This window comes from Actinoplanes sp. CA-030573 (genome assembly GCF_050951115.1).
Lineage (GTDB): Bacteria > Actinomycetota > Actinomycetes > Mycobacteriales > Micromonosporaceae > Actinoplanes.
In genome coordinates this window covers 8627340-8742682 of record NZ_CP192038.1, presented here as the reverse complement: position 1 = coordinate 8742682, position 115343 = coordinate 8627340, and the positions used below count along the sequence as shown (strand labels likewise).

Genomic DNA, 115343 nt, shown 5'->3' with positions numbered 1-115343 from the left:
GCTGCCGCAGTACGACGGCTATGCCAACGACCAGACGGCGCCCGGGCACTGCAAGACCTATCGCTACCCGAACTGGCAGCAGGCGCGCACGCTCTGGTACCACGATCACAACCACCGGGACACGGCGCAGAACGTCTTCTCCGGCTTGGCGGCCCAATATCACCTCAGCGACCCGTACGAGCGGGCGCAGCTCCCGCAGGGGGAGTACGACGTGCCGCTGGTCGTCAGCGACATGGCCTTCAACGCGGACGGCTCGGTGGCCTTCGACGACTCGTCCAACGCCGGCTTCATGGGCGACGTGATCCTGGTCAACGGCGTGCCGTGGCCGACCATGAAGGTGAAGCCGCGGGTCTATCGGTTCCGGGTGCTGGCGGCGAGCATCTCACGCTCGTACCGGTTCACGCTCAGCACCGGCGACCCGATGTACGTGGTCGCCACCGACGCCGGCATGACGCCCAAGGTCGCCGCGGTCTCGTCCTGGCGCCACGGGGTGGCCGAGCGGTACGAGGTGCTCATCGACTTCCGCAAGTACAAGGTCGGCCAGAAGATCGAGCTGCGGAACCTGAGCAACAAGAACAACGTGGACTTCTCGAACACCGGCAAGGTCATGCAGTTCGAGGTGGTCGCCGATGCGGGGCCCAAGGACACGTACGTCATCCCGGCGACGCTCGATCTCGGCCCGCAGCCGTGGTCGTCGCTCGGCGCGATCGAGGTGAACAAGCTCAAGCCGGAGATGGCCAAGGCCCGGCGGCGGCTGCGCGTCGAGCGCCAGCACGGGCTGTGGACGATCAACGGCGAGACGTGGGAGGACGTCGAGGACAGCGGGTTCACCCGGGTGCTGGGCAATCCGCAGCCGTACGACGTGGAGATCTGGGACCTGGTCAACGAGTCCGGCGGCTGGTTCCACCCGTTGCACATCCACCTGGTCGACGCGCAGATCATCGGCCGCAACACCACGCCCGACGGCAAGGCCCACGCCTGGGAGGGCGGCGGCAAGGACGTGTTCTACCTCGGCGAGAACGAGACGGTCACCGCGCTCATGCAGTTCACCACCGGCGAGGGCAACGCCGGCGGCCGCTACATGACGCACTGCCACAACCTCGTGCACGAGGACAACGACATGATGATCCAGTTCGCGGTCGGCGATCCGATGGTCAACGACCCGGTCTCCGCGGACAAGCCGGTGCCGGAGACCGACTACGAGTGGCCCACCACGTACGGTGCCGGCTACCCGCCGGGCACCTGATGCGTACCCGGGGAAAGGTCGTCATCGCGCTGCTCGCGGCCCTGGCGCTGGCCGGCGCCGTGCATGCCGATCCCGAGCCCCTCGCGTCGTCCCCGCCGGCCGCCATCGGTGGGGACGACGCGGGAGACGAGCGGGCCACGACGACGTACGACGGCGCGATGGTGCGCAAGCGGGCGGCCATCGCCGTGCATCCGGCGGCCGGCGCGGACCGGGCGCGGATCCGCCGTGAGCTGGTTGCGGCCGCGGCCCGTTCGTCGATCGGGCCGCTGGACGAGGCGACCTTCGCCGTCTTCAGCGAGGAGATGCTGACCTACCTCGTGCCCGAGATGACCTTCGTGTTGCCGGAGGGCGTGCCGGTCACGAAGGGCGAGGCCTTCATGCGCGACCGGCAGCCTTCCGGCGTCGCTTTCTACCTGGTCCAGCCCGTTCTCGTGCACGATCTGACGTTCGCCGTGGTGCCGGCGGCCGGTGTCGCGCCGCCCTCGGTGCGCGACCGGGAGGACGCCGAGGGCATCCTCGCCGACGTCCTGAACCACTACGTGACGACCGTGCAACCGGCCGGGGTGACCGTGCGGTACTTCGGGGCGATCCTCAGCGACCCGGCGATCGCCTCGGTCCGGGACGCCATGGGCCGGGCCGCGGGGGTGCCGGCCGAGCGCGTACAGGTGTCCGCGAACGAGCCGGGCCCTGGGATCGACCTGTCCGGTGGCGGGCCCGACCTCACGGCCGAGTCTCCGCACCGGCATTGACTCTTCCTCGTCAGGTGTAGGAACCGGCGTCGAGGTCGGCGATCAGGCTCGGCTGCACCGGCTTCCAGCCGAGGGTGGCCTGGGTGATCTCGCTGGAGACCGGCATGTCCATCGGGAAGAACCGGGACAGCCAGTCGAAGTGCTCGTTCGGCACCGACCGAACCGGCAGGTCGAGGGCGCGGCCGATGGCCTCGGCGATCGCCCGGGTCGGCACGCCCTCCTCGGCGGCGGCGTGCCAGATCGAGCCCGGCGTCGCCTGCTCGACGACCAGCCGCACCAGGGCGCCGGCGTCGAGGACGTGGACCGCGGACCACCGGTTGCCGCCGTCGCCCGGGTAGCCGCTGACGCCGGTGCGGCGGGCGATGTCGACCAGGGCGGCCACGAAGCCGTGGTCGCCCCGGCCGTGCACGGTCGGCGCGAAGCGGATGATGGCCGACCGTACGCCCCGGTCGGCCAGGGCGAGCGTGGCCTGCGCGCTCGCGATGCGGGGATGGCCGGTGCCCTCGGGCCGGTCGTTCTCGGTCGCGGGCCGGCCGGACGCGGTGCCCAGCGCGCCGGACGCGATCACGAACGGCTTGCCGCTGCCGGCAAGCGCGTCGCCGACTGCCTCGATGACGGCCCGGTCGGTCGCGGCCGCGCCGGCCATGCCCGCCGGCGAGAAGTCGTGCTTGTAGCCGAGGTGGATCACGCCGTCGGAGTCGGCCGCGGCCGCCCGCAGGCCGTCGAGGTCGTCGAGGTCGCCCCGCCGGACCTCGGCGCCGTTGGCCTCGAGCTTGGCGGCGGAGGCATCCGAGCGGGCCAGGCCGACGACCTGGTGGCCGGCCTTCAGCAGCTCGGCCACGCCGGCCGACCCGATCCAGCCGGAAGCGCCGGTGACGAAGATGCGCATGATGGAACCCTCCTGCGATGTCACTTGATGACATCACCCACGCTAGCACGGTGATGTCACCATGTGACATGACTAGAATCATGCTCGTGGGACGATGGGAGGGAGGCGCGGCCGGCCGTCTCCGCGAGGCGGCGATGAGGCTGTACGCCGAGCGCGGCTACGAGCAGACGACGGTGGCCGACATCGCGAGCGAGGCCGGACTGACCGCGCGCACGTTCTTCCGCCACTTCGCCGACAAGCGCGAGGTGCTGTTCGCCGGCTCGGACGAGCTGCGTTCGCGAATGGCCGCCGCACTCGACGCCGCGCCCGCCGAGGCCGGCCCGATGACCGCGGTCGGCGCGGCGCTGGACGCGGCGGCCGAGATGCTCGACGGTTTCCGCGACCATTCGCGCCGGCGGCAGGCGCTGATCTACGCGACCCCCGAGCTGATGGAGCGCGAGCTGAGCAAGATGGCGTCGCTCGCTTCATCGCTGACCGCGGGCCTGAGGCGCCGCGGCGTCCCCGAGCCGGACGCCAGCCTGGCCGCCGAGGCCGGCACGATGGTGTTCCGGGTGGCGTTCGAGCAGTACGTAAGCGAGGGCGAGGAGGCCGGCTTGGGCGAGCTGGTCCGGTCGATGCTGGAGCGGCTCCCGGCGGTCACGGCCGCGCGCTGAGGGCCTTTGCTCTGCGTACCGATACGCGCCCAGAGCCGACCGCCCGCCGTCACCGCCGCCTGCGAATGTGGCCGAGTGCGGCGGCCCTGATGATTTGGCCCGCCGCAGACGCCCAAACTCTCCAAGGTTGGCCAGTTGCAGTGGCGCGGCCGCCGCCGAGGCAGCTCTGATGACTTGCGGCGCGCAGGGTTGCCTCAGGTCATCAACCTCCACGGGCCGCACGGGGTTGGCGGCCGCGCGATGGACGGAGGCCCCGCGGAGTGGTGCAGGCGGCGGCGATCGAGCTGTGGATAGCGGCCCGAAATTGTCGTATCGGGCCGCTAGTGTCGCCCCACCCAGTGACCGGGTGGGGCGGCAAGGCAAGGCGGGCGGCAAGGCAAGGCGGGCGCTAAGCCGGACGGCGGCGCAAGTCGGGCAGGGCGAGCGTCGCTCTGCTTACCGATACGCGCGGCAGTGCTCGGCGCGTATCGGTAAGCAGAGCAAAGGTCTCCTACTCGGGGACCCGGCGGTACGCGCCGTCGCTGGCGCTCGTGGCCATCGAGGCGTAGGCGCGCAACGCGGCCGACACCGGGCGGGTGCGGTCGAGCGGCGTGTACGGCTTCGGCCGCCGCTCCTGCTCGTGGCGGCGCTGGGCCAGCGTCTCGTCGTCGACGTTGAGCGTGATGCTGCGGCCGGGGATGTCGATGGTGATCTCGTCGCCGGTCTCGACCAGGGCGATCAGGCCGCCGGCCGCCGCCTCGGGGGAGATGTGGCCGATCGAGAGGCCGCTCGTGCCGCCGGAGAAGCGGCCGTCGGTGATCAGCGCGCAGGCTTTGCCGAGGCCGCGGCCCTTCAGGAAGCTCGTGGGGTAGAGCATCTCCTGCATGCCGGGGCCGCCGCGCGGGCCCTCGTAGCGGATCACCACGACGTCGCCCTCGACGACCTGCTTGCCGAGGATGCCCTCGACCGCCGCGTCCTGGGACTCGAAGACGCGGGCCGGGCCGGTGAACTTCCACAGCGACTCGTCCACGCCCGCCGTCTTCACCACGCAGCCGTCGGGCGCGAGGTTGCCGAAGAGGATCGCGAGACCCCCGTCGACCGTGTACGCGTGATCGACCGACCGGATGCAGCCGTTCTCGGCGTCGGTGTCCAGCGTCGCCCAGCGGTTCGACGTGCTGAACGGCTGGGTCGTGCGGACACCACCGGGTGCGGCGTGGAACAGCTCGAGCGCTTCCGATGAGGGAGATTCGCCCCGAATGTCCCACTTGTCCAACCAGGCAGAGAGTGAAGGCGCGTGCACCGACCGGACGTCGTCGCGCAGGGCGCCGCCGCGGTGCAGCTCGCCGAGCAGCGCGGGGATGCCGCCGGCTCGGTGGACGTCCTCCATGTGGTACTTCACCGAGTTCGGGGCGACCTTGGACAGGCACGGCACCCGGCGCGAGATCGCGTCGATGTCGGCGACCGAGAAGTCGAGCTCGGCCTCGCGGGCGGCGGCCAGCAGGTGCAGCACCGTGTTGGTCGAGCCGCCCATGGCCACGTCGAGGGCCACCGCGTTCTCGAAGGCGGACCGGCTGGCGATCGAGCGGGGCAGCACCGACTCGTCGTCGTTCTCGTAGTACTCCTTGGCGATCTGCACGATCAGCTCGCCGGCCTTCTCGAACAGCGCGCGGCGGGAGGCGTGCGTGGCCAACGTCGAGCCGTTGCCGGGCAGGGCCAGGCCGATCGCCTCGGTCAGGCAGTTCATCGAGTTCGCCGTGAACATGCCGGAGCACGAGCCGCAGGTCGGGCAGGCCGAGCGCTCGATCGTGCCGAGCTGCTCGTCGGTCACGTTCTCGTTGGCCGAGGCGCTCATCGCGTCGATCAGGTCGAGCTTCTCGTGCACGACGCCCTCGATGGCGACCGTCTTGCCGGCCTCCATCGGGCCGCCGGAGACGAAGACCGTCGGGATGTTGAGCCGCAGGGCGGCGATCAGCATGCCTGGTGTGATCTTGTCGCAGTTCGAGATGCAGACCAGGGCGTCGGCGCAGTGCGCGTTCACCATGTACTCCACCGCGTCGGCGATCAGCTCGCGGCTGGGCAGGGAGTAGAGCATGCCGCCGTGGCCCATGGCGATGCCGTCGTCGACCGCGATGGTGTTGAACTCGCGCCCGACCCCGCCGGCCGCGGCCACCGCGTCGGCGACGATGCCGCCGAGGTCCTTGAGGTGCACATGCCCCGGTACGAACTGGGTGTAGCTGTTGGCAATCGCCACGATGGGCTTGCCGAAGTCGTCGTCGGTCATCCCGGTGGCGCGCCACAAAGCACGCGCGCCGGCCATGGTCCGACCGTGGGTCGAGGTCCGGGAGCGCAGGTCAGGCATCCCCTCATAGTGCCACCGCGGTAAGGGGCGCTCGCCAGTGACGTCCACAAGCCGGGATTCGAGGGTCGCTCAGGTCTCCCGAAACGCATCGAGATCCGGCACAGTGTTCCCGTGCAATCACCGTCCGGCGTGGAGCTGGCCGGGGTCGTGGGCCTTCTGGTCTCCGTCCCGGCCGTCGCAGTGTTGGGCAACTCGGGCCGGCGGCACACCGGCGCGGCCCGCCGGGCGCACCTCATCCTGGCCCTCGGCGGCGCGGTGGCGACCGCGGCGGCGCTGGCCGGCACGCTGAGCGCCCTGCTCAACGACGCGCCGCCGCCACGCATCGGCCTGGGCTCGGCCGTCGGCATCGGCACCGCGCTCGGCACGCTGGCCCTGCTGGTCGGCACCGCGCTGCTGCCGGGCGCGGCCGAGAGCCCGGGCGCGGCCGTGCGGCACCTGCTCGACGGCCTGGTGATCGCGGCCGCCATCTGGTTCGTCGGCTGGGTGCTGCTCACCGAGCCGACCAGCATCCTCGGCGACGCCACCCCGATGGCCTGCCCGTCCCTGCTGATACCGACGGGGCTGTTCTCGATCTCGCTCGGGCTCACCATCGTCCTCGCGCTGCATGCGCACCGGCCCCGGCTGACCACCGTCCGGGTCGCCGCCGGCGTGACCCTGGTGGCGGCGGCCGCGGTCGCCATCGGCGGCGGCATCTGCCAGGGCCGCGACGCCTGGGTGCTGACCGGCTCGCTGCTGCTGCCGGCCGGGCTGTTCCTGATCGCCTACGCGGTGCGGTCGGCCGACCAGCCGGTCGAGGTGGTCGGCGACGTCAGTGAGCGGGGCACGGCGTACGCCGTGATCCCGATGGTCGCGATGGTCACCGCGCTCGGCTTCCACCTCTCCCGCGGCGGCACCTTCGGCCTCTACGCGTTCCTCGGCGCCAGTGTCGAGGGCGCGGCGCTGGTCGCGCGCCAGTGGCTGGCCCTGCGCGACGTCCGGCGCTACACGCTCCGGCTGCGGCAGAGCGAGGCGCACTTCCGCGAGCTCGCGCACACCGACCCGCTCACCGGGCTGGCCAACCGGCGCGGCCTGCAGCAGGCGCTGCAGCAGTGCCAGTGCCCCGACGAGCCGCTGGTGCTGGTCGGCATCGACCTCGACGGCTTCAAGACGGTCAACGACATGCGCGGGCACGAGGTCGGCGACGCGGTGCTGGTCCAGGTGGGCGAGCGGCTGCGGCGCAACCTGCTCGCGGGCGACGTCGCCGCCCGGCTCGGCGGTGACGAGTTCGCGCTGCTCATGCACGGCACGGCCGACGAGGCGATGCTCACCGCCCACCGGCTCCTGGCGGTGCTGGGTGAGCCGTACGACGTCGGTGGGGTCTCGGTCTTTCTCTCCGCCAGCCTCGGCGTGGCCGACACCGCCGAGCTGATCCGCGACGCCGACCTGGCCCTGCGCTACGCCAAGCAGCGCGGGAAGAACCGGGTCGAGCGCTACCAGGCGCGCTACGACGAGCTGCTGCGCCGGCGGGGCACGCTGGAGAGCGAGCTGCGGCACGCGATCGACCGCGAGGAGTTCCGCCTGGTGTTCCAGCCGGTGGTGGCGCTGCCCTCGATGCGGCCGGTCGGCGCCGAGGCCCTGCTGCGCTGGCACCACCCGACGCTCGGCGCGGTCCGGCCGGACGAGTTCATCCCGGTGGCCGAGGAGTCCGGCCTGATCAACCGGATCGGCTCGTGGGTGCTCGGCCAGGCCTGCAAGCAGCTCGCCGACTGGCTGGCCAAGGGGCACGACGTGTGGGTCTCGGTCAACCTGTCGCCCAAGGAGCTGCACGCGGCCGACTACGCGGGCCAGGTCGCCGACGTGCTGGCCGAGCACGGGGTGCCGCCGCAGCGCCTGGTCCTGGAGGTCACCGAGCACGCCGTCGCGACCGACATGGAGGAGCTGGTCAGCCGCCTGGCCGAGCTGCGCGCGACCGGGGTCCGGATCGCGCTCGACGACTTCGGCGCCGGGTACTCGTCGCTGGGCCAGCTGCGCACGCTGCCGGTCGACATCCTCAAGATCGACCACGCGCTGGTCGCCGAGCCGGAGTCCCGCACCGGCGAGGCCGCGCCGCTGGTCGACGTGGTGGTGCGGCTGGGGCACCGGCTCGGGCTCGAGGTGCTCGCCGAGGGCATCGGCACGCCGGCGCAGCGGGCCGCGGTCGAGGAGGCGGGCTGCCGGCTCGGGCAGGGCTCGCTCTTCGGCTGGGGCGTGCCGGCCGAGCACCTCGAGGCGCAGCTGTCCAGCCTCCGGACCGGGACGCCCCGGGCGCTGCCGGCGCCGCGCAACGACCCGCCGAAGAGCGGCGTACCGCGCAGTCAGGTGGTCTCGCTCGGACCGGGAATGAAGCAGCTCAGGGCGATTTTGCCGAGCGATCCCGCGTTCGGGTCAACGCCTGGTGATCAAAATGTGGGATCAGTTGACTCGCCGAGTGAGATGGGGCAACCTTAGGCGCATGTGCTTCGCGTCCCGAGTACTTATGTGAGCGCACTCCCAGATCGTTGGGGAGTGCGCTAGGTCCCGTGCTTACGGCACGAGGGCCTTTTTTGTTGCGCAAGTAACGGCAAGTACCACGGACGACCATCCCGAGAAGGTTCGATAGCCATGACGAGACCCACTCCCGAGACCCTCGCCAACCGAGCCAATCCGGCCACTGTCGCGGCGGCCGCCGGCGCCGCATCGGCCGTAGCGTCCCCGGTGCCGACCTCCGGCGCCGGCGCTCTCGTTCGGTCGCTCGAGGCGCTCGGGGTCGAGGTCGCGTTCGGCATCCCGGGCGGCGCGATCCTGCCGGCGTACGACCCGCTCTACGACTCCAAGGTGCGGCACATCCTGGTCCGCCACGAGCAGGGCGCGGGGCACGCCGCCACCGGCTACGCCCAGGCCACCGGCAAGGTCGGCGTCTGCATCGCGACCAGCGGCCCGGGCGCGACCAACCTGGTGACCCCGATCGCCGACGCCTACATGGACTCGGTGCCGATCGTCGCGATCACCGGCCAGGTGGCCCGGCCCGCGATCGGCACGGACGCCTTCCAGGAGGCGGACATCCAGGGCATCACGCTGCCGATCACCAAGCACAACTTCCTGGTCCAGAACGCCGAGGAGCTGCCCCGGATCCTGGCCGAGGCGTTCCACCTGGCGCTGACCGGCCGGCCCGGCCCGGTGCTGGTCGACATCCCCAAGGACGTGCTGCAGGCGCAGACCACGTTCTCCTGGCCGCCGCAGCTCGACCTGCCCGGCTACCGGCCCACGCTGCACCCGCACGGCAAGCAGATCCGCGAGGCGGCCCGGCTGATCGCGGCGGCCCGGCGCCCGGTGCTCTACGTCGGCGGCGGCGTGCTCAAGGCCGGCGCCACCGACGGGCTACGCAAGCTGGCCGAGCTGACCGGCATCCCGGTCGTCACCACGCTGATGGCGCTCGGCGCCTTCCCCGACTCGCATCCGCAGCACCTGGGCATGCCCGGCATGCACGGCACGGTCCCGGCGGTCTACGCGCTGCAGAAGTCGGACCTGCTGATCACCCTGGGCGCGCGCTTCGACGACCGGGTGACCGGCAAGCTCGACTCGTTCGCGCCGGACGCCAAGGTGGTGCACGCCGACATCGACCCGGCCGAGATCGGCAAGAACCGGCACGCGGACGTCCCGATCGTCGGCGACGCCCGGCACGTGATCGACGAGCTGATCGCGGCGGTCTCGGCCACGGCCGGCGGTGCCTCCCAGTACGAGACGTGGTGGTCCCAGCTGAACGAGCTGCGCGAGCGCTACCCGCTGGGCTACGAGGAGCCGACCGACGGCTCGCTCGCCCCGCAGTACGTGATCGAGCGGATCGGCGAGCTGGTCGGCCCGGAGGCGATCTACGTGGCCGGCGTCGGGCAGCACCAGATGTGGGCCTCGCAGTTCATCAAGTACGAGAAGCCGGGCACCTGGCTGAACTCGGGCGGCGCCGGCACCATGGGCTACGCCGTCCCGGCCGCGATGGGCGCCAAGGTCGGCAAGCCGGACACGGTGGTCTGGGCGATCGACGGCGACGGCTGCTTCCAGATGACCAACCAGGAGCTCGCCACCTGCGCGCTCGAGGGCATCCCGGTGAAGATCGCCGTCATCAACAACGGCAACCTCGGCATGGTCCGGCAGTGGCAGACGCTGTTCTACGACGGCCGCTACTCCAACACCGAGCTGGGCACCCACAAGCACCGCATCCCCGACTTCGTGAAGCTGGCCGAGGCGCTCGGCTGCGTCGGGCTGCGCTGCGAGTCGAAGGCCGACGTCGACAAGATCATCCAGCAGGCCATGGAGATCAACGACGCCCCGGTCGTCATCGACTTCACGGTCGGCAAGGACGCCATGGTCTGGCCCATGGTCGCGGCCGGCACCAGCAACGACGAGATCATGTTCGCCCGGGACGTGCGTCCCAACTTCGACGAGGACGACCTCTGATGAACAAGCACACGCTTTCCGTGCTGGTCGAGAACAAGCCCGGCGTGCTGGCCCGGGTGAGTGGGCTCTTCTCCCGGCGCAGCTTCAACATCGACTCGCTGGCGGTGGGCGAGACGGAGAACCCGGACGTCTCCCGCATCACGATCGTGGTCAACGCCGACTCCTCACCCCTGGAGCAGGTGACCAAGCAGCTCAACAAGCTGGTGAACGTGCTGAAGATCGTCGAGCTGGACCCGCAGCAGTCGGTCCAGCGCGAGCTCCTGCTGGTCAAGGTGCGCGCCGACCGTGCGCAGCGAAGCCAGGTCCTCGAGACGGTGGAGTTGTTCCGGGCGAAGGTGATCGACGTCGCCCCGGACACCCTCACGATCGAGGCGACGGGCAACCCCGACAAACTGGATGCGCTGCTGCGCGACCTCGAGCCGTACGGCATCAAGGAGATGGTGCAGTCGGGCCTGGTGGCCATCGGCCGCGGGTCCCGCTCCATCACGACCGGCCCGGCGCTCCGCGCCGCCTGAACAAAGCCCGCTTCAACAAAGCCTGAAGGGTAAGCAATGACCGCGGAAGTTTTCTACGACGACGACGCCGACCTGTCGATCATCCAGGGCAAGAAGGTCGCCGTGATCGGCTACGGCAGCCAGGGCCACGCCCACTCGCTGTCGCTGCGTGATTCGGGCGTCGAGGTGGTCGTCGGCCTGCAGGAGGGCTCGAAGAGCCGGGCGAAGGCCGAGGAGCAGGGCCTCGAGGTCAAGACCCCGGCCGAGGCGTCGGCCTGGGCCGACGTGATCATGGTGCTCGCGCCGGACACCGCGCAGCGCAAGATCTACGCCGAGTCGATCGCCCCCAACCTGAGCGCCGGCAAGGCCCTGTTCTTCGGCCACGGCCTCAACATCCGGTTCGAGCTCATCCAGCCGCCGGCCGACGTGACCGTGGCGATGGTCGCCCCCAAGGGCCCCGGCCACCTGGTGCGCCGCCAGTACGTCGACGGCAAGGGCGTGCCCTGCCTGGTCGCCGTCGAGCAGGACCCGACCGGCGAGGGCCTCGCGCTCGCGCTCTCCTACGCGAAGGCGATCGGCGGCTCCCGGGCCGGCGTCATCAAGACCACCTTCAAGGAGGAGACGGAGACCGACCTCTTCGGCGAGCAGGCCGTGCTCTGCGGCGGCACGGCGGCGCTGGTGCAGACCGGCTTCGAGGTGCTGACCGAGGCCGGCTACGCGCCCGAGATCGCGTACTTCGAGTGCCTGCACGAGCTCAAGCTGATCGTCGACCTGATGTACGAGGGCGGCATCTCCCGGATGCGCTACAGCGTCTCGGACACGGCCGAGTTCGGCGACTACGTCAGCGGCCCGCGGGTGATCAACGCGGAGACCAAGGCCGAGATGAAGCGGATCCTCGCCGACATCCAGTCCGGCGAGTTCACCCGCCAGCTGATCGAGGACGACGACAACGGCCGCCCGCTGCTCACCAAGTACCGCGAGCAGGGCGCCAACCACCCGATCGAGGTCACCGGCCGCAAGCTGCGCGGCATGATGAGCTGGGTCGACCGCCCGATCACCGAGACGGCCTGACCTACGACCCGACGGCGCCCGGTTCCCACCATGGGGACCGGGCGCCGTTTGTTTCGTAACTGTGACGCCGATCACAAACAAGTGACGCGACGGCGGGAGTCGGCGAGAACATACGAAGTGCCGCGACCCGGATGGAGGCAGATTGACTCCCGTCGTTCTGATCGCCGAGGAACTCGCCCCGTCCGCCATCGATGTGCTCGCCTATGACTTCGACGTACGCCACGTCGACGGCACCGATCGCGCCGCCCTGCTCGCCGAGGTCGCCGAGGCCGACGCGCTGATCGTGCGCAGCGCCACCCGGGTCGACGCCGAGGTCGTCGCGGCCGCGCCGACGCTCAAGGTGATCGCGCGGGCCGGCGTCGGTCTCGACAACGTCGACGTCCCGGCCGCCACCGCCCGCGGCGTCATGGTGGTCAACGCGCCGACCAGCAACATCGTGTCGGCCGCCGAGCAGGCGATCGCGCTGTTGCTCGCGGTCGCCCGGCACACCGCCAGCGCCAGCACGTCGCTCAAGGCCGGCCAGTGGAAACGGTCGCGCTACACCGGCGTCGAGGTGCAGGGCAAGACGGTCGGCGTGGTCGGGCTGGGCCGGATCGGGGTGCTGTTCGCGCAGCGGATGGCGTCGTTCGGCACCCGGCTGATCGCCTACGACCCGTACATCCAGCCGGCCCGGGCGGCCCAGCTCGGCGTGCGCCTGGTCGGGCTCGAGGAGCTGCTGCGGGAGAGCGACTTCATCTCGGTGCACCTTCCGCGTACGCCCGAGACGTTCGGTCTGATCGGCGAGAAGGAGCTGGCGCTGGTCAAGCCGGGCGTGCGAATCGTGAACGCGGCCCGCGGCGGGCTCATCGACGAGCAGGCGCTGGCGGTCGCGCTGGCCGAGGGGCGGGTGGCCGGCGCCGGGCTCGACGTCTTCGTCACCGAGCCGACCACCGACTCGCCGCTGTTCTCCTTCGAGAACGTGGTGGTCACGCCCCATCTGGGCGCCTCGACGGCGGAGGCGCAGGACAAGGCGGGCCTCGCGGTGGCCCGCAGCGTCAAGCTGGCGCTGCAGGGCGAGTTCGTGCCGGACGCGGTGAACGTGCAGGCCGGTGGGGTGGTGGACGAGGACGTACGCCCGCTGCTGTCGCTGGCCGAGAAGCTGGGCCGGGTGTTCACCGCGGTGGCCGGCGGCGTCGCCGCGAGCGTGACGGTCGAGGTGCGGGGCGAGATCGTCTCGCACGACGTCGGCGTGCTCAAGCTGGCGGCGACCAAGGGGCTCTTCGCGTCGGTGGTGGACGAGCGGGTCACGTACGTGAACGCCCCGCAGCTCGCGGCCGACCGCGGCGTCGACGTCGAGCTCGCGGTGAGCGACGAGCCCTGCGACCATCAAAACCTGGTCACCGTACGCGGCGCGCTGCCCGACGGCCGGACGGTGACCGTGGCCGGCACCCTCACCGTGACCGGCACCCGCGAGATCAGCAAGCTGACCGGCCTCGACGGCTTCGACCTCGACCTCAACGCCGACGGGGTGCTGCTCTTCTTCCGGTACGCGGACCGGCCCGGCGTGATCGGCGCGATCGGCACGCTGCTCGGCGAGTCCGGGGTGAACATCGCGGCCATGCAGGTGGCCCGGCGGGAGGCCGGCGGCGAGGCGCTGATGACGTTGACCCTGGATTCCTCGATCGACGCCGAGCTGCTGGCCGCGGTCGCGGAGGCGATCGGCTCCTCCCGGGGCAGCCTGGTCGACCTCCGGGCCCTCTAACGCACCCGGGCCGGCGGCGGGTAGACCGTGCCGTCCTGCAGGTCGAGCAGGTCCAGGTTCAGCTCGCCGGCCAGCCGCTCGATCGTCTCGAGCACCACGTCCGGGCACGCCTCGTCCAGCCGCATCTCGATGTGGTCGGCCGCGGCGTGCAGCGGCGCGTGCGCCCACGGCGAGCCGGGCGCCGAGGCGCGCGGGCCGCGATCGGGATAGTCGCTGGTCAGGGCATCGTAGAAGGCGACGACGCGGGGGTCGGCCGGGCGCTGCGGGTGCTCTCCGCGCGCACATCGCGCGTTGGCGGCCCGCACCGCGTCCGGCGGGTCCGTCTTGTCCATCGCCCACACCACTAGGTCGAAACTCACCGGCGCATGGTGCCATCACCGGGCGCGGCGCGCGCGAAGGCCGCGGCCGACACGCGGGGGATGCGTCTTGCGCGTCATTAGTCCGCATCGCTAGCGTTGTCCGTGCCATACGACCCACCGGTGGGCTCGTCTTCGGGTGATGCGTCCGCCGGTGCACGCCGGTGGCATTTGTATCGGCGGGACCGAGCCACGCGTACTCGTCGCAAGAGCCCCCGCACCGTTTGCCGCGGTGCGGGGGCTCTTCGTATGTTCACTTCGTGGGACCGCCTTACCGAAGATCGGGACGCGGAGCTAGCCTGGTCGAGTCTTTCATCGTGTGTTGTGGGGAGCTTGACGTGAGCGTGGCGCGGATCGCGGTGGTGGCCGGCGACGGCATCGGGACCGAGGTGACCGCCCAGGCGCGAAAGGTGATCGAGGCCGTGCTGCCCGGCGCCGAGTTCCAGGACTACGACCTGGGCGCCCGCTTCTACAACCGCACCGGCGAGGTCCTGCCCCAGTCGGTGGAGGACGAGCTGGCCGGCCACGACGCCATCCTGCTCGGCGCGATCGGCGACCCGAGCGTGCCGCCCGGCGTCCTCGAGCGCGGCCTGCTGCTCAAGCTGCGGTTCGACTTCGACCAGTACGTGAACCTCCGCCCCTCCAAGCTCTGGCCCGGCACCGTCAGCCCGCTGGCCGGCGTGAAGCCCGGCGAGATCGACATGGTCGTGGTCCGCGAGGGCACCGAGGGCCTCTACGTCGGCGCCGGCGGCGTCCTGCACCGGGACACCCCCGCCGAGATCGCCACCGAGGAGAGCCTCAACACCCGGCACGGCGTCGAGCGGGTCGTCCGGGACGCGTTCGCCCGGGCCCAGCGCCGCGAGCGCCGCCACCTCACCCTGGTGCACAAGACCAACGTCCTGACCAAGGCCGGCAGCCTCTGGGCGCGCACGTTCGCCGCCGTCGCCGCCGAGTTCCCCGAGGTCACCACGGAATACCAGCACGTCGACGCGGCCAGCATGTTCATGGTCAGCAACCCGCAGCGGTACGACGTGATCGTGACCGACAACCTCTTCGGTGACATCATCACCGACATCGCCGCGGCCGTGACCGGCGGCATCGGCATGGCGGCCAGCGGCTCCGTCAACCCGGAGCGCAAGTTCCCGTCGACCTTCGAGCCGGTGCACGGCTCCGCGCCCGACATCGCGGGCAAGGGCATCGCCGACCCGGCGGCCGCCATCCTCTCGGCGTCGCTGCTGCTCGAGCACCTCGGCCACCACGACGAGGCCCGGCGAGTATCCGACGCGGTCGCCGCCGAGGTCGCCTCCCGCGCCGCGGGCGCCTCGCTGCGCACCGCCGAGGTCGGCGACCGGGTCGCCGCCGCGCTCTGACCCTACTGTCGGGTCACTTCACCCCCGTTGTCTTAACGGCCGTTCGGGGTATCTTCGTGGCACTGCGGCTGACGCGTGCCCTCATTCTTTTTCAGATAGGCAGGTCTATTCGCCATGAGTGGTGGTGACAACCTCGACTTCGAGATCCGTCCGAACCCGGCGCCGGTGTCGTCCGGCGAGCGCGACGCGCTGCTGGCCAACCCCGGTTTCGGCCGGATCTTCACCGACCACATGGTCACGGTGCGCTACGCCGACGGCAAGGGCTGGTACGACGCCCGGGTGGAGGCCCGCGCCCCGATCTCGATCGACCCGGCGTCGGCCGTGCTGCACTACGCGCAGGAGATCTTCGAGGGCCTGAAGGCCTACAAGATGGCCGACGGCGGCGTCGCGATGTTCCGCCCCGACGCCAACGCGGCCCGGTTCGCCGACTCGGCGGCGCGGATGGCGATGCCGGCGGTGCCGCAGACGACGTTCCTCCAGTCGCTGCGCGAGATCATCCGGATCGACCGGGACTGGATCCCGCAGAGCGAGGAGGGCAGCCTCTATCTGCGGCCCTTCGCGTACGCGAGTGAGGTCTTCCTAGGTGTTCGCCCGTCGCTCGAATACCTGTACCTGGTGATCGCGTCTCCGGTCGGCGCCTACTTCTCGGGCGGCGTGAAGCCGGTCTCGGTCTGGGTCAGCCCCGACTTCACCCGTGCGGCGCCCGGCGGCACCGGCGCGGCCAAGTGCGGCGGCAACTACGCGGCCGGCCTGTCGGCCCAGGCCGAAGCCATCGAGAACGGGTGCGACCAGGTCGTCTACCTGGATGCGGTCGAGCGCAAGTACATCGACGAGCTGGGCGGCATGAACGTCTTCTTCGTCCTCGACGACGGCAGCCTGGTGACCCCGCCGCTGACCGGTACGATCCTGCCCGGCATCACCCGCGACTCGATTATCAAGCTGGCCGGCCGGGCCGGTCGCCGCGTCGAGGAGCGCCCGGTCAGCCTGGACGAGTGGCGCGACGGCGCGGCGTCGGGCCGCATCCGCGAGGCCTTCGCCTGCGGCACGGCCGCGGTCATCACCCCGATCGGCACGGTCAAGTCGCCGACCGAGGAGTTCACCATCGCCGACGGCGGCGACGGCGAGGTCACCATGGGCCTGCGCAAGGAGCTCGTCGACATTCAGCGCGGCCGGGCCGAGGACCCGTTCGGCTGGGTGCACCGCGTCCTCTGACTCCGCGGTTCCCCCGGACGGGATGATCTGGTGACAGATGTCCGACCGGGGGAACGACAAGCCGTCCCCGACGGCGGGATGCTCTCGGTGAAACGCGCCGAGGGGGCGAACATCGCGTGGCGGACCGGCGACTGGCCCTGATCGTGGCGGTCGACCGCTACGACCATTCCGCGCTGCACCGGCTCGCCGCGCCGGCGGCCGACGCCGACGCGCTGGCCGGCGTGCTCGGGGATCCGGAGCTGGGCGGCTTCGAGGTGCAGGTGCTGGCCAACCCGACCTCGTCGGAGATCCGCGAGAGCGTCGAGAGCCGGCTGGCCGACCGGAACACCTCCGATCTGGTGCTGCTGCACTTCTCCGGTCACGGGCTCAAGGACGATGCCGGCGAGCTCTACCTGGCCGCCACCAACACCCGGCCCAACCTGCTCGGCTCGACCGCGGTCGAGGCGGCCTGGATCAACCGGGTCATGCAGCGCAGCCGGGCCCAGCGCGTGGTGCTCCTCCTCGACTGCTGCTACGGCGGGGCCTTCGAGCGCGGCGTCGTGCACCGGGCGGGTGACGGCGTCGACGTGGGCGACCAGTTCCGCCAGCGTCAGCTCGGTGAGGGACGAGGCCGCGTGGTGATCACCGCGTCCACCGCGATGGAGTACGCGTTCGAGGGTGCCCAGCTCGCCGACGGCGCCGCCACCACGCCGTCGATCTTCACGGGCGCCCTGGTGGAGGGCATCCGCACCGGCGACGCCGACCGTGACCGGGACGGGCGTGTGACGCTCGGCGAGCTCTACGACTACGTGTACGACCGGGTGCGCGAGCAGACGCCGAAACAGACGCCGAGCAAGTGGGAGTTCGGGCTGCGCGGCGGGCTGATCGTGGCGCGCAATCCGCATCTGCGGCTCCCGGCGGAGCCGGCTCTGCCACCCGAGCTGATCGATCTGGTGCGGCATCCGATCGCGTCGGTCCGGCTTGCGGCGGTACGCGAGCTGGCCCCCATCGCGGCCGGCGAGGACCCGACGCGTGCGGCCGCCGCCCGGGTCGCCCTCGAACAACTCGCGTCCGACGACAGCCGCCAGGTGAGCCTCGCCGCGAACGAAGCCCTGCACCCGGAGCCCGCGCCGGCTCCGGTCGCCGAGCCCGACCCGGCCCCCGCGCCCGACGAAGCCGCGGCTCCCGCCCTCGCGCCCGACGCGGCATCCGCGGCCCCGCCCGACCCTGCGCCCGCGCCCGCCACGGCATCCGCGGCCCCGCCCGGCGCGGCGCTCGAGCCGGCCCCCGCGCCCGTCGCCGTGCCCGACGCGGATGGTCCGGACGCGACGGATCCGCCTGCCGCGGCCGCGCCCGCGACCGCGACCGAAGAGCCGGCGCCGGGGTCGGTCGGGGATCGGCCTGGGCGCGTGCGTCGCACCGTACTCATCGCCGGGGTCATGGTTTTGGTCGTCGCTCTCGGCCTGGCCGGGATCTGGTTGGCCAACCGCGGACAAGCCGGCGACGGCAACCACGCGAACAACAACAATGCCTCGCCGGCGCGCGACTTTTCGGCGCTCATCGCGATGCTGCCGCCCTCTCCCGACCAGGCCTGCGTGCAGGACACCCCCGGCAGCGGCCGCAGCGCGGTCGCCAAGTGCAGCAAAGGCGTCTTCGAACTGTGGGACACGCAGGCAGCAATGAACGACTCGGTCACGCCGGGCGGCAGCGTGCCCGGCGACTGCTCCAAGGTGCCCGGCGGGAAGGTGCACTCGTCCATGCCGGCCGGCGCTCCCGCCGGCCGCCTCGGATGCCAGAAGCTCGAGGCGGACCGGTTCTGCATCGAGTGGGGCGTGAACGAGCAGCTCCTGAGCGGCACGTTCTACACCGACCTCAACTCCTACTCCGAGACCTATGCGACCGCCAAGAACGTGCTGCTGGGCGTTGCCTAGCCGAGCAGGTGGCCTCGCATGGACGCGATCTCGGCGTCGGTGAGGCCGATCTCGCGTACGTAGTCCTCGACCGAGCCGTGCCGGGCGCGCAGGTCGGCGAGGAACATCAGCATCGCGGCCGGCGGTGAGTCGAACATGTGTTCGTTGCCCTTGACGACCTCGGGGTTCTTCTTCAGCAGGTACTCGGTCAGCGGGCGCATCGCCGCCGTGGTGAGGGCGTAGTCGGCGGCGATGTCCTCGTCGGACACGCCGAGCAGGGCCAGCGCCAGGGCGCACACCGTGCCCGTCCGGTCCTTGCCCGCCATGCAGTGCACGATCACCGGCGCGGTGGCCGGGTCGGCGATCACCCGCAGCGAGGCCAGCAGCGCCGCGCGGCCGTCCTCGGCGAAGTTCAGGTAGCGGTCGGCGAGCCACCGGTCGCGTACCTCGTCCTCGGGGTGGTCGAGCCCCTCCCAGTCGACGTGCTCGAGCACCAGATGGCGGTAGTCGAGGCCGTAATGCTCCGGCACCCGGCCGAACTTCTCGACCTCGTGCGGCCGCCGCAGGTCGATCACGGTACGGACGCCGAGCCGTACGAACGCCTCGTTGTCGGCCTCGCCGAGCCGGTGCAGCGCGTCCGAGCGGAAGAGCTGGCGCCAGCGCACGCGGCGGCCGTCGAGACCCTCGTAGCCGCCGACGTCGCGGAAGTTGTAGGTGGCGGAGAAACCGAGATTCCGCAGGTAGCGGCCTTCAGTCCGGTCAAGGGCGGCGGCGGGGCGGTTGGATGGGGAGTCGGCTACCACGCCCCGACCATAGTCTCGAAAGGTGGAACAACGCTTCCCACGGCGGCCGTTAGTGGCATGCTTCATTTCGTGACCCGTCTCGTGCTCATTATTGGCACCTAGCGCGTCGGCTGACCTCTCGCCGATGCGCAGACCTCCCGCGACCGCGGGGGGTCTTTTTGTTGGGTCGTCAAATCCTCGGAAGGGAAGAAGCTCCCATGGACTACCAGGTCTTCGATACGACGCTGCGAGACGGTGGGCAGCGCGAGGGCATCAGCTACTCGGTCGCCGACAAGCTGGCGGTCGCGCGGCTGCTGGACGAGTTCGGCGTGGGCTTCATCGAGGGCGGCTGGCCCGGCGCCATGCCCAAGGACACCGAGTTCTTCGAACGGGCCAAGACCGAGCTCGACCTCAAGAACGCGGTGCTCGTGGCGTTCGGCGCGACCCGCAAGGCCGGCGTCGACGTGGCCAAGGACCCGCAGGTGCAGGCCCTGCTCGACGCCGGCACCCCGGTCGTCTGCCTGGTCGCCAAGTCCGACATCCGGCACGTCGAGCGGGCGCTGCGCACCACCGGCGACGAGAACCTGGCGATGGTCCGCGACACGGTGAGCTACTTCGTCGAGAACGGCCGCCGCGTCTTCCTCGACTGCGAGCACTTCTTCGACGGGTTCCGCTACGACCCGGCGTACACGGCGAGCGTGGTGAGCGCGGCCTTCGAGGCGGGCGCCGAGCGGGTCGTCATGTGCGACACCAACGGCGGCATGCTCCCGTCGATGGTCACCAAGGCGATCGAGGAGGTCGTCGCGCGTACCGGGGTGAGCGCCGACCGCCTCGGCATCCACTGCCAGAACGACACCTCGTGTGCGGTCGCCAACACCATCGCCGCGGTCGAGGCGGGCGTCAAGCACTTCCAATGCACGGCGAACGGGTACGGCGAGCGCCCCGGCAACGCCGACCTGTTCGCGACGGTCAGCAACGTACAGCTGAAGCTCGGGTTGCCGGTCCTACCGGACGGGTGCCTGGAGAAGGCGACGCGGGTCTCCACCGCGCTCGCCGAGATCGCCAACATCGCCCCCGACACCCACCAGGCCTACGTCGGGGCCGCCGCCTTCGCTCACAAGGCCGGGCTGCACGCGAGTGCGATCAAGGTGGATCCGCTGCTCTACAACCACATCGACCCCGAAGTGGTGGGCAACGACATGCGGATCCTGGTGACGGAGATGGCCGGCCGGGCCAGCATCGAGCTCAAGAGCAGGGAGCTCGGACTCGACCTGGCCGGCCACCCGGAGGCGCTGACCACCATCACGCAGAAGGTGAAGGACCTCGAGGCCGGCGGCTGGTCGTTCGAGGCGGCCGACGCCTCCTTCGAGCTGCTGGTGCGCGGCGAGCTGCCGGGCGAGGGCTACGTCCGCCCGTTCGCGCTCGAGTCGTACCGGGTGCAGGTCGAGCACCGCGAGGACGGCTCGGTGGTCTCGGAGGCGACCGTCAAGGTGCGCGTGCGCGGCGAGCGGGTCATCGCCACCGCCGAGGGCAACGGTCCGGTCAACGCCCTCGACGAGGCGCTGCGGGTAGCGCTGACCTCGCACTACCCGCAGCTGGGGACCGTCGAGCTGACCGACTACAAGGTGCGCATCCTCGAGGGCAGCCACGGCACCAACGCGGTCACCCGGGTGCTGCTCGAGACCGGCGACCACGAGCGCGAGTGGACCACGGTCGGCGTGCACGAGAACATCGTCGAGGCCAGCTGGGTGGCGCTCGTCGACGCCCTGACCTACGGCCTGGCCCGCACCTCGGCGCCGGCCTGACCGCCCGGACCGCTGCGGCTCGCGTCGGCGGCGGAGGCGATCATCGCGAGCGCCTCCGCCTCCGGCATCGGGGGGACCTGACGTCCGTCGCGCATCCGAAGCGCGACCAGGCCGTCCGCTTCCTCGCGCGCACCGATCACGGCCACGTACGGGATCTTCCGCTCGGACGCCTGCCGGATGCGCGCGCCGATCGACCCGTCGTGGTGCGCCTCGGCCCGCAGCCCGGCCTCGATCGCCGCCTGCCGGAACCGCCCGGCCGCCGCCGACTGGTCGGCCGAGATCGGCAGCACGTCGAGCTGCACCGGCGCGTACCAGATCGGGAAGGCGCCCTGGTGCACCTCGATGAGATGGCCGAAGAGCCGTTCCATCGAGCCGACCAGGCTGCGGTGGACCATCACCGGCCGTTCCCGGCTTCCGTCGGCGGCGACGTAGGACAGGTCGAACTGCGCCGGCATGTGGAAGTCGACCTGGATGGTCGAGATGCTCCACTCGCGGCCGGCCACGTCGCGTACCTGGATATCGATCTTCGGACCGTAGAAGGCGGCCTCGCCCGGCGCCTCGGCGTACGGCATCCCCGACTCGTCGAGGGCGTCGCGCAGCAGCTGCGAGGCCCGCGCCCACATCTTGTCGTTCCCGGCGTACTTGCCGGACTCGCCGCGCAGTGAGAGCTGGACCGAGGACGGGGACATGCCGAGCGCCGCGTGCGCCTTCCGCATCAGCCGGAGCACGCCGGCCACCTCGGCGCCGACCTGGTCGAGGGCGCAGAAGTTGTGCGCGTCGTTGAGCTGGATCGACCGCACCCGGGACAGGCCGCCGAGCACGCCCGAGCGCTCGGCCCGGTACATCGGCCCGATCTCGGCGATCCGCAGCGGCAGGTCGCGATACGACCGCTGGCGGGACTTGAAGATCAGCGCGTGGTGCGGGCAGAGGCTGGGCCGCAGGACGAGCTCGTCGCCGCCCAGGGCCATCGGCGGGAACATGTCGTCGGCGAAGTTCTTCCAGTGGCCGGACAGCTCGTACATCTGCCGCTTGCCCATCGCCGGCGAGTACACGTGCTGATAGCCGGCGCGGCGCTCGAGCTCGTGCAGGTGGGACTCCACCTCGTAACGGGCGGCGGCGCCGGCCGGCAGCCAGAACGGCAGCCCGGCGCCGATCAGCGGATCGGAGTCGAAGAGGTCGAGCTCGCGGCCGAGCTTGCGGTGGTCGATGTTCATCAGAGGTCTCCTCGCGGAAGTGGGCGAGACCCCTGGGAGCAGTCGATCGGGAGCGATCGACGACGCGACCCCGGGCATCTCGCCCGGGGTCGACAGGTCAGAGCCGATCAACGCCGGGACATCCCGGCGTCGTCGTGGCGAACCTGCGCATCATGCGGCCAAGGTTAGGTCGCGGATCGGCCTCCGTCATCCGAATATGGGCATCGACCGCCGCGACGATCGGAGGGCGAGATGGTGGACATGATCGGGGTGTGCTTCGACGGCTCGGGGCGTAGCCGGGGACAGGCGCACGCGCCGGCCGTCCTGCGCGGTGCCGGACTGGCCGGCGCGGTGCCGACCGCGATCGTCACGCCGAACATCACCGGGCCGGATCCGCAACCGACCCGGGGTCCGGGCGGCTTCCTCAACGAGCCGGCGCTGGTGGCCATGGTCGACGCCGTCCACGACCGGGTTCGCGATTCACTGCAGGAGAGGCGTTTCCCGCTGCTTTACGGCGGCGACTGCGCGGTGCTGCTCGGCGCCCTCCCGGCGTTGCGGGCCGAGTGCGGCGCCGCCGGCCTGCTTCTTCTCGACGGCCACGAGGACGCGACCCCGATGGAGTCGTCGCCGGACGGGGAGGCCGCCAACATGGAGATCGCGCTGCTCCTCGGGCTCACCGGCGGCGGTGCCCCGGCGTTGGGGCGGCGCGTGGCCGCCCTCGATCCCGACGCGACCGTGCTGGTCGGCCAGCGGGATCAGGGCTATCGCGACGCGCTCGGAGTGCCCACCATCGCGGGTCGGGTTCGGCTGCATTCCGCCGACGAGGTCCATCGCCGCCTTCCCGAGTTGGCCGAGGAGGTCGCCGATCACCTCGATCGACATGCCCCGGCCTGGTGGGTGCACGTCGACCTGGATGTGTTGCGCGGAAGCGACTTCGGTGCCTGTGACGCGGCGACCGATCCCGTCATGCCCGGTGGGCTCTCGTGGGCCGAGCTGACGTCGATCGTGCGGCGCGCCCTCGAATCGCCGCGATGCCGGGGGCTGAGCGTCGGCGTCTACAACACCGATCTCGATCCCGACCGGCGCGCCGCCGAGCCGATCGTGCGCTTCCTGGGCGACGTCCTGGCCGGCGGCCCGGCCGAAGTCACTCGGGGTCGTCGCTCAGTAGCTGGAACATGATGTGGTCGCGCCAGTCGCCGTTGATCTTCAGGTAGCGCGGGGCGAGGCCGTAGCGGCGGAAGCGGTTGCGTTCCAGGACCTTCTGCGACGCGACGTTGTGCACCAGCGTCTCGGCCTGGACCCGGTGCAGGCCGAGCTCCCGGAAGGCGAGACGGGTGATGCCGGCGACGGCGGCCGAGGCCACGCCGCGGCCGTTCGCCGCCTTGGCCACCCAGTAGCCGAGACTGGCCGACTGGAACGGGCCACGCACGATGCCGCTCAGCGTGATCCGGCCGACGATCCGGTCGTCCTCGACGATGACGTGCGGGACGTGGGAGCCGGCGTCGTGCTGCCGGAGCATGTCCTCGAGGTAGGCGCGCTGGCCCTCGGCGGTGAAGTATTCCTCGCTGCGGAACGGCTCCCACGGGGTGAGGAAGTCGCGGTTGGCGACGAGCAGGGCGGCCAGTTCCGGTGCGTCGCCGGGGGCGACAAGACGCGTGGTCACGCAGCCATCATCCGCTTGCCCGGGATTTTCGCGCCGTCCCGAGGACCAGGCGTCGCTTACGGCACAGCGGGGATGGTCAGCCGGCAGACGACCGCTCGGTGGTCGGTGTGGGGAACGGTGTGGGCGCTGATCGCCCGTACGCCCAATCGCTTGTCGACCAGCACATGGTCGATGGTCGCCGGGGGAATGCCGGGATGCTCGTAGAACGGCCAGGTCGGAGTCAGGCCCTGCCCGGTGGCGGCGGCCGCGTCCCGGTAGCCGCGCGCGATCAGCCGCCGCAGCGGCGCGTGGTCCAAAGTGGAGTTGAAGTCGCCGAGCAGGATGCGGGGCGGGCCGTCCGGGTCGGGCACGGGCTGGGCCGCTAGATCGCGGCGCCAGAGGCCGTTGTTCTCGGGCCGGGAGGGCGCGAGGGGGTGCGCCGATTCCACGAGCAGCGGCGTCGCGCCGGGTGGGTGGATCATCCCGTACGCCTGCCGGAAGCCACCCTCGTTGAGCCGGACGCCCGCCTCGCCGATCGGGTAGCGCGAGTAGACCGCCGAGCCCGCGGGTGAGTCCTCCACCGGGTCCAGCGACGAGTAGGGCAGGAGAGCGCCGAGGCCGGCCCGGTCGAGCGCGTCCCGCCCCTCCGGCGTGAACTCCTGCAGCGCCAGCACCTCGACGTCGTTGTCCTTCACCAGCCGCACGATCGCCTCCGGGTCGGCGCCGCCGAAGAGCATGTTGCTGGTCATCACCGTCAGCGGGCTGCCGGCCGCCGGGCCGCGACCGCCCGGGAACGCGCGCGGCAGCACGAAGACCGCGAACGAGAGCACCACCGCCACCGCAACCGCCGCCGCCGTCCACCTTCGGGTGGCCAGCGCCAGGATCGCCGGCAGCACCGACCAGGCCGCCACGAACGGCGTGTAGGCGAGCAGGGCGATCAGCCAGCCGCGCTCCCATCCGCCGAGCCGGATCGCCGCCCAGAACAGGCCGGGCACGATCAAAAGCCAGATCAGCAGGGTCACCGCGAGTCTTCCTCTCCGGCGGCCGGTCCCCACGCTCATGATCGTCATGATCGCGAGGCTAGCCGCGCCCGGACCGTGATTTCGCCTCGCACACAACGTCTGCACAGGGCATTCACGGCGCGGGCACGGCAAGCTCGTCGCGTTACAGCTCGGCGTCCACCAGTTCGCCGATCTCGGCGGCGGTCAGCTCGTCCCGGATCGCCGCGGCGTCGCCCTCCACCACCAGGGTCAGGCCCTTGGGGTGCAGGTACCGGGCGGCGGCCGCCGACACCTGCTCGACGGTCGACTCCAGGTACTGCCGGCGCAGCGAGGGGTAGTAGTCGTCGGGCAGGCCGTGCAGCACCAGCGTGCTCAGCGCCCCGACGATCGCGCCCGGCGTCTGCATCTCGACCGAGAGCTGACCGGCCCGCCACGAGCGGGCGACCGCGAGCTCGTCCTCGGTCACGCCGTCGAGCTGGGTGCGGGCGATCTCGCCGATCGTGTCCGCGATCGCCGGCACGGTCACCGCCGTCTGCACGCCGGCGGCGACCTCGAAGCGGCCGAAGCGGCGGGTCATCGCGTAACTGCCGCGGATGCCGTACGTGTAGCCCTTGACCTCGCGGATCAGATGGTTGAGCCGGGACGTGAAGGCGCCGCCGAGCACGGTGGCGGCCAGCGTCATCGGCACGTAGTCGGGCGTGGCCCGCTCCGGCGCCCGGTGCCCGATCCGCAGCGTCGACTGCACCGAGCCCGGCCGGTCGACGAGGATCGTGCGGCGGTGGTCGCGGACCGGCACGCCGAGCGGGCCCTCGACCGGCAGCGGCTCGCCCTGCGCGCCGGCGAAGGCGGCCTCACCGAGCGCGGTCAGGTCGAGCGTGTCGAGATCGCCGGCGACCAGCAGCACGCCCGGGCGCAGCAGCCACTCGCGGTGGAAGGCGTGCACGTCGTCCACGGTCACGGCGGCCACCGAAGCCGGATCGCCGTGCAGCGGCCGGGCATATCGCGGCTCCGGACCGGCGAACAGGTCGGCGCGCAGGGCGGCGTCGGCGCGGGGACCGGGCTGGGCCCAGTCCATCCGCAGCGCGGTCACCTCGTCGTCGCGCACCCGGGTCACGTCGGCGTCGTCGAGGCGCGGGGTGCGGGTGGCCTCGGCGGCCAGGCGTACGGCGTCGAGCAGCAGCGGGACCGGGGCCGAGACGCCGACCCGGAACGAGTCCCAGTCGACCGACGCCGACAGCTCGGCGCCGAGGCCCTCGAGCGCGAGCGCGTAGGCGGCCGAGTCGCGGCTCGTGGTGCCCTCCTCGAGTGACTTGGCGAGCACGGTGGCGGTGCCCTCGCGGCCGTCGGCCTCGTGCGCGGCGCCGGCGTCGAGCATCAGCATCGAGCTGGCCAGGAGCTGGCCGGGCAGGTGGGCGGCGACCACGGTGCCGCCGGCCACGCTGACCCGGCGGATCTCCGGGAACTCGTACGGCCGGGCCGGGCCCGCCTCGGGACGGTTGGCAACCAGCGTCATGCGTCCTTACCTTCCGGGATGTACGTGAGGGTGACCCGGGACTCGGGCTTCAGGGCGTACGCGGCGGCCTCGGTGACGTCGTCGGCGGTGACCGCCAGCCACTGCGGGAGGCGGTACGCGACGGTGGCCGGGTCGCCGAACTGAGTGGCATAGCGGCCGAGGGTGTCGGCGCGCCCGCCCACCGTGGACAGCGAGCGCCACCAGGCGGTGGTCAGCATCGCCTTGGCCCGGCTCAGCTCCTCCTCGGTGACCGGCTCGCTGACCAGGCTGCCGACCACCTCGGCCAGGCCCGCCTCGAGCTCCTCGACGGCCACGCCGTCCTTGGCGGTCGCCGTGATGATGAGCGGCGCCGGGGCGTGCGCGAGGTCGACGCCGTACGAGCCGATGTAGTCGGGCTGGGCGATCCGCTTGCCGTCGGCCAGCCGCTGGTAGAGCCGGCTGCCCCGGCCGTTGCCCAGAACCGTGGCGAGCACCGTGATCGCGTCGTACCCCTTGGTTCCGAAGGGATGCGTGCGGTGCGAGAGATAGAGGCGCGCCGCCGGGACCGCGGCCGTGACCGTCTCGCGCACGGGCGTGGTCGCCGGCCCGGGGAGGTGGCCGCTGGGCGCGGGCGGGATGTCCGGCACCGGCTCGAGGGCGCCGAAGTACTTCTCGGCGAGCTTGCTCACCTCGTCGAAGCCCGCGTCGCCGGCTACCGTGAGCACACAGTTGTTCGGCGCGTAGTACTGCTGGTGGAACGCCTTGAACGTGTCCAGGCTCGCCGCGTTCAGGTCCTCCATCGACCCGATCGTGGCGTGGTGATAGGGATGGCCGGGCGGGTAGAGCAGTTCCAAGAGGCGGAGCCAGGCATCGCCGTACGGGACATTCTCGTACCGCTGGCGACGCTCGTTCTTGACCACTTCCCGCTGGTTGTCCAGCGTTTCCTGGGTGAGCGCCGGCACCAGACCGCCCATCCGGTCGGCCTCCAGCCAGAGCGCCAGCTCGAGATGCTCGGACGGCATGGTCTCGAAGTAGTTGGTGCGGTCCGGGTTCGTGGTCGCGTTGAGCGAGCCGCCGTTGCCCTGCACCAGGCGCATGTGCTCGGTCTTCTTCACGTGCGCCGAGCCCTCGAACATCAGATGCTCGAAGAGGTGCGCGAAGCCGGTCTGGCCCGCGGGCTCGTGCCGGGAGCCCACGTCGTACCAGAGGTTGACGCAGACGACCGGTGAGCTCCGGTCCTCGCTGACCACGACCCGGAGGCCGTTAGCCAGTCGCGTGGTTTCGATAGGCCACGGATAGCCGGTGGTGACCGGCGCGCTGGGTGACGTCACCCACCCATACTGCCTCCTAACCGCGTGGCGGCGTCGTCCTAACCGCGTGGCGGCGTCGCCGGTAAGAGTGCATGCTTTGGACGTGCTCGAGGATCTCCGCGTCAACGACCGCCTGACGATCCCGGCGGCCGAGCTGGCGTGGCGCTTCTCCCGAGCCGGCGGCCCCGGCGGCCAGGGCGTCAACACCACCGACTCCCGGGTCGAGCTGTCCTGGGACCTGACCGGTTCGACCGTGCTGCCGCCGATGCTGAAGGAGCGCGCGGTGGCCCGGCTGGGGCATCGCCTCGTCCACGGGGTGCTGACCATCACGGCCTCGGAGTTCCGCTCCCAGCTGCGCAACCGCGAGGCCGCGGCCGAGCGCCTGGCCGGACTGGTCGCTTCCGCGATCGCGCCGCCGCCCCGGGCTCGCCGCGCCACCCGGCCGACGAAGGGCTCGGTCGAGAGGCGCATCGCCGACAAAAAGCGCCGCGGCGAGACGAAGCGCAACCGGCGTTCGTACCCGAGCGACTGAGACCCCGCGGCGCCCTTTGCTCTGCTTACCGATACGCGCACCCGCCCGCGGCCCGCGCATCGCTCTGCTTACCGATACGCGCGGCCGGCAGCCGCGGCGTGCAGCGTTCCCAGGCCGCCGACTCGAATCGTTCGCATCAGCGTCCAGCCGCTGCTGGGCGGTTCTCCACGCGAATCTTGAAAAGTTCGTCCGCGTGCCGGGCGCGAATTCTCCATTGCTCTGGGCGGCGCGTTCCTGGGTGGCGCTTCGCACCGCACGCGGGGGGAGGCGCCGTGTGGACGGCCGGCCGGAAATGTCGTAGCCGGGAGGTACGGTCGGCCCACCCAGTTAGGGGCGGGGTGCGAGCGGCGGCCGGTGGGCTTCCGGCACGGCGGGCTGGGTGTGCCTGGGCAGGCTTGAAACGGTGGCCGGAAGCGGCATCGTGCGCGGCCGGCTGGGGCATGGGGGGCCGGGTGCGAACTGGGGCGCGAGCGTCGGGCGCGCGCTGGGGCGTTGGGCCGGGCGCGGGCTGGAGCGTGAGCGTCGGGCGCGGGCTGGGGCGCGAGCGTCGGGCGCGGGCTGACGCATGATGGCCGGGCGGGAGCATCAGGGCCGGGTGGGGACGTGAGGGCCGGGCACGGCGCGCCCTACGCGGCTCCGGCCGCGGCGGACCGGACGCGGCGGCGGAGCCGGCCGGCGCCGGTCGGTGATCGCCCTGGCGCGTATCGGTGAGCAGAGCAAAGGGCGGCTTAGCGACGGTTGAAGGGAGCGACGGCCTCACGGCTACGGGCCGTCCCCTCGGGGCCGAGCAACTCCTCGCACACCCGGATCAGACGGGCCCGCAAGGCGGCCGCGCGCCGGGCGAACTCGCGCTGCCGGGCGACGTACTCGGCCTTGCCCTCGGGGGTCTCGATTTTGACCGGCTCGTGGCCGTAGGAAGACAGGTCGTAGGGGCTGGCCTGCATGTCCAGCAAGCGGATGTCGGAGGCCAGCGCGAAGCAGTCGAGGGCCAGCGCTCCGGGCACGGCCGGCCCCAGCTTCTGCGCCCACTTGTGCACGTCCATCGCGGCGTGCAGGCAGCCGGGCTGGTCGAGGTCGACCTGCGTCGCGCGGGTGGGCTGCAGGCGGTTGAGACCGACGGCCTCGGGCGTGAAGAACCGGAACGCGTCGTAGTGCGTGCAGCGGATCGGGTGCTGCTCGACCACCCGGTCGGTCTCGGCCTGGCCCAGCCGCAGCGGCAGCGGATGGCGGTGCTCGGGCGCGCGGTAGACCATCGCCCACTCGTGCAGGCCGAAGCAGCCGGAGAAGACCGGGCGGGACGACGTCGCGGTGAGCAGGCCGTGGATGTAGCGGACGCTCTCGCCGCGGGCGTGCAGGAACGCGTCCTGGTCGAGCGTGACCACACCGTCCGGATAGGTCAGGTAGAACTTCCAGCCGGCGTGCTCGGCCACGCCCGACGGAGCCGGCGCGAGGCCGGTGCCGATGCCGGGATGCCAGCGGCGCAGCAACGCCGGCCGGGTGCCGTAGTAGTCGTAGAGGAAGTCCTCGATCGCGTGCTTCTCGCCGGTGGCGCGGCGGGCGCGGTGGCCGGCGGTCATCTCGTCGGCCCGCTCGGCGTGGGCGCGAGCGAGGGGAATCCAGGTGACCGCGGGCAGCGTCGTGGTGAGCGCCCTCACCTGCTTGATCCCCATCGCACCAGCGTATCCAGCCGAGGCGATCAACACGATCACCGCTACGCGCGAATGAGCCCCGCCACGGCCGAGGGGGCGCCCAAGTCCGGGGCGTTATGGTCGAATTCGGGCGTCACGACGACCTTCGCGTTCGGCATCGTCTCCACCAGCAAGGGCAAGACCTCCTGGAGGTACGCCGGGGAGCGTCCGCCGCCGAGCAGCAGCACCGGGGCGGTGACCGCCGTGTAGCGGGTCGCGTCCGAGTCGAGCGCCGCCGTCACCCGCTGCTCGCGGATCACCGTCGGCAGCACCGCGCGCGTGTCCCGCCCCTCGGCCGTGCAGCGTTGCATCACGAAGGTGAGGGCGGTGACGACCGGACCGCCGGGCACGAAGTCCATCGCGTGCAGGAAGTGGACCATCGCCCGCGCGTCCTGCCCGGCCGCCAGCCGCCGTTCGTATTCGGGCAGCCACGCCGACGGCATCGAGCCGTGCACGCTGACCCCGGGCTCGTAGGCGATCACCCGGTCGAGGTCGGCCCGCATCGCCGCGTGCAGCGCGATCAGCCCGCCGTAGCTGTGCCCGAAGACCTGCCGCGCGCCGGTCGCCGCCAGCACGTCGAGCACGTCGCCGACCTCGGTCTCCATCCCGTACGAGTCGTCCTGCGCCGGGCTGCGGCCCCGCCCGCGCCGTTCGATCACATGCACCGTGTACGCGTCGGCCAGCGCCGCCGCCAGGCTCGCATAGTGCCGCGCCCGCCGCGTGGTGCCCGGGATGACGACCAGCCCGGGACCCGTTCCCGTAGTCACGATATCGACAGAAGGCATGCGAAGGAATGTAGTACATCTACTACAACTTTGATACCGTGCTGGACATGGGAGGAATGACTTTGACGGGGGCTCTCGACGTCGGCGCCGACACGCCGGCCGAGGAGCGGGTCATCGACGTCCGTGATCTGCGGATGCGTTACGGCACGAAGGACGTGCTCTCCGGCGTCAGCTTCACGGCCCGGCGTGGCGAGGTGCTCGCGCTGCTCGGGCCGAACGGGGCGGGCAAGACCACCACGATCGAGATCCTCGAGGGCTTCCGGATGCGGTCGGCCGGCGAGGTGAGCGTGCTGGGCCTCGACCCGGCCGGCGCCGGTGAGCGCTGGCGCGCCCGCATCGGCGTGGTTCTGCAATCCTGGCGCGACCATGGCAAGTGGCGGGTGCGCGATCTGCTCAAGCACCTGGGTACGTACTACGCGCCGTACTCGACCGATCGGATCGGCCGCCCCTGGCCCGTCGACGACCTGCTCGACGTGGTGGGCCTCGCCCCGCTCGCGAACCAGCGGGTCATGCGGCTCTCCGGTGGCCAGCGGCGGCGGCTGGACGTGGCGATCGGCATCGTCGGCCGCCCCGAGCTGCTGTTCCTCGACGAGCCCACGGTCGGCTTCGACCCGGCGGCCCGGCGCGAGTTCCACGACCTGGTCCACCGGCTGACCGATGTGGACGACACCACGATCCTGCTCACCACCCACGACCTCGACGAGGCGGAGAAGCTGGCCGACCGCATCGTGATCCTGGCCGGCGGCCGGATCATCGCCAACGGCTCGGCCGACGAGCTGGCCCGGCAGGTGGCCGGCGACGCCGAGATCCGCTGGACCCGGGACGGGCAGCGGTTCGTCCACTCGGCCCAGGACGCGACCGCGTTCGTCCGGCAGCTCTTCCTGCAGTTCGGCGAGGAGATCGGCGACCTCGAGGTGCGGCGCAACAGCCTGGAGGACACCTACATGAAGCTCGTCCTGACCGCCGAGGGGGGCACCCAATGATCTCGACCCTGCGCAACGGCGTGACCCGCGGCGGCATCGAGCTGCGGCAGACGCTGACGACACCGACCGACCTCTGGGCGTACCTCTTCCCGGCCGTGATCCTGCTCGCCACGGTCTTCTTCATGCGGGGCGCCCACGTGCCCGGCACCACCTTCTCGCTCGGGGCCAGCACCCTGCCCAGCGTGCTCGGGATGGGACTGGCGTTCGGCGGCCTCCTCACGGTGGCCCAGCAGCTGGTGGTCGAGCGGGAGGACGGCACGCTGCTGCGGGCCAAGGCGACGCCGAACGGGATGAGCGCGTACCTGATCGGGAAGGCGGTCGTGGTCGGCGGCATGACGCTGATCAGCATGCTGATCCAGCTCGTTCCCGGACTGCTGGTGGTCGGCGACGGCCTGCGCGTGACGGCGACCGGCTGGCTGATGCTGGCCCTGCTGATCCCGCTGGCGTTCCTGGCCACCATGCCGATCGGGGCGGTGGTCGGCGCGCTCTTCGAGAACCCGCGCAACATGGGCCTGGTCGTGCTGCCGATCTTCGGGCTGGTGGCGATCTCCGGCATCTTCTACCCGATCACCGCGCTGCCGGGCTGGGTGCAGGCCGTCGGGCAGCTCTTCCCGATGTACTGGCTAGGGTTGGGCATGCGCTCGGTGTTCCTGCCCGACTCGATGTCGGCGGTCGAGCTCACCCACTCCTGGCGGCATCTCGAGACGTTCGGCGTGCTGGCCTTCTGGACGGTGCTGGGCCTGACGCTGGCGCCGGTGATCCTGCGGCGCATGGCCCGCCGCGAGTCCGGTTCGGCGGTCGCGGCCCGCCGCGAGCGCGCGCTGGCCTCGGTCAACCGTTGAGGAAGCACCGTTGCGGAAGCGCTCGACCACCTGAGGAAGCAATGAGCAGCGAAATCACGTACAACCGGATCGCCATGCTGCGCGCCGAGCGCGGCATCTCCCGGCGGCAGCTCGCCGACGCCCTGGGTGTCCACTACCAGACGGTGGGCTACCTCGAGCGCGGCGAGTTCAGCCCCAGCCTGCACCTGGCGCTGCGGATCTGTGCGTACTTCGAGGTCCCGGTCGAGGTCGTCTTCGCGCTCGAACCGTTCCCGCGGCTGGGCGCGGAGTCGAACGGCGCCTCGCGACCGGCGTAGATTTCGGGAGAGGTTCTAGAAGATGGGATTCTTCCGTGCGTTTCGCCCGTTTTGTCCATGCTGGCGGTGTCTCGTTCGGCGTCGTCGAGGGTGACGGCTCGACCGGCCTGACCATCGCCGAGATCGGCTCGCTCCCGTTCGAGAAGGTCCAGTTCACCGGGCAGCGGTGGGCGCTCGCCGACGTACGCCTGCTCGCGCCGATCTTCTCGAGCAAGGTGATCGGCGTCGGCCGCAACTACGCCGACCACGCCGCCGAGTTCGGCAACGAGGTCCCCAAGGAGCCGCTGATCTTCATCAAGCCCTCGACCTCGGTGATCGGGCCGAACGACGCGATCCGGCTGCCACCGCAGTCACAGCGGGTCGAGGAGGAGGCCGAGCTGGCCGTGGTGATCGGCGCGACCGGCGCGCGCCGGGTGGACCGGGCCGGTGCCGAGAAGGCGATCTTCGGATACACCATCGGCAACGACGTCACCGCGCGCGACCTGCAGCGGGCCGACAAGACGTGGACGCGGGGCAAGGGCTTCGACTCGTTCTGCCCGATCGGGCCGTGGATCGTGACCGACCTCGACGTGAGCGACCTCGAGATCCGGTGTGAGGTGGGCCGCAACCCCGACGCCATGGAGGTACGGCAGATCGGCCGCACCAAGGACATGGTCTTCGACGTCCCGACGCTCGTCTCCTACGTCTCGCACGTGATGACGCTGCTGCCCGGCGACATCATCCTGACCGGCACGCCGGCCGGGGTGAGTGAGCTCACCACCGGCGACACCTGCTCGATCTCGATCCAGGGCATCGGCGAGCTGCGCAACCCGGTGGTCTCGCTGGAGTGACGAGCTGCGACAACGTTCTTGGGGTGGGTGCGCACGCGGATCTGTTCAAGAACGGGTAACCCGATTTGGTAGGCCCGGAGAGGTCAGGTAGAGTTCTCTCTCGGCACGGCAAGCCGGGCCAATGGGGTATGGGGTAATTGGCAGCCCGACTGATTCTGGTTCAGTTAGTCTAGGTTCGAGTCCTGGTACCCCAGCGCTACCGATCCCGCTGAGGATGGTGGTGCTGGACTTCTGATAGAGTTCGGCCCGCCGCTGAAGCAGAGCGGAAGCAAAAAGCAAGTCCTGGCCCCGTCGTCTAGCGGCCTAGGACGCCGCCCTCTCAAGGCGGTAGCGAGGGTTCGAATCCCTTCGGGGCTACATTCTGGATGACCCTGTCCGCCAAGTGCGCGGACAGGGTCATTTCGTATATCTGCCTGGGGGCCGAGCCCCCAGACCCCCACGGCGCGAGCGAGGTGGGGTGAAGGCGTGCGGATCGCGGGCTGGGCGCCTGGGACGCCACGGCGCGAGCGAGGTGGGGTGAAGGCGTGCGGACCGCGCGCTGGGCGCCTGGGACGCCACGGCGCGAGCGAGGGGCGGTGAAGGCGTGCGGACCGCGCGATGGGTGCCGGGGCCCCACGGCGCGAGCGAGGGGCGGTGAAGGCGTGCGGACCGCGCGCCGGCGCCCGGGACACCACGGCGCGAGCGAGGGCGCCCACGGCGCCAGCGAGGGCGGTGCGAGCGCGGGCCGCGGCAGGGCGCTTGGGGGCCGCGGGGCGGGCGCATACTTTCTGGTGTGACGGACATTGACGTGCGTCGGGTGGAGCTTGGGTACTTTGTGCGGCCTGCGGTCGAGGCCGGCACTGGTGTCGGCCGGGTTGAGCCGGTGCTGGGGTATCTGATCGACCATCCGGGCGGGCGGGTGCTGGTCGACACCGGGATGGGCAGCCACCCCGAAGTTGACGCGCACTATCGGCCTCGGCGGGTGCCGCTTGCGGCCGCCCTTGTGGCGGCCGGGGCGAAGCTGGACCAGATCGACTATGTGGTGAACTGCCATCTGCACTTCGACCACTGCGGTGGCAATCCGCTGCTGGCCGGGCGGCCGGTCTTCGCCCAGCGGCGCGAGCTCGCGCTCGCCCGCGGCGCCGATCACACGCTGCCCGAGCTGGTGGACTACGCTGGTGTGCGCTACGAGGAGCTGGACGGCGAGGCCGAGATCCTGCCCGGCGTCGTGATCCTGCCGACGCCGGGGCACACCGCGGGCCACCAGTCGGTCGTGGTGAGCCGCGCCGACGGGACGGTCGTCGTGGCCGGGCAGAGTCACGACCACGCGACGGCGTTCACCTGGGACGTGCTCGCGCAGCACTCCGGAGTCGGCCACTATCCGGCCTGGATGCACCGGATCCTGGCGTACGACCCGAAGCAGGTGGTCTTCGCCCACGACAACGCGGTCTGGACGCCTTAGCGGCCCTCAGAGGCCGGAGAGCCGCTGACCCGCGCGTACCACGGCCATCGCGTGCCGTTCGCCGGGCCGGCGGCCCAGGCGCTCGATCGGACCGCTTATCGAGATGGCGGCGATCACCCGGCCGGTGCGGTCGCGGATCGGGGCCGAGACACTCGCCACACCGGGCTCGCGCTCGGCGACGCTCTGCGCCCAGCCGCGGCGGCGCACCTCGGCCAGCGTGCGGCCGGTGAACTTGCAGCGGGGCAGCAGCGGCATGACGGCCTCGGGCGGCTCCCAGGCGAGCAGGATCTGGGCCGCCGAGCCGGCCGTCATCGGCAGCACCGAGCCGACCGGGACGGTGTCGCGCAGGCCGCTCGCCCGCTCGGCCGCGGCCACGCAGATGCGCTCGTCGGCGCGGCGCAGGTAGAGCTGCGCGCTCTCGCCGGTGGCGTCCCGCAATGCGGAAAGCAGGGGCTCGGCCGCGGTCAGCAGCACGTCCGGCGCGGCGTTCGCCAGCTCGCCGAGACGCGGGCCCGGACGCCAGCGGCCCTGGGTGTCCCGGACCAGCATCCGGTGGATCTCCAGGGCCTGGGCCGGCGATGTGCGGTCGCCCGTGGCAGCTTCGTACGGTCGACGAGCTCGGCCAGGCTGGCGCCGTCGACACACGCCGCGAGGATGACAACCGCCTTGTCGAGAACGCCGACACCGCTCATACTGTGTCCCACAAGCCGAAACATACCTCCCAGAATTTAGGATGTCCAGATGGTGGGAGTCACTCCGAAGCCGAGGACCCTGGCCGAGAAGGTCTGGGACGACCACGTGGTGCGGTCCGCTGAGGGTGAGCCTGATCTGCTCTACATCGACCTGCACCTCCTGCACGAGGTGACCAGCCCGCAGGCCTTCGACGGTCTGCGGATGGCCGGCAGGCCCGTGCGGCGCACCGATCTCACGCTCGCGACCGAGGATCACAACACCCCGACCGGGTACGCGGATCCGGCCTTCAACACCCGGCGCGGTGAGCTGCTGACGATCGCCGACACGGTGTCCCGCACGCAGATCGAGACGCTGCGCAAGAACTGCGCCGAGTTCGGTGTGCCGATCCGTCCGCTCGGCGACGTCCAGCAGGGCATCGTGCACGTGATCGGCCCGCAGCTCGGCCTCACCCAGCCCGGCATGACGATCGTCTGCGGCGACTCGCACACCGCCACCCACGGCGCGTTCGGGGCGCTGGCCTTCGGCATCGGCACCAGCGAGGTCGAGCACGTGCTCGCCACCCAGACGCTGCCGCAGGGCAAGCCCAAGACGATGGCGGTCACGGTCGTCGGCGAGCTCGGGCCGGGCGTCAGCGCGAAGGACCTGATCCTCGCCCTGATCACGCAGACCGGCACCGGCGGCGGCAACGGCCACATCGTGGAGTACCGCGGGGAGGCCATCCGCAAGCTCTCGATGGAGGGCCGGATGACCATCTGCAACATGAGCATCGAGTGGGGCGCCAAGGCCGGCATGATCGCGCCGGACGAGACCACGTTCGCCTATCTCGAGGGCCGCGAGCACGCGCCCAAGGGTGAGCAGTGGGACGCCGCGGTCGCGTACTGGAAGACCCTGGCCACCGACGAGGGCGCCGAGTACGACACCGAGATCATCCTCGACGCCGCCTCGGTCAGCCCGTTCATCACCTGGGGCACCAACCCGGGCCAGGGCGCGCCGCTCAACAGCGCGGTGCCGGACCCGGACGAGTTCATCGAGGAGACCGACCGCAACGCCGCCCGCCGCGCGCTGGAGTACATGGACCTGACGCCGGGCACGCCGTTCCGGGACGTCCCGGTCGACGTGGTCTTCGTCGGCTCCTGCACCAACGGCCGGCTCGAGGACCTGCGGGCCGCCGCCGACGTGCTGCGCGGCCACAAGGTGCACGACGGCGTCCGCATGATGATCGTGCCCGGGTCGTACCAGGTGCGCGAGGCGGCCGAGGCCGAGGGCCTCGACAAGGTCTTCACCGAGGCGGGGGCCGAGTGGCGCTTCGCGGGCTGTTCCATGTGCCTGGGCATGAACCCGGACACGCTCAGCCCCGGCCAGCGGGCCGCCTCCACGTCCAACCGCAACTTCGAGGGCCGGCAGGGCAAGGGCGGGCGTACCCACCTGGTCTCGCCGCAGGTCGCCGCCGCCACCGCCGTGGTCGGCAAGCTGGCCGCCCCCGCGGACCTGTAGAGGAAGAGACAGACAGATGGACAAGTTCGTCACCCACCACGGCAAGGTCATGCCCCTGCGCCGTTCCGATGTGGATACCGATCAGATCATCCCGGCGGTGTACCTGAAGCGGGTCACCCGGACCGGCTTCGAGGACGGTCTGTTCAGCGCGTGGCGGGACGACCCGTCGTTCGTGCTCAACAACCCGGCCCACGCCGGGGCCACGATCCTGGTGGCCGGCCCCAACTTCGGCACCGGATCGTCCCGGCAGCACGCGGTCTGGGCGCTGCGCGACTGGGGCTTCAAGGTGGTCATCGCGGCCCGCTTCGGCGACATCTTCCGCGGCAACGCGCTCAAGGAGGGCCTGCTGCCGGTCCAGCTCGACCAGAAGGCGGTCGAGGCGCTCTGGGACATGGCCGAGAGCGAGCCGGAGAAGCAGATCACCGTGGACCTCGGCGCTCGTCAGGTGCGCGTGGACGACGCCTCCTGGCAGTTCCCGATCGACGATTTCAGCCGTTGGCGCCTGATGGAGGGCCTCGACGACATCGGACTGACCCTGCGCAACGCCGACACCATCACCGCGTACGAGGAGGGTCGCCCGGCGTTCAAGCCGGTCACCGTCTGATCTGCAAAACGCTGTCAGCACACGGTTTTTCGCCCCCATCGGGTCCCCGGTGGGGGCGAATTCGTTGCAACACAAGGGTTTTTTTGCCACGAATGTTTGTGTCTGCTGGTCAGAGGGCATACGGTGCGCGCAGAATGGCTCGCATTGGGCCAATGATGTTTGTTAGCGACGGTGGTGACCGAGTGCACGACCTGCGGCGCCTCTCCAAGGCAAGCATCAGTTCTCACGTTCGGGAGGAAAAACCGTGAACAAGGCCGAGCTCATCGAGGCGCTCGCCGCCCGACTGGGAGACCGGAAGACGGCGACTGCGGCGCTGGATGCGGTCATCAGCGAGGTGCAGAACGCCGTCACCAAGGGCGACAAGGTGGCCATCACCGGCTTCGGCTCGTTCGAGAAGCGGGTGCGCAACGCGCGTACCGCCCGGAATCCCAGGACCGGCGAAACCGTCAAGGTGAAGAAGACATCGGTGCCCGCGTTCCGCCCGGGTACCGCTTTCCGGGAGATGGTCGCGGCCGGAAAGGTCGCCAAGGCGGCCGCCCCGGCCAAGAAGGCGGCCACCGCCACCAAGACGACAGCGGCCAAGGCCACCACCGCCACCACCGCCACCAAGACCGCCGCCGCCAAGAAGACGACGGCGACCAAGGCGGCTCCGGCCAAGACGGCGGCCACCAAGACGGCGGCCGCCACCAAGACGACCGCGGCGAAGAAGACCACGGCGACGAAGGCGGCGCCGGCCAAGACCGCCGCGACGAAGACGGCCGCCGCCAAGAAGACGACGGCGACCAAGGCGGCTCCGGCCAAGACCGCGGCCACCAAGACGGCGGCCACCAAGACGGCCGCGGCCACCAAGGCCGCTCCGGCCAAGAAGGCCACCGCCACCAAGACGACCGCGGCAAAGAAGACCACGGCGACGAAGGCGGCGCCCGCCAAGAAGGCGGCGACCGCGACCAAGACGGCGGCGGCGGCCAAGAAGACCACCGCTCGCAAGACCACCACGGCGGCGGCCACCACTCCGGCCCGTGCCCGCGCCACCTCGGCGTCGGCGCGCAAGACCCGCTGACCCGCTCGGTCTAGCCGCCTAGGCGGCAGCGAAAGCGCCAGCGCGAAAGGCGTCCACTCGTACGGTGGACGCCTTTCGTGTGTCCCGGCGCGGAAAAGACGGCGGCACTTACCGTCCGGGTCATGGAGCGAGATGCGACGCCGCGTGGGCTCACCGCCCGGTCGCTGGTCGCGGCCCTGCTGTTCGCGGCCGCGGTCGTGCCGGGGTGGACGCTCGGGAACCTGACCGAGTCGTGGACCGGCAACGGGCTGCTCGACTGGCTGGTCACCTGCGCCTGGTGCGGCCTCGCGGTACGCGTGCTGGCGCCGTGGGCGTCCTACCGCGCCCGGGACGGCTGGCTCGGGCTGATCCCGGTCTACGGCTGGTATCTCACGTGTGTGCTCTGCTGGCGGGTGGCGCTGCTGCCGTTCCGGGACTGGGAGCCGCGCGCGGACGAGATGTGGCGGGCCCGGTGGCTCACCGGCGACCGGCTCGGCCTGTGGCGGGCCGATCCGGCGCCGGTCCGCTCCGGGGCCGGCGGCGGGGCTAGATCCTCGACGCGTCTACGAGCCGGTTCCCGGCCCAGGTGAGCAGCCAGCCGTCGCCCTTGGGCGTCTTGTACGGCTCGGGGTCCTCCTCGTCGCGGAGGGTCGCCAGCAGCGTCGGCATGATCTTGCCTTGGCTGCACACCACGGCCAGCCCGCCGTCGCGCAGGTCGAGCATGCGCTGGGCGGCCAGCTTGGCCTTGGCCGGCGCGTCGTCGGCATCGGCCGGCTCGGCGAACGCGCTGTCCTGCACGATCGGCCGGCCCACCGCCTCGGCCAGCGGTTCGAGCGTCTGCTTACAGCGCAACGGGGTGGCCGCGATCAGCCGCTCCGGCCGCAGCAGCGCCAGCACGTCACCGATCCGCGCGGCCTGCTCGCGGCCGCGCTCGTCGATCGGGCGCAGCGCGTCGTTGCCCTTCCACTCCTTGCGTTCCCCGGCGTGCGCGTGCCGCACCAGGGCCACCACGGCGGTGATCGGCGGCAGGCCGGCCGCGCGCTCCAGCACCCGGCGCTCGTCGGCGTAGCTGAGCCGGGCCGCGGCCTCGGCCGGCGGGAGCCAGGCGAGCTCGTCGACCTCGGCGGTGTCCCGCACCGGGCCGTCCTCGGCCAGGCGCATCAGATAGAAGTCGACGGTCTTCGGCGTACCGTCCGCCAGGTCGTAGGAGACCTGCTGCAGATGCAGCTGCGGAAGGCCCGTGCAACCGGTCTCCTCGGCCACCTCACGGACCGCGCCGGCCAACGGGTGCTCGTCGCCGTCCAGCTTGCCCTTGGGCAGCGTCCAGTCGTCGTAGCGGGGGCGGTGCACGAGGCACACCTCGATGCCGTCGCCGGCCGGGCGATGGATCACTCCGCCCGCGGCGCGGATGGGCTCGGGCATCAGACCGCCTTGCCGATGGTGCGGCGCAACAGCGCCTCCTGCAGGTGCCGGTGCGGCTCGGACGGGCCGAACGGGCGGCGGTGCCAGGTGCCGTCGCCGGCCAGGTCCCAGCCCTCGCTCTCGTCGCTCATCGACAGCTCGAGCACGTTGCGCAGCTCGGCCTGGGCCGACGGCAGGGTGACCCGCACCAGCGCCTCGACGCGGCGGTCGAGGTTGCGGTGCATGAGGTCGGCCGAGCCGATCCAGTACTCGGCGTCGTCGCCGGCGCCGAAGCGGAACACCCGCGAGTGCTCGAGGAACCGGCCCACGATCGAGCGGACCCGGATGTTGTCCGACAGCCCCGGCACGCCGGGCCGCAGCGCGCACATGCCGCGGATGATCAGATCGCTCTTCACGCCGGCCTGGGAGGCGCGGTAGAGGGCGTCGATCGTCTCCTCGTCGACCAGCGAGTTCACCTTGAACTGCACGAGCGCGTCGCCGCCGGCCTTCGCGACCTCGACCTGCCGCTCGATGCGCTCGATCAGGCCCGAGCGCACGCCGTGCGGCGCTACCAGCAGCCGGCGGTACTGGCGCTGCCGGCTGTACCCGGTGAGCACGTTGAACAGGTCGGTCACGTCGGCGCCCACCTCGGGGTCGGCGGTGAGCATGCCGAAATCCTCGTACAGCCGCGCGGTCTTGGGGTGGTAGTTGCCGGTGCCGATGTGGCAGTAGCGCCGGATCTGGTTGCCCTCCTGGCGTACCACCAGAGCGGTCTTGCAGTGGGTCTTGAGCCCCACCAGGCCGTAGACCACGTGGCAGCCGGCCCGCTCCAGCGTGCGCGCCCAGGCGATGTTCGCCACCTCGTCGAAGCGCGCCTTCACCTCGACCAGCACGACCACCTGCTTGCCGGCGGCGGCCGCGTCGACCAGCGCGTCGACGATCGGCGAGTCGCCCGAGGTGCGGTAGAGGGTCTGCTTGATGGCCAGCACGTTGGGATCGGCGGCGGCCTGCTCGATGAAGCGCTGAACGCTCGTCGAGAACGAGTGGTACGGGTGGTGGACCAGGATGTCGCTCTCGCGCAGCCGGTTGAAGACGCTGCGCGGCACCTCGCCGTCGGCCAGCTGCGGGTGGGTGGCCGGCACGAACGGCCGGTCCTTGAGGTCGTCGCGGTCGCACTCGCCGAAGACCTGCCACAGCGACGACATGTCGAGCAGGCCGGGTACGCGCTGCACGTCCTGGCTGTCCATGTCGAGCTCGCGGGCCAGGGTGTCGAGCACGTGGTCGCTGATCGAGGCGGCCACCTCGAGCCGGACCGGCGGGCCGAACCGGCGCTGGGCGAGCTCGCGCTCGAGCGCCTGCAGCAGGTCCTCGTCACGGTCCTCGTCGACCTCCAGCTCGGCGTTGCGGGTCACCCGGAACAGATGCCACTCCTGGATCTGCATGCCGGAGAAGAGCTGGTCGAGGTGGACCGCGATGAGCTCCTCGACCGGCAGGAAGCGGGCGCCGCGGCTGTCGTTCTGCACGGTCACGAAGCGGGGCACGTTGTTCGGCACCTTGATCCGGGCGAACAGCTCGGACTCGCGCCCGTCCGGGTCGCGCAGCACCACGGCCAGGTTCAGCGACCGGCTCGAGATGTACGGGAACGGGTGGGCGGGGTCGACCGCGAGCGGGGTCAGCACCGGGAAGACCTGCTCGCGGAAGTACGTGCGCAGCCGCTCCCGCTCGCCCGGGCCGAGCTCGCCCCAGCTGACCAGCTCGATGCCCTCGGCCGACAGCTTGGGCCGTACCTCGTCGGCGAAGCAGGCGGCGTGCCGGGTGACCAGGTCGGCCGTCCGCTGTGTGATCATCTCGAGCTGGTTGCGCAGCGAGCTGCGGTCGCCGCCGCGCATCGGCAGGCCGGCGCTCAGCCGCCGCTTCAGGCCCGCGACCCGCACCATGTAGAACTCGTCGAGATTGCTGGCGAAGATGGCCAGGAACTTCGCCCGCTCGAGCAGCGGCGTGTTCGGATCCTCGGCCAGGGCCAGCACCCGCGCGTTGAAGTCCAGCCACGACAGCTCCCGGTTGAGGAACCGGTCGTCGGGCAGCTCGGGCGCGTTGTCGGACTCGAAGACCTCGTCCGCGGCCCGCGGCTCCTCGGTCTCGACGATCTCGCTCATCACGTGCTCCGTCGGTGTCTGCTCGGCGTCGCTCGCCTCGGCCCTCGGAAACTCCTCGTCCCCGGTCCGGGGGAGGAAGCGGCCGTTGGGGCCACGCCGGCGGGCTTCGGGGATCCGGGGCGAGGTCTGCATCGCTCTATCATTGCGGGTTTAGCGGAAACGTGAAACGAACAGCTGCTTGATCACCTCAACCGATCCCGGGAATGGCCACTCGGCTGATCGTGCCCGTGGCCTCGGTCTCGACCTCGACGCGCTGCCCGAGGCGCAGCAGCCGCAGCCCGGAGCGCTGGAACGCGTCAGCATCGAAGGCCAGCTCAGTGCCGTCGTCGAGCAGCAGCGTCCCGCTACGGGATTCCGGGTCAAAGGTCGCAATCGTGCCCTGCATGCCCTGCACGCTACCGGGTTCAGGCGGCGGGGACGCAGCTCACCGTGAGTCCGAGATCACGAAGGAGGTCGCAGGTGTGGCGGCCGGCGCCGAGGGCGAGCACCCGCCGCAGGTCGGCCGGGGTGTCGACGTCCTGCCGCAGCCCCGGCCAGTCGCCGGCCAGCGCGATGGCGCCGGAGGCGGCGTGCGCCCCGGCCGAGCCGATCCCGAAGTGTGGATCGAGCGGCACGCCGGGCGGCGCCGCGAGCAGTACCGTGCCGCTGCCGGCCGCGTCGGCGACGAAGCCACGCCGGTCGCCGGCCGCGGCCCGGGCCAGTGCCTCCTCCAGGTGCGAGGGGCGCAGGGCGGGCAGGTCGCCGGCCAGCACCGCGCGGAACCGGCCGAGCCCGGCGACCTCGTCGGCGCCGAAGCGCATGGCCGCGTTGAGGTCGGCGGCCGGGCGGTCGGGCTCGACCCGTGCGCCCAGCTCGCGCACGGCGGCCGCGGCGACCGGGTCGTCGGTCACCACCACCAGCTCGGCCACGGCCTCGCCGGCCAGCACGGCCGACACTGTGTCGCACACCATGGCCAACGCGAGGTCGGCGTGCCGGGCCGCGGGCACGGCGCCGCGCAGCCGGCTCTTCGCCGCGCTCAGCCGCTTGACGGGGATCACCGCCGTCCAGTCCCGGACCATGCCGCCAAGTCTGCCAGCGGGCACCGCGCCGACCCCTGCCTGGTCCCGGCGGCCGCGAGCAGGCATGATTCCAGCGAGGTTATGGCGCCGCGGTGGGGACACGCCGCGGGTAGGGCAGGAGGAGCCGTGGTGCGGCGCAGGCTGGGCTTCTGGCGGCGTTTCGCGGTCGTGCTGGTGCTCCCGGTGCTGAAGGTCTGGACCAAGCGGACCTGGATCGGCCTGGAGAAGGTGCCGGCGACCGGCGGGGTGATCATCGCGTCCAACCACGTGTCGCACTTCGACCCGCTGGTGGTGGCGCACTTCATCTACGGCCGGGGCCGCTGGCCAAGGTTCCTGGGCAAGGCGAGCCTGTGGCGGGTGCCCGTTCTGGGTCCGTTCCTGCGCAAGGTCAAGCAGATCCCGGTCGAACGAGGCAGTGTGGAGGCGGTGAAGTCCCTCGACGCGCTGGTCGCCGCCCTCGACGACGGCGGCGTGGTGGTGATCTACCCGGAGGGCACCACGACCCGTCAGCCCGACCTTTGGCCGATGCGCGGCAAGACCGGCGCCGCCCGGCTGGCGCTGCTCACCGGCGCGCCGGTCATCCCGATGGCGAACTGGGGCGCGCAGACGGTCTTCGACCCGCGCACCAGCAAACTCAAGATCCGCATGCGTACGCCGGTGTCGGTCATCGCCGGCGATCCGGTCGACCTGTCCCGGTGGTCCGGCGCCCAGCCGACCCGGGCGGTGCTCGACCAGATGACCGACAAGATCATGCTGGACATCCAGGACCTGCTCGTCGAGCTGCGTGGTGGCACGCCGCCGGCGGAGATGTACGACCGGCCGGCCAGCAAGCGGGCCGCCGCCGAGAAGACCGAGGACGCCGGATGAGCCGCGCGGCCGTGATCGGCGCAGGCGCCTGGGGCACCGCGTTCGCCAAGGTGCTGGCCGAGGCCGGCCGCGACGTGACCATGTGGGCGCGCCGCGGCGAGGTCGCCGCCGAGATCCGCGACCGGCACGTCAACGAGGGCGCCCTGCCCGGCGTGAAGCTCCCGGCGAACATCACCGCCACCGGCGACATGGCCGAGGCGGTCGGCGGCGCCGACCTGATCGCCATCGCGGTGCCGTCCCAGACGCTGCGCGGCAACCTGGCCGAGTGGGCCGGGTTCTTCCCGCCCGGCGCCACGCTGGTCTCGCTGATGAAGGGCATCGAGCTCGGCACGACCAAGCGGATGAGCCAGGTCATCGTCGAGACGGCCCGGGTCGAGCCCGATCGGGTCGTGGTCGTCTCCGGGCCCAACCTGGCCCCCGAGATCGCCGCCGAGCAGCCGGCGGCGACCGTGGTGGCCGGCACCGACCCCGACCGTTGCCGGGCCGTCCAGCAGGCCATCGCGCTGCCCTACATCCGGCCGTACACGAGCGAGGACGTGATCGGCTGCGAGATGGGCGGCGCGGTCAAGAACGTGATCGCGCTGGCGTACGGGATGACGATCGCCATGGGCATGGGCGACAACACCCGGGCCTCGCTGATCACCCGGGGGCTGGCCGAGACCGCCCGGCTGGGCGTGGCCCTGGGCGCCGACCCGCTGACCTTCGCCGGTCTGGCCGGCCTCGGCGACCTGGTCGCGACCTGCTCGTCGCCGCTGTCGCGCAACCGCACGTTCGGCGAGCAGCTGGGCCGCGGCCGGAGCCTCGAGGAGGCGCAGAAGGCGGCCCGGCAGACCGCCGAGGGCGTGAAGAGCTGCCTGGCGATCCGCGACCTGGCCCGCACGGCCGGCGTGGAGATGCCGATCACCGAACAGGTCGAGCGGGTGTGCCACGAGGGCGCCGACCCGCGCGTTGCCGTGAAGATGCTGATGGGCCGGGAGATCAAGCCAGAATGAGCGACTTCCAGGACGGCACCCGGGTGGTGCACGCGGGCCTGCCCGAACCGGTCGTGGGCGAGCCGTTTCTGCCCGGTCCGGTGTTCGCGGCGCCGTACCACCTCGACCCGGCCGAAGGCCCGGGCGAGAACGACTACGCCCGTACCGCCCACCCGACCCGGCGGCAGCTGGAGGCGGCGATCGGGCAGCTCGAGGGCGCGCCCACGCTGGTCTTCGCGAGCGGTCAGGCGGCGATCACCGCGCTGCTGCTCTCGGTGCTGCGCGCCGGCGACACGGTGGCGCTGCCCGCCGACGGTTACTTCACGGTCCGGGCGTTCGCCGAGGGCACCCTGCGCGGACTGGGCGTCTCCACGGTGCTGGTGCCGACCGCCGGTCCCTACCCCGACTTCTCGGGCGTACGCCTGGTGCTGCTCGAGACGCCGGCCAATCCGGGCCTGGACGTGTGCGACATCAACGCCGTCGCCGCGGCGGCCCACGCGGCCGGCGCCCTGGTCGCGGTGGACAACACCACCGCCACGCCGCTCGGCCAGCTGCCGCTCGCGCTCGGCGCCGACGTCGTGGTCGCCTCCGGCACCAAGGCGCTGACCGGCCATTCCGACGTGCTGCTCGGCTATGTCGCGACCGGCGACGACGAGCTGTTCGCCAAGGTGGAGACCTGGCGCAAGCAGACCGGCGGGGTGCCCGGCGCGTTCGACTGCTGGCTCGCACACCGCTCGATCGCCACGCTCGACCTGCGGCTGGCCCGCCAGACCGAGAACGCGGCGGCGGTCGCGTCGCTGCTGTCCGCCCGCGACGACGTCACCGGCGTGCGCTGGCCCGGCCTCGCGTCCGATCCCTCGTATCCGGTGGCGAGCGCCCAGATGCGGCGGATACCCGGGGTGATCTCGTTCGATCTCGGCTCGGCCGAGCGGGTCGCCCGCTTCCTCACCGCCGCGTCGCTGGTCTTCGCGGCGACCTCGTTCGGCGGCGTGCACACCACGGCCGACCGGCGGGCCCAGTGGGGCGACGACACGCCGGCCGGGTTCGTGCGGCTCTCGTGCGGCATCGAGGACCCGGCCGACCTGCTGGCCGACCTGACCGCGGCCTTGGACCAGGCGTGAACACCTTCTCCGCCGACGAAGTGGCGGCGCTGGCGACCGGCGAGAGCTTCTTCGCGGCGCCGGGCGAGCGCCTGTGTCCCGCGTGCGGCGAGAAGCGACTCCGGGCGTACGTGAACACGCCCCCGAATGCCCGGCGGCCGACCCTGGTCAGCTACGTCTGGTGCGCGGCGTGCGCGAAGTTCGTGGGCACCCGGGCCAAGCACCCCGAGGGCCTCGTCTTCTCCGACCCGCTGGCCGCGATGCCGGCGGCCGAGCGGCGGGAGCTGGAGCGGAGCCTGGTCGGCTTCCTCGCGTACCTCGATCGTCTCTGGGAAGAGGGCGCGCTCCCGCAGACCTTCGCCGCCTGACCTCTGCCCGACAATTCCTTGTCTCGATGCCGCGTCGGCTCTATGGTTCGTTACATTAGTAATGAACCGCAGAACTAGGGAGGCTCCGGTGTTCGACGACCGCAGCCCGATCTATCTGCAGATCGCCGACGGCATCAAGAACGACGTCCTGAGCGGCGCCCTCAAGGAGGACGAACAGGTGATGTCCACCAGCCAGTACGCGGCCTTCTACCGGATCAACCCGGCCACCGCGGCCAAGGGCTTCGCCCAGCTCGTCGACGAGGGCGTGCTTTACAAGAAGCGTGGCATCGGCATGTTCGTCAGCCCCGACGCCCGGGAGCGGCTGCGGGCCGAGCGTCGCGAGCGGTTCTTCGGCGAGGTGGTCGACCCGATGCTGGCCGAGGCCAAGCGCATCGGCATCGAGATCGAGGAGATCATCCGGCATCTGGGCGGCACCAGATGATCGAGATAAGGAACCTCACCGTCCGGTACGGCTCGACGGTCGCCGTCGACGACGTCAGCCTCGACCTGCCGGCCGACAAGATCTACGGCCTGCTCGGCCGCAACGGCTCGGGCAAGACCAGCCTGCTCTCGGCCCTCGCGTCGTACCGCCGCCCGTCGGCCGGCACGGTGCGGGTCGACGGCGCCGACGCCTTCGAGAACCCGGCCGTCATGCGCAACACCTGCTTCATCCGCGACACCCTGGACAACAGCGACGCCGACAAGGTGCGCCGGATCATGTGCTTCGCGGAGTGGATGCGGCCCGGCTGGGACGCCGGCTTCGCGGCCAAGCTGCTCGATCTCTTCGAGATCGATCCGGCCAAGCGGGCGTCGTCGCTCTCCCGCGGTCAGCGGTCGGCCGTCGGTGTCGTGCTCGGGCTCGCCTCGCGGGCGCCACTGACCATCCTGGACGAGACCTACCTCGGCATGGACGCGGTGGCGCGCTCGGTCTTCTACCGCGAGGTGCTCCAGGACTACCTGGCCCACCCGCGCACGATCATCCTGTCCACCCACCTCATCGAGGAGGTCGCCGACCTCTTCGAGCGGGTGATCATCATCGATCGCGGCCGGGTGCTGCTGCACCAGGAGACCGACGAGCTGCGCGGCCGCGGCGTGACCGTGACCGGGCCGGCGGACGCGGTCGACGCCTTCGTGGCCGGGCACCCGGTGCTCGGCGAGCAGAGCCTCGGTGGCGTGCGCGCGGTGACCCTCGACTGGCGGCCCGCACCGGCCGACGTCAGCCGCGGCGAGGCGGCCGGGCTCACCTTCGGCCCGGTCGGCATCCAGGACCTCTTCATCCATCTCACGTCCCCCGCACAGCGGCTGGAGGCCACCCGATGAGCGCGATCACCGCCCTGTTCCGGGTCTACCGGCCGATCATCGGCTGGTTCGTGCCGGCGATCCTGAGCGCCTACCTGATCATCCTGGCCGCCGTGCTGGCCTCGACGCCGAGGCTCGGCTTCAGCATGTGGATGGTGCTGGCCGTCCCGGCCGCCAAGTACTGGCTGCTGGTCGTCGCCATCATGCTGGTCGCGATGCAGCTGCGGCAGTTCGTCACCAACGGCGTGACCCGGCACGAGTACCTGCACGCGGTCGGCGTCTTCGGGCTGATCCTGTGCGTGGCCTTCGCCCTGGCGGTGGTGCTCGGGCACGTGCTGGAGAGCGCGCTGCTGGCGGCGTTCGACCGGCGTGCCGTGGGCTATCCCGTGTCGACGTTCGGCGGCGCCGTCTCGGAGCTCGGGCACATGCTGCCGCTGGCGCTGGCCTACCTGGTCTCCGGCGCGCTGATCGCGGCCGGCTTCTACCGCTGGCGGCCCCTGGCCGGCCTGGTCGTCATGGTGGCCGGGGCGGTGCCCGTGGCACTGGCCGAGTACCTGCTGAACGTCGACGAGTTCGGCACGTTCGACGCCCATCTCGCGTACGCGCCCTCGCTGGTCATCTCCTTGGTCGTCACCGCCGCCGGAGCGCTCGCCTTCTACCGGGTCGTCAGCGACGTCCCGATCCGCCGCACGGCGGGCTGAGCTTCCCCCCGCCGCGGCGCGGGCGGTCGCGCTCTCCGACCGGCGGGCCGCCGGCCGCGCGGGTCTCAGATCCGGGTCGTGCGGGACAGGTCGTGCAGCCAGTCGCGCGTCACCGGCATCTCGGAGTCACCGGAGACGCGGCGCAGTGCCTCGCCCGGCGCGATGCCGAGCAGGACCAGCGTGGTGCAGGCCAGCAGGGTCGAGCGCCCGATGCCGCCGAAGCACTGGGTGGCCACGAACCGCCCGGCCCGCACGTGCGCGGCCAGCCGGCCGGCCAGGCCCACCACCTTGGCCGCCTCGTCGCGCGGGATGGCGCCCTCGGCGACCGGGAACGGTACGAAGTCGACGCCGAGCCGGGCCGCCGTCTCGGTGGTGCCGCCGAAGCCCATCCGCTGCTGCTCGGCGAGGGTCAGCGCGGAGACGAGCACGGTCACGCCGTCGCCGGCGAGCTCGGTCAGCTCGTCGGCGTCCCAGCCATCCCCACGCGGGTGCGCGATCGTCGCCAACTGCCCGGCGCCCATCCCCGCGATTACCTGGAGTGTTGCCTTCATGAACGCGCAGTTCCCTCATCCCGTGGCGGCGGCCGGGTAATCCCGTGAGTGGCTAACGCAGAGTAGGGTTCCCCCCGGCATGACCGCTAGCGAGAGGCGCGAAGAAAAGTGACGACTCCTCGGAAGACCCGCGTCGCGATCGTGTTCGGTGGCCGCAGCTCCGAGCACGCCATCTCGTGCGTGAGCGCCGGGAGCATCCTGCGAGCGCTCGACCCGGGGCAATACGAGGTGGTGCCGGTCGGCATCACGCGCGAGGGCGGCTGGGTGCTGGCGGGCGAGGACCCGGCCAGCCTGGCGATCACCGAGCGGAAGCTGCCGGAGATCACGGCGGCCAGCGGCAACGCGGTGGTGCTCGCGGCCGACCCGACCGCGGGGGAGCTGATCGTGCGCGATCCGGCCGAGGGCGTCTCGTCGCTGGCCGGCGTGGATGTCGTGTTCCCAGTGCTGCACGGCGCCTACGGCGAGGACGGCACCATCCAGGGCATGCTCGAGATGGCCGGCATCCCGTACGTCGGCGCCAACGTCTTCGCCTCGGCCGCGGCCATGGACAAGGAGTTCACCAAAAAGCTCGCGACGATCGAGGGCATTCCGGTCGGTCCGTACGCGGTTCTCCGCGCCGGGGTCGAGCTGTCCGAAGCCGACAAGGAGCGTCTGGGCCTGCCGGTCTTCGTGAAGCCGTCGCGGGCCGGTTCCTCGCACGGCATCACCAAGGTCACCGACTGGGCCGACCTCGACGCCGCGATCGCCGCCGCCCGCCGGATCGACCCCAAGGTGCTGGTCGAGGCCGCGATCGTGGGCCGCGAGATCGAGTGCGGCGTGCTCGAGGGCGAGGCCGGCGGCGCGCCCGAGGCCTCGCTGCTGGCCGAGATCCACGTCGACGAGCACGACTGGTACGACTTCGAGGCGAAATACCTGGACGGCGGCCGCTACGACATCCCGGCCGACCTGCCCGCCGACGTGACCCGTCAGGTCCAGGAGTACGCCCGCCGCACGTTCACCGCGCTCGACTGCGCCGGCCTGGCCCGGGTCGACTTCTTCGTGACCGCCGACCACCAGATCTACCTCAACGAGATCAACACGATGCCCGGCATGACGCCGACCTCGATGTTCCCGTTGATGTGGGCGGCCACCGGCCTCGAGTACCCGAAGGTCGTGGACCGCCTGATCCGCACCGCGCTACGCCGCGGAACCGGCCTTCACTGATCGCAGCCGGTCGGGACGCCCTTCGCCCGCGACTTGACCGTCTTCACGACGGCGTCGGAGAACTCGTTCGCCCACTGTGCGCTCTGCTGGTAGCTGCCGGGCACGGTCACCTGCACGGCGACCTCGCGGTCCATCGTGGTGAACACGTCGGAGGCCGGGCCGTCCTGGCCCCACCAGCAGACGCCGTTCATCGCGAACATCGTCGCGTCGAGCGGCACGCAGCCGGGGTGGCCGCCGTCGACCCGCTCGCACATGGTGGGCTGGGTCACGCCGCAAGCCAGCGTGATCGGGGGCTCGCCCCACGCCGCGTTCTGCTCGGGGCCGGCGGTCACCTTGCGGGCGGGCAGATCGCGTACGGCCGTGGGCAGTTGCGACGCCACCGCGAGACACACCTGGGTCGTCGCGGCGTCGAGCCTGGGGGCGGCCATCCGCACCGGCGTCGAGGGCACGACCTGGGGCGCGGTCGACGTCGTCGCCGGTTCCGCGTCGGTGGTGCCGGCCGGCGCGAGCCGCCAGAAGATCAGGAGACCGGCGAGGATCGCGATCGGGACCGCGAACGCGGCGGCGACCAGGGCGGCGCTGCGCGTCGTCCGGTCCGGCTTGCGCGTCTCGGGCGGAGTCTCCACGTCGACCATGCTCAGAGGTTTACCACGGAGCAGGTGAGGGTCCGCATGATGCCGGTGACGTTCTGGACTTTGCTCACAATGAGGCCGCCGAGGTCGTCGACGGTGTGCGCCTCGGCCAGGACCACCACGTCATAGGGCCCGGTGACCGCGTCGACGCGGATGACACCGGCGATCTTTCCGATCGATACGGCCACGTCATGAGCCTTTCCGACCTCCGTTTGGATCAGGATGTATGCCTGGACCACGATCCGCTCCCATCCGCCGCCAGCCGTAACCCGAACGTGAAACTACCGTAAGAATCGATACGGCTGCGGGACGCCACCGGAAAGGAAGGCAGCTGACGGTGAGCATTGCCGAGATCGGCGAGTTCGGGCTGATCGCCCGGGTCGTCGCCCGGCTCGACCAGGGCACGAGGACGCTGCTCGGCCCGGGCGACGACGCCGCGGTCGTGTCCGCCCCCGACGGCCGGGTGGTGGCCTGCACCGATGTGCTGGTCGAGGGCCGCCACTTCCGGCGCGACTGGTCGAGGGCGAGTGACATCGGACACCGTGCGGCGGCCGCGAACCTGGCCGACATCGCCGCGATGGGTGCCGATCCGACCGCGCTGCTGGTCGCGTTCTGCGCGCCCGCCGACCTCGAGGTGGCCTGGGCCGAAGAGCTGGCCGGCGGTCTGTCCGACGAGGCGGCGCTGGTCGGCGCGAGCGTGGTGGGCGGGGACATGTCGTCGAGCCCGACGCTGACCATCGCGGTGACGGCGCTGGGCGACCTCGGGGGGCGGGAGCCGGTGGTGCGGTCGGGCGCGCAGCCGGGCGACGTGCTGGCGCTGGCCGGGCGCACCGGGCACGCGGCGGCCGGATACACCATTCTCTCCCGCGGATTCCGTACGCCGAAGATCCTCGTCGAGGCCTATCGGCGGCCGGCCGTGCCCTACGCCGCCGGCCCGCTCGCCGCCCGGCACGGGGCAACCTCGATGATCGACATCTCGGACGGCCTCCTGCAGGATCTCGGTCACCTCTCGACGGCCAGCCTGGTGGCCATCGACGTGCGGCGGGACGCGTTCACGGTCCCCGACCAGATGCGCGATGCGGCGACGGCGCTCGGCGTCGACCCGTACCAGTGGCTGCTGGGTGGGGGAGAGGACCACGCGCTGGCCGCGACGTTCCCGCCCGGGGTGACCATGCCGGAGGGATGGCGCGAGATCGGCACGGTGCACGACGGCTCGGGCGTGACGGTCGACCGGCGGCCGTGGTCCGGGTCACCGGGCTGGGATCACTTCCGCTAGTTACAGTCGGTCTCGTGCAGGAGATCAAGATCAGAAGGGCGGACTTCGCCGAGCCGGCCGTACGCGATCTGCTCGTCGACGTGCTGGCCGAGCTCTCGGAGCGATACGGCGGCAGCGGCGACGACACCCCGATCGGAGCGGACGACTTCACGCCGCCGAACGGTGCCTTCTTCGTGGCCGACGACGGCGAGCGGTTGCTCGGTTGCGTCGGCTGGCGCCGGCACGGGGAGGACGCCGAGCTGAAGCGGATGTTCACCGCTCGCGCCGGACGCCGCCGTGGCCTGGGCCGGCGGCTGCTGGCGACGGTCGAGGAGTCGGCGCGCGCGGCCGGTTGCCGGCGCATGATCCTCGAGACCGGGGACAGGCAGCCGGAGGCGATCGCCCTTTACGAAAATTCCGGATATGTCCGCATACCCGATTTCGGCTTCTACGCCGGCGAAGAGGGCGTGCTGTCCTTCGCGAAAGACCTGTGACGCACTTGGCTCTTGGTCGCAGTTAGCTCTTGGAACGCAGTTGGCTCTTGGTCGCAGTTAGCTCTTGGAACGCAGTTGGCTCTTGGTCGCAGTTAGCTCTTGGAACGCAGTTGGCTCTTGGAACGCACTTAGCCGCCGGGCCCTGAGGACCCGGCGGCTAAGGAAAGCAGGCGCTCCGAGCTAGGCGCGGACGACCTTGCCGGCCTTGATGCACGAGGTGCAGACCTGAAGCTTCTTGGTCGTGCCACCGCCGGCCGGGGTGCGCACCGACTGAATGTTCGGGTTCCAGCGGCGGTTGGTCCGCCGGTGCGAGTGGGACACGTTGTGGCCGAAGCCCGGTCCCTTGCCACAGACGTCGCACACGCTAGCCACGGGGTACTCCTGAGGTTTGTCTTCTACATCGTCAAGGCAGCCCCGCGAACCATCGCCAAGGCAACCCGGCAAGGTTACCCGATGGTGCGCCGTGACAGCCAATCGCCCCCGGTCAGGGTGCGGTCCCGGGAGAATGTCAGGGGGCGTTAGTACGATTTTCGCGTGCTGGAGACCCTCGACGCTGCCGCGGTACGCCGCTGGTGCGGTGGTGGGCTGGAAGCGCTGCGCGCTCACCAGCACGAGATCGACGAGCTGAACGTCTATCCCGTCCCCGACGGCGACACCGGCACCAACCTCGTGCTCACCCTCACCTCGGCCCAGCAGGCCCTCGACGAGGCTCTCGACGAGACGGCCCCGGTGGACAGCGCACTGCCCGGCAGCGCGCCAGGCAGCACGCCGCTGGGCAGCGCGCCAGGCAGCACGCCGCTGGGCAGCGCGCCAGGCAGCACGCCGCTAGGCAGCGCGCTGCACCGCATGGCCCGCGGTGCCCTGCTCGGCGCCCGGGGCAACTCCGGCGTGATCGTCTCGCAGATCCTCCGCGGCATGGCCGACAGCCTGGCCACCTCGGCCGCGGCCCGCGGCGCCGACCTGGCCCGGGCCTTGCGCTCGGCGTCCGAGGCCGCCTACGCCGCGGTGGCCCGCCCGGTCGAGGGCACGGTCCTGTCGGTGGTGGCGGCCGCCGCCGAGGCCGCCGGCGGCCTCAAATCCGACGACCTGATAGCCGTCGCCCGAGCCGCGGCCCGAGCCGCCGCCGAGGCGCTGGCACGCACCCCGCAGCAGCTCCCGGTCCTGGCCCGCGCCGGCGTGGTAGACGCCGGCGGCCGCGGCCTCGTCTTGCTGCTCGACGCCCTCGTAGACGCCCTCACCGCCCCTGCCGTCACCGCCCCTGCCGTCACCGCCCCTGCCGTCACCGCCCCTGCCGTCACCGCCCCTGCCGTCACCGCCCCTGCCGTCACCGCCCCTGCCCCCGCCGACACCGCCCCTGCCCCCGCCGACACCGCCGCTGCCTCCGCCCTCACCGCCGCCGTCCCCGCCCTCACCGCCCCTGCCTCCGCCCCCACCGCCCCCGGTGCCCCGAGCGCGGCCGCCGGCTCCTCTATCTCTCTCGCTGCGCCTGCCGCCTCTTCTCCCGATGCGGCCGAGAGCTACGAGGTGCAGTACCTTCTCGACGCCGCCGAGCCGGCCGTCGCCACGCTGCGCACGGCGCTCGACGGCATGGGTGACTCGCTCGTCGTGGTCGGCTCCGGCGACGGCACGTGGAACGTTCACGTGCACGTCAGCGCCGACCGCATCGGCCCCGCGCTCGAGGCGGGGATTGTCGCGGGCCGGCCGCACCGCATCAGCGTCACGCCCCTCGACGAGGGCCGCGCACACGTGATCGAGCCGCATCCCGCCGACTCCGGCGCCGCCCAGCCATGGGCCGCCGACTCGCGGGGCGCTCCGCAATGGGCCGCCGACTCGCGGGGCGCTCCGCAATGGGCCGGTCGATCTCCGGCCGGGGATTCGCGGGCTGCCGTCGTCGTGGCGGCCGGCGACGGGCTCACCGCGCTCTTCGAGGCCGAGGGCGCCACGGTCGTCGGGCGTAATCCGTCGGTTCGCGAGATGGTCGAGGCGATCGCCGCGTCCGGGGCCGGCAGCGTTGTGCTGCTGCCCAATGACGCGAATACGCAAGCCGTCGCGGCCGGGGCCGCGCGTGAGGCGGAGGCCGGTGGGGTGCGGGTGAGCGTGGTGCCCACCCGGTCGCCGGTTCAGGCGCTCGCGGCGCTGGCCGTGCGGGACCCGAGCCGGCCGTTCGCCGATGATGTCATCGCGATGGCCGAGGCGGCCGGGGCCTGCCGGTACGGCGAGGTCTGCACCGCCCAGCGCGACTCGCTCACCGTCGCGGGCCCGTGCCGCGCCGGCGATCTGCTCGGTCTCGTCGACGGCGAGGTGCACGTGATCGGCGCCGACCTCGGCGATGTGAGCCGCCGCCTGCTCGACCGCATGCTCGGCGGTGGCGGCGAGCTGGCCACGCTCGTGCTCGGCGCCGACGCCCCGGCCGGCCTCGAGGCGACCCTGCGCGGCCATGTCACGCAGGCCTGGCCGTTCGTCGAGCTCGCCTGCTACGCGGGCGGCCAGCCCCGGTACCACCTGCTGGTGGGAGTGGAATGACGAGTCTGGTTGGAGTGCAATGACCGAGTCGACCGCCACCACCACGACCACGCCGCTGCGCAAGGTGCTCGGCGAGCGCACCGCCAAGGCGCTCGCCACCCACCTCGACCTGCACACGGCCGGAGACCTCATCTATCACTTCCCGCGCCGGTACGACGAGCGCGGCGAGCACACCGACATGCGTGACCTGCAGATCGGCGAGCAGGTCACGCTGTTGGCCCAGGTGCAGTCGGTGAGCGTCAAGCCGATGCGGGCCCGCAAGGGGAACATGCTCGAGATAACCATCGGGGACGGCTCGGGCGCCACGCTCACGTGCACCTTCTTCAACCAGGCCTGGCGCGAGCGCGATCTGCGGCGGGGCCGGTGGGGGCTGTTCGCTGGCAAGATCACCGACTTCCGGGGCAAGCGGCAGCTCAACGGCCCGGCCTATCAGCTGTTGCGGGCCGACGCCACGCAGGACGAGGCGGCCGAGGAGATCGAAGAGTTCGCGGGCGCGCTGATCCCGGTCTACCCGGCGGCCCAGGCGGTGCCGACCTGGGTGATCGCCAAGTGCGTGCGCACGGTGCTCGACACGTTTCAGCCGCCCGACGATCCGCTGCCCCCGCCCGTACGCGCGAATCGCAACCTGGTCGGGATCGGCACCGCGCTGCGCGAGATCCACCGCCCCACGTCGAAGGAGGCGTTGTTCTCGGCCAAATACCGGCTGAAGTGGGACGAGGCGTTCGCGGTGCAGCTGACGCTCGTGCAGCGCCGGGCACGGTCGGCCGCCATCCCCGGCACGGCGCGACCCCGGGTCCACGGCGGCATTCTCGACAAGTTCGACGCCTCCCTCCCGTACGAGTTGACCGAAGGCCAGCGTGCGGTGGGCGAGGAGATCGCCGCCGACCTGACCCGTCCCCATCCGATGCATCGGCTGTTGCAGGGTGAGGTCGGCTCGGGCAAGACGCTCGTGTCGGTGCGCGCGATGCTCCAGGTCGTCGACTCCGGCGGCCAGGCGGCCCTGCTCGCGCCGACCGAGGTGCTCGCCGTCCAGCACTTCCGCGGGATCAGCGCCCAGCTCGGCGCCCTCGGCCGGGCCGGTGAAATTGACGGCGACCCGAGCGGCACGCAGCTGACCCTGGTCACCGGCTCGCTCGGGGCGGTGGCCCGGCGGGCGGCGCTGGCCAAGGTCGCGGACGGCACGGCGGGCATCGTCATCGGCACGCACGCCCTGCTCTACGAGGGCGTCGACTTCCATGACCTCGGGCTGGTGGTCGTCGACGAGCAGCACCGGTTCGGCGTCGAGCAGCGGGACGCGCTGCGCGCCAAGGCCGCCCGGCCGCCGCACGTGCTGGTCATGACGGCGACCCCGATTCCCCGTACGGTCGCGATGACCGTCTACGGCGATCTCGAGACGTCCACTTTGTCGCAGTTGCCGCGCGGCCGCTCGCCGATCGCGTCGCACGTGGTGCCGCCCGAGCGGCCCGCGTTCCTGGACCGGGCGTGGAAGCGCTTGCGCGAGGAGGTCAAGGGCGGCCATCAGGCGTACGTGGTGTGCCCGCGCATCGGCACCGGAGACGCCGAGGAGGAGGAGCCGCCGGGCGACACCGAATCCGCTCGGCGCCCGCCCCTGGCGGTGACCGAGGTCGCGCCGCTGCTGGCCGAGGGCCCGCTGCACGGCCTGCGGATCGGCGTCCTGCACGGCAAGCTGCCCACCGACGAGAAGGACGCGGTGATGCGCGCGTTCGCGGCCGGCGACCTCGACGTCCTGGTCGCGACCACGGTGATCGAGGTCGGCGTCGACGTGCCGAACGCGACCGTCATGATCATCATGGATGCCGACCGGTTCGGCGTCTCCCAGCTGCACCAGCTGCGCGGCCGGGTCGGCCGGGGCTCGGCGCCCGGCATCTGCCTGCTGGTCACCGAGTCGGTGGAGGGCACGGCCGCCCGCGAGCGGCTCGACGCGGTGGCGTCCACCACCGACGGGTTCCGGCTCTCCGAGATCGACCTCGAGCAGCGCCGCGAGGGCGACGTGCTGGGCGCCTCGCAGTCCGGCCGCCACTCCCACCTGCGCCTGCTCTCGCTGCTGCGCGACGCCAAGCTGATCACCGATGCCCGCACCGAGGCGTCCGAGCTGATCGGCGACGACCCCGACCTGTCGAAATACCCCGCCCTGGCCGCCTCGGTCGCCGCCCTGGTCGACGAGGAGCGGGCGGAATACCTGGAGAAGGGCTGAGCGGCTTGATTCTGCACATCTGCCCGCGCGACGCCTGGGCGAAGGCGGTCGCGGCGGGCGTCTACGACGGCGACACGCTGGCGACCGACGGCTACATCCACTGCTCCACCGCCGAGTGGGTGCACATGCCGGCGACGTTGCGCTTCCGCGGCCGTACCGACCTCTTGCTCCTGCACATCGACGAGTCCCGCCTGCCGGTCCCGGTGACGTGGGAGGAGGGCAACCCACCGCACCCCGAGGGCGCGTTCTTCCCCCACGTGTACGCGGCCCTGCCCGTCGACGCGGTCGTGGAGGCCACCGAATACCGCCCGAACCCGGACGGCTCGTTCCCGCGGCTGGGATAGCGAGGGCGCGCCGGCGCCCCATTCATGCAGTCCTGTGGACAACCGGGAAAAGTTGTCGGACCTGGCTGCTTTACTCGGCCCCACCCAGAACGGGTGGGGCCGAGATCCGCTGTCAGGCCGTGAACTTCACCTTGCGGCGACGGGCCAGGAAGAACAGCGCGCCACCGATGATCAGCAGCAGCGCCGCGCCGCCCGCGACGGTGCTGGCCGCGGCGCCGGTCTTCGGCAGGTTGCTGTCGCTGGAGACCGGCGTGGTGCTCGGCGCGCCGGCCGGGGTGGTCGAGGCCGGGGGCGGCGTCGAGGCCGACACGCTGGCCGACGGCGAGGGCGACGACGACGGGCTCTCCGACGCGCTGGCGCTCGGCGACGGGCTCGAGCACTCGTCCTTGACGATGTCCACGGTCAGCGCCGGAACGCCCTTGAGGTCCGGGAAGTCGACCTTCGCGGTGGTGGCCTCGCCGGCCGGGAAGGTGACGTCCTCGGAGGCCCCGGCGGCGACGGTGACGGTCTTGGTGGTGTCGCCGTAGGTCACGTCCGCCTTCGCCGGCACGTTCTTCTCGGGGTTGCTCACGGTGACCGTGACGGTCGTGCAGTCGTTCTTCCCGGTCGCGGTGGGCAGGCAGGTGTCCGGGCGGGACCAGGTGATCGTCTGCGTCTCGAGGTTCTTGGCCGAGACGGTGATCGGCCCGCTGTCGGCCGGGATGTGGATCGGCTCCTTGGTCGCCTCGCCCTTGCCGACCGTCACCGACTGCTTCTGGCCGTTGTAGCTGATCTCGAACGTGACCGGGTAGCCGCTCAGCTCGCCGTTGTTGCTCAGGCTGATGTCGGTGCTGCCGTCGCAGTTGGGGATGGCCTGGACCGCCGGCTGTACGCAGTCGCTCGCGCCGAAGTTCCGGTACTGAAGCTTGCGAGCACCGTACCGGTCGCCGTTCTCGACGAGCGGGTTGATGATCGTGTCCTCGCCGCCGACGAAGAGGTCGACCTGCGTGTTGCACTTCGGCACCGAGACCGTGAGCGAGCCGCTCTTCTGGCCGGAGTCGACGCGGGCCGTGCGGTTGGCGAAGAGGTACTGCGGCACGGCGAAGTCGGGCCGCGGCGCCAGGTACGAGACCAGCGTGACATCGGTCGCGCAGTGGGCGTCGTCCTTCAGCGTGAAGGTGCCGACCGCGCTGCCGTCCTCGGCGAACGTGAGGTCCGACGACGCGAAGTCGGCGACGGTGCATTTGTTGTCGTCGTGGTCGCCGGTGCGTGCCTCGGCCGAGGTGGCCACGGCACCGGCGCCGATCAGGGCGCTGACCAGGACGGTAGCGGCGCGGAAGAGGAGCGTCTTCGTCACCAGGGGAACTCCTGAACGTCGAGGGGCCGGGGGAGAAATGAACCGGGGGCGCGTCAGTCGACGCGCCCCCGGGTGTTGCGTGTTGCGATGTCGTGCGACCGCTATCAGGCGGTGAACTTCACCTTGCGACGGCGGGCCAGGTAGAACAGGCCACCACCGACGGCCAGCAGAGCGGCAGCGCCACCGGCGATACCCGCGGTCGGCGTACCGGTCTTGGCCAGCTCGTCGCCGCCGCCACCGCCGGCGCCGCCACAGCCGGCCGGCTTCTCGAACGGCACGGTGACGGTCTCGGGCGGGCTGGTGACGCCCTGGTAGCTGGCGACAACCGTGAGCTTGACCGAGAAGCCCTCCTCGGCCTGGAAGGTGGCGGACTTCTTCTCGCCGGCCTTGATGTCCAGGTCCTTCGCCTCGCCCTTCGACGGCGCGAAGTGGAGCTTGTACTCGATCTCGCCCTTGGTGTTGTCGAGGCCGATCGTCATCGAGTCACAGTCGACGTCGAAGATCTCGTTCGGCAGCACCGGCTCGCCCGACTCCGACGGGGTCGGAACCGGAACCGTCGGGGTCTCGGTCGGCGTGGTCGCGGTCGGCGTCGGCGACGTGGTCGCCGGCGTCGTCGTCGGAGCCGTGGTCGGCTCCGTGGTCTCCGGCGACGACGGCTCCGTGGTGGGCTCGGTCGTCGGCGTGGTCGGCGGGGTCGACTCGCCGCCGCAGTTCTCCGGCTTGGTCGCCGTGTCGCTCTTGGTGATGGGGTTCTTGCCGTCCCACGTCATCGTGATCGTGAGCCGGACGTTCTCCTTGTCGGCCGCCTCCTTGAGGGAGCCCTTGAGCCAGACGTAGGTGGACTCGTCGCGGTAGTCGCCGGAGCGCGGCGCGACCTTGCCCTGCTGGATCTCGCCGATGGCGTCGGTGTAGTCCTCGTCGTCAATCTTGACGGACGCGATCACGCCGTCGGCCCGGTCCCAGTCGTTAGCAACCTGGAACGCGGCGACCCAGCCGCCGTCGTCGCCGCACTCGCCGGAGGCCCGGACCACGGTCGAACAGGCCAGCGCGGGGGCGGCCATGGCAGCAACGATGCCGAGGCCGAGGAACGTGCCGCCGGCGACGGTGGCGCCGCGGCGAAGCTTGGTGGTGAACAGGTTCACGCCTACTCCTGTGTTGGGAATCAGGGGTTCGGCGAGGAAGCGGCGGGCCGACGCCGTTGAGAGCGAGAGCCGTCGACGACGCCTCCCCACGTCGTCGACACGCGGCCGTAACCACGTGCAACAGCGAGGGACTTTAGCGAGTTAGATGAATCTGGGAAATGGCTCAGAGAGCCTTAAAGCTGTTGTTGCAGAGCCGTGATCTTCGATGAACTGAGTGAGATCGCTTCGATGCCCTGCGTGTGTGGACAAAGGGGAATTGTTCACTCTGTGATTGCGCTGCGTGAGTGTTGAAGTAGCTTCGAGTCGTGCTACCCAACCAGCCCGGCGAGGCCGCATGACCAGGATCATCGCCGGTTCCCACGGCGGACGGCGGCTGGCCGCCCCGGCCGGCGCCCTGACCCGGCCCACTTCGGACCGTGTTCGTGAGGCGTTCTTCAGCGCATTGGCGACCATGACCGACCTGTCTGGAGCGCGGTTCGCCGACCTTTTTGCCGGATCTGGGGCGGTTGGTCTGGAGGCGCTGTCCCGCGGCGCATCGCACGCGCTTCTGGTCGAATCGGACGCTCGCGCCGCCCGTACGATCCGCGACAACATCGTCTCGTTGCGTGTCGGCTCGGCCGCGCGGCTCGTCACCGGCCGGGTGTCCCAAGTGCTCGCCGCGCCGCCCGAGGGTGGTCCGTACGACGTGGTCTTCGCCGATCCGCCCTACGCCGTGGACGACAACGAGATCGTGGAGCTGCAGGAGGCCTTGGTGGCGAACGGGTGGCTGGCGCCCGACGCCGTCGTGGCGATCGAGCGGTCCCGCCGGGGTGACCCGATGAGCTGGGTGGATGGCATCACCGCGGACCGTAGCCGACGGTACGGGGAAACTACTCTTTGGTACGGTCGCCGATCATGAGACGTGCGGTGTGCCCCGGCTCCTTCGACCCGGTCACCAACGGCCACCTCGACATCGTCGGGCGGGCCAGCCGGCTGTTCGATGAGGTGATCATCGGCGTACTGATCAACCACTCGAAGACCGGCCTGTTCACCATCGAGGAGCGTCTCGAGATGCTCAGCGAGGCGACCGCCGGCTACGAGAACGTCCGGGTCGCCTCGTTCCACGGGCTGCTCGTCGACTTCTGCAAGTCGCAGGGCGCCGCCGTGGTGATCAAAGGGCTACGCGCGGTCAGCGACTTCGACTACGAGTTGCAGATGGCGCAGATGAACATCGGGTTGTCCGGCGTGGAGACGTTGTTCATGCCGACGAATCCGCTCTATTCGTTCCTGTCGTCCAGTCTTGTCAAAGACGTGGTCAAGTGGGGTGGCGACGCGTCGGCGTACGTTCCCGACTTCGTGGGCGAGCGGTTGATCAAGCGGTTGAAGCAGGACTGACCTCTCGGCGTGCCCGGAAACGGGCGTGCGAGAGAGGCAGTAACGTGATCGCACCACGCTCCGTGGGTACGACTTGACAGGAGTGAGTGACCGGTGGATCCGCTCGACAGCATCGACGAGATCATCGAACGCGTCCAGGACGCGCGCTCTGTCCCGATGTCGCGGACGAACTTCATGTACGACCGGGGCGAGATGATCGAGTTGCTCGAGTCGCTGCGCTCCGGCCTGCCCTCGGAGATCCGCAAGGCGGCCGCCGTGCTCGACGAGCGCGACCGGATCATCGAGGCCGGCCGTCGTGAAGCGGACCGGATCATCAGTGAGGGTGAGACGGAACACGCCCGGCTGGTCTCGGTCAACGAGATCACGGTCTCGGCCGAGCACGAGGGCGCCCGGATCATCGCCGAGGCGCGGACCGAGGCCCAGCGGCTGCGCGAGGAGGTCGACGACTACGTCGACACCGCGCTGGCGAACTTCGAGCAGTTCCTGACCAGGGCGCTCGCCTCGATAGAGCGTGGCCGCGACAAGATGCACGCCCTCCGCGAGATCGGCACCTTCCAGGGCGAGGACTCCGAGCGTCCGCTGCCCTTCTAGCGGGCACGGACACCCCGCCCGATTCGACGCTGGAGCGAAAGCTCAGGTAATCTTTTCCGTCGGCCTACCTATGGCTGAGAGTTCATGATGCCCAAGTCACCGCAGAGTCACCTGGATCCCAGGCAGCCGCTGGTCGTCGACACGACGAAGCTTCCCCGGCAGCCTGGTGCGACGCGTGCCCTGAACCGGGTGATCCCGGCGCCGGCGAACCTCGGCCTGGAGCTGATCAGCGTCCCCGAGGGGTCGGACGTCGAGCTCGACCTCGTGCTCACGTCGGTCTCCGAGGGGGTGTACGTGTCGGGCCGGGTCCGTGGTTCGCTCACCGGCGAGTGCGGGCGCTGCCTCAACGAGATCGACCAGTCCTTCGACGTCTCCCTCGCGGAGCTGTTCGCTTATGAGGACAGCACCACCGAGGAGACGACCGACGAGGACGAGGTGGGCCGGATGCAGGGCGACCTGATCGACCTCGAGCCGGCGGTACGCGACGCGGTGGTGCTCACGCTGCCCACCAACCCGCTCTGCCGCCCGGACTGCCCAGGCCTGTGCCCCGAGTGCGGGGTGCACTTCGACGACCTTCCGGCGGATCACAGCCACGAGGAGATCGATCCTCGATGGGCCGCCTTGCGTAAAATGGCCGAGCTTCCCAGGGCGGCTTCGCCGCAAAACCCGCAACATCAGAACGAGGAGTAAGAACCGTGGCCGTCCCCAAGCGCAAGATGTCGCGCAGCAACACCCGGTCCCGCCGGGCGAACTGGAAGGCGACCGCGGTCGCGACCCAGGCGTGCCCGCAGTGCAAGTCGCCGAAGCTGCCGCACACGGCCTGCTCGGTCTGCGGCACCTACAACGGCCGTCAGGTCCTCGAGGTCTGAGCCTCGCGGAGTGACGCGCCCGATCATCGGGCGGGTCGCACCTGGGCAACGGCGAGCCATCGGTATGCCGGCTTCCTCCGCGGAGCCGGCGACCGCGCGGATCGCCGTCGACCTCCTCGGCGGGGACCACGCTCCCGCCGTCGTGGTTGACGGCGCTCTGCGCGCCTTCCAGGACGATCCGTCCCTTCACCTGCTTCTCGTCGGCACGCATGAGGCGGCCGACGCGGTTCTGGCTGCCGTTTCGCCGGCCGAGCGCAACCGGGTGGGCATGCTGCCGATGCCGGCCGTCGAGATCCACCCCGACGACTCGGCCCGGGCCGCCCTGCGCGCGGTCGCCGACGGCCTGGCCGACGCCGTGATGTCGGCCGGCAACACCGCCGCCGTCGTGATCTCCGCCGCGCGCGCCCTCGGCCGCTGGCCGGCCGTCCGGCGCCCCGCCCTCACCGCCGTGCTGCCCACCGCCGCCGGCCGGCTCGTGCTGCTCGACGTCGGCTCGGCCGTCGACCCCGACGAGGGCACTCTCGCGATGCACGCCCGGCTGGGCGCCGCGTACGCCTCCGTCGTGCACCGCGTCGCCGAGCCCAGGGTCGGCCTGCTCACCATCGGCACCGAGCGCGGGAAGGGCGACCGCCTGCGCCGGGCCCTCCCGCCCCTGCTCGCCGCCGCCGACCTGCCCGGCGGCGCTCGCTACGTGGGCCTGGTCGAGGGCAACGACGTCGTGACCGGGAACGCGGCCGATGTCGTAGTAACTGACGGTTTCACCGGAAATGTCCTGCTCAAGGGGCTGGAGACCGCGTACGCCCGCTTGGGTCCGCCCGGAGGAAACGCCGCCGTCCCACCCCGCGCCGCCCTGCTGCTCGGCGTCGCCGGCACCGTCGTGGTGTGCCATGGCTCCGCCTCCGAGACCGACCTGGCCGCCGGCATCGCGCTGGCGGCCGAGCTGCACCGCCGTGGCGCGGTCGACGCCATCGCCGAACTGATCCCGCACAACGAGGTGTCCCATGAGTGACAAGCGCCGCCGGCCGCCGACTCTCCCGCTCGAGGAGGCCTTCGGCGTCCCGATCGAGCCGGGCCTGCTGGAACGGGCGCTCACTCACCGCTCGTACGCGTACGAGAACGGCGGTCTCCCGACGAACGAGCGCCTGGAGTTCCTCGGCGACTCGGTGCTCGGCGTGGTGATCACCTCGGCGCTCTACCACAACCACCCCGACCTGCCCGAGGGCCAGCTCGCGAAGCTGCGGGCCAGCGTGGTCAACATGCACGCGCTGGCCGACGTGGCCCGCGGCCTGGGCCCACTGGGGCTCGGCCCGCACCTGCTGCTGGGCAAGGGCGAGGAGACCACCGGCGGCCGGGACAAGGCCAGCATCCTGGCCGACACGCTGGAGGCGCTGCTCGGCGCGATCTACCTCGAGCACGGCCTGGACGTGGCCGGCGAGGTGATCCACCGGCTGTTCGACCCGCTGATGGCCGAGTCGGCGGGCCGCGGCGCCGCGCTCGACTGGAAGACCAGCCTGCAGGAGCTGACCGCGGCGCTCGGGCTCGGCGTGCCGGACTACGTGATCGAGGACTCCGGGCCCGACCACGCCAAGACGTTCACGGCCTGGGTCGTGGTGGCCGGGGAGCGGTACGGCGGCTCCGAGGGGCGCAGCAAGAAGCAGGCCGAGCAGCGCGCCGCCGCGGCCGCCTGGCGGACGCTCAACGAGCGCGGTCAGGACGCCGAGGACGAGAAGCCAGACGGCGACCTGGCACCGTGAGCCTGGCCGTGGAGACGCCCGAGACCGAGCGGGTTCCCGAGCGCGAGCGTCTCTGGGACCTGGCCGGCGCCTGGCGCGGGGTGCTCACCGCCGTCGGGATCTTCGCGCTGACCCGGGTCGCGCAGCTGCTCATCCTGGCCTGGATGAGCGCCGCGGCGGACGACCAGGTGAGCGTGCGGGGGCGTCTGCTGGTCTGGGACGCGGGGTGGTTCCTGCGGGTGGCGATCGACGGCTACCCGCACGGCTACACGTACGGGGCGAACGGCGGCCTGGAGGGCAACGAGCTCGCGTTCTTCCCCCTCTACCCGATGTTGATCCGTGGTGTGGCGGCGCTCGGGCCGAGCGCGCAGACCGCCGCGCTCGCGGTCAGCTGGCTGGCCTCGATCGGGGCCGCGGTCGCGCTGCACCTGCTCGGCACGACCCTCTACGGCAAGCGGGCCGGATGGGCCCTGGTGGCCATCTGCTGCACCGCTCCGGTGTCGGTGGTGCTGTCCATGGCGTACTCGGAAGCGCTGTTCCTCGCTCTGGTCGCCGGGATGCTCGCCGCCGCCCACCGCAAGGTCTGGTGGGCCGCCGGCCTCCTCGGCCTCGGCGCCGCGCTCACCCGTCCCACCGGCGCCGCGGCCGCGCTCGCCCTCGCCGTCGCCGCGATCATGGCGGTGCGCGAGTCGCGCCGCAAAGCCTGGCAACCGCTCGGGGCCGCCGCCGTCGCGCTGGCCGGCGTGCCGCTGTTCCTGGCCTGGGTGGGCCTGCGAGTCGGCGACCCGAGTGCCTGGTTCCGCATCCAGACCGCGGGCTGGGGCACCTCGTTCGACTACGGCGCGAGCACCTGGACCTTCCTGCGTCAGACGCTGTCGACCGGCGACGGCTGGATCCCGGTGAGCATGGCGATCATGCTGTTGGTGGCGCTGGCCGCGGCGGGCGTGGCGCTGGCCGGGAAGCCCTGGTTGCCACTCGCGGTTTACGGGGTGGTGGCGATGGTGCTCGTGTACGGCCAGGCCGGTTTCTACCACTCGAAGCCGCGCCTGCTCCTGCCCGTACTGTTGACGCTGCTTCCGGCGACCGTGGCCGCCGCCCGCGCCCGCCCCCGCGTGGCCGTGCTGTCGATCGCGGCGTGGGCCGCCTTCGGCCTCTGGTACGGCGCGTACATGCTCACCGTCTGGCCGTACACCTTGTAGTTCTCAGGGAGATAAAAGTGCCCGAACTGCCCGAGGTCGAGACCGTCCGCCAGGGCCTGGCCAAGTGGGTGGCCGGCCGGACGATCAAGACCGTCGAGGTGCACCACCCGCGCGCGATCCGCCGCCATCTGCCCGGCGACGCGCACTTCATCGCCATGCTGACCGGCCGCACGATCCTCGACGTGTCGCGCCGCGGCAAGTACCTCTGGCTGCCGCTGGACTCCGGCGACGCGATCATCGGCCACCTCGGGATGAGCGGCCAGCTGCTGATGCAGCCGGGCGACGCGCCCGACGAGAAGCACCTCCGCATCAGATTCGTCTTCGCCGACGGCGGACCCGAGCTGCGCTTCGTCGACCAGCGTACGTTCGGCGGCCTGTCGGTCTCCGAGGGCGGCGCCGAGCTGCCCAGCGAGATCTCCCACATCGCCCGCGACCCGATGGACCCGCTCTTCGACGACGAGGCGTTCGTGGCCCGGTTGCGCGGCAAGCACACCGAGGTCAAGCGGGCGCTGCTGGACCAGACGCTGATCAGCGGGGTCGGCAACATCTACGCCGACGAGGCGCTGTGGCGGGCCCAGCTGCACGGCGCCCGCGCGACCGACCAGCTGACCCGGCCGGCCGCGCGGCGGCTGCTCGCGCACGTGCGGGACGTGCTCGGCGAGGCGATCGTGGCCGGCGGGACCAGCTTCGACGAGCTCTACGTGAACGTGAACGGCGAGAGTGGCTACTTCGACCGGTCGCTCAACGCGTACGGGCGGGAGGGCGAGCCCTGCCACCGCTGCGGCACGCCGATCCGCCGCGAGCAGTTCATGAACCGGTCGTCCTTCAGCTGTCCCCGGTGCCAGCCCCGCCCCCGCGGCGTGAGATAGCTCAGCTTTCCGCGCTGTGGCCGCCGGCGTACGCGCTGACGTAGGGGGTGGCGTCGGTGGCCAGGCCGAAGCCCGCGCCGCGCCGCCCCATCAGCCGCCGGGCCGCGGTGAGCAGCGCCGGCGGCACGCCGTGCACGATGTGCCCGTCGCCCGGCCGCACGCCTTCGCCGTCCCAGCTCTGGTAGGCCGACCACGGTCCCTCGAACGTGCAGATCCGCACGCCGAGGTCGCGGTAGAGCGGATGCGTCGGCACGCCCGGGTTGAGCACCACCCGGTGCAGCCCGCGCCGGGCGGCGAGCCGGATGGTCAGCGCCACCGGGCCGACCCCGCCCGACCCGGCCGGCGCCCGGTCGAGGAACAGCCCCTCGACGCCGTCCTCCCGCCAGGCGTCCACGTCGGCGAGGACGTCGGCCAGCGAGCGGCTGCCCCAGTCGAGGTCGATGCGGCCGAGCGACTGGTGCATGGTGCGCCGCTCGCCGGGCAGATCCCGGATGATCCAGGTCTCGGCGTCCAGCGCGAGATCGGGCGACGGGTGGGCGTACGGGGGGAAGAGGGTCTTCACGATGATCTCCGGAGGTCGGCGGCGGTCAGGGCGACGACGAGCAGGCCGGCCACGTGGGTGGCGGCGAGCGCGCCGACGGCGTTCGGCAGAGGGCCGGCGGCCGATGTCGGTAGAAGCTTCAGAAGAACGGTGACCAGCGGGGGAGCGCTCGCCACGACGGCCGCGACGCCGATGCGGCCACGGGCGGCGAGCAGGAACGTGATGGCGAAGACGCCGCCGAGCAGGGTGCCGCCGGCCAGGCCGAGCACCTCGTCGCGGGCGTCGGTCTCGTAGGCGGCGACGGCCAGCGAGCAGCCCATGGCCAGCGGCGGCAGCAGCCCGGCGATGGTCACCGTGGTGACGCCGCGCCGGCCGGCCGGATCGGCGCCGGCCTCGGTGTTCCAGCCGATCAGGGCCTCGAGCACGGGCACCGCGAGCAGCAGCGGCAGCCAGAACGGCATGGTCGACCCGGACGGCCCGGCCCGCCACAGCAGCCCGACGCAGACCGCCTGGGACGCCCCGATCACCAGATAGCCGCCGGCGCGGCGCAGCTCGGGGCGGCTGAGCCGGAACGGCTTGCGGCAGGAGGGCAGCATCGCCGGGCGGAACGCGCGGACCAGCGCCAGCACGATCGCGGTCGGCAGCAGCGTGCTGACCGGCAGCCACGGCACCGGCCGGCCGGCCAGCGCGGCGAGTGTGGCGACGGCGAGCAGCCAGCCCGGCAGGCACCAGCGGACGACGGCGGCCTCGGCCCGGGTGACCAGGGCGGCGGTGACCGTGGCGAGCGTCGCGAGCCCGCCGAGGCCGACCACGAGGGCCAGGCCGCGATGGGGCCCGAGCAGCGCGGACGGTGCGATCCAGACCAGCGCGCACCAGAGCCCGGCGACCGCGGCGAAGCCGGCCGCGACCAGACGGCAGGCGGTCGCGATCCCGGCGCGCTGGGCGACGGTGACGCCGGCGCAGGTGAGGGCCTGGGCGGCGGTCCACCCGAGCAGCAGCGTCACCACCGGCACCGGCCACGCGACCTGCCGCAGTTGACCACCGGCGGCGACGGCGACGCTGAGCGGACCGAGATAGAGAGCACAGCGCAGGACGGTGGCGCCGAGGTAGGCGCCACGCGCGGGCGCGGGGGGTGCGATCTCCGGGAGGGCGAGTTGCGGTTCCGCGGCGTGCCGGGGATGCAGCCGTACGGCCGGAGCGTGCCGCCCATGCCCGACCGCACCCCTTCGACGGGTACGAGATCGGGCCGCGCGCGTGGTCGTCGCCGCCCGCCGTGGAGTGATCGTCACAGTCCTTCACCGCCTCGTGCCGCGTCGGCCATCTCCTGCTCGGGCCGCCGGATCGCGGGCCACGCCGGCGGCGGCCCGATCACCCCGACCGCGTCGCGTTCGGTCGCGCTCGGCGCGTCGCGCTCGTCGTCGCCTTCCGTTCCGCCTCGCGCGTCGTGCTCCCGGTCGGCTTGTCTGCCTCGCGCGTCGTGCTTCCGGTCGGCTTGCGCGTCGCGGCCTCGGCCGTCTTCCTTGTCGCCTCGGGCGTCGCGTCTCGGGTCGCGGTCCGGCTCGGTGTAGCTCGGCGAGCCCAACCCGGCGGCCGCCAACGCCATCCCCATCCCCATTCCCATCCCGCCCGATTTATCGGCTTTTTCGGCCTTTCCTGGGACGCCGGCCGTGGTCGGCGCCGGGCCGGGCGGCAGTGGGCCTCCGGGCATCGCTTGCGCCGGTCTCACGCCGACCGTCGCCTGCGTCGCGCCGGCGCCCGCCGCCAGGCCCGCGCCCGCCGCCAGGCCCGCGCCCGCCGCTGCCGCGCCTGTCGCTGCCGGGCCCGCGCCTGTCGCTGCCGCGCCCGTCGCCGCCGAGCCCGCGCCGACCGTCGCCGTCGGTGCCGTCGCGGTAACCGGGCTCAGCCAGCGCACCGTGGCCGGGTTGGCGGCCCGCGGCGCCGGGACCGCGAGCGCCACCTCGAAGGCCGGCGCGGGCGGTGGCGCCGCTAGATCGGTGTAGAGCGCGCCGTACACGCGTACCACCCGGTCGTTGGTGAAGTAGGTCAACGCCCGCCGCCGCGCCGCGTCACCGAGCTGGCGCCGCCGATTCGGCGCGCGCAGCAGCCCGACGATCGCGATCGCCAGCTCGGCCGGGTCGTCCGGCTGCACCAGCACGCCCGCGTCGCCCAGCGTCTCGGCGGCCGGGCCGACGTCCACCCCGACGACCGCGCGGCCCGACATCATCGCTTCGATCAGCCGGTACGGCGGATCGGCCGGCCCCGGCACGTGCGCCACGACGTGCCCAGCCGTGTACCGGTCACGAGGGTCGGCGGGTAGCGGGTGCAACCGGATCGCCCGGCCCAGTCCGGTCCGCTCGATCTGCTCGGCACAGTGGTCCTCGTGCGCAGGAGTGACGCCGACCAGGTGCAGCACGGTTCCCGGCACGGCCGCCGCGACCTGCTCGAAGGCGGCCAGCAACGGGGTGAGCCCGCTGTCCGGCCCGCCGCTGCCGGCCCAGACCACGGCCGGGTCGGTGTCCAGCTCGGCGGCGCCCGGGTACTCCGACGGGTCGACCCCGGCCGGCACCTGCACGAGCCGCACGGCCTCGGCGCCGTGTCGCAGCGCCCAGCCGTGGTGGTAGGAGCTGAGCGGGGCGATCAGGCCGGCCTCGGCGTACCCGGTGCGGGCGACCGCGGCCCGGAACCGGCGCAGCACCGCCCGCACCGCCGGTGATAGCCGGTCCTCGGCCGGCTTGTGCCGGGCGACCGGCGCGCGGGCCTCGGTGAGCAGCAGCGGGGTCCCGGACCGGAACCGTCCGCCGAGCGCGGCAAGCAGCGGCGTGGTGCCGCCCACGCAGTGCACGAGGTCGACCTCCGGCACCGGCACGGTCAGGGCACCGAGGGCGTGCTTGAGCAGGGTCGCGGCCGTGCGGGCGTCCCGCGCTCCGAGCCTCGGCAGCGTCGGGTCGGCCGACTCGGGCCGGCTCTTCCAGGCGTCCGTCAGCAGGTCGGCCAGCGGCACCCCGGCCAGCGGGTCGGCGCGTTCGGCGGCGAGCTCGGCCAGCCCGCGCAGGCCGATGGCGAACCGGCGCTCCTCGATCAGCCCGCGGCAGAGCAGGTGGGCAGCGCCGCGGCCGCTCTCGTTGCTGTCGCCGCGGCGGCGTTCTCGGACGGGCTCGCGACCGACCTGCACGGCCTTGGCCGAGCGGACGTTCAGCGGCAGCGGGTACGCGGGCGCGGACGGCGGTTCGCGGTCCGTGACGGTCAGCAGGTCGAAGCCGTAGCGGCGCAGGCCCTCGACGAGGGTCCGGCACCACCCGCTCAGCGCGTCCCGCCGGTACGGGTACCCGCCGCCGGTGAGCAGGCAGACGCGCTCGTGCGACGGGGTCGATTTCACGAAGGAGGCAACGACACAGCCCGGGAAAGTTACGAGATCCTGTCGGCTAGGCGACACTTTTCCGCGACTTTTATCCGATTTGCCGCCCTATTTGTGCAAGTTGTCACGATTTTGTGCGTGGGCGGCGCGGGCGCACTGTGGCGATGCGAGACGGCCGAGTGGCTACCGGAAGCGGCGCGAGCCGGCCGAGAGATCATCGCGAGAGAAGCCGATCGAGCGGCCACTGAGAGGCGAAGGCCGACTCGAAGAGCCTTCCCGGCGGGACTCGTGGGACGATCCGCCGCGCTCGGATTCAGGTGCGAGAAACCGCGGCGGTCCTCGTAGAAGCCGCGGCCGTGGGCCGGGCCGCAGAACCGGCCGACGAGCGCACGCGGCCCGGATGACCCGGCGCCGGATGCCCCGCCACCGGCGCCCGGCGCCCGGCCCCGGCGTTCGCGTGACCGCACCGCCTTGCGCGGCCCCGCGGGGGACGGGCCGTCGCGCGGGCGGCGCGGTGCGGTGATCGAGATGCGGAAAGGCTCACCGCCGCGACGCCGCACCGGCCGGCCGCCGTCGCGGCCGGGCCGGCGTGCCTCGTGGTTCGGTCGCCCCGCGGGCGGGGAGATCGGCCGACTCGCGCTTCCGGACTGGTAGCCGACCCGACCGGAGCTGCGAGCTGGTTACCGAACCCCACCCGTAACTGGGTGGGGCGACGATACGGCCCGCCTGTGACAATTTTGACGAGCTGTCCACAACGGCGTGGCCGACCGTAGGCGGCTCGGCCGGCGCGCGGCAAAGCCGCTAAGCGAAACATAAGGCCAGGTAAAGACTGTCAAGGTGGCATGATTCACTGGCCTGGTGCGCGGGACGCCGACCGCACCGCTTGACGGAGCGTGGGTATCGGCGGACTATGGAGGTGTCGCCAGTCGCGCCCACTCATGCCTGGTTTTAGTGGCTAGCTCCTCAGCTGCTGTTCCTGGTGTGAGACATCTGCACCTAAGACCACGTTTCGCGGGTGCACGATTCTGTGCTCACGCGTGCCCGTGTGCATAGAGGTGTGGAGCACGCTGGGCGCGCGATAAAGAGCGCGCGGAGTCAACAACACCGAAGAAGAAGCGATGCTTCTCAAGGAGTCACCATGGCGAAGGCCCTCTTCGGCCACGTAGGTGCGGCGCCCGATCGGCGCCTGCTCGACGAGGTCACCCGACTGCGTTCCAGGGTGCAGGCTCTGGAGTTCGAGGTCACCCGCCTCCGGGCGGAGAATGATCGTCTCGCGGCGGCCGCCGCGGAAGCGGACGACATCCTGCGGCTGACCGAGCCGGCGCTGACCTGAGTTCCACCGGCCGCCGCGAACCGGTGGTCCGATCCCCCCTCAGCACCAAGAACGCGATCCGCACAGCGCGCCTCCACCCCGTGGCGGCGCGCATCTTTTTGTCCGATTTTCGCGGGCGGCACCCCGGCTGAGCGCGGCGTGCCGGGCTGACGGGGCGGGCTGCGGGTAGCCTGCACCCCAAGAAGCTGCAGCCAAGCACCAGCACTTTGATGTCGACCCTCGGAGATCCGTGCACCTCAAGAGCCTGACGGTCAAGGGCTTCAAGTCCTTCGCCTCCGCTACGACGCTGCGCCTCGAGCCGGGCATCACCTGTGTGGTGGGCCCCAACGGCTCGGGCAAGTCCAACGTCGTCGACGCCATCGCCTGGGTCCTCGGCGAGCAGGGCGCCAAGGCGCTGCGCGGCGGCAAGATGGAGGACGTCATCTTCGCCGGCACTGCCGGCCGGGCGCCGCTGGGCCGGGCCGAGGTGACGCTCACGATCGACAACAACGACGGCGCCCTGCCGATCGAGTACACCGAGGTCTCGATCACCCGCCGCATGTTCCGGGACGGCGCCAGCGAGTACGAGATCAACGGCAACGCCTGCCGCCTGCTCGACATCCAGGAGCTGCTCAGCGACTCCGGCATCGGCCGCGAGATGCACATCATCGTCGGCCAGGGCCGGCTGGACGCGATGCTGCACGCCAAGCCCGAGGACCGCCGCGCGTTCATCGAGGAGGCGGCCGGCGTCCTCAAGCACCGCAAGCGCAAAGAGAAGGCGATCCGCAAGCTCGACGCGATGCAGGTCAACCTCAACCGGCTGACCGACCTCACGGCCGAGCTCCGGCGCCAGCTCAAGCCGCTCGGCAAGCAGGCCGAGGTGGCCCGCCGCGCCGCCGGCATCCAGGCCGACCTGCGCGACGCCCGGCTCCGGCTGCTCGCCGACGACCTGCACACGCTGCGCACCACGTTGGACAAGGAGATCGCCGACGAGTCGGCGATGCGTGAGCGCCGCGAGCAGGTCGAGCAGGAGAATCGCGAGGTCCAGCGGTGGCTCGCCGACCTCGAGGCCGCGCACGCCGAGGACGCGCCGCTGCTGCAGGCGGCCCAGGACACCTGGTACAAGCTGTCCGCGCTCCAGGAGCGCTTCCGCTCGACCGAGCAGCTCGCCAGCGAGCGGTTGCGGCACCTGGCCGCCACCCCCGACGACGAGCGGCCCGGCCGCGACCCCGACCAGCTGGTCGCCGAGGCCGAGCGGGTGCGCGAGCAGGAGGAGGAGCTGCGCGAGGCCCTCACCGACGACCAGATGCGGCTGGCCGAGGCGGTCGAGCGGCGGCAGGAGCTCGAGCGCCAGCTGGCGGCGGCCGAGGGCGCGCTGCGGACCGCGGCGAAGGCGATCGCCGACCGGCGGGAAGGACTCGCCAAGCTCACCGGCAACGTGAACGCGGCCCGTGCGCGTACCGGATCGGCCGCCGAGGAGATCGAGCGCCTCGCCGCCGCGCACACCGACGCCCTGATGCGTGCCGAGGCCGCCCAGGCCGAGGTGGACGCGGTGGCCGCCGAGTCGACCGAGGCCGACCGCGACAATGTGGAGCTCGACGAGCGGCACGCCGAAGCGGTCGCGGCCCACGACCGGGCGGCGGCCGTGGTGCGGGAGCTGTCCGACGCCGAGCGCGCCGCCGAGAAGGACGCGGCGAGCTGGAAGGCCCGCGAGGAGGCGCTCGCCCTCGGCCTGAAGCGCAAGGACGGCGCCGGGGCGTTGCTGGCCCGGTCCGGCGAGGTGCCCGGCCTGCTCGGCAGCCTGGCGTCGATGCTCACCGTGCGCTCCGGATATGAAGGAGCCATCGCTGCCGCGCTGGGCAGCCTGGCGGACTCGGTCGCGCTCTCCGGTGTGGACGAGGCGATCGAGGCGATGCGTACGCTCAAGATCGCCGACGCCGGACGCGCGGCGCTCGTGGTCGCCTCGCCGCCCGGCCCCGGCATGCGCGGCTCACTCGAGTCGCTGCGCCCGCACCTGCCCGAGGGCGCCGTCTGGGCGCCCGAGGTGATCGACTGCCCCGAGCAGATCCGGCCCGCGCTCAACCGCGTCCTCCGCGACGTCGCCCTCGTGCCCGACCTCGGCGAGGCGGCCCGGCTGGTGGCGCAGAACGCGGAGCTGCGCGCGGTCACCCCCGACGGCGACGTGCTCGGCGCGTTCGCGGCGGCCGGCGGCTCGGGCAAGGCCACCAGCTACATCGAGGTGCAGGCGGCGGTCGACGAGGCCAAGGCTCAGCGGGCCGCGGCCGAGGAGACGATCCGCGAGGTCAAGGCCCAGCTGGTCGACGCGCGGGCCGAGGTCGCGGAGAAGAAGGAAGCGGTGAACGTCGCGGCCGCCGCCAAGCGCGCGGCCGAGGGCGAGCGCAACGCGGCCGCCCGTCGGCTGGCCGAGCTCGGCGCGGCGGCCCGATCGGCCAAGGCCGAGAGCGAGCGGCTCGGCGCGGCCCGGCAGAAGGCGGAGGGCGCCCGGGAGACCGACCTGATGCGGCTGGCCGAGCTCGAGGAGCGGCTCAGCCTGGCCGAGGCGACGCCGATCGACGAGGAGCCGTCCACCGAGGAACGCGACACGCTGGCGGCCCTGGTGCCCCAGGCCCGGCAGAACGAGATGGAAGTGCGCCTGGCCGTGCGTACGGCCGAGGAACGGGTCTCCTCCATTGCCGGCCGGGCCGACTCGCTCATGCGCCAGGCCAACGCCGAGCGGCAGGCGCGCGAGCGGGCCGCCGCACGCCGCGCCGCACGCGCCCGGGGTGCCGAGATCGCCAAGGCGGTCGCGCTCGGCGCGGCCACCGCCATGCTTCGGGTCGAGGTATCCCTCGCCGCCGCCGTCGAGGCGCGCGACGAGCTCGCCCAGGCGCGCACCGCCCGCGAGGCCGAGCTGCAGGAGGTGCGGGCCACCGCCAAGCGGCTGGTCGCCGAGCTCGAGCGGCTCACCAGCGAGGTGCACCGCGACGAGATGGCGCGGGCCGAGCAGCGCATGCGCATCGAGCAGCTCGAGGCCAAGGCGGCCGAGGACTTCTCGCTCGACGTCGACACGCTGATCAGCGAGTACGGGCCGGACCAGCTGGTGCCGCCGAGCGCCGCCGAGACCGCACAGGCCGAGAAGGACGGCAAGCCGGTGCCCGACCCGGTGCCGTTCCACCGTCCGACCCAGGAGAAGCGGGCCAACAAGGCCGAGCGCGACCTGCAGCTGCTCGGCAAGGTCAACCCGCTGGCCCTGGAGGAGTTCGCGGCGCTGGAGGAGCGGTTCAAGTTCCTCTCCGACCAGCTGGAAGACCTCAAGGCGACCCGGAAAGACCTGCTCACCGTGGTCAAGGACGTCGACGACCGCATCCTCGAGGTGTTCACGTCGGCGTTCGAGGACACCGCCCGGGAGTTCCAGACCGTCTTCCAGGTGCTCTTCCCGGGCGGCGAGGGCCGGCTGGTGCTCACCGACCCCGAGGACATGCTGACCACCGGCGTCGAGGTCGAGGCCCGCCCGCCGGGCAAGAAGATCAAGCGGCTGTCGCTGCTCTCCGGCGGTGAGCGCTCGCTGACCGCGGTGGCGATGCTGTGTGCCATCTTCCGCGCACGTCCCTCGCCCTTCTACATCATGGACGAGGTCGAGGCCGCCCTCGACGACGTCAACCTGGGCCGGTTGATTACGCTCTTCGCACAGCTGCGGGAGCACAGCCAGCTGCTGATCATCACGCACCAGAAGCGCACGATGGAGGTCGCCGACGCCCTCTACGGCGTCACCATGCGCGCCGGTGTCACCCAGGTGATCAGCCAGCGGCTGTCGAAGGACTCGGAGGACTAGACCCCATGTCGCGCGAGCGCGCCCAGGCCCTGCTCATCGACCTGGACGGCGTGCTGCGCCGCTGGGACCCGGCCCCGATGATCGCGGTGGAGGTCGAGTACGGCCTGAAGCCGGCGGCGCTGCTGGAGACGGCGATGTCCTGGGACATCTACCGTCCGGCGGTGGCCGGCGAGATCACCGACGCGGAGTGGATGCGGCTGGTCGCCTCCCGGCTGCCTCTGCCGGATGACAAGGCGACCGAGGCAGTCGCCCGCTGGCAGTCCTATCGCGGCGAGCCCGACCCGGACGCGCTGGCGTTCGTCCGTGAGGTGCGGGCCGGCGGCCGCAAGGTCGGCCTGGCGACGAACGCGACCGACCGCCTGCGCCCCGACCTGGAGGCGCTGGGCCTGGCCGGCGAGGTGGACGTGGTGATCAGCTCGTGGGAGCTGAAGGTGCACAAGCCGGCGCCGGAGTTCTTCGCCCGCTCGTGCGAGCTGATCGGCATGGCTCCCGAGCGGGTGCTCTTCGTCGACGACGACGACCGGGTGGTACGCGGCGCGCGTGCGGCGGGGTTGTCGGCCTACCGCTGGACGGGGCCGCAGCACGTCGCCTACCTGCGGAAGGCGCTCGACCTCCCGGAGTGAGTCAGTCGCCGGTGACGCCGTCTATGCGTTCGCGCAGCAGGTCGGCGTGGCCGTTGTGGCGGGCGTACTCCTCGATCATGTGGAGGTAGACCCAGCGGAGGGTCATGCGGTCGCCGCGGTGGGTGGTGAACTCGTGGTCGAGCGGCAAGTCGGCCACCGCCCGGTCGGCGGCCGGCAGCTCGGCGTGGTACGCGGCCAGGTTCGCCTCGGCGTCGGCGTCCGCCACATCGTCGAAGTCGCCGTCCCGGTTGTCCTCGGTGTTGTAGAGGGGGCCGGGCGGGGTCAGGCCGGCGGCCCGAACCACGAACCAGATCCGCTCGACCTCGGTCATGTGGCGGACCAGGCCCAGCAGCGTGAGGTTGGACGGCTCGACGCTCGCCGTCTTCAGCTGCTCGGCGGTCAGGCCCGCGCACTTGGTCAGCAGGGTCTGGCGGTGCCAATCCAGCCAGCCCTGGAGCATCTCGCGCTCCGGGCCGGTGAAGGGTTCGTCCTTGCGCTGCGCCGCGGGTGCCGTCCAGGTAGTCATCGACGATCATCCTGCCGGGGATAGCGCACCCGCGCCACCTCGAAGAGGTTGCCCTCCTTGGTGGTGCCCTCGACCCGCACGGTCGCGACCGGGCCGGCCAGGTCGAGGGTGCTCACCGCGTTGCCGAAATAGGGGCCGGCCAGGCGCTTCCAGCTCCACGGCGGGCGCGGCACGCCGGCGGCGCGGACCACGCCCCGTACGCCCTTGGCCGCCAGCCGCGACCAGCTGAACCGCATCAGCGGGCGCATGGCGGCCGGCACCTGGTTGTGCACCGGCGAGCAGGTCAGCTGCATCACCGGCGTGCGCGGGCCGTCGCCGAAGTCGGCCTCCGCCACGTACGAGTGATGGACGTCCCCGGACAGCACGCTGATCGTGGCCGGCGCCGCGTAGGCCGGCCCCGCGCCGACCCGGTCCGCCGGCCGTTGTGTGCCCTCGCCCAGCCGCTTGAACAGCTCGCCCAGCGCCACGAACGAGCGGCCGAAGGCGGCCCAGTGCTCGAGGTCGAAGGCTCGCCGGATCTTCTCGGCGCGGGCCGCCACCCGCCGCGAGGACGAGTCGGCGCGGCGCTCGTTCCACGCCTCCAGGTGGTGGATCGCGGGCGGCATCAGCCACGGCAGCGAGGAGCCGACCACGAGATGGTCGTACGACCCGTGCGCCTGGTCGACGAACCACTGCCACTCGGTCGCCGGCAGCATCTCGCGGGCGCCCGGGGTCAGCACCCGGTTGCACCGGTTGTCGAGCATGACCAGGCGGGTGCGGCCCAGGTCGAGGGCGAAACTCCATTGATAACGGTGTGGCGCGCCGTCGACCGAGCGGCCGAAGTCGTGCAGCAGGACGGTGGCGTCCTCGGCCGCCGTGACCTTCTGGTAGAGCGGGTCGGCGGCGAGCTCCTCCGGCGCGAGGTTGCCGAGGTGCTGATAGACCCAGTACGACGCCAGGCCGCCGGTGATGCGCTCGATCCACCAGGGCTGGGCCGCCATGTCGTCGCGCCACGAGGCCGAGGTGTTCCAGTCGTCGATCATCTCGTGGTCGTCGAAGATCATGACGCTCGGCACGGTCGCGAGCAGCCAGCGGATCTCCGGGTCGCGCCACGACTCGAGGTAGAGCTTCGTGTACTCGTCGAACGTCACCACCTGGTCCTGCGGGCCCTGATGGCCGGCGGCCCGGCGGCGCCGCAGGAAGCGCCTGACCTTCTTCGAGGTGTTGTCCGCGTACACCTGGTCGCCGAGCAGCACGATCAGGTCGGGGCGCAGGCCGGGGTCAGCGGGATCGGTCATCAGCCGCCGCGAGTAGGCGTCGAGGGCATCGGGCGGGAGGTGCCGGGCGGACGAGTGCGGCGTCGCCTCGCGACAGGATCCGAAGATCATGCGCACCGGTACGTCGTCGTCCTGCGCCGGGCGGGTGCGGATGACCGAGGGTGGGTACGCCGAGTCCGCCGGCGGCCACACCTGACGATCGCCGAGGAAGACCCGGTATTCGCTGGTCGCGGCCGGCGTCAGCCCGGTCACGACCACGAGCGTGTAGTGATGCCCGTACGCCGAGAAGGTCTTGGCCTCTCCCGATCCGCCCCCGGTGGCCTCGACCCGCACGATGGCCGGCTCGGTGGTCTCGACCCAGATGGTCGCGGTGGTGCCGGCCACCCGCCGCAGGACCGGGCCGATGAGCAGATGAGCGGTCGCGGGAGCGGTCACGGGCACGGCCTCCATGAGGAAAAGGAGGGGAACGGGGCGACCCATCCTCCGTCAGATGTGCCGGATCTCGCCACTGGCCCGGCCCACGCCACGTACGGACGGCGCATCTGTCAGGATTTCGGCTATGGAATACGTGGTCGCCGCAGTGATCCTGCTTGTCGTGCTGGTGGTCGGCGCCGTCGGCCTGGTGGTGCCGCGGATGCGGCGCCGGGAGCTGCCGCCGCCCGGCGGAGCCCCGACGACCACGATCGAGCGCCCGCCGGCCGAGGCCGAGGAGGCGCCCGAGCTGATCGTCCCGGCCGAGGCCGACGAGCTCCCGCCGCTGGTCACCACCGAGGAACCGGCGGTCGAGGAGCGGCCGGCGCCCACGATCGAGGCCCCGGAGCCGACCGCGGGCCGGCTCGTCCGCCTGCGGGCCCGGCTCGCCCGCTCGCAGAACGCCCTCGGTCGCGGCCTGCTCAACGTGCTCTCCCGCGACCACCTCGACGAGGACGCCTGGGAGGAGATCGAGGACAGCCTGATCACCGCCGACGTCGGCGTCGAGGCCACCCAGGTGATCGTGGCCCGGCTGCGGGAGCGGGTCCGCGTGCTCGGCTCCCGCACGCCCGCCGAGGTGCGCGCCCAGCTGGCCGAGGAGCTGACCGGCGCGCTGGAGCCCGAGCTCGACCGCAGCCTCAAGACCGCGCCGCACGACGGCCGCCCGGCCGTGGTGCTGGTCGTCGGCGTGAACGGCGCCGGCAAGACCACGACCTGCGGAAAGATCGGCCGGGTGCTGATCGCCGACGGGCGCACGGTGCTGTTCGGCGCGGCCGACACCTTCCGGGCCGCCGCGGCCGACCAGATCCAGACCTGGGGCGAGCGGGTCGGCGCCGAGACCGTGCGCGGTCCCGAGGGCGGCGACCCGGCCAGCGTGGCGTTCGACGCGGTCAAGCGGGGCATCGACGCCGGCATCGACACCGTCGTCATCGACACGGCCGGCCGCCTGCAGAACAAGGTCGGCCTGATGGACGAGCTCGGCAAGGTCAAGCGGGTCGTGGAGAAGCACGGCCCGGTCGACGAGACGCTGCTGATCCTCGACGCCACCACCGGGCAGAACGGTCTCGAGCAGGCGCGCGTGTTCACCGAAGTGGTGGATGTGACCGGGGTCGTGCTCACCAAGCTCGACGGCACGGCCAAGGGCGGCATCGTCATCGCGGTGCAGCGCAAGCTGGGGATTCCGGTCAAGCTGGTCGGTCTGGGCGAGGGCCCGGACGATCTGGCCCCGTTCGAGCCGAGCGCGTTCGTCGAGGCGTTGCTTGGCTCGGACAGCTAATCTCGAAGCTTCAGGGTGGGTGACATGGGGAGGCCGTGGGTGGCGCAGGAGCCGGTGCGGGAGATTCCGCTGCACGGCGGCAACGTCAGCACGGTCTCGCGGGTCGGTGACACCGTCCGGCGCAACACCGGGCCGTGGACGCCGGCCGTGCACGCCCTGCTCAACCACCTCGAGCGGGTGGGCTTCACGGGGTCGCCGCACGCGCTCGGCGTCGACCAGAAGGGTCGCGAGGTCCTCTCGTACCTCGACGGCGAGTGCGGCGAATACCCGCTGGCCCCGCACTGGGTGACCGAGGAGGCGCTGGTCACCGTCGCGACCATGTTGCGCATGTTCCACGACGCGCAGTACGGCTTCGTGCCGCCGCCGAACGCGGTCTGGCGCTCGTTCGGGCCACCGCCGCCGGACACCGAGGTGATCTGCCACCACGACGCCGCGCCGCACAACGTGGTCTGGCGGCCGGACGGCACCCTCGCCCTGATCGACTTCGACCTGGCCTCGCCGGGGGCGCGGATCTACGACGTCGCCTACGCGGCGTGGACCTGGGTGCCGCTGTTCAGCGACCGTGACTCGTACACGCTGGGCTGGAAGCGCCCGAACCGGCCGCGCCGCCTGCGGCTGTTCGCCGATGCGTACGGGCTGATCCCGCGCGACCGCCACCGCCTGGTCCGCACCATCCGGAAGCGGATCGTCGACCACGTCGAGGGCATCCGGCGGATGGCGGCGGCCGGCGACCCGGCGTTCGTCCGCATCGTGCACAAGGGGCACCTGCGGCGCCCGATGCGCGACCTGCGGCTGCTCGACTACGAGCGGCACACGCTCGAGTACGCCCTGCGTTAGGGGCGATTGCCCGGTTCGCGCGTATTTGACGGACGGGCTGTGAGACGTTCTTCACACGTACGAAACAAGCCGTCACGCGCCGGAAATCGCGCGTAGACCGTGTGTGAAACCTCCGACCGGAAGTCTTCTGCCCGAACCGGCCGACTGGCGACGCTGCCCCGTGGGTCGTGTGGGAGGACACCTAATTTCCGAGAGGAGGCAGCGTGGAGATCAACACCGGCAACACCGCCTGGTTGCTCCTGTCGTCTGCGCTCGTTCTGCTTATGACCCCCGGTCTGGCGCTGTTCTACGGTGGCCTCAACCGGTCCAAGGGCGTTCTGAACATGATGATGATGAGCTTCTCGTGTATCGGGCTCGTCTCCATCCTGTGGACCATCTACGGTTTCACGCTTGCGTTCGGGACGAACAGCAACAGCGGCCTGAACAACATCATCGGTAGCTTCTCCCAGTACTTCGGGACCGGCACCGGGACGATCTCCGAGGAGTGGCTCTTCCTCGGTGGCAAGACCGGCATCCCGACGTACGCGGTCATGGTCTTCCAGATGATGTTCGCGATCATCACCGTCGCGCTGATCAGTGGTGCGGTGTCGGACCGCATGAAGTTCGGCGGCTGGGTCATCTTCGCGTTCGGCTGGTTCACGCTCGTCTACATCCCGGTCGCGCACTGGGTCTGGGGCGGCGGCTTCATCGGTGGCAAGCTCCACGCGCTCGACTTCGCGGGCGGCACCGCGGTGCACATCAACGCCGGTGCGGCGGCCCTCGCTCTGGCGCTGGTGCTCGGCAAGCGCGTCGGCTGGCCGCGGGAGAACATGCGCCCGCACAACGTGCCGTTCGTCGCCCTCGGCGCCGGTCTGCTGTGGTTCGGCTGGTTCGGCTTCAACGCCGGCTCCGAGCTCACCGTGGACGGCACCACCGTCTTCGCCTTCATCAACACCCAGGTCGCGACGGCGTCCGCGCTGGTCGGCTGGGTCATCGTCGAGTGGCTCCGGGACGGCAAGCCGACCCTGGTCGGCGCCTCCTCGGGCGCCGTGGCCGGCCTGGTCGCAATCACCCCGGCCTGTGGCTTCATCGCCCCTGTCCCGGCCATCATCCTCGGCCTGGTCGCCGGCGCGGTCTGCGCCCTGGCCGTTGGCCTGAAGTACCGGCTGGGCTACGACGACTCGCTCGACGTCGTCGGCGTCCACTTCGTCGGCGGATGGATCGGCTCGCTCTCGATCGGCTTCTTCGCCACCGCCCAGGTCAACTCGGCCATCAACGGCGACCCGGGCCTCGGCGCCAGCGAGGGCCTGTTCTACGGTGGTGGCGCCACGCAGCTCTGGCACCAGTTCCTGGGCAGCCTCTCGGTCACCGTGTACTCGTTCGCCATCGCCGCGATCCTGGCCCTGATCATCAAGGCGTTCAAGGGTCTGCGGGTCACCGAGGACGCCGAGGTCGGCGGCATCGACATCGCCGACCACGGCGAGTCCGCGTACGAGCTCACCCCGGCCGCTGGTTCCACCGGTGGCGCGTTCGCGATGGCCGGCATCGGGGCCGGTACGCCGGTCGATGCTGACGGCAAGGCGGACGTCAGCCAGAAGGTCGCCGGTTAAATACCCGTATGACTGCTCCGAGAGAGGGACTGAGCATGAAGCTGGTGACCGCGGTCATCAAGCCGTACCAGCTCGACGCGGTGAAGGAAGCGCTGCACGCGCTCGGCGTGACCGGCCTGACCGTGAGCGAGGTACAGGGGTACGGACGGCAGAAGGGCCACACCGAGGTGTACCGGGGCGCCGAGTACACGGTGGAGTTCCTGCCGAAGATCAAGGTCGAGGTGGTCACCGACGAGATCGACGTGGACAAGATCGTCGACGCCGTCGTCACCTCGGCGCGGACCGGCAAGATCGGAGACGGGAAGGTCTGGGTGACCGCCGTCGAAGAGGTCGTCCGGGTCCGCACCGGCGAGCGCGGCCTCGACGCGCTCTGACCATGAACGACGTGTCGGGCTCGCTCGACAAGCAGAGGGATCAGATCGGTGCTGCCGCCCGGGTCGACCGGGCGGCAGCGCTCGATTCCTGGCTCACCGAGATCTTTCCCGGCCACCTGCCCGGCGTGAGCCTGGTCGCGGTGGGCGGGCTCGGCCGGCGCGACTGCGCGCCCTACAGCGACCTCGATCTCGTGCTGCTGCACAACGGCACGGCCGGCATCGACCGGATCGCCTCGGCCCTGTGGTACCCGATCTGGGACGCCCGGGTCGGCCTCGACCACTCCGTGCGCACGCTTCCCGAGGCCCTGTCGGTCGCGCACGACGACGTCAAGGTCGCCCTCGGCCTGCTCGACGCCCGGCACGTGGCCGGCGACCCCGCCCTCTCCGGCGAGCTCATCGCGGCCGCCGGCGACCAGTGGCGGCGCACCGCCGTACGGCTCATGCCGCAGCTCAAGGAGCTCACCACCGGCCGCTGGGCCAGTCACGGCGAGCTCGCCTTCCTGCTCGAGGGCGACCTCAAGGAGGCGGCCGGCGGGCTGCGCGACGTCACGATCCTGCGCGGCATCGGCCGGGCCGGCGTCGCCGACACCATGCGGCCCGCGGTGCGGGCCGCCAACCTGCGTCTGCTCGACACCCGCGACGCCCTGCACCTGGCCGTCGGCCGCCGGGTCGACCGGCTGGTCGCCCAGGAGCGGGCCGCGGTGGCCGAGCTGCTCGAGCTCGACGACGGTGACGCGCTGCTGCGCCGGGTCGCCGGGGACGCCCGGATCGTCGCGCACGCCGTCGACGACGCCTGGCGGGCCGCCGACCGGCTGCGGGCCGGTCGCCGCCGGGGAGGGCCGCCCGGCACCCCGTCCCGCCGCCCGGTCGCCCGCGACGTGGTCGAGCAGGACGGCGAGCTGGTTCTCGCCCGTACCGCCATCGGGCCGGTCCCCGATCCCAGCCTCTCCCTGCGGGTCGCCGCCGCGGCCGCCACCGTGCGCCTGCCGATCGCCCGCGCCACCAGCGAGTGGCTCGCCGCCTTCAGCCCGCCGCTGCCCAACCCGTGGCCGCCGGCCGCCCGGGCCGCCCTGGTCTCGCTGCTCGGCTCGGGACCGGGCCTGCTGCCGGCCTGGGAAACCTGCGACCGGTACGGGCTGATCGACGCCTGGCTGCCCGAGTGGGCCCGGATGCGCAGCCTCCCGCAGCACCACCCCGTGCACCGGTTCACGCTCGACCGGCATCTGGTGCAGGCCGCGTACGAGGCGACCGCCTACGCCCGTGAGGTGGACCGCCCCGACCTGCTGCTGATCGGCGCGTTCCTGCACGACGTCGGCAAGGGACTGCCCGGCGACCACAGCAAGGTCGGCGCGCCGATCGCCGCCGAGATCGCCACCCGGATCGGGCTCCCGCCGGCCGACGTGGATACCGTCGAGAAGCTGGTCCGCCTGCACCTGCTGCTGCCCGACGTGGCGACCCGCCGCGACCTGACCGATCCGGTGACCATCTCGACCGTGGCCGAGCAGGTCGGCGACACCGCCACGCTCGACCTGCTGCACGCACTGGCCCGGGCCGACTCGCATGCCACCGGCCCGGCCGCCTGGTCGGACTGGAAGGGCCGGCTGATGGCCGAGCTGGTCGGCCGGGTGCACACCCTGCTCGACACCGGCGAGCTGCCCGAGCCGCCGGCGCCCGACCCCGAGCTGCTGGAGAGCGACCTGCCGGCCGTGCACCTGGACGGCGACCGGGTGGCGGTGGCCGCCGCCGACCGGCGCGGCCTGCTCGGCGCGGTCGCGGCCTGCCTGGCCATGCACCGGCTCGACGTGGTCGGCGCCAACGCGTCCACCGTCGACGGCCGGGGCATCGTCGAATTCTTCACCCAGCCGCGCTACGGCTCGCCGTACGACCCGGTGGCGCTCGCCGCCGACCTGCGCCGGGTCGCGGCCGGGGACGTGTCGGTCACCCAGCGGGTGCGAGCCCGGGCGATGAGCGCGCGAGGCGGCTCCGCGTCGCCGCGGGTCCTGTGGCAGCGCGGGGAGGCGACCGGCGCCGCCGTCCTGGAGCTGCGCGCGGCCGACTCGCCGGGGCTGCTCTACCGGGTCGCCACCGCGCTCGACGAGGCTGGAGCCGAGGTGCGCGCCGCCCGCATCTCCACCCTGGGCGGTGACGTCGTCGACGCGTTCTACCTCGTCGGTTCCTGGGCTGAGCAGGCCGAACGCGACCGGGTCGGCGCGGCCGTGCTCGCCGCCGTGTAACCAAAGCGCGGCCCATCGCGTTGGTCGGGGCATGCGGGAACAGCCATCCGGCCTGCTCGATGATCACATTCACTCGCTCGGACCGCGGCTGCGGCTCGCGCTGACCGCCACCGTCACCCGCAACCGATCCCTCGACGCCCGGCTGCTGCTCGCGCGGGCCGCGCTCGGCGATGCCGGCACGCTCGACGAGCTGCTCGCGGCGGCCCGGGCCGGGAACCGGCGGTGGCTGCGCCGGATCCGCCGGAAGGTGATGCCGCCGCTGCTGGCCTCGATCGCGCAGACGCTGGCCCAGCAGGAGACGCTGCCGACCGACCGGGACGACGCGCGGGCCCTCTACGAGCTGATCCGGCGCGCGGTCGGCGGACGCAAGCTCAACCCGGCCAACCAGGCTTTGCACACCCAGCTGGCGCTGGCCGACGAGGGGCCGGAGCGGGCGCGCGAGCTGCTCCGCGGGTATCGCAAGATCGCCGAGCCCGCGCTTTCCGGCCTCCGTGCCGACTTGCTCAACCCCTTCGTGGAGACCCGGCCGGCCGAGCCCTGGCTGCGCGCGTTCCAGGCGATGCTGCCGGCGCCCGGACCGGTGGTGGGCGAGGGCGACGGCGTCCCCTTCGACCGGCTGGCCGCACCGGCCGCCGAGCGGGTCGAGGCCGCGCACCGCGTCTCGGTCGTGGTCACGGCGTTCCGGCCGGACCGCGGGCTGCTCACCGCGGTGCGCTCGATCCTGGCCCAGAGCTGGGCCAACGTCGAGATCGTCATCGTCGACGACGCGTCACCGCCGGAGTACGACGAGGTGCTGCGGGCGGCGGCGTCGCTGGGCGAGCGGATCCGGCTGGTCAAGCTCGCGGTCAACGCCGGCACGTACGCGGCCCGCAACGCCGGCCTGGAGGCGGCCGGCGGGGAGTTCGCCGCGTTCCAGGACTCCGACGACTGGTCGCATCCGCGCCGCCTCGAGCTGCAGGTCCGGCCGATGCTCGACGACCGGCGCCTGGTCGCCACCACCTCCGACGGGCTCGCCGTCACCGACCAGTTGATGCTGACCCGGCCCGGGGTGCGCAGCGGCCGGTTCAATCCGTCGTCGCTGGTCTTCCGCCGCAACGCGGTGCTCGGCAAGGTCGGCTGGTTCGACCGGGTGCGCAAGGCCGCCGACAGCGAGTACATCGGCCGGATCCAGGCCGCCTTCGGCGCGCGCCGGGTGAAGCACATCGACTCGCTGCCGCTGGCGCTGATCCGGTTGAGCGAGAACTCGCTCTCCCGCTCCGAGATCAAGCCGAACTGGATGCACCCGGCGCGGACCGCGTACAGCTCGGCCTATCTGCGCTGGCACCAGCGGATCGCGGACGGGACGGCCACGCCGGTGCGGCCGGCCGACGGGTCGGGACGGCCGTTCCCGGCGCCCGGTCATCTGCTCGGCGTGGATCCGTCGATCGCGGCCGGGTACGACGTCGTGCTGGTGGCCGACTGGCGGTTCCTGGAGAGCGCGCAGCGGACGGCGGTGGACGAGATCCGCGCGCTGGTGGCGGCCGGGCTGCGGGTGGCGGTGCTGCAGCTCGAGTCGTACCGCGCGGTCTACCTCAAGCGGCAGCCGCTGTGCGCGCCGGTGCAGGACATGATCAACGAGGGGCTGGTGGACCAGGTCGGCCTGTACCAGCGGGTGGACGCCGCCCTGGTGCTGGTCCGGCAGGCCGCGGTGCTGCAGTTCGCGTGGTCGGCCGAGAGCCGGGTGCGCGCCCGGCGGGTGGTGGTCGTGGCGGATCGCGCGCCCCACCGGAGCGACGGCACCGACCGGCGCTACCTGCCGTCGACCTGTTCGGAGGCGGCGCGCGACCTGTTCGGCGCCGACCCCGTCTGGGTTCCGCAGGATCCGGGGGTGCGGCCTTTCGTGCGTACGGACGAAAGCCGCGACTTCCCCACCGCGATGGCCCCCGCCGGATGGGTCTCCGATCGGGCCGCCGCCGCGCCCGGCCCCGCGCTCGCCGGCACCGACCTCTGCGACGCCGCCAACTGGCCGACCGACGCGACCGACGCGCTCGCCGCCTGCCGCCGCCTGCCCGACGCCGACATCCGGGTCCGCCTGCCCGACCGGCCCCGCGGCTCGCTCGACATCCCGCTGCGCCGCGCCTGGCTCGGTTACGAGGCCGGTGACCTGGGTCCCCGCACGTTTCTCCACCAACTCGACTTCTACCTGCACTTCCCGCCGCCGGAGAGCGCCGAGTGGTACTCCCGCCCGGCGCTGGAAGCGGCGGCGACGGGCTGCGTCGTGGTCATGCCCGAGCGGTACGCGGCGCTCTACGGCGACGCGGCCGTCTACTGCGGGCGGTCCGAGGTCGCGCCGCTGATCGACCGCTACCGCGCCGACCCCGGGCTGTTCGCCGAGCAGAGCCGCCGGGCCCGCGCCGTGGTCGCCCGCGCGCATGATCCGGCCCTGCTCGTGGAACGGATCATGGAGCTTCTTCCCGTAACGGCCGCACCGGCGCCCGCGTTACCAAGGGCGTGAAAACCAAGCTGAAGAAGCTGGTCAGGGCCCTGCTGGGCTTGTCCCTCCGGCAAGCCGCCGGGCTCGCGGTCGCGGCCGCCATCGGTCTCGGCGTGGCGGTCGCCTCGGCCGCGGGCCGGGCCGCGCTCGCCACCAGCCTGCTCGCCCTGCTGCTGGTGGTCGTGCCGGCCGGGGTGATCCACCTGTCCCGGCGGATCGGCGGGGTCAACCGCAACACCCAGGAGACGGTCCGCGACCTGCGGGTGCTGGTCGAGCAGCTGCAGCGGCGGGTGATCGCGGCGGTGGAGAAGGAGCGGCTGGCGGCGGGCGACCGGCATCTGGAGATGACCGAGGCGCTGTCGCGGGCCGAGCGGCTCACCGGGCGCGGGGCCGAGCTGTTGCTGCGCCAGCAGACTCAGGAGGTCGAGGCGCTTTTCCAGCTCTTCCAGCGGGTGACGCCGCGGGCCCCGATGCCGGCCGGGGGCGCGCTCAACCCGAGCGACCTGCTCGGCCTGCACACGGTCGCGGCGAGCCGGCGGCCGGCGCTGACGGTGGCGCTGGGCGGTGGGGCGGTCACGGTCTGGCTCGCGTACGCGCTGGAAGGCACCGGCGGCCGGCTGGTGGCCGTCGACCACGACCCGGACCGCGCCGCTCGCACCCGGGCGGCGCTGCGCGAGCACGGCCTGGACGGGGTCGAGGTGCGGCACGCGGGTCTGGCCGAGCTGACGGTCGAGGGGCGGCCGGTGGACTGGTACGACGTGGACGCCCTCGACGGCCTGCAGGACATCGACCTGCTGGTGGTGGACGGGACGGCCGCACCCGGCGCCGAGGCGGTGGCGCCGGCGTTGCACGTGCTCGGCCGCCGCCTGTCGGCCGAAGGGGCGGTGGTGGTCGACGAGGCGCCGGCCCGGGTCGCGCCGCGGCAGGGCGGCTTCGGCCTGACCGAGGAGCGGCGGCTGGCGGGCCGCTGGACGACGCTGGCGATGCCGCAGTCGCCGCAGAAGATCGCGAAGTAGCCCCTACCCGCCGCGCCCCGCCGCACCCCGCCCGGCCCAGCCCCACCCCGTTCACTGGGTGGGCCGAGTTAAGCAGCCCGGTACGACAAGTTCCGGCGCTCGTCCACCGCCGGCAACCGGCCGCCCACTTCCGGGAAGTGGCCGTTTCTCGCCGCGAGTTGGCGTCCATTTCCGGGGGAGTGGCCATGCGCGGCCGTGAGAAAGCGCGACCCCGCCGCGGGGGACGGCGGGGTCGCGGGGCCGCCGGGAGGCAGGGGAAACTCCCGCGACCGAGCCGGCGGGGGCCGGCCGTTCTCTGTGTCGTACGCCCCTGAAGATCGGTCGCGGCCAGCCCCGGTTTACGGCCGTATCGGGTGCCCTTGGGTTGCCAACTTGGCGGCCAGGTCGGCGTACCGCTCGTGCCCGTGGTGCCGCCGCACGAACTCGGGGCCCCGGGCCGCCTGCGCCCGCAACGCCGCCCGGTCCTGGTGCAGCAGCCGCACGGTCTCGGCCACCTCGGCCGCCTCGCAGTAGACGGCCGCGTCCCCGAAGGTCGCGGCGTACCGGTACGGCAGCAGCGCCACGCAGCCGGCCGCCAGCGCCGTCAGCAGGTCGGGGTCGGGATCGGCGGGCGCGTCCGGCCGTGGCAGGTGCAGGTAGAAGTCGACCTGGTAGAGGAACGACCGCAGGCTCACCTCGGCCGGGCCGTAGACGAGCCACGCCCGCGGCGCGCCGAGCCGGCCGAACGAGCGGGCCGCGGTGCCGTCGGCGTCGAGCAGGCGCACGTCGACCCGGCCGGAGTCGGGCAGCTCGTCCCGCAGCCGCTGCCACTCGGCCCGGCCGCCCCGGCAGCGCCGGCCGACTACCGGCCGGTCCGCGCGCGGGCCGCGCCGGTCGAGCCGCCACTGGCCGGCGTCCACGGTTCCGGGCAGGTCGAACGCGGTCAGCTGGTCGGCCGGCGCGCCGTCGGAGATCGGGTCCTCGGCCAGCGCTGCGGTGAGCAGCCGCCGGCCGTCGGCGCCGGCCGGCGCCCAGAGCGGGCGGCGGCCGAACAGGCGGCGGCTGGAGGCGGCGGCCGACCGGCTCACCAGGGACGACTCGATAACCACACGCTGGGCCCGCACGCCGCTCGGCAGGTCGGGCGCGTGCTGCAGGACGCGGGCCGAGCGGACCACCACGAGCCGGGCCCGGACGTCGTCGGTGAGCTCGACCTGGGTCAGGTCGCCGGAGTTGATCAGGTCCTGCACGGCCGGGTCGAGGTTGCGCGGACCCTCGCGCAGGTGCGAGAGCACGTCCAGCTGCAGCAGGGCGGCGCGCAGGCCGCGGGTCCGGAGCGCGCGGAGCTGCCCGATCCCGGCGGCCCCGGCGCCGCCGGCCGTCGTCCAGTCGCCGGCGAGCACCACGTCGTACGCCCGCGGTCCGCTCTCGCCCCGCATTCGGCGCGGCGCGGCAAACGCGCGAGAGACGCGCGGGTCGGCGCCGTTCGAAACCTTGAGGTGCCAGGCCTGGAACGCTGAGAGGTAGGAACGGCGGGCCGGGTGCATCCAGCCCGGGCGGTAGTCGGCGCTGGAGAGCGAGCCGCCGGAGAGCCGGATCAGCGCGAGCGGCGGCCCGGTGAGGTGGTGGGTGGCGGCCCGGCCGAAGACGGCGCGGGCGCGCTCGACGTACTCGGCGTCGGCGCCCTTGCGGACCGGGTCGAGGTGTCCGACGCGGTTCAGCGCGGCGGTCCGGCGGATCATCAAGGACGAGAGGTTGTACGACCGGGTCTGCTCCACCCCGGGCCGGCTGACCAGCAGCTCGGGCGTCACCCGCATGCCGGTCGAGGTGGTCGAGAAGATCGCGTCGTCGGCCAGCAGGGGCGCGACCTGCTTCTCCAGCCGCAGCGGGTGCGACCAGTCGTCGGAGTCCTGGAACGTGACGAAGTCGCCGGTGGCCGCGTCCAGGCCGGCGTTGCGGGCGACGTACGTGCCGCCGTTGGTCACCATCCGGATCAGCCGCACCCGGGGATCGAGCGCGGTCGCCGCCCGCAGCACCGGGTCGAACTCGGCCGGTGAGCCGTCGTCGACGAGCAGGATCTCGTGGTTGGTCCAGGTCTGGGCGGCCAGCGAGCGCACGGCCGTGAGCAGCGCCTGGTCCGGCCGCCAGGTGGTGACGACGGTGGTGATCCGCGCCGGGTGGCCGGTCCGCTGGGCGGCGCCGGTGACCAGCCGGTCGAGCGCGGCGCCGGGACCGTCGCTCACCCGGCACGACGGGTGCGGCAGCAGCGCCGCGAAGCCCTCGGCCCAGCCGTCGCCGGTTCCGTCCGCGTGCGGGTTGGCGAGGTCGAGCGTCACCGCCGTGCGGATCGCCGGTACGACCCCGGTGTATTCCTCGAGCAGCGTCGTGGCCAGGGTGCGATCGCCCGCCGCGTACGCGAGCTGGCAGTGCAGCCCCTGGTGCTCCGGCGCGATCGTGCCCGCCCGCCGCAACCGGGCCAGCAGGGTCAGCGCCTCGGCCTGGTCCTCCGGTCGCAGGTCCTGCAGGGCGATCACCCGGGCCAGCTCGCCGGTCACCCAGGGATCGCCACCCGCCTCGGCCTGCCGGGCCAGCGGCGCGCGGGCGGCCACCGAGCGGGCCTGCAAGGCGGCCACGGCGAGCGGGTGCGGTTCCGGCATCGGGATCCTCCAGCTGACGAGAGTTCTCTCGGTTCCTTAACGACCGAGAGACTCGGGTGAATTGTCCGTATCGCCCGCTTGGTTCCCCTCGTTTGTCCCCGCGTGCCCCAGTACGACGTCGCCATCCTGTCCGACCTGCGCTACCCGGGCGGAAACTCGGCGAGCATCGTGGCCGAGGTACGCGCCCAGGCCGCGGCCGGACTGTCCACCGTGCTCGTCCACCTGCCGTCCCCGCACCTCAAGCACGCCCGCCCGTTCCAGTCCCGGATCGTCGCCTGTCTGCGGGACGGCCTGGCCGACCTGGCCCACGACGACGGCGCCGAGATCACCGCGCGGGTGCTGCTGATCCGGCAGCCCCGGATCTTCACCGAGGAGCCGGCCGCGGTGCCCAAGATCCGGGCCGGACACACCATCGTCGTGCTCAACCAGCCGCCCGGCGACGAGCGCCACCGCCAGTGCTACTACGTCTTCGACGAGGTACGCGAGCGGGTCGAGCGCCTCTTCGGCGGCGACGTGGTGTGGGCGCCGATCAGCCCGCACGTGCGCGAGAACGTGCTGCAGGTGGCGCCCCGGGCGGCCCTGCCCGACACCGACTGGCACGAGATCATCGACGTCGCCGACTGGGCCGGCGACCGGGTCCGGGAGCCGGGCCCGGTCCCGGTGATCGGGCGGCACGGCCGGCCGGACGCCGTGAAGTGGCCGCGCGACCCGGGTGAGCTGCTGCAGGCTTACCCGGACTCGCCCGAGTTCAAGGTGCGCATCCTCGGCGGCGGCGAGATCGGCGTGCGGCGGCTCGGCCGGCTGCCGCGCTCGTGGGACGTGGTCGAGTTCGGCGCCGAGTCGCCCGAGGAGTTCCTGCGGACGATCGACTTCTTCGTCTACTTCCACGACCCCGACCTGGTCGAGGCGTTCGGGCGGACCATTCTCGAGGCGATGGCCAGCGGCGTGCCGGTCATCGTCGGGCCGCACTTCCGGTCCATCTTCGGCGATGCCGCGCTCTACACCGACCCGGCGGGCGTACGCGGGGTGGTGCGCCGTCTGCATGCCGACCGGCCGGCGTACCGGGCCCAGGCCGATCGCGCCCGGAAGTTCGTGTCCGAGCGGTTCGGCAGTGCCTCGCACATCGCCCGGCTCGCGTCGCTCGGCGTGATGCCCCGCGGCGTCGCGCGCGCCCTCACCGCGCCGGGTGCCACGCGTGCGCTCGCTGGGCCCGGTGTCTCCCGTGCGCTCGCTGCGCCGGGTGTCTCGCGTGCGCTCGCGGCGTCCGGTGTCTCGCGCGCGCTTGCCGACCGCAGGCGCATCGGCCGCCCGGCCCGGAAGGTGCTGCTGGTCGGCGACGACGTGGCCCGGTTCCGGGCGATCGCCCGCCGGCTGCCGCCCGGTCTCGAGGCGGTCGTGGTGGCCGGCACCGCGGGCCTCGCCGACGCGCACGCGGCCGGCCTGCTCACCGAGTACCTGCCGGACGCCGCCGACCTCGGCGTGCCACCGGCGCGGTGGACGGCCTTCGTCCGGGACCGGCTGCGGCACCTGGTCGAGCTGTACGGGCCGCGGGCGGTGCTGGTCGGCGGGCTGCCGCACGACGGGATCCTGGCCGCGATCGAGGACCACCCGCTGACCCGCTGGCTGTGGCTGCGGCCGGCCATGTGGCGGCGTGGGGCCGGCGGCGAGTGGGCGGCGCGAGGCGCGGCCTTCGCCGGCATCCTCGAGCCGGGCGAATTCGCCACGGCCGGGGACGAGGGCTGGACCACCACCGCGCGCAGCGGCGTGTCCACCGTGGACCCGATCACCGACCTACCCGACCGGATCACCCGCCGCGACGGCGACGACACGCTGCTCTGCCGCGGCGTCGAGGCCACCGTGCCCGGCTTCCGGGTCGTCGAGGCCGGCGCCGCCGAGCTGGGCGAGGTCACGCTGGCGGTCTCCCGGGCCGACTACACGAGCTTCCACGAGCTGCTCGGCGCGCGGGTGCCGACGGTCTTCGTGCCCGACCCCGAGGCGGCCGACGACGAGCTGGCCCGGGCCCGGTTCGCGGCGGCGGCCGGGGTGGCGGTCTGCGCCACCGACGACGAGGCGGCCGCGGCCGAGCTGGAGCGGCTGGCCGGCCCGGCGGCGCGGGCCGCGCTGACCCGGCGCTGCGCCGAGCTGTCCTTCGCCAACGGCGCCGGCGACGCGGCCGCGTGGCTCGCCGGGCACTGCCGCGGTCGCGCGGAGGCGCAGGCGGAGGAGGTGGATCGTGCCGGACACCGATGACCTGGCGCTGGCCCGCTGGGAGGTGGCCACGCTGACCGGGCGGCTGCGCAGCCTCGAGGCCGAGCGGGACGCCGCGGTGCTGGAACGGGACCGGCACCGGCAGGCGGTGGCGGCGCTGCGGCGCAGCCGGTCGTACCGGATCGGGCGCATCCTGGTCCACCTCGTGCGCGAGCCGCTGCGTACCGGGCGCTCACTCGCCGGCCGGTTGCTGCGCCGGCGACCGCCCGCCCCGGCCCGTCGGCGGCCCGCCGCGCGCGAGGTGCCGGCCCGGGTCTACGTGGCCGTCGGCCTCGAACCGGCCGCCTCCCAGGAACTGGTCCGGGCGCTGCGGCAGCGGATCGTGGTCAACGCCGACCACCTGCCGGTGGTGGTGACCGATCAGCCGGCCCTGCGCGGCATGCGGGTGCCGGGGGTGGTGCTCGAATATGTGCCCGACCCGGTGACCTGGTCGAAGCACGAGGTCGACGGCTGGGAGGCGCTGCTGGCGACCCGGGTCGCCCAGCTCTGTCGCGACCACCGGGCGGCCGGGGCGATGGTGGTCGACCCGCGTGATCCGCCGACGCTGGCCGAGCTGCTGCGTCACTGACCGACGGGCGGTGTCGTTGGCCGCAGCATGACCGTGCCGTTGCCCAGCCTGTGGACAGTCGCGGATTCTCGTCGTACCACGGCCGTAGAGTCGCCCCACCCAGTGAACGGGGTGGGGTCTGGGTGGGGCGATGTGCCACCCCAGCGGGCGCCGGAGATGCGTTTCGTGGTCGAGGGGCCGCCGACCGGGGCTCTCTGGCGGCGGGCGGTGGCGCGGGCCGCGCTCGTCCCGTTCGTGGTCATGGCGCCGCTCGTGGCGATGGCGCCGACCGCCGACCACAAGTACAACGTGTACTGGCACGGCGGCCTGTTCCGGGACAATCCGCTGCGGATCGTGCCGCACACCGTCGACTCGCTGCCGGGATATCTGCGCAACGGCAACTTCCGGCCATTGGGGCGGATGCTCGAGAAATCCGTCGACCTCCTCGCGTACGCCATGGGTGATGTCTTCGGTCTGCCGGTCAACGTGGCGTTCCGGCTCGTCTCCATCGCCGCGGCCATGCTGCTCGGCGTCGCCGCGCTGGTGCTCGCCGAGAGCGTCGTCGCGCGCGAGCGGCTCTTCCGGCGGCCGCCGTCCACGCTGGCCGCGCTGACGCCGTTCGCGGTCGGCGCCGGGCTGGTCGCGGCCGGCCGGTCGAGTCCGGTGGTGCTGTTCGGCGGGCTCTACCTGACGACGGCCGCGCTGGTGCTGACGATCGCGGCCGCGGCGGCCCGGATCCGGCGGGTGCGCGCCTGGTCGATCCCGCTGCTGATCGTGGGCGGGGCGGCGCTGGCCGCCTTCAACGAGCTGACCTACCTGGCGCTGCCGCTGGCCACGGTCGCGGCGGCGGTGCGCGGCCGATGGGTGCTCGGGCTGCCCTGGCGACGGTGCGTGCCCCTCCGGCTTCTCCTCGGCTGGGCCGGGTTCCTGCCGGTCTTCCTCGCGGTGCGGGTGGTCATCCAGCGCTACTGCGCGGCCGGTCCCTGCTACCACGGCTCCGATGTGGCGGCCGGGCCCGCGGTCCTCGAGACGTTTCCGGTACGCCTGCTGGCCTGGTTGCCGCCGCTGTCGTGGCCGCAGGCCGTCCGCGGCGGCGGGAATCTCTCCGGCGTGGTGCTCGTCCTCGCCCTGGCCGTCCTGGCCGTGCTGGCCTGGCTCGCGATCCGCGATCTGGGCCGGCTGGCCGCCGTGGGCCGTCCCGCCGCCGTAGCCGTGGCCGTGGTCGCGCTGACCCTGCTCGCGCTGGGCGCCGGGCTCGGCTCGCTCAGCGCCGACACCCAGGGCCTGGTCGCGGCCCATCGCTGGGGACAGGGCTGGCGCGACTCGGCGCTGACCGTTCCGGCCGGCGGGCTGCTGGTCGCGGCCGCCGTGCATATTGCGAGGCCCCGGCGGCTGCTGCTCGGCGGCCTGGTCGCGGTGCTGGTGGCCGGCTGCGCGGTCTCGGCCACGGTGAACAAGCGCTTCCGCGACACGGTGATGGAGTCGCCGATCGCCCGGCTCGACAACCGGCTGGCCGAGGCCGTCGCCGACTTCGACACCACGCCGGCCGGCGCGGCCGACCGGTGCGCGCTGCGGGCGCGCTTCTTCGCCCTCAACCCGGGCGGGGCCGGCCTGGCCCGCCGCTTCGACAAGTCGTTCGACGCCGCCGCCGAGCAGCGCGCCGGCGCGCCGTTCTGCCCCACGGCCCGCTGACGCGCGGGCCGCCACCCGCTGAAACGCTGCCCGCCGCCAGCGGTGACGCGGGCTCCGCCCGCGGAGAGTGCGGCCCGTAACTCGCCGACAGCGCCGCCGTTGAGGTGATGTGATGATGAGCCGTTTGCGGAAGCTCAACCGCCGGCAGGCGGCCCTGGTGGCCGCCGCGGCTGTCCTCTGTGCCGCCGACGCCGCGTGCGCGCTGACCGGCCACCTCGGCCTCGCGCTGACCGTCCTCGGCGTCTTCCTGGCCGGCGTCGTCGCGCTGATGATGCTGCTGGCCCGCCGGCTGACCGCGCTGCTGGCGGCCAACCGCGCGGCGCAGCGCGACGTGCGGCAGGTGCTCGACCAGACCCAGCGCCGGCTGCTCGGCGCGGTCGAGGAGATGCTGCTGTCGGCCGGCGACCGGCACCGCGAGCTGAGCGACGCGCTGGCCGCGCAGCAGAAGGCGGCCGCCACCGGCACCGACCGGCTGCTGCGCGCGCAGACCGGCGAGATCGAGGCGCTCGTGCAGCTGTTCCAGGGCTTCACGCCGCGGGCGCCGATGCCGTCCTCGGGCGGGTTCGCGCTCAACCCCACCGACCTGCTCGACCTGCTGCACCTGATCCGCACCCGGGAGCCGAAGCTGGTGCTGGAGCTGGGCAGCGGCACGTCGACGATCTGGATCGCGTACGCGTTGCAGAAGTCCGGCGGCCGGCTGGTCTCGCTCGACCACGACCCCGGATATGCCGAGAAGACCCGGGCCGCGCTGGCCGCGCACGGGCTCACCGACGTGGCCGAGGTGCGCGACGCCCCGCTGCGCCCGGTCGTCCTCGACGGCCGCTCCTTCCCCTGGTACGACACCGAGGCCGTGGCCGACCTGCGCGAGGTGGACCTGCTGCTGATCGACGGGCCGCCGGAGAAGACCGGCCCGGACGCGCGTTATCCGGCCATGCGGGTGCTCGAGGATCGGCTCGCCGACACGGCGACCGTGGTCTTCGACGACGCGCACCGGCACGACGAGCAGCTGGCCCTGCGCAAGTGGGTGGAAACGATCGAGGGCCTCACCGAAGAAGGTGAGGCCCCCGGGCGGCACGCCGTTCTGTCGTACCGCCGCATCGTTCGTCAGCTCAGCACGGCTCAGTAGCCGAACTCCTGGGTGTAGTAGACCGCGCCCGACTTGGCGTAGACCGCGCCGACGCCGAGGGTCCGGGCCTTGCAGTTGAGGATGTTCGCGCGGTGCTCCGGGCTGTTCATCCACGCCTTCACGACGTCGACGCCGGTGCGGTAGCCGTAGGCGATGTTCTCCCCGGCCGGGGCCGGGTACTTGGCCGCCTTCTGGCGGGCGGCGAAGGTCGAGCCGCCACGGCCGGTGTGGCTGAACGCGCCGGTCTGCGCCATGTAGATGCTGTGGCTGCGGGCCGCGGTGGTCAGCCGGGCGTCGACGTGGACCGGCTTGCAGCCGTGCAGGCCGCGCTGCTTGTTGGTCAGGTAGGCGACGTCGCCCTGGAGCTTGGCCTCGCTCACCACCGCGGCGTTCGCCGGTGCGGCGACCATGACCATGCCGAGCAGGGTGGCGGGGATCATGGCGATCAGGGCCAGACGCTTGGTGATCTCGGAACGCATCGGTTGGGACTGCCTTTCGGTGATGGGCGCCCGGCTGCTACCGCCGGGTTCACCGACACAGTTCGGCCCCGCGCGAGCCGCGATGACCCCTCGGCGGTTGCCTTGCCGGGGCCTCTGAGTTGCCGCCCGGTTGGCTAGCCGGGGGCGGTTGCCGTCACGGTGCGTACCGGTTTCTCGTTGGGTTCTTTCGGGAGCTGGCCGCGCCGAAATAGGGAGATACCGACCGTGTACGACGTGGCGATCCTGTCCGACTTCCGATATCCCGGCGGCACCTCGGCGAGCATCGCGGCCGAGGTCCACGCGCAGGCCGAGGCGGCACTCTCCACCGTGCTGGTGCACGTGCCCTCGCCGCATCAGCCCAAGACGTTGCCGTTCAGCCCGCGGATCAGCGAGCTGCTGCGGGACGAGGTGGCGGTGCTGGCCCGCGAGGACGAGCCGGTCCGGTGCAAGCTTCTGCTCGTACGGCAGCCGCGGATCTTCACCGAGGATCTGGCCGCGCCGCCGCGGATCCACGCCGAGCGGACGGTAATGGTGATCAACCAGCCGCCCGGGGACGCCGGGAACCCCTACCGCTACTACGACTTCGCGGCCGTACGTGACCGGGTGCACCGCTATTTCGGGCCGCGCGTGGAGTGGGCCCCGATCAGCTCGCAGGTGCGCGACCAGGTCCTGCAGGTCGAACCGGACGCCCGGCTGGCGGCCGAGGACTGGCACGAGATCATCGACGTGGCGCAGTGGTGGCGCGACCGGGACGGGTTCGTCGGCGACGTGCCGGTGATCGGGCGGCACGGACGCGGCGACCCGGTGAAGTGGCCGCTCGACCCCGAGGACATCCAGCGGGCGTACCCGACCGGCGACGACTTCCGGGTGCGGATCCTGGGCGGCGGCGACATCGCGGTGCGGCGGCTCGGGCACCGGCCGGACAACTGGGACGTGGTCCCGTTCGGCGCCGAGTCGCCCGAGGAGTTCCTGCGCACGATCGACTTCTTCGTCTACTTCCACGACCCCGACCTGGTCGAGGCGTTCGGGCGGACGATCCTCGAGGCGATGGCGAGCGGCGTGCCGGTCATCATCGGCGAGCACTTCCGGCCGACCTTCGCCGACGCCGCCCTCTACGGCACGCCGGACGGGGTCGCCCGCCTGGTCCGCGAGCTCTACGCCGACCCGGCCCGCTACCGGGCGGTGGTCAACCGGGCCCGCGAGTTCGCCGAGCGCCGGTACGGCCACCAGTCGCACCTGGCCCGGCTGGCGGCCTTCGGCATCAAGCCGCGGATCTCCCCGGCGTCGGCGAGCGCGCCGCCGTCGGCCGCCGCCCCGAGCCGCCGGGTGCTGATGGTCAGCGACAACGGCGCCGGCATGGGCCACATCTCCCGGCTCATGGCCATCGCCCGCCGGCTGCCCGGCGACATGTCGGCGGTCATCGCCACCCAGTCGTACGCGGCCTCGGTCGCCCACGGCGAGGGCTTCCTGACCGAGTACATCCCGTCCCGCAAGGTGCTGCAGGCCGCCCACCCGCGCTGGACCGCCCTGCTGCGCGAGCGCCTGGCCCACCTGATCGAGCTGCACGAGCCGGTGGTGGTCGCGGTCGACTGCCTGCCGCACGCCGGCATCGTCGAGGCCGTCCGCGACCATCCCGAGCTGACCTGGGTGTGGGTGCGGCGGGCCATGTGGCAGCGCGGGGTCGGCGCCGACTGGATCACCGAGGGCAAGGTCTTCGACCACGTGCTCGAGCCGGGCGAGTTCGCCTCGGTCGTCGACGAGGGACCGACCGTGGCCGACCGGGCCAATGCCGTACGGGTCGAGCCCATCATGTTCCTCGACGAGAGCGAGCTGCTCGACCGGGTCGCGGCCCGCGCCGAGCTCGGGCTCGACGATCGGCCGGCCGCGCTGCTGCAGCTGGGCGCCGGGAACATCAACGACATCTCCTCGCCGATCAGCCGGATCTGCCGCAACCTCACCGGGCACGGCTTCCAGCTGGTGCTGGCCGAGTCGACGATCGCGACCACGCCGATGCCGCCGGTGCCGGGCGCGAAGGTGGTCAAGCTCTATCCGGTCAGCCGCTACCTCAAGGCGTTCGACCTGACCGTGAGCGCGGCCGGGTACAACTCCTTCCACGAGCAGATCGGCTTCGCGATTCCCACCGTGTTCCTGCCGAACACGGCGACCCGCCTCGACGACCAGGTCGGCCGGGCCCGCTTCGCGGCGGCCACCGGGGTCGCGCTGACCGTCGAGGACCCGGAGTCGGCCGAGCTCGAAGAGGTGCTCGACCAGGCGGCGCGGCCCGAGGTGCGGGCCGGCCTGGTGCACCGCTGCGGCGAGCTGGCGTTCGAGAACGGCGGCGCCGAGGCCGCCACCTGGCTGAGCGGGCTGCCGTCCCGCCGACGGAGGCTGACGTGAGCGACCTCGAGATTCCGAGCCGTCTGGTGCTCGACGCGCCCGAGCGGGCCCGCTGGGAGCTGGCCGCGATGGCGGGCCGCATGCGGTCGCTGGAGGCACGGCTGGCCGAGGAGCAGGCCAGTGCCGAGACCGCCCGCAAGGAGCGCGACCGGGCGCTGCGGCGCTTCGAGAAGCTGCGGGACAGCGAGTCCTACCGGCTCGGCTACGGGCTGGTGTCGCTGGTGAAGGATCCGCTGCGGACGGTGCCGCGGCTGACCCGCGCGGTGCTGCGGCGGCTGCGGGGGCGTCATCGGGCGGGTGCGGCTTCGGGCGTACGCCGGGCGGCCGCCGCCGCGCAGCGCCCGCCGGCCCACCTTTACGTCGCCATCGGGCTCGACATCGCGGCGGTGCGCGAGTTCGTGCTGACCCTGCGGCAGCGCCTGCTGGTGAACCCCGACCACCGCCCGGTCGTGGTGACCGACTGCCCGTCCTTCGCCCTGCTGCGCGACCTCGGCGTGCTCATCGAGTACCTGCCGGACCGGGCGACGTGGGAGCGGCACCGCCCGGACCGCCCCTGGGACGACGTGCTCACCCAGCGCCTGTCCCGCCTCTACCGAGACCACGAGACGGCCCGCACGGTCATCCTCGACGCCGACCATCCGCCCACGCTCGCCGATTTACTGCGGTAGCGCGCGACCGAGGAGCGGGACGAGCGCCTCGGCGTACGTCGTGGTCATGTGGTTGGAGTCGCGGTAGACCAGCAGGTTACCGATCACGGCGGGGCACGAGTCGGTGCAGAACCAGGCGGTCGGGTCGATCACTCCCGCGTACGCGAGGAAGACCGCCCGCTGCTCCGGCCCCCGCACCACCGAGCGCCGGCTGCGCGCGCAGTGGGATGCGTGGCCGGCGTTGGCCGGCTTCGCCAGGCATTCCGGAACCGAGCTGCCCATGTACGGCGTGTCCGCGATCGCCTGGACCCGGGCCCCGCTCCTGCGGATCTCGGAGAACGTGCTGTCCCAGGCGTTCCGCCACTGGGCCGCCAGGTCGCCCGACGGCTTGGCCGGCCGGTAGTTGAAGCTCGACCCTATGACCACCATGGCCGGGCGCAGGGCCGCGATCCGGGCCATCGCCGAGCGGTGGAACGCCGTGCATTCGGTGTACTCGCGCTTGAGCGTGTCGTGCCAGAGCGGCAGATCGGCGGCCGAGCACGAGCTCTTGGTCAGCTCCACCAGCCGCCAGTGCCGCTCGGCGGCGAGCCGTTCCATCGCCGGGAACCATTGCGCCGCATGCGAATCGCCGAAGAGGACGACGGTCCTGGCGCCGGCCGGATCGCCGAAGACGCAGCCGGAGGGCGCGGTGGTGACCGGCACGTCGGCGTGGCAGCCGTTGTCCCAGACCCGGGGCCGGTCACGGGCCGCCTTCGTCAGCGCCGGCGTCAGGTTGGCCGGCAGCTTGTCCAGACCGCGGCCGGCCGCGATCGCCTGCTGGAGAACGGCTCCGGGGTCGCGGGCGGCGGCCAGCGTCGCGCGCAGATCGGCCCGGCGGGCACCGGCCGGGACCGCGTGCGGCAGCAGGGCGAGCGTCACGGCGACCGCGGCGGTGGCCCCGGAGAGCGCCGCGCCCATCGCCAGTCCGCGCGGGTATCGCACGCGGTGCCGCAGCGGGTTCTCGACCCAGCGGTAGGTCGCCCCGGCCAGCCCGAGCGCGACCGTCACCAGCACCGCCTTCGTCGCGATCGAGCCGGTGGGGAACAGCGTCAGCAGCGGCCAGTGCCACAGATACCAGCCGTACGAGAGCCGCCCGATCTCCTGGAGCGGGCGGACGCCGAGCAGCTTGTTGTCGCCGGCCGCGATCAGGACGACGGCGCCGGCCACCGGGATCGCCGCGCGCCAGCCCGGGTACGCGGTGGCGTCGTCGAAGGTGACCGCCGACGCCACGATCGCGGCCAGCCCGGCCCAGCCCGCCCACCGCGGCAGCCGGGTCCGGGCCAGCGCCAGCAGCGCGCCCGCGCCGAGCTCCCAGGCCCGGGTGTGCGGCCCGAAATAGGCCCACGGCGCACTGCGGGCGGTCTCGGTGACGCTGAGCGCGAACGAGACGACGACCAGCACGCCGAGCACCGCCGCCAGCGGCCGGCGCCGCCGCCAGAGGTGCGCGCCGGCCAGGATCAGCAGCGGCCAGACCAGGTAGAACTGCTCCTCGACGGCGAGCGACCAGAAGTGCTGGAAGGGGGAGGGCGGCCGGTCGGCGCTCAGGTAGTCGGTGCCGATCGCGGCGAAGCGGAGGTTGGCGACGTAGCCGGCGGCCGACAACGCGTCCCGGCAATACTCGCCGAGGCGCACCACGGGCAGCAGGAACCGGGCGGCGATCAGCGTGGTCGCCAGCACGACGGTGGCGGCGGGCAGCAGGCGTACGGCCCGGCGGCAGTAGAACCCCGCCACCGAGATCCGCCCGGTCGCCTCGGCCTCGCGCAGGAGCAGCGAGGTGATCAGGAAGCCGGAGATGACGAAGAAGACGTCCACCCCGACGTAGCCGCCGGCCAGTCCCGGAATGCCGGCGTGGGCGGCCACCACCAGCAGCACCGCCACCGCGCGGAGGCCCTCGATGTCGGGGCGGAAGCCGTGGCCGCGTCCCAGCACCGAGGCCGGCAGCGAGTCGCGCTGACTGGGCAGCCGGCGGGCGGGGGATTCCAGAGCCGCTACGTTGCGCACCTGGACCCAACGCGCGTCTCGCAACTTTCGACTCGGCGTTTTCGTTGGGTCTTCGTGACCGCCGAGATCGTTGACGTGCCGCAGCAGGCCGGCCCGGCGGCCGTTCCGCCGTGGGCCGAGGCCACGACGGAGCGGCCGTGGCGGGGGCTGTGGTGGCGGTGCGCGCTGGTTCCGCTGGTGGTGCTGACGCCGCTGGTCACGCTGACCCCGTCGGCCGACCACCGGTTCAACGTCTACTCGAACGGCGGCCTCTACCTCACCCATCCGTGGCGGTTGCCGGTCACCGCCGTCCGGACCGTTCCGCAGTTCCTCGACCTCGGCAATTTCCGGCCGCTCGGCCGGATCCTCGAGTGGTCGCTGGACACCGCCGCGTTCGCGCTCACCGCGTTCCTCGGCATCCCGGCGAACATCGGCCTGCGGGTCGTCTCGTTCGCGGCCGCGATCGTGCTGACGGTCGCCGCGGTGGTGCTGGCCGAGGCGGTCACCGCGCGGCGGCCGCGGCTGTTCGGCGCGCCCCCCTCGACGGCCGCGGCCGTGCTGCCGTTCGCGATCGCGGCCGGGCTGGTGGCGGCCGGCCGGCTCAGCACCACGGTCCTGTTCGGCGGGCTCTACCTGACCACGAGCGCGCTGGTGCTCGGGGTGGCCGCGTGGGCCTGCCGGGCGCGCCGGGCCGGTGTGCTCGTGGTCGTGCTCGGGGCCGCGCTCGCCGCCTTCAACGAGCTCGCCTACCTGGCCGTCCCGCTCGCCACCGCCGCCGTGCTGCTGCGCGGCCGAGTCGTGCTCGGCCTCCGCTGGCTGTCCCCGGAGACGCTGCGCGGGCCGTCGGTACGGTTCGCGGCGCTGCTCTGGGTCGGCTTCCTGCCGGTCTTCGTTCCGGTGCGGCTGCTCATCCGGCAGCGCTGCGCGGGCGGCGGTTGCTATGTCGGCTCGGACATCGCGCTCGGCGGCGCGGCCGGCGCCCTGCCCAACCGGATGGCCTCCTGGCTGCCGCCGCTGATGTGGCCGCGGGCGACCGGCGGCGGCCTGCCGCACCTGGCCGCCGCGGTTCCGGTGCTGGCGCTGCTCGCGCTGGCGGTGCTGGCCTGGTGGACCCTGCGCGGGCTGCGCGGCCGGCCGCAACTCGACCGCCGGCAGGCCACCGGGCTGGCCGGCGTGGCGCTCGTGCTGCTCGTGCTGGCCGGCACGCTCGCTTCGCTCAACGCCGAGGTGCAGGACCTGGCCGCGGCCGGGGTCCTCGGCTCGGGCTGGCGGGACAGCGGCCTCGCCACGGTCGCGGGGAGCCTGCTCGTGGTCGCCCTCTGGCGGCGTTTCGTCCCCGTGCTGCTGACCGTTCTCGTGCTCGCCGGGACGGTCTCGGCCGCCGCCAACGAGGACTTCCGGGACGCCACGGCCGCGGGCCGCTACCCGTACCTCTACGACCGGATCGCGCAGGAGGTCGCCGGCTTCGACCGGACTCCCGCCGGCGACGCCCGCCGCTGCGCCCTGCGCGCCGCCTTCATCCAGACCTCGACCGCGAATCACCACGGCGTGAACCAGCGGGAAGTGGAGCGTTTCGACATGAGTCTCGATCGGGCCACCCGGCAGCTGTCCGGCCGCCGCTTCTGCACCGCGGCGCCCCGATGACCGCGCTCGTGTCGGTGGTCGCGCCGATCTACAACGAGGGTCCAGGCGTCGACCGGTTCGTGCGCCGGCTCGGCCAGGTGCTCGGCGACGCCGGCCTGACCTACGAGCTGGTCCTGGTCGACGACGGCTCGTCCGACGACTCCTGGGACCGGATCGTCCAGCACGCGCTGGCCGACGAGCGGGTGCGCGGCATCCAGCTCTCCCGCAACTTCGGCAAGGAGCCGGCCGTGCTGGCCGGGCTCGAGCACGCGGCCGGCGACGCGGTCGTGGTCATCGACTCCGATCTGCAGCACCCGCCGTCCGCGATTCCGGCGATGGTGCAGCGCTGGCGGGACGGCGCGCACGTGGTCGAGGCGGTCAAGCGCAACCGCACCGGGCAGGGCCTGATCGGGCGGCTCGGCGGGAAGGTGTTCAACCGCGCGTTCACCCGGCTGACCAAAGTGGACCTGGTCAACGCGACGGACTTCCGCTTGCTCAGCCGTACGGCGCTGGATGCTCTTCTCCGCATGCCCGAGCACTCGTCGTTCTTCCGTGGCACGTCGAGCTGGATCGGCTTCCGGCGCGACACCATCGAGGTCGACATCGACCACCGCGAGGGCGGCGAGTCCCGCTGGACGTTCCGTTCGCTGTTCCGGCTCGCGGTCAACGGGCTGACCTCGTTCACCTCGGCGCCGCTGCACCTGGTCACGCTGGGCGGCCTGGCGTTCGCCGGCTTCGCGGTGCTGCTCGGCGCCCAGACGCTGATCCGCTGGCTGCGCGGCGGCTCGGTGGCCGGCTTCCCGACCGTCATCCTGCTGCTGCTGGTGATGGGCACGTTCGTGCTGCTCGGCCTGGGCGTGATCGGCGAATATCTGGCCCGCATCCACGAGGAGGTACGCCGCCGCCCGCGCTACCTCGTGCAGGAGAAGTCGGCCCGGTCGGTGGCCGAGGTCCCCGAGCAGTGGGTGGTCGCCGTCGAGGAGCGCAAGTGACGGCCACCCTCGCCGAGCCCGTCGCCACCGATCTCGACCGGACGGCGTGGCGGCAGCTCTTCGTCCGCTGCGTCGCGGTGCCGCTCGCCGCCACCGCCCCGCTGCTCAGCCTGGTCGCCGGCTCCGATCACCGCTACAACGTCTACTGGCACGGCGCGCTCGTCCAGCAGCACCCGCTCCAGATCTTCGGGCAAAACCTCGAGACCATTCCCATGTACGTGGACTTCGGCAACTTCCGGCCGCTGGGGCGCATGTTCGAATGGGCGGTCGACGTCGGCGCGTACCTCTTCGCCGAGGTCACCCACCTCCCGGTGCAGGTCGGTCTCCGCCTGCTGTCGGCGCTGGCCGCCGCCCTGCTCACCGCCGCCGCCGTGGTCTTCGCCGAGGCCCTCACCGGCCGCGGCCGGCTCTTCGCCGCGCCGCCCGCCCGCTCGCTGGCCCTGCTGCCGTTCGCGATCGGCTGCTGCCTGTGCGCGGCCGGCGGGAACAGCGCGACCGTCCTCTTCGGAGGGTTGTACTTCGGCACCGCCGCCCTGGTGCTCGCGGTGGCCGCCTGGGTCTGCCGCGCTCCGCGGCTCGGCGTGCTGCTGATCGTCGCCGGCGCCGCCCTGGCCGCCTTCAACGAGATGGCCGCGATCGCCCCGCCCCTGGCCACCGCCGCGCTGCTGGCCCGCGACCGGCTGGTGCTCGGTGTCCGCCCGCGGCTGCGTCCGGCCCTGCTGCTGTGGCTCGGCTTCCTGCCGGTCTTCGTGCCGATGCGGATCGCGCTGTTCCTGGCCTGCCGGGACGGCGGCTGCTACCGCAACTCCGACCTCAAGCTCGGCGCCGGCGTGCTGACCGCGCTGCCCAACCGCCTGACCGCGTGGCTGCCCCCGCTGCAGTGGGGCGAGGCCCTGCGCAACGACGCCCAGCCGGTGAGCAAGGTGGTGCTGGCCGTCTCGCTGGTGGTGTTCGCGGCGCTGGCCGCCCGCCTGTTCGCCGGCTTGCCGCGCCTGCCCCGGCTCGACCGCGGTCAGGCCGCCGGCCTCGCCGCCGGCGCCGGGGCGCTGCTGGTGCTGGGCGCGCTGCTCGGCTCGGTCAACGAGCAGGGTCAGATGGCCGCCGCCGCGGGCCGCTGGGGCGTCGGCTGGCGCGACAGCGGCCTGACCGCGGCCGGTGGTGCTCTGCTGCTGACGGCCTTGCCGGCCCTGGTCACCCGCCGCTTCGCAAGCCGCACCGCGCTGGTCGCGCTGACCCTGGCCGGCGCCGGCACCGCCGCGGTCAACCAGTCCTTCACCCAGACCAGCAACCGTCTCCCGTACGCGACGGTGACCGCCCGCATCGCCGCCGAGGTGGCCCAGTTCGACCCGTCTCCCGCCGGCCAGGCCCGGCGCTGCGACCTGCTCCGGCAGTTCGACGACATCTTCCGCCGGACGCCCTACTCGCGTTTCGCCTCGGGCGAACTGCCCGGCACGCACAGCGCCACCGAGCGCATGGACCTGACGGCGTCGATGGCCACCCGCCAGATGTACGGCCGGCCGTTCTGCCGATGATCGCCCGCCTGGTCCGCTATGCCGTCAGCGGTGGCGCGAGCGCCCTCACCCACTTCGGCGTGGGACTCGTCCTCGCCGACGGCCTGGGGGTGCGGCCGGTGACCGCGTCGGCCGCCGGTTTCGCCGCGAGCGTCGTCGTCTCGTACGTCCTGCAGCACGCCTGGGTGTTCCGCTCGACCGCGGCCCACGCCCGCGCCGGCGCCAAGTTCCTCACCGTGACCGCCGCCGCCTTCACCTTGAACACCGCGGTCCTGTGGCTCGGCACCGAGGTCCTTCATGCCCCCTATCCGCCGGTCCAGGCCGTGGCCCTGGTCGCCATCCCGCTGCTGAACTACTCGCTCAACTCCCGCTGGACGTTCCGCCCCGAGCCCGACCCGTTTCCGCTCCCGGCCGACTTGCACCCGCCCCGCGAGCGCTTCCCCGTCGAGGATGAGGTGCATCCGCAGAGCTGATCGCCCGGGCTCTGCTCACTCTGCTCACCGATACGTCCGCCGCAAATGCTGTCGCCCCGCACGCCGATCGGGATGCGACCGGCGAACAGGGCGACGCGCGTATTGGTGAGCAGAGCAAAGGGCCGCGCCGTCAGAGGCGGTGGGCCTCGCGGACCGTCGTCACGCCGCGGGTGTCGAAGAAGCGCTTCGCCACCCGGGCCAGGTGGTCGGCGTCGTACTCGCGGTGGTGCTGCACCAGGATGACCAGGTCGGCGGCCGCGGCGGCGCCCTCGAGGTCGTCGGTCCGGGTCACCTCGACGTCGCCGACGGTCCAGGACGGGACGTGCGGGTCGTGGTAGAGGACGGTCGCGCCCAGGGTGGCCAGCTGGCGGGCCAGCGGCGTGGCCGGCGACTCGCGCTGGTCGGCGATGTTCGCCTTGTAGGTCACGCCCAGCAGCAGGATCGTGGCCCCGTGCACGGCCTGGCCGTCGGCGTTCAGCAGATTCTGGGCGCGGCGGGCGACGTACGAGGGCATCGTCGCATTGATCTCCTGCGCGAGCTCGACGAAGCGGAACGGATAGCCGAGCTTGCTCCGCACGTTGTGGGAGAGGTAGTTCGGGTCGATCGGGATGCAGTGCCCGCCGACGCCCGGACCGGGGTAGAAGGCCTGGAAGCCGAACGGCTTGGTCGAGGCCGCGTTGATCACGTCCCAGAGGTCGATGTCGAGCTCGTGGCAGAACCGGGCCATCTCGTTGACCAGCGCGATGTTCACGTGCCGGTACGTGTTCTCCAGCAGCTTCGCCGTCTCCGCCTCGCGGGTCCCGCGCGTGCGCACCACGGTGTCGACGAACCGGCCGTAGAAGGCGGCCACCCGGTCGGCGCAGGCCGGGGTGTAGCCGCCGACCACCTTGGGCGTGTTGCGCGGGCCGAAGCGCTCGTTGCCGGGGTCGATGCGCTCGGGGGAGAAGGCCAGGTGGAAGTCGATGCCGGCGGTCAGGCCGGAGAGCTTCTCGAGCAGCGGGCGCACGACCTCGTCGGTGGTGCCGGGATAGGTGGTCGACTCGAGCACGACCAGCATGCCGGGGCGCAGGTTGCGGCCGATCGCCTCGGTGGCGCCGACCACGGCGCGCAGGTCCGGGCCGTCGCCCTCGGCGAGCGGGGTGGGCACGCAGATCACGGCGGTTCCGGCGGTGCCGATCACCTTCTCGTCCGCGGTCGTACGGAATCCGCCCGCCAGCATCTCGGCCACATCCGCGTCCCCGAGGTCGTCCACGTGCGACCGGCCGGCCGCGAGCGAGTCGACCACCCGCTGGTTGACGTCGAAGCCGAGGACCTTCATGCCGGCCCGGGTGGCCTGCTGCGCGAGCGGCAGACCGACGTACCCGAGGCCGAGCACCACAACATCAAAAGTCACGAAATTTCCTCTTTTCTGGGTGCCACGGTGGCGTCGGAGGAGGAGGAAGAAGAGGACGAAGATGTGGACGAGGACGAAGAAGACGACGAGGACTGAGCCGGCGCGGACGGCTGCGAGGGCAGCGCGATGTCCGGGTGCACCAGGTCGTCCGAGCGCGTGCCCTGTCGCGCCACCAGCGGCGTGCGCGGCGTCGAAGCCGGCGCGGCCGGCGCGGTACGAGCGGCCGGCGCGCTGGGACCGGCCGTCAGCGCGGCCGTCGCGGGCCGGGGCGTGGCCAGCTCGTACGGCGACGGGAACGGCAGGTACTTGGGCAGGAACTCGGCCAGCAACGCCGCCTGCTCGGCCGCGGCCGACGCCGACGAGTCGGTGTCGTTGAGGCAGAACGCGTCCAGGTGCCGGTCGTGCAGCACCCGGGCCAGCCGCATCGGCGTCGCCGGGTCGGCCAGGTCGGTGTACATGTAGTTGATCTCGCCCGGGGCGGCCCGGCCGGTCAGGTACGAGTAGTACTGCTGCAGCGAGCTGAGCAGCGAGACGTCCTCGGGATGCCGGAACTGGTGGCCGGCCGTGGCCGTCACGTGCTCGGCGAAGCGCAGCTCGATCTCGGCCAGCACGCTGCGGCGGGACGGGTGCGGCGTGTGCTTCATCTTGCGGGTCAGCACCCGCCCGAAGGCTTCCTGGATGAGCTTGCGGTTGTTCTTGCCGGCCGAGTTGACCGGCGCGTCGCCGGGGCTCTTCGGCGCCGAGTCGACCAGCGCGGTGGACGGGAAGAACCGGGTCAGGCCGCCGGGCGTGAAGAACATCTCGGGCGGCACCGGCCGGGCGATGAAGACGTCGTCGTTCAGGTAGAGGAAGTGTTCGGCCAGCCCCGGGATCCGGTGCAGCCGCGACTCGATGGCCTGCGAGTTGAAGGTCGGCAGCCGCCCGGTGTCGCCGAAGATCTCCCGGTGGCTGACCACGGTCAGGTCCGGCCGGGAGGTGTCCAGCCAGGCCGGCACCTGGTCGTCGGTGACCAGGAAGATGTGCCGCACCCAGGGGGCGAAGGCGTGCAGCGCGCGCAGCGAGTAGCGCAGCTCGTCGCGGGAGGCGAACCGCGAGTCGTTGGCGGCCTGGCCACTGACCTCGGCCACCCAGCCGTTCTCGCGCAGCGCGGCGGCCTTGCGCTCGCGCCAGGCCGGGTCGCCGCCGTCCACCCAGGTGTAGACCACGTCGATCGGGAAGGCGATCCGGTCCGGACTGACCATGGTGAAGATCTCGCGGGTCCGGTACGAGGCGGGGTCGCCGGGCGCGCTGAACGACCCGAAGACCGCCTCGGGGGCGTCGACGATCGGCTCGCCCAGGGGCACCACGTCGGCGACCGGGTTGCTGCGCGGGCCGACGAGGGTGCCGTCCACGGTGCGCCAGAACTCGATCTCGCAGCCGTACTCGGGGCCGAACACCAGGGTGCCGCCCGGATCGGTCACGGGCCGGCTCAGCCTCAGCACGTCGGCTTTCCGCCGGCCCCGACGGCCGTGCGTGCCCTGCGGGCGGACCACTTCGAGCAGGCCGGCGTCGCTCGCGCTCAGCGTCTCGAGCAGGGAGATCACCCGGTTGCGGTCCTCTTCCCGTACGGCCACGGCCGAACCGGTGAGCGAGTCGATCGGGATGCGGAACCATTCGATGGCGGCCGTCTCCAGAGCAGTCACCACACGATCGAGGTTCTCCCGGCGTACGCCCGCGGGTGTCGCCTGATCGGTCACCCGGGCCGTGACGCGCCCCAGCCCGGACCGGCCCCGCGCGAGCGCCGCGCCGCCCCCGGCCAGCGGAACCACCCGCCGTGCCGTCGCCAGCCGCCGCTCGGCCGGCAGGTAGCGCAGCAGCTTGTGTTGCACGCCGGCCATCACCCGCCGGCGCACCGGCCAGGGCGTGTGTCGCAGGATCCGCCGTATAGGCACGCCGTCGTCCTTCCGCCGGGGGTCCGTCGTCACAAGGCCTCAACGGCCTGTCCGGCCCGAGGTTGCGGTCGATATCGGTACGGACATGCACTTGCGTGACGCCTGATATCGCCGGTATACGCCGTTTGGCCGGTGGTGCGCGGGTAAACGGCCGTGCTCGACCCCTACGGGTGCGCTCAGGGTTACCGCCGATGGGCAGGGTTGCTCGCCTGAGGCATGGTGGATGGGCGAGGTTTTCGACCCGGGGGAGGACCCGATGGGCAAGGCTGTGGCATTTCTGGTCGCGCTGATCCTCGGCGTGATCGTGGTCGGCTGGGTGGTCAGCTCCTTGATCGGGCCCGCGCTGTTCTACCTGATCGTGGGCGCGCTCGTGGTCGGCGGCGGCCTGTACGTGTACGGCAAGGTCAAGAAGTCGATCGCGCCCGGCACCCGCACCCAGCGGCGCATCGAGGCCGCCCAGAAGACCTACCGCATGCGCAACCGGTGAGCCGGAACGCGGGCGGCTAGGCTTGGCGGCATCGACTTCACTCTGACCAACGGGAAGTTCCAACCGTGTTTGACACTCTGAGTGACCGCCTGTCCGGAATCTTCGGCAAGCTCCGGGGCAAGGGCCGGCTCACCGATGCCGACATCGACGCCACCGCTCGCGAGATCCGCCTCGCGCTGCTCGAGGCGGACGTTGCGCTGCCCGTGGTCAAGTCCTTCATCTTCAACCTGAAGGACCGCGCCCGGGGCGCCGAGGTCTCCCAGGCCCTCAACCCCGCGCAGCAGATCATCAAGATCGTCCACGAGGAGCTCATCAACATCCTCGGCGGCGAGGGGCGGCGGCTGCAGTTCGCCAAGAACCCGCCCACCGTGATCATGCTGGCCGGTCTGCAGGGCTCCGGTAAGACCACGCTGGCCGGCAAGCTGTCCCGCTGGCTCAAGAACCAGGGACACCAGCCGCTGCTGGTCGCGGCCGACCTCCAGCGCCCCAACGCGGTCAACCAGCTGCAGGTGCTGGGCGGCCGGGCCGGCGTCGAGGTCTACGCGCCGCAGCCCGGCAACGGCGTCGGCGACCCGGTCCAGGTGGCCAAGGACTCCATCGAGTACGCCCGCCGCCAGGCCAAGGACATCGTCATCGTCGACACCGCCGGCCGTCTCGGCATCGACGCCGAGATGATGCAGCAGGCGCGCGACATCCGGGCCGCGGTCGACCCCGACGAGGTCATCTTCGTCATCGACGCCATGGTCGGCCAGGACGCGGTGCAGACCGCCGAGGCGTTCCGCGACGGCGTCGGCATCACCGGCGTGGTGCTCTCCAAGCTCGACGGCGACGCCCGCGGTGGCGCCGCGCTCTCGGTCCGGCACGTGACCGGCGAGCCGATCCTCTTCGCGTCGACCGGTGAGAAGCTCGAGGACTTCGACCTCTTCCACCCCGACCGGATGGCCAGCCGCATCCTCGGCATGGGCGACGTGCTGACCCTCATCGAGCAGGCCGAGCAGGCCTTCGACGAGGACCAGAAAGAGAAGATGACCTCCAAGCTGCTCGGTGGCGAGCAGTTCACCCTGGAGGACTTCCTCGAGCAGCTGACCGCCGTGCGCCGGATGGGCCCGATCGCCAACATCCTCGGCATGATGCCCGGCATGGGTCAGATGAAGGCCCAGCTCGACGAGCTCGACGACTCCCACTTCGACCGGGTCACCGCGATCATCCGCTCGATGACCCCGCAGGAGCGCACCAACCCGAAGATCCTCAACGGCTCCCGCCGGGCCCGCATCGCCAACGGCTCGGGCGTGACCGTCATGGACGTCAACCAGCTGCTCAACCGCTTCGCCGACGCGCAGAAGATGATGAAGCAGATGACCGGCATGATGGGCCTGCCCGGCGCCCGCCGCAAGGCCACGAAGAGCCCGAAGAACAAGCGCAAGGGCACCAAGGGCGGCAGCTCCCGTCCCCGCGTCGGCGGCGCCGGCGGCGGCATGCCGGCGGGCTTCCCGGGCGGCATGCCCCAGCTCCCGCCGGGCCTCGACCCGAACGCGCTGGGCGGCGGGGGTGCGGGCGGGTTCAAGCTCCCGAACATCGACTTCAACAAGCTGATGAAGCAGCCGAAGAAGGACGACGAGAACTAGTCGCGTGCACATTAGGCGTTGAGCAACTAGGCGAGGGTCCAGTACGGTGGACATCGATCCCATCGAGGAGGATTCGATGACCGCTGCGCTGCCCCTCGCCGGGCAAGACTTGATTGACTATCTGCTCGGCCGGGATGACCTGACCGTGGATGACCTGACTGACCTTCCTGAGGATCTTCGCTGTGAGTTGATCGACGGAAGGCTCGTCTTGACCCCCAATGCCCTTCCCATCCATCAGACCATCAGCATGAGACTCGGCTATGCGCTGGAGGAGAACTGTCCGCCTGACCTCGTCGTCAACGTGGAACAGCGCGTCCTGCTCGACCGCCGTAATGAGTTCCGGCCCGACGTCATGGTCTTCACTGCGGAGGGTTCCCGCCGATCGCCCGTCCCGGCGGCCGACACCCTGCTCGTCGTCGAGGTGATCTCGCCGTCGTCGCGCCGCAACGATCGCCGGGACAAGCTCGAGCGGTATGCGGATCTTCGTATACCCGCCTACTGGATCATCGATCCGCTGGCCGAGCGGGTCACCTTCACCCAGTATCTGATCGGACCGGACGGCGCTTACGAGGGCCGGCCGCCCACCGACGAACTGGTCGTCCTGGACCAGCCATGGAAGATCACGCTGGACCTGCCGGCCTGGACCCGCCGGCGCGCCTACCTTGACGAAGCAGCCCGGCCCTGACGACGTCGCCGTGATCGGGTAGGACTGTCCCATGGCATTCCATGTGCGTGGGGCGGTGCTGCCCGACGGTGAGGTCCGGGATCTGTGGCTGGTCGGCGATCGGGTCACGTACGAGCCGGTCTCCGACGCCGAGACTATCAGTGACGGGGGCTTCATCGTCCCGGGGCTCGTCGACGCGCACTGCCACCTCGGCATCGCCTACGGGGCCAAGCCGATCGAGCACCTCGACCAGGCCCGCGAGCTGGCCGTCATCGACCGCGACGCCGGGGTGCTGGCACTGCGGGACGCCGGCTCGCCGTACCCCTATCCGGAGCTCGACGACGAGCCCGGGATCCCGCGCCTCGCCCGCGCCGGCCGGCATGTCGCGCCGCCGAAGCGGTACCTGCGCGACATCGGTATCGAGGTCGCGGCGGAAGACGTCGCGGCCACCGTCACCGCCCAGGCCAAGGCCGGCACCGGCTGGGTCAAGATCGTGGGGGACTGGATCGACCGCGGCGTCGGCGACCTCGCGCCCTCCTGGGACGCCGCCACCATGACCGCCGCGGTCGAGGCGGCGCACGCGGCCGGCGCCCGCGCCGCCGTGCACACGTTCTCCGAGGAGGGTGTGGAGATCATGGTGCGGGCCGGGGTCGACTCGGTCGAGCACGGCACCGGGTTGAGCGAGGACCTGATCGACGAGATGGCCCGGCGCGGGACCGCGCTCGTGCCCACGATGATCAACATTCGGACGTTCGGGAACATCGCCGAGCAGGCGCGCGCGAAGTTCGCCGGGTACGCCGACCACATGATCGCGCTGCGGGACCGGTTCCCGTCGGTGGTGCGGGCCGCGCACGAGGCGGGCGTGCCGATCTACATCGGCACCGACGCCGGCGGCGGCATCCGGCACGGGCTCGCGGCCGAGGAGATGCTGATCATGCAGGAGGCGGGGCTGCCGGCCGCCGACATCATCGCGTCCGCCTCGTGGAAGGCGCGGGAGTGGCTGGGCTTCCCCGGCCTGGTCGAGGGCGGCCTCGCCGACCTGGTGGTCTACGAGGCCGACCCCCGGGCCGACCTGAGGGTGGTGCGCGCACCCTCGCGGATCGTCCTGCGCGGCCAGATCATCCGGTGAGCGTCCAGACCCGCAGATCGGTCGCGGTCGGGCAGATCAGCCGGTCGCTCGTGTGCACGCACCGGCCGTTGCGCGTCGGCACCTCGCCGAGCCGGGTCAGCCGGCGGTCGCCGACCCGGAACGTCGTGACCGTTCCCGGCGCCAGCGCCGGATACATCACCAGCGTTCCCGGGGTGAGCCAGCCGACCTCGGCGTCGGGGGTGCGGACGACCTCGGCGCCGGCCGCGTCGTACAGCACCGTCGTGCCGCCCCCGCTGACCAGGACGTGGTCCCCCCGAGCCGACAGGCCGGCCGGGCCCGGCGGCCCGGCCACCCGCCAGAGCGTGCGCCCCGTCGCCCGGTCGATCGCGGCCACCGTGGTGCGGCCGTCGCTCGCCTGATCGAGCACGCACAGCCGTTCGTTCCCGCAGACGTCGAAGCTCACCAGGCCGGCCCCGGTGGCGATCACCGCCGAGCCGCCCCCGGGCGAGTCGAGGTCGGTCACGCGGACCCCGCCCGACTCCTCCTCGGTGTAGAGCCGGCCGTCGATCACGGCGGCCAGGCCGTCCCGGCGCGGGCTGCCGGCCGACGTCGTATGCCGGACGGCGCCGGTACCGGCGTCCCGGACCACCGCCCGGCCCGTCGTGGTCAGCTGCACGACCGCGTCGCCGGTGTAGCCGTCCGGCGTCGGGTCGCCCGCCGTCCGCATGCCGAACGTGCGTATCGGCGAGTCGCCGCCGGGGGCGCCCGACCAGATCCGGGTCCCGGTCGCCCAGTCGTACCCCTCGGTCTCCCTGGTCGTCGCCGACCAGCGCACCAGCGCCCGCGGGTGCGGCACCAGCGCGTCGTTCTC

Annotated in this window: 101 protein-coding genes, 2 tRNA genes and 1 pseudogene (2 of these 104 cut by a window edge); 71 read left to right on the top strand and 33 right to left on the bottom strand. The window is 72.2% G+C overall.

The annotated features are described in order from the left end of the window. Nucleotides 1–1246, top strand: the 3' portion of a protein-coding gene (locus ACQP2F_RS40350) for a multicopper oxidase family protein (RefSeq protein ID WP_433297186.1). 425 nt of this gene lie to the left of the window's left edge; only the last 1246 of its 1671 coding nucleotides appear in the window; its start codon lies beyond the left edge, outside the window; its stop codon occupies nt 1244–1246. Beyond that, nucleotides 1246–1995, top strand: coding sequence for a hypothetical protein (locus tag ACQP2F_RS40345; RefSeq protein WP_433297184.1), 750 nt, complete (start codon nt 1246–1248; stop codon nt 1993–1995). The genes ACQP2F_RS40350 and ACQP2F_RS40345 overlap by 1 nt, the downstream gene beginning before the upstream one ends. A 10-nt stretch (nt 1996–2005) precedes the next feature. Here ACQP2F_RS40345 and ACQP2F_RS40340 read toward each other — a convergent pair whose 3' ends face one another. Beyond that, complete coding sequence (locus ACQP2F_RS40340; protein ID WP_433297182.1) at nt 2006–2884, bottom strand: SDR family oxidoreductase; 879 nt, start codon at nt 2882–2884, stop codon at nt 2006–2008. Nucleotides 2885–2964: 80 nt separating this feature from the next. On the opposite strand from ACQP2F_RS40340, the gene ACQP2F_RS40335 reads away from it, so the two are divergent. Continuing rightward, entirely contained in the window at nt 2965–3537 is a 573-nt protein-coding gene (locus ACQP2F_RS40335; RefSeq protein WP_433307804.1) for a helix-turn-helix domain-containing protein, read from the top strand. A 490-nt stretch (nt 3538–4027) separates the two neighbouring features. On the opposite strand, the gene ilvD is transcribed toward ACQP2F_RS40335, so the two are convergent. After that, nucleotides 4028–5875: a dihydroxy-acid dehydratase gene (gene ilvD, locus ACQP2F_RS40330; protein ID WP_433297180.1), complete on the bottom strand. Its 1848-nt coding sequence runs from the start codon at nt 5873–5875 to the stop codon at nt 4028–4030. A 111-nt stretch (nt 5876–5986) separates the two neighbouring features. Between ilvD and ACQP2F_RS40325 the strand changes: the two genes are divergently transcribed. The 5 genes from ACQP2F_RS40325 to serA all read left to right on the top strand — a co-directional run bounded on the left by ACQP2F_RS40325 (nt 5987) and on the right by serA (nt 13630). Beyond that, a complete protein-coding gene (locus ACQP2F_RS40325) occupies nt 5987–8341 on the top strand; it encodes a putative bifunctional diguanylate cyclase/phosphodiesterase (protein WP_433297178.1) in 2355 nt (784 codons plus the stop codon). A gap of 153 nt (nt 8342–8494) precedes the next feature. Continuing rightward, nucleotides 8495–10324, top strand: a complete 1830-nt coding sequence (locus tag ACQP2F_RS40320) for an acetolactate synthase large subunit (RefSeq protein WP_433297176.1) — start codon at nt 8495–8497, stop codon at nt 10322–10324. Then, nucleotides 10324–10839 carry an acetolactate synthase small subunit gene (gene ilvN, locus ACQP2F_RS40315; RefSeq protein ID WP_030436185.1) on the top strand — a complete coding sequence of 172 codons (516 nt, stop codon included), beginning with the start codon at nt 10324–10326 and terminating at the stop codon, nt 10837–10839. The genes ACQP2F_RS40320 and ilvN overlap by 1 nt, the downstream gene beginning before the upstream one ends. A 36-nt stretch (nt 10840–10875) precedes the next feature. After that, nucleotides 10876–11889: a ketol-acid reductoisomerase gene (gene ilvC, locus ACQP2F_RS40310; protein WP_433297173.1), complete on the top strand. Its 1014-nt coding sequence runs from the start codon at nt 10876–10878 to the stop codon at nt 11887–11889. A 142-nt stretch (nt 11890–12031) separates the two neighbouring features. Continuing rightward, complete coding sequence (serA, locus tag ACQP2F_RS40305; RefSeq protein ID WP_433297171.1) at nt 12032–13630, top strand: phosphoglycerate dehydrogenase; 1599 nt, start codon at nt 12032–12034, stop codon at nt 13628–13630. Here serA and ACQP2F_RS40300 read toward each other — a convergent pair. Continuing rightward, entirely contained in the window at nt 13627–13962 is a 336-nt protein-coding gene (locus ACQP2F_RS40300) for a hypothetical protein (protein WP_433307802.1), read from the bottom strand. The two genes, serA and ACQP2F_RS40300, sit on opposite strands and share 4 nt — an antisense overlap. Nucleotides 13963–14330: 368 nt before the next feature. On the opposite strand from ACQP2F_RS40300, the gene ACQP2F_RS40295 reads away from it, so the two are divergent. The 3 genes from ACQP2F_RS40295 to ACQP2F_RS40285 all read left to right on the top strand — a co-directional run bounded on the left by ACQP2F_RS40295 (nt 14331) and on the right by ACQP2F_RS40285 (nt 18478). Then, a complete protein-coding gene (locus tag ACQP2F_RS40295) occupies nt 14331–15356 on the top strand; it encodes a 3-isopropylmalate dehydrogenase (RefSeq protein ID WP_433307800.1) in 1026 nt (341 codons plus the stop codon). A gap of 114 nt (nt 15357–15470) precedes the next feature. Next, a complete protein-coding gene (locus tag ACQP2F_RS40290; protein WP_433297168.1) occupies nt 15471–16568 on the top strand; it encodes a branched-chain amino acid aminotransferase in 1098 nt (365 codons plus the stop codon). 116 nt (nt 16569–16684) lie between these two features. Continuing rightward, nucleotides 16685–18478, top strand: coding sequence for a caspase family protein (locus ACQP2F_RS40285; protein WP_433297166.1), 1794 nt, complete (start codon nt 16685–16687; stop codon nt 18476–18478). Here ACQP2F_RS40285 and ACQP2F_RS40280 read toward each other — a convergent pair. Further along, nucleotides 18475–19260, bottom strand: a complete 786-nt coding sequence (locus ACQP2F_RS40280) for a tyrosine-protein phosphatase (RefSeq protein ID WP_433297164.1) — start codon at nt 19258–19260, stop codon at nt 18475–18477. The two genes, ACQP2F_RS40285 and ACQP2F_RS40280, sit on opposite strands and share 4 nt — an antisense overlap. A 197-nt stretch (nt 19261–19457) precedes the next feature. On the opposite strand from ACQP2F_RS40280, the gene cimA reads away from it, so the two are divergent. Then, on the top strand, nt 19458–21044 hold the full coding sequence (gene cimA / locus ACQP2F_RS40275; protein WP_433297162.1) for a citramalate synthase: 1587 nt from the start codon (nt 19458–19460) through the stop codon (nt 21042–21044). Here the strand turns inward: cimA and thrS are convergent. Next, nucleotides 21011–22258: a threonine--tRNA ligase gene (thrS, locus tag ACQP2F_RS40270; protein WP_433297160.1), complete on the bottom strand. Its 1248-nt coding sequence runs from the start codon at nt 22256–22258 to the stop codon at nt 21011–21013. The genes cimA and thrS overlap by 34 nt on opposite strands. A 231-nt stretch (nt 22259–22489) precedes the next feature. Between thrS and ACQP2F_RS40265 the strand changes: the two genes are divergently transcribed. Beyond that, complete coding sequence (locus tag ACQP2F_RS40265; RefSeq protein ID WP_433297158.1) at nt 22490–23416, top strand: arginase family protein; 927 nt, start codon at nt 22490–22492, stop codon at nt 23414–23416. On the opposite strand, the gene ACQP2F_RS40260 is transcribed toward ACQP2F_RS40265, so the two are convergent. The 4 genes from ACQP2F_RS40260 to ACQP2F_RS40245 all read right to left on the bottom strand — a co-directional run bounded on the left by ACQP2F_RS40260 (nt 23382) and on the right by ACQP2F_RS40245 (nt 27703). Next, on the bottom strand, nt 23382–23900 hold the full coding sequence (locus ACQP2F_RS40260; protein WP_433297156.1) for a GNAT family N-acetyltransferase: 519 nt from the start codon (nt 23898–23900) through the stop codon (nt 23382–23384). The genes ACQP2F_RS40265 and ACQP2F_RS40260 overlap by 35 nt on opposite strands. A gap of 56 nt (nt 23901–23956) precedes the next feature. Then, the gene (locus tag ACQP2F_RS40255; protein WP_433307798.1) at nt 23957–24940 is read right to left on the bottom strand and encodes an endonuclease/exonuclease/phosphatase family protein; all 984 of its coding nucleotides are present in this window, start codon (nt 24938–24940) and stop codon (nt 23957–23959) included. A gap of 103 nt (nt 24941–25043) precedes the next feature. Next, nucleotides 25044–26393, bottom strand: a complete 1350-nt coding sequence (locus ACQP2F_RS40250; RefSeq protein ID WP_433297154.1) for a M16 family metallopeptidase — start codon at nt 26391–26393, stop codon at nt 25044–25046. Then, nucleotides 26390–27703, bottom strand: a complete 1314-nt coding sequence (locus ACQP2F_RS40245; RefSeq protein WP_433297152.1) for a M16 family metallopeptidase — start codon at nt 27701–27703, stop codon at nt 26390–26392. Before ACQP2F_RS40245 ends, ACQP2F_RS40250 begins: the two co-directional genes overlap by 4 nt. Nucleotides 27704–27785: 82 nt before the next feature. On the opposite strand from ACQP2F_RS40245, the gene arfB reads away from it, so the two are divergent. Further along, the gene (gene arfB, locus ACQP2F_RS40240; RefSeq protein ID WP_433297150.1) at nt 27786–28214 is read left to right on the top strand and encodes an alternative ribosome rescue aminoacyl-tRNA hydrolase ArfB; all 429 of its coding nucleotides are present in this window, start codon (nt 27786–27788) and stop codon (nt 28212–28214) included. 728 nt (nt 28215–28942) lie between these two features. Here the strand turns inward: arfB and ACQP2F_RS40235 are convergent. Next, the gene (locus ACQP2F_RS40235; protein WP_433297148.1) at nt 28943–29884 is read right to left on the bottom strand and encodes a 3-methyladenine DNA glycosylase; all 942 of its coding nucleotides are present in this window, start codon (nt 29882–29884) and stop codon (nt 28943–28945) included. Between the two features lie 41 nt (nt 29885–29925). After that, entirely contained in the window at nt 29926–30687 is a 762-nt protein-coding gene (locus ACQP2F_RS40230) for an alpha/beta fold hydrolase (RefSeq protein WP_433297146.1), read from the bottom strand. A gap of 134 nt (nt 30688–30821) precedes the next feature. Here ACQP2F_RS40230 and ACQP2F_RS40225 point away from each other — a divergent pair, with 134 nt between their 5' ends. From ACQP2F_RS40225 to ACQP2F_RS40195, 7 genes are all read left to right on the top strand, one after another. After that, entirely contained in the window at nt 30822–31670 is an 849-nt protein-coding gene (locus ACQP2F_RS40225) for an ABC transporter ATP-binding protein (protein WP_433307796.1), read from the top strand. Next, nucleotides 31667–32512: an ABC transporter permease gene (locus ACQP2F_RS40220; protein ID WP_433297144.1), complete on the top strand. Its 846-nt coding sequence runs from the start codon at nt 31667–31669 to the stop codon at nt 32510–32512. Before ACQP2F_RS40225 ends, ACQP2F_RS40220 begins: the two co-directional genes overlap by 4 nt. Nucleotides 32513–32553: 41 nt before the next feature. Next, nucleotides 32554–32808, top strand: a complete 255-nt coding sequence (locus tag ACQP2F_RS40215; protein WP_433297138.1) for a helix-turn-helix transcriptional regulator — start codon at nt 32554–32556, stop codon at nt 32806–32808. Nucleotides 32809–32843: 35 nt separating this feature from the next. Further along, complete coding sequence (locus tag ACQP2F_RS40210) at nt 32844–33638, top strand: fumarylacetoacetate hydrolase family protein (protein WP_433297136.1); 795 nt, start codon at nt 32844–32846, stop codon at nt 33636–33638. Between the two features lie 122 nt (nt 33639–33760). Then, nucleotides 33761–33832 (top strand) — tRNA-Gln (locus tag ACQP2F_RS40205). Nucleotides 33833–33922: 90 nt separating this feature from the next. Continuing rightward, nucleotides 33923–33995 (top strand) — tRNA-Glu (locus ACQP2F_RS40200). A gap of 415 nt (nt 33996–34410) precedes the next feature. After that, entirely contained in the window at nt 34411–35079 is a 669-nt protein-coding gene (locus ACQP2F_RS40195) for an MBL fold metallo-hydrolase (RefSeq protein WP_433297134.1), read from the top strand. A gap of 6 nt (nt 35080–35085) precedes the next feature. On the opposite strand, the pseudogene ACQP2F_RS40190 reads toward ACQP2F_RS40195, so the two are convergent. Beyond that, nucleotides 35086–35771 (bottom strand): annotated as a pseudogene (locus ACQP2F_RS40190) (IclR family transcriptional regulator). Nucleotides 35772–35820: 49 nt separating this feature from the next. Here ACQP2F_RS40190 and leuC point away from each other — a divergent pair. The 4 genes from leuC (at nt 35821) to ACQP2F_RS40170 (ending at nt 39499) form a co-directional block, all read left to right on the top strand. Continuing rightward, nucleotides 35821–37266 carry a 3-isopropylmalate dehydratase large subunit gene (leuC, locus tag ACQP2F_RS40185; protein ID WP_433297132.1) on the top strand — a complete coding sequence of 482 codons (1446 nt, stop codon included), beginning with the start codon at nt 35821–35823 and terminating at the stop codon, nt 37264–37266. A 16-nt stretch (nt 37267–37282) separates the two neighbouring features. Next, nucleotides 37283–37870, top strand: coding sequence for a 3-isopropylmalate dehydratase small subunit (leuD, locus tag ACQP2F_RS40180; RefSeq protein WP_433297130.1), 588 nt, complete (start codon nt 37283–37285; stop codon nt 37868–37870). Nucleotides 37871–38114: 244 nt separating this feature from the next. Then, entirely contained in the window at nt 38115–38930 is an 816-nt protein-coding gene (locus ACQP2F_RS40175; RefSeq protein WP_433297128.1) for an HU family DNA-binding protein, read from the top strand. A 122-nt stretch (nt 38931–39052) separates the two neighbouring features. Then, entirely contained in the window at nt 39053–39499 is a 447-nt protein-coding gene (locus ACQP2F_RS40170) for a hypothetical protein (protein WP_433297126.1), read from the top strand. On the opposite strand, the gene ACQP2F_RS40165 is transcribed toward ACQP2F_RS40170, so the two are convergent. From ACQP2F_RS40165 to cofC, 4 genes are all read right to left on the bottom strand, one after another. Continuing rightward, the gene (locus tag ACQP2F_RS40165) at nt 39456–40331 is read right to left on the bottom strand and encodes an NUDIX hydrolase (protein WP_433297124.1); all 876 of its coding nucleotides are present in this window, start codon (nt 40329–40331) and stop codon (nt 39456–39458) included. The genes ACQP2F_RS40170 and ACQP2F_RS40165 overlap by 44 nt on opposite strands. Beyond that, entirely contained in the window at nt 40331–42466 is a 2136-nt protein-coding gene (locus ACQP2F_RS40160) for an RNA degradosome polyphosphate kinase (protein ID WP_433307794.1), read from the bottom strand. Before ACQP2F_RS40160 ends, ACQP2F_RS40165 begins: the two co-directional genes overlap by 1 nt. Nucleotides 42467–42653: 187 nt before the next feature. After that, a complete protein-coding gene (locus ACQP2F_RS40155; protein ID WP_433297122.1) occupies nt 42654–42851 on the bottom strand; it encodes a cold-shock protein in 198 nt (65 codons plus the stop codon). A 19-nt stretch (nt 42852–42870) separates the two neighbouring features. Further along, nucleotides 42871–43524, bottom strand: a complete 654-nt coding sequence (cofC, locus tag ACQP2F_RS40150; RefSeq protein WP_433297120.1) for a 2-phospho-L-lactate guanylyltransferase — start codon at nt 43522–43524, stop codon at nt 42871–42873. Nucleotides 43525–43650: 126 nt separating this feature from the next. On the opposite strand from cofC, the gene ACQP2F_RS40145 reads away from it, so the two are divergent. The 7 genes from ACQP2F_RS40145 to ACQP2F_RS40115 all read left to right on the top strand — a co-directional run bounded on the left by ACQP2F_RS40145 (nt 43651) and on the right by ACQP2F_RS40115 (nt 48830). Continuing rightward, entirely contained in the window at nt 43651–44391 is a 741-nt protein-coding gene (locus ACQP2F_RS40145) for a lysophospholipid acyltransferase family protein (protein ID WP_433297118.1), read from the top strand. After that, entirely contained in the window at nt 44388–45383 is a 996-nt protein-coding gene (locus ACQP2F_RS40140) for an NAD(P)H-dependent glycerol-3-phosphate dehydrogenase (RefSeq protein WP_433297116.1), read from the top strand. The genes ACQP2F_RS40145 and ACQP2F_RS40140 overlap by 4 nt, the downstream gene beginning before the upstream one ends. Beyond that, on the top strand, nt 45380–46483 hold the full coding sequence (locus tag ACQP2F_RS40135) for a cystathionine gamma-lyase (RefSeq protein ID WP_433297114.1): 1104 nt from the start codon (nt 45380–45382) through the stop codon (nt 46481–46483). Before ACQP2F_RS40140 ends, ACQP2F_RS40135 begins: the two co-directional genes overlap by 4 nt. Then, nucleotides 46480–46830 carry a hypothetical protein gene (locus ACQP2F_RS40130; RefSeq protein ID WP_433297112.1) on the top strand — a complete coding sequence of 117 codons (351 nt, stop codon included), beginning with the start codon at nt 46480–46482 and terminating at the stop codon, nt 46828–46830. Before ACQP2F_RS40135 ends, ACQP2F_RS40130 begins: the two co-directional genes overlap by 4 nt. Before the next feature lie 88 nt (nt 46831–46918). Continuing rightward, nucleotides 46919–47272, top strand: a complete 354-nt coding sequence (locus tag ACQP2F_RS40125) for a GntR family transcriptional regulator (protein ID WP_433297110.1) — start codon at nt 46919–46921, stop codon at nt 47270–47272. Further along, nucleotides 47269–48150 carry an ABC transporter ATP-binding protein gene (locus tag ACQP2F_RS40120; RefSeq protein WP_433297108.1) on the top strand — a complete coding sequence of 294 codons (882 nt, stop codon included), beginning with the start codon at nt 47269–47271 and terminating at the stop codon, nt 48148–48150. The genes ACQP2F_RS40125 and ACQP2F_RS40120 overlap by 4 nt, the downstream gene beginning before the upstream one ends. Then, the gene (locus ACQP2F_RS40115) at nt 48147–48830 is read left to right on the top strand and encodes a hypothetical protein (protein WP_433297106.1); all 684 of its coding nucleotides are present in this window, start codon (nt 48147–48149) and stop codon (nt 48828–48830) included. The genes ACQP2F_RS40120 and ACQP2F_RS40115 overlap by 4 nt, the downstream gene beginning before the upstream one ends. A gap of 65 nt (nt 48831–48895) precedes the next feature. On the opposite strand, the gene ACQP2F_RS40110 is transcribed toward ACQP2F_RS40115, so the two are convergent. Then, nucleotides 48896–49381, bottom strand: a complete 486-nt coding sequence (locus ACQP2F_RS40110; RefSeq protein WP_433297104.1) for a hypothetical protein — start codon at nt 49379–49381, stop codon at nt 48896–48898. A gap of 108 nt (nt 49382–49489) precedes the next feature. On the opposite strand from ACQP2F_RS40110, the gene ACQP2F_RS40105 reads away from it, so the two are divergent. Beyond that, nucleotides 49490–50584, top strand: a complete 1095-nt coding sequence (locus ACQP2F_RS40105) for a D-alanine--D-alanine ligase family protein (RefSeq protein WP_433297102.1) — start codon at nt 49490–49492, stop codon at nt 50582–50584. On the opposite strand, the gene ACQP2F_RS40100 is transcribed toward ACQP2F_RS40105, so the two are convergent. Then, a complete protein-coding gene (locus tag ACQP2F_RS40100; RefSeq protein ID WP_433297100.1) occupies nt 50578–51219 on the bottom strand; it encodes a DUF3515 family protein in 642 nt (213 codons plus the stop codon). The genes ACQP2F_RS40105 and ACQP2F_RS40100 overlap by 7 nt on opposite strands. Before the next feature lie 2 nt (nt 51220–51221). Next, nucleotides 51222–51455, bottom strand: a complete 234-nt coding sequence (locus ACQP2F_RS40095) for an Lrp/AsnC ligand binding domain-containing protein (RefSeq protein WP_433297098.1) — start codon at nt 51453–51455, stop codon at nt 51222–51224. A gap of 98 nt (nt 51456–51553) precedes the next feature. Between ACQP2F_RS40095 and ACQP2F_RS40090 the strand changes: the two genes are divergently transcribed. Further along, nucleotides 51554–52492: a thiamine-phosphate kinase gene (locus ACQP2F_RS40090; RefSeq protein ID WP_433297096.1), complete on the top strand. Its 939-nt coding sequence runs from the start codon at nt 51554–51556 to the stop codon at nt 52490–52492. A 14-nt stretch (nt 52493–52506) separates the two neighbouring features. After that, nucleotides 52507–52965 (top strand): GNAT family N-acetyltransferase, encoded by a 459-nt coding sequence (locus ACQP2F_RS40085; protein ID WP_433297094.1) that lies wholly within the window; start codon nt 52507–52509, stop codon nt 52963–52965. A 180-nt stretch (nt 52966–53145) separates the two neighbouring features. Here ACQP2F_RS40085 and rpmB read toward each other — a convergent pair whose 3' ends face one another. After that, a complete protein-coding gene (gene rpmB / locus ACQP2F_RS40080) occupies nt 53146–53337 on the bottom strand; it encodes a 50S ribosomal protein L28 (protein ID WP_030436140.1) in 192 nt (63 codons plus the stop codon). Nucleotides 53338–53499: 162 nt separating this feature from the next. Here rpmB and ACQP2F_RS40075 point away from each other — a divergent pair, with 162 nt between their 5' ends. The 3 genes from ACQP2F_RS40075 to ACQP2F_RS40065 are packed head-to-tail and all read left to right on the top strand — an operon-like array spanning nt 53500 to nt 58047. After that, entirely contained in the window at nt 53500–55488 is a 1989-nt protein-coding gene (locus ACQP2F_RS40075; protein WP_433297090.1) for a DAK2 domain-containing protein, read from the top strand. 19 nt (nt 55489–55507) lie between these two features. Further along, entirely contained in the window at nt 55508–57703 is a 2196-nt protein-coding gene (recG, locus tag ACQP2F_RS40070; RefSeq protein WP_433297088.1) for an ATP-dependent DNA helicase RecG, read from the top strand. Nucleotides 57704–57708: 5 nt separating this feature from the next. Next, nucleotides 57709–58047, top strand: a complete 339-nt coding sequence (locus ACQP2F_RS40065) for a DUF952 domain-containing protein (protein ID WP_433297086.1) — start codon at nt 57709–57711, stop codon at nt 58045–58047. 112 nt (nt 58048–58159) lie between these two features. On the opposite strand, the gene ACQP2F_RS40060 is transcribed toward ACQP2F_RS40065, so the two are convergent. Next, nucleotides 58160–59383, bottom strand: coding sequence for an LPXTG cell wall anchor domain-containing protein (locus ACQP2F_RS40060; protein WP_433297084.1), 1224 nt, complete (start codon nt 59381–59383; stop codon nt 58160–58162). A 104-nt stretch (nt 59384–59487) separates the two neighbouring features. Beyond that, nucleotides 59488–60525: an LPXTG cell wall anchor domain-containing protein gene (locus ACQP2F_RS40055; RefSeq protein ID WP_433297082.1), complete on the bottom strand. Its 1038-nt coding sequence runs from the start codon at nt 60523–60525 to the stop codon at nt 59488–59490. Between the two features lie 334 nt (nt 60526–60859). On the opposite strand from ACQP2F_RS40055, the gene rsmD reads away from it, so the two are divergent. The 9 genes from rsmD (at nt 60860) to mutM (ending at nt 67160) form a co-directional block, all read left to right on the top strand. Further along, nucleotides 60860–61423, top strand: coding sequence for a 16S rRNA (guanine(966)-N(2))-methyltransferase RsmD (gene rsmD / locus ACQP2F_RS40050; protein ID WP_433297080.1), 564 nt, complete (start codon nt 60860–60862; stop codon nt 61421–61423). Beyond that, a complete protein-coding gene (gene coaD / locus ACQP2F_RS40045; protein WP_433297077.1) occupies nt 61420–61899 on the top strand; it encodes a pantetheine-phosphate adenylyltransferase in 480 nt (159 codons plus the stop codon). The genes rsmD and coaD overlap by 4 nt, the downstream gene beginning before the upstream one ends. Before the next feature lie 93 nt (nt 61900–61992). Beyond that, nucleotides 61993–62490: a hypothetical protein gene (locus ACQP2F_RS40040; RefSeq protein WP_433297075.1), complete on the top strand. Its 498-nt coding sequence runs from the start codon at nt 61993–61995 to the stop codon at nt 62488–62490. 87 nt (nt 62491–62577) lie between these two features. Next, complete coding sequence (locus ACQP2F_RS40035) at nt 62578–63180, top strand: YceD family protein (RefSeq protein ID WP_433297073.1); 603 nt, start codon at nt 62578–62580, stop codon at nt 63178–63180. Nucleotides 63181–63185: 5 nt separating this feature from the next. Continuing rightward, nucleotides 63186–63359: a 50S ribosomal protein L32 gene (gene rpmF / locus ACQP2F_RS40030; protein WP_020518010.1), complete on the top strand. Its 174-nt coding sequence runs from the start codon at nt 63186–63188 to the stop codon at nt 63357–63359. A gap of 64 nt (nt 63360–63423) precedes the next feature. After that, entirely contained in the window at nt 63424–64368 is a 945-nt protein-coding gene (locus ACQP2F_RS40025; protein ID WP_433297070.1) for a phosphate acyltransferase PlsX, read from the top strand. Next, a complete protein-coding gene (rnc, locus tag ACQP2F_RS40020) occupies nt 64361–65113 on the top strand; it encodes a ribonuclease III (protein WP_433297068.1) in 753 nt (250 codons plus the stop codon). The genes ACQP2F_RS40025 and rnc overlap by 8 nt, the downstream gene beginning before the upstream one ends. Continuing rightward, nucleotides 65110–66291: a mannosyltransferase family protein gene (locus ACQP2F_RS40015; protein WP_433297065.1), complete on the top strand. Its 1182-nt coding sequence runs from the start codon at nt 65110–65112 to the stop codon at nt 66289–66291. The genes rnc and ACQP2F_RS40015 overlap by 4 nt, the downstream gene beginning before the upstream one ends. Nucleotides 66292–66308: 17 nt before the next feature. Further along, nucleotides 66309–67160 carry a bifunctional DNA-formamidopyrimidine glycosylase/DNA-(apurinic or apyrimidinic site) lyase gene (mutM, locus tag ACQP2F_RS40010; protein ID WP_433297063.1) on the top strand — a complete coding sequence of 284 codons (852 nt, stop codon included), beginning with the start codon at nt 66309–66311 and terminating at the stop codon, nt 67158–67160. 1 nt (nt 67161) lies between these two features. On the opposite strand, the gene ACQP2F_RS40005 is transcribed toward mutM, so the two are convergent. The 3 genes from ACQP2F_RS40005 to ACQP2F_RS39995 are packed head-to-tail and all read right to left on the bottom strand — an operon-like array spanning nt 67162 to nt 71077. Continuing rightward, nucleotides 67162–67722, bottom strand: coding sequence for a spherulation-specific family 4 protein (locus ACQP2F_RS40005; RefSeq protein WP_433297061.1), 561 nt, complete (start codon nt 67720–67722; stop codon nt 67162–67164). Beyond that, nucleotides 67719–68990, bottom strand: a complete 1272-nt coding sequence (locus ACQP2F_RS40000; RefSeq protein WP_433297059.1) for a hypothetical protein — start codon at nt 68988–68990, stop codon at nt 67719–67721. The genes ACQP2F_RS40005 and ACQP2F_RS40000 overlap by 4 nt, the downstream gene beginning before the upstream one ends. Then, nucleotides 68987–71077: a DUF3492 domain-containing protein gene (locus ACQP2F_RS39995; protein ID WP_433297057.1), complete on the bottom strand. Its 2091-nt coding sequence runs from the start codon at nt 71075–71077 to the stop codon at nt 68987–68989. The genes ACQP2F_RS40000 and ACQP2F_RS39995 overlap by 4 nt, the downstream gene beginning before the upstream one ends. A gap of 1117 nt (nt 71078–72194) precedes the next feature. Between ACQP2F_RS39995 and ACQP2F_RS39990 the strand changes: the two genes are divergently transcribed. The 3 genes from ACQP2F_RS39990 (at nt 72195) to ACQP2F_RS39980 (ending at nt 76823) form a co-directional block, all read left to right on the top strand. After that, nucleotides 72195–72389, top strand: a complete 195-nt coding sequence (locus tag ACQP2F_RS39990; RefSeq protein WP_020518001.1) for a hypothetical protein — start codon at nt 72195–72197, stop codon at nt 72387–72389. A gap of 229 nt (nt 72390–72618) precedes the next feature. Then, a complete protein-coding gene (gene smc, locus ACQP2F_RS39985; protein WP_433297055.1) occupies nt 72619–76200 on the top strand; it encodes a chromosome segregation protein SMC in 3582 nt (1193 codons plus the stop codon). Nucleotides 76201–76205: 5 nt separating this feature from the next. Further along, nucleotides 76206–76823 carry an HAD family hydrolase gene (locus ACQP2F_RS39980; protein ID WP_433297053.1) on the top strand — a complete coding sequence of 206 codons (618 nt, stop codon included), beginning with the start codon at nt 76206–76208 and terminating at the stop codon, nt 76821–76823. A gap of 1 nt (nt 76824) precedes the next feature. Here ACQP2F_RS39980 and ACQP2F_RS39975 read toward each other — a convergent pair whose 3' ends face one another. Together ACQP2F_RS39975 and ACQP2F_RS39970 are read right to left on the bottom strand one after the other, a co-directional pair. Beyond that, the gene (locus ACQP2F_RS39975; RefSeq protein WP_433297050.1) at nt 76825–77349 is read right to left on the bottom strand and encodes a DinB family protein; all 525 of its coding nucleotides are present in this window, start codon (nt 77347–77349) and stop codon (nt 76825–76827) included. Then, on the bottom strand, nt 77346–79040 hold the full coding sequence (locus ACQP2F_RS39970) for an alkaline phosphatase D family protein (RefSeq protein WP_433297048.1): 1695 nt from the start codon (nt 79038–79040) through the stop codon (nt 77346–77348). The genes ACQP2F_RS39975 and ACQP2F_RS39970 overlap by 4 nt, the downstream gene beginning before the upstream one ends. A gap of 124 nt (nt 79041–79164) precedes the next feature. On the opposite strand from ACQP2F_RS39970, the gene ftsY reads away from it, so the two are divergent. The 7 genes from ftsY (at nt 79165) to ACQP2F_RS39935 (ending at nt 88875) form a co-directional block, all read left to right on the top strand. Beyond that, a complete protein-coding gene (gene ftsY, locus ACQP2F_RS39965; protein WP_433297046.1) occupies nt 79165–80352 on the top strand; it encodes a signal recognition particle-docking protein FtsY in 1188 nt (395 codons plus the stop codon). Nucleotides 80353–80376: 24 nt separating this feature from the next. After that, the gene (locus ACQP2F_RS39960; protein ID WP_433297044.1) at nt 80377–81189 is read left to right on the top strand and encodes a phosphotransferase; all 813 of its coding nucleotides are present in this window, start codon (nt 80377–80379) and stop codon (nt 81187–81189) included. 263 nt (nt 81190–81452) lie between these two features. Next, nucleotides 81453–82778 carry an ammonium transporter gene (locus ACQP2F_RS39955; protein ID WP_433307793.1) on the top strand — a complete coding sequence of 442 codons (1326 nt, stop codon included), beginning with the start codon at nt 81453–81455 and terminating at the stop codon, nt 82776–82778. Nucleotides 82779–82813: 35 nt separating this feature from the next. Next, entirely contained in the window at nt 82814–83152 is a 339-nt protein-coding gene (locus ACQP2F_RS39950; RefSeq protein ID WP_020517993.1) for a P-II family nitrogen regulator, read from the top strand. Nucleotides 83153–83154: 2 nt separating this feature from the next. Then, nucleotides 83155–85386 (top strand): [protein-PII] uridylyltransferase, encoded by a 2232-nt coding sequence (locus ACQP2F_RS39945; RefSeq protein WP_433297041.1) that lies wholly within the window; start codon nt 83155–83157, stop codon nt 85384–85386. Nucleotides 85387–85417: 31 nt separating this feature from the next. After that, the gene (locus ACQP2F_RS39940; protein WP_433297039.1) at nt 85418–87880 is read left to right on the top strand and encodes a glycosyltransferase family 2 protein; all 2463 of its coding nucleotides are present in this window, start codon (nt 85418–85420) and stop codon (nt 87878–87880) included. Then, complete coding sequence (locus ACQP2F_RS39935) at nt 87877–88875, top strand: class I SAM-dependent methyltransferase (RefSeq protein WP_433297036.1); 999 nt, start codon at nt 87877–87879, stop codon at nt 88873–88875. Before ACQP2F_RS39940 ends, ACQP2F_RS39935 begins: the two co-directional genes overlap by 4 nt. Nucleotides 88876–89213: 338 nt before the next feature. Here the strand turns inward: ACQP2F_RS39935 and ACQP2F_RS39930 are convergent, their stop codons facing one another. Further along, entirely contained in the window at nt 89214–91508 is a 2295-nt protein-coding gene (locus ACQP2F_RS39930; protein ID WP_433297034.1) for a glycosyltransferase family 2 protein, read from the bottom strand. 102 nt (nt 91509–91610) lie between these two features. Here ACQP2F_RS39930 and ACQP2F_RS39925 point away from each other — a divergent pair, with 102 nt between their 5' ends. The 4 genes from ACQP2F_RS39925 (at nt 91611) to ACQP2F_RS39910 (ending at nt 97141) form a co-directional block, all read left to right on the top strand. Continuing rightward, a complete protein-coding gene (locus tag ACQP2F_RS39925; protein WP_433297031.1) occupies nt 91611–93758 on the top strand; it encodes a glycosyl transferase in 2148 nt (715 codons plus the stop codon). Next, nucleotides 93742–94344, top strand: a complete 603-nt coding sequence (locus ACQP2F_RS39920; RefSeq protein ID WP_433297029.1) for a hypothetical protein — start codon at nt 93742–93744, stop codon at nt 94342–94344. Before ACQP2F_RS39925 ends, ACQP2F_RS39920 begins: the two co-directional genes overlap by 17 nt. A gap of 132 nt (nt 94345–94476) precedes the next feature. After that, nucleotides 94477–96015, top strand: coding sequence for a hypothetical protein (locus tag ACQP2F_RS39915; RefSeq protein WP_433297027.1), 1539 nt, complete (start codon nt 94477–94479; stop codon nt 96013–96015). Between the two features lie 115 nt (nt 96016–96130). Further along, on the top strand, nt 96131–97141 hold the full coding sequence (locus ACQP2F_RS39910) for an O-methyltransferase (RefSeq protein WP_433297025.1): 1011 nt from the start codon (nt 96131–96133) through the stop codon (nt 97139–97141). Here the strand turns inward: ACQP2F_RS39910 and ACQP2F_RS39905 are convergent. After that, nucleotides 97135–97620 carry a CAP domain-containing protein gene (locus ACQP2F_RS39905; RefSeq protein WP_433297023.1) on the bottom strand — a complete coding sequence of 162 codons (486 nt, stop codon included), beginning with the start codon at nt 97618–97620 and terminating at the stop codon, nt 97135–97137. The genes ACQP2F_RS39910 and ACQP2F_RS39905 overlap by 7 nt on opposite strands. Before the next feature lie 234 nt (nt 97621–97854). Between ACQP2F_RS39905 and ACQP2F_RS39900 the strand changes: the two genes are divergently transcribed. Together ACQP2F_RS39900 and ACQP2F_RS39895 are read left to right on the top strand one after the other, a co-directional pair. After that, nucleotides 97855–100017, top strand: a complete 2163-nt coding sequence (locus ACQP2F_RS39900) for a glycosyl transferase (protein WP_433297020.1) — start codon at nt 97855–97857, stop codon at nt 100015–100017. After that, entirely contained in the window at nt 100014–100685 is a 672-nt protein-coding gene (locus tag ACQP2F_RS39895) for a hypothetical protein (protein WP_433297017.1), read from the top strand. Before ACQP2F_RS39900 ends, ACQP2F_RS39895 begins: the two co-directional genes overlap by 4 nt. Here ACQP2F_RS39895 and ACQP2F_RS39890 read toward each other — a convergent pair. After that, nucleotides 100674–102704, bottom strand: a complete 2031-nt coding sequence (locus ACQP2F_RS39890) for an acyltransferase family protein (RefSeq protein ID WP_433297015.1) — start codon at nt 102702–102704, stop codon at nt 100674–100676. The two genes, ACQP2F_RS39895 and ACQP2F_RS39890, sit on opposite strands and share 12 nt — an antisense overlap. 54 nt (nt 102705–102758) lie before the next feature. On the opposite strand from ACQP2F_RS39890, the gene ACQP2F_RS39885 reads away from it, so the two are divergent. From ACQP2F_RS39885 to ACQP2F_RS39870, 4 genes are read left to right on the top strand one after another with little or no spacing between them, the layout of a single operon-like run. Next, nucleotides 102759–104327 carry a hypothetical protein gene (locus tag ACQP2F_RS39885; protein ID WP_433297013.1) on the top strand — a complete coding sequence of 523 codons (1569 nt, stop codon included), beginning with the start codon at nt 102759–102761 and terminating at the stop codon, nt 104325–104327. Further along, nucleotides 104324–105298, top strand: coding sequence for a glycosyltransferase family 2 protein (locus ACQP2F_RS39880; RefSeq protein ID WP_433297011.1), 975 nt, complete (start codon nt 104324–104326; stop codon nt 105296–105298). Before ACQP2F_RS39885 ends, ACQP2F_RS39880 begins: the two co-directional genes overlap by 4 nt. Continuing rightward, complete coding sequence (locus ACQP2F_RS39875; RefSeq protein ID WP_433297008.1) at nt 105295–106830, top strand: hypothetical protein; 1536 nt, start codon at nt 105295–105297, stop codon at nt 106828–106830. The genes ACQP2F_RS39880 and ACQP2F_RS39875 overlap by 4 nt, the downstream gene beginning before the upstream one ends. Then, nucleotides 106827–107282 carry a GtrA family protein gene (locus ACQP2F_RS39870; protein WP_433297006.1) on the top strand — a complete coding sequence of 152 codons (456 nt, stop codon included), beginning with the start codon at nt 106827–106829 and terminating at the stop codon, nt 107280–107282. The genes ACQP2F_RS39875 and ACQP2F_RS39870 overlap by 4 nt, the downstream gene beginning before the upstream one ends. 130 nt (nt 107283–107412) lie before the next feature. On the opposite strand, the gene ACQP2F_RS39865 is transcribed toward ACQP2F_RS39870, so the two are convergent. Both ACQP2F_RS39865 and ACQP2F_RS39860 read right to left on the bottom strand, forming a co-directional pair. Continuing rightward, complete coding sequence (locus ACQP2F_RS39865) at nt 107413–108675, bottom strand: nucleotide sugar dehydrogenase (protein ID WP_433297004.1); 1263 nt, start codon at nt 108673–108675, stop codon at nt 107413–107415. Continuing rightward, a complete protein-coding gene (locus ACQP2F_RS39860) occupies nt 108672–110606 on the bottom strand; it encodes a stealth conserved region 3 domain-containing protein (protein WP_433297002.1) in 1935 nt (644 codons plus the stop codon). The genes ACQP2F_RS39865 and ACQP2F_RS39860 overlap by 4 nt, the downstream gene beginning before the upstream one ends. A gap of 223 nt (nt 110607–110829) precedes the next feature. Between ACQP2F_RS39860 and ACQP2F_RS39855 the strand changes: the two genes are divergently transcribed. The 4 genes from ACQP2F_RS39855 (at nt 110830) to ACQP2F_RS39840 (ending at nt 114511) form a co-directional block, all read left to right on the top strand. Continuing rightward, entirely contained in the window at nt 110830–111093 is a 264-nt protein-coding gene (locus tag ACQP2F_RS39855; protein WP_433296999.1) for a hypothetical protein, read from the top strand. A gap of 65 nt (nt 111094–111158) precedes the next feature. After that, entirely contained in the window at nt 111159–112718 is a 1560-nt protein-coding gene (ffh, locus tag ACQP2F_RS39850) for a signal recognition particle protein (RefSeq protein WP_433296997.1), read from the top strand. 46 nt (nt 112719–112764) lie between these two features. Then, on the top strand, nt 112765–113403 hold the full coding sequence (locus tag ACQP2F_RS39845; protein ID WP_433296995.1) for a Uma2 family endonuclease: 639 nt from the start codon (nt 112765–112767) through the stop codon (nt 113401–113403). A 31-nt stretch (nt 113404–113434) separates the two neighbouring features. After that, a complete protein-coding gene (locus ACQP2F_RS39840; protein WP_433296993.1) occupies nt 113435–114511 on the top strand; it encodes an amidohydrolase family protein in 1077 nt (358 codons plus the stop codon). Here ACQP2F_RS39840 and ACQP2F_RS39835 read toward each other — a convergent pair. Next, nucleotides 114501–115343, bottom strand: partial view of a PQQ-binding-like beta-propeller repeat protein gene (locus ACQP2F_RS39835; protein WP_433296991.1) — the 3' portion only. 525 nt of this gene lie beyond the right edge of the window; only the last 843 of its 1368 coding nucleotides appear in the window; its start codon lies beyond the right edge, outside the window — the gene reads right to left on this strand; the stop codon is at nt 114501–114503. The two genes, ACQP2F_RS39840 and ACQP2F_RS39835, sit on opposite strands and share 11 nt — an antisense overlap.

Excerpts from the sequence above, each read along its gene's own strand:
- ACQP2F_RS39905 (WP_433297023.1), bottom strand. The coding sequence starts at position 97,620 with ATGCGTTCCGAGATCACCAAGCGTCTGGCCCTGATCGCCATGATCCCC.
- ACQP2F_RS40290 (WP_433297168.1), top strand. The coding sequence starts at position 15,471 with ATGAGTGGTGGTGACAACCTCGACTTCGAGATCCGTCCGAACCCGGCG.
- ACQP2F_RS40335 (WP_433307804.1), top strand. The coding sequence starts at position 2,965 with ATGCTCGTGGGACGATGGGAGGGAGGCGCGGCCGGCCGTCTCCGCGAG.
- ACQP2F_RS39945 (WP_433297041.1), top strand. The coding sequence starts at position 83,155 with ATGAACGACGTGTCGGGCTCGCTCGACAAGCAGAGGGATCAGATCGGT.
- ACQP2F_RS40170 (WP_433297126.1), top strand. The coding sequence starts at position 39,053 with ATGGAGCGAGATGCGACGCCGCGTGGGCTCACCGCCCGGTCGCTGGTC.
- ACQP2F_RS40250 (WP_433297154.1), bottom strand. The coding sequence starts at position 26,393 with ATGACGCTGGTTGCCAACCGTCCCGAGGCGGGCCCGGCCCGGCCGTAC.
- ACQP2F_RS39990 (WP_020518001.1), top strand. The coding sequence starts at position 72,195 with ATGGCGAAGGCCCTCTTCGGCCACGTAGGTGCGGCGCCCGATCGGCGC.
- ACQP2F_RS40220 (WP_433297144.1), top strand. The coding sequence starts at position 31,667 with ATGATCTCGACCCTGCGCAACGGCGTGACCCGCGGCGGCATCGAGCTG.
- ACQP2F_RS40320 (WP_433297176.1), top strand. The coding sequence starts at position 8,495 with ATGACGAGACCCACTCCCGAGACCCTCGCCAACCGAGCCAATCCGGCC.
- ACQP2F_RS40120 (WP_433297108.1), top strand. The coding sequence starts at position 47,269 with ATGATCGAGATAAGGAACCTCACCGTCCGGTACGGCTCGACGGTCGCC.
- ACQP2F_RS40115 (WP_433297106.1), top strand. The coding sequence starts at position 48,147 with ATGAGCGCGATCACCGCCCTGTTCCGGGTCTACCGGCCGATCATCGGC.
- ACQP2F_RS39960 (WP_433297044.1), top strand. The coding sequence starts at position 80,377 with ATGGGGAGGCCGTGGGTGGCGCAGGAGCCGGTGCGGGAGATTCCGCTG.
- rsmD (WP_433297080.1), top strand. The coding sequence starts at position 60,860 with ATGACCAGGATCATCGCCGGTTCCCACGGCGGACGGCGGCTGGCCGCC.
- ACQP2F_RS40110 (WP_433297104.1), bottom strand. The coding sequence starts at position 49,381 with ATGAAGGCAACACTCCAGGTAATCGCGGGGATGGGCGCCGGGCAGTTG.
- ilvN (WP_030436185.1), top strand. The coding sequence starts at position 10,324 with ATGAACAAGCACACGCTTTCCGTGCTGGTCGAGAACAAGCCCGGCGTG.
- ACQP2F_RS39950 (WP_020517993.1), top strand. The coding sequence starts at position 82,814 with ATGAAGCTGGTGACCGCGGTCATCAAGCCGTACCAGCTCGACGCGGTG.
- ACQP2F_RS40230 (WP_433297146.1), bottom strand. The coding sequence starts at position 30,687 with ATGCCTTCTGTCGATATCGTGACTACGGGAACGGGTCCCGGGCTGGTC.
- thrS (WP_433297160.1), bottom strand. The coding sequence starts at position 22,258 with ATGAACATCGACCACCGCAAGCTCGGCCGCGAGCTCGACCTCTTCGAC.
- leuC (WP_433297132.1), top strand. The coding sequence starts at position 35,821 with ATGGTGGGAGTCACTCCGAAGCCGAGGACCCTGGCCGAGAAGGTCTGG.
- ACQP2F_RS39975 (WP_433297050.1), bottom strand. The coding sequence starts at position 77,349 with ATGACTACCTGGACGGCACCCGCGGCGCAGCGCAAGGACGAACCCTTC.
- ilvC (WP_433297173.1), top strand. The coding sequence starts at position 10,876 with ATGACCGCGGAAGTTTTCTACGACGACGACGCCGACCTGTCGATCATC.
- ACQP2F_RS40255 (WP_433307798.1), bottom strand. The coding sequence starts at position 24,940 with ATGAGCGTGGGGACCGGCCGCCGGAGAGGAAGACTCGCGGTGACCCTG.
- ACQP2F_RS39940 (WP_433297039.1), top strand. The coding sequence starts at position 85,418 with ATGCGGGAACAGCCATCCGGCCTGCTCGATGATCACATTCACTCGCTC.
- ACQP2F_RS40160 (WP_433307794.1), bottom strand. The coding sequence starts at position 42,466 with ATGAGCGAGATCGTCGAGACCGAGGAGCCGCGGGCCGCGGACGAGGTC.
- ilvD (WP_433297180.1), bottom strand. The coding sequence starts at position 5,875 with ATGCCTGACCTGCGCTCCCGGACCTCGACCCACGGTCGGACCATGGCC.
- ACQP2F_RS40135 (WP_433297114.1), top strand. The coding sequence starts at position 45,380 with ATGAGCGACTTCCAGGACGGCACCCGGGTGGTGCACGCGGGCCTGCCC.
- ACQP2F_RS40225 (WP_433307796.1), top strand. The coding sequence starts at position 30,822 with ATGCGTTACGGCACGAAGGACGTGCTCTCCGGCGTCAGCTTCACGGCC.
- ACQP2F_RS40100 (WP_433297100.1), bottom strand. The coding sequence starts at position 51,219 with ATGGTCGACGTGGAGACTCCGCCCGAGACGCGCAAGCCGGACCGGACG.
- ACQP2F_RS40340 (WP_433297182.1), bottom strand. The coding sequence starts at position 2,884 with ATGCGCATCTTCGTCACCGGCGCTTCCGGCTGGATCGGGTCGGCCGGC.
- rnc (WP_433297068.1), top strand. The coding sequence starts at position 64,361 with ATGAGTGACAAGCGCCGCCGGCCGCCGACTCTCCCGCTCGAGGAGGCC.
- ACQP2F_RS39880 (WP_433297011.1), top strand. The coding sequence starts at position 104,324 with ATGACCGCGCTCGTGTCGGTGGTCGCGCCGATCTACAACGAGGGTCCA.
- ACQP2F_RS40345 (WP_433297184.1), top strand. The coding sequence starts at position 1,246 with ATGCGTACCCGGGGAAAGGTCGTCATCGCGCTGCTCGCGGCCCTGGCG.
- cofC (WP_433297120.1), bottom strand. The coding sequence starts at position 43,524 with ATGGTCCGGGACTGGACGGCGGTGATCCCCGTCAAGCGGCTGAGCGCG.
- ACQP2F_RS40140 (WP_433297116.1), top strand. The coding sequence starts at position 44,388 with ATGAGCCGCGCGGCCGTGATCGGCGCAGGCGCCTGGGGCACCGCGTTC.
- ACQP2F_RS39930 (WP_433297034.1), bottom strand. The coding sequence starts at position 91,508 with ATGCCGGAACCGCACCCGCTCGCCGTGGCCGCCTTGCAGGCCCGCTCG.
- cimA (WP_433297162.1), top strand. The coding sequence starts at position 19,458 with ATGGACTACCAGGTCTTCGATACGACGCTGCGAGACGGTGGGCAGCGC.
- ACQP2F_RS40155 (WP_433297122.1), bottom strand. The coding sequence starts at position 42,851 with ATGCAGGGCACGATTGCGACCTTTGACCCGGAATCCCGTAGCGGGACG.
- ACQP2F_RS40300 (WP_433307802.1), bottom strand. The coding sequence starts at position 13,962 with ATGGACAAGACGGACCCGCCGGACGCGGTGCGGGCCGCCAACGCGCGA.
- ftsY (WP_433297046.1), top strand. The coding sequence starts at position 79,165 with ATGGAATACGTGGTCGCCGCAGTGATCCTGCTTGTCGTGCTGGTGGTC.
- ACQP2F_RS39955 (WP_433307793.1), top strand. The coding sequence starts at position 81,453 with ATGACCCCCGGTCTGGCGCTGTTCTACGGTGGCCTCAACCGGTCCAAG.
- ACQP2F_RS40165 (WP_433297124.1), bottom strand. The coding sequence starts at position 40,331 with ATGCCCGAGCCCATCCGCGCCGCGGGCGGAGTGATCCATCGCCCGGCC.
- ACQP2F_RS39870 (WP_433297006.1), top strand. The coding sequence starts at position 106,827 with ATGATCGCCCGCCTGGTCCGCTATGCCGTCAGCGGTGGCGCGAGCGCC.
- ACQP2F_RS39855 (WP_433296999.1), top strand. The coding sequence starts at position 110,830 with ATGGGCGAGGTTTTCGACCCGGGGGAGGACCCGATGGGCAAGGCTGTG.
- coaD (WP_433297077.1), top strand. The coding sequence starts at position 61,420 with ATGAGACGTGCGGTGTGCCCCGGCTCCTTCGACCCGGTCACCAACGGC.
- ACQP2F_RS39840 (WP_433296993.1), top strand. The coding sequence starts at position 113,435 with ATGGCATTCCATGTGCGTGGGGCGGTGCTGCCCGACGGTGAGGTCCGG.
- leuD (WP_433297130.1), top strand. The coding sequence starts at position 37,283 with ATGGACAAGTTCGTCACCCACCACGGCAAGGTCATGCCCCTGCGCCGT.
- ACQP2F_RS40215 (WP_433297138.1), top strand. The coding sequence starts at position 32,554 with ATGAGCAGCGAAATCACGTACAACCGGATCGCCATGCTGCGCGCCGAG.
- ACQP2F_RS39910 (WP_433297025.1), top strand. The coding sequence starts at position 96,131 with ATGAGCCGTTTGCGGAAGCTCAACCGCCGGCAGGCGGCCCTGGTGGCC.
- recG (WP_433297088.1), top strand. The coding sequence starts at position 55,508 with ATGACCGAGTCGACCGCCACCACCACGACCACGCCGCTGCGCAAGGTG.
- ACQP2F_RS40025 (WP_433297070.1), top strand. The coding sequence starts at position 63,424 with ATGCCGGCTTCCTCCGCGGAGCCGGCGACCGCGCGGATCGCCGTCGAC.
- ACQP2F_RS40035 (WP_433297073.1), top strand. The coding sequence starts at position 62,578 with ATGCCCAAGTCACCGCAGAGTCACCTGGATCCCAGGCAGCCGCTGGTC.
- ACQP2F_RS40235 (WP_433297148.1), bottom strand. The coding sequence starts at position 29,884 with ATGGGGATCAAGCAGGTGAGGGCGCTCACCACGACGCTGCCCGCGGTC.
- ACQP2F_RS40265 (WP_433297158.1), top strand. The coding sequence starts at position 22,490 with ATGGTGGACATGATCGGGGTGTGCTTCGACGGCTCGGGGCGTAGCCGG.
- ACQP2F_RS39980 (WP_433297053.1), top strand. The coding sequence starts at position 76,206 with ATGTCGCGCGAGCGCGCCCAGGCCCTGCTCATCGACCTGGACGGCGTG.